We start from the raw sequence: 115,343 nt of genomic DNA on the forward strand, positions 1-115,343 counted from the left end.
CCGATGACTTCCAGCTGTCTGTGACGGCGACCGCGACGGAAGTGGATGGCTCGACGGCGACGACGACGGGAACCTTGACGGTCGAGGTTGCGCCGGATGCGGATGCGCCGACCCTGGTGGTGGACGATACCGCCGAGGGGCATTATGCAAGTGGAAGCACTTCCGACGTGGTGGTTGATCTGTCCATCGCGACCGAGGCGACAGATATTGATGGGTCCGAAAGCGTTACCAGCGTCACCATTGCTGGTGTTCCGGACGACGCCAACCTTTCTGCGGGGACCAAGAACCCGGATGGGACTTGGACGCTTGAAGCCCACGACTTGCCGGGCCTGTCCATGACAGTGCCGGAGGGCACGCCGGACTTCCAACTGTCGGTGACGACGGAAGTGACGGATGTCGACAGCGAAGATCCGACGCTGACGGATACGGCGACGAAGATGGCGACGATTGATGTCAGCGTGCCCGAGGACAGCGAGCCCACGGCGACCATGGGCGGAACCGAAGTCAGCGAGGTTGCGGGTTCAAACGTGGTGTCCGGGTCTCTGGACATTGATTTCGGCGCCGACAGTAATGGAGCGTCCGTCGAATTGACGGGCCTGACGGCTGGGCAGGATAGTCTGACCAGCGGTGGGGAAGAGGTGACGATCACCGTCACCGACCACGGCGCCGTGGGCACTCTGGCGAACGGGGATCAGGTCTTCAGTCTGGAGTTGAACACCGGAACTGGCGAGTACACCTTCACCGAACATATGCCCCTGGATCATGGGGAGCAGGGCGGTGCCACTGATACGGGCTTGCCCATCAGCTTCGACTACACCGTCACCGATGGGGACGGGTCGACGGCGAACAGCACCTTTGTCGTCACCGTGACAGATGATGTGCCCGAAGCCTCGAACGATAGCCTGACGGTGGAGGTCGGCAATGAACCGGTCTACCACGCCATCGTCACCCTGGATTGCTCTGGCTCCATGTACATGGACCAGTACGGAGGCGCGGTTACAGGCGATGACGGGGTAACCACATCGCGCTTGGCCCTGGCCGTGGACGCGATCGAGACGATGGCCGAGAAGTATTTCAGCGGCGGCGGAGAGGGGACTGAATTCAGCCTTTGCCTGTTCTCCGGGGAAGGCGCGGCGGATCACTTGGTGACCTATTCGAGCCTGGATGAACTGAAGGCCGATCTGGCGGTTCTGAAGCTCGATCCTTCGGACTACCACAGCTTCGACAGCTATGAATCTGCTGTTCAAACGGTGCTGAAATCAGGCGACATGTTCGGCCAGGATTATAGCACGAGCACCAATTACTATGCCGCCACTGGCGGGCTCATGGAGCTGTATAACCAGGTTGATCCGGGGCAGGAGGTGTCCGTCTATTTCCTTTCCGACGGCGCGCATACGACACGTCCGGGTTTCGAGGCGGACAACAACGGTTGGAGCAGCTTCATCCAGGATCATCCTGATACCGATTTCTATGGGGTTGGGATCGGTGGTGGTGTGAATGCCGATAGTGCTGGCTTCAAGGAAGTCATCCCCGATGGGGACAATACCGACCGCTTGCAGGTCACCGACGTCAACGACCTGGCCGACACCTTGGCCGAGACGGCCCCCACTACTGTGGACGGCAATGTGCTGGCAAACGACGACATGGGCGAAGATGGCTTCAGTCATGTGGCCTCTGTGACCGTGGCCGGTGTGGTTTACAGCTTCGATCCGGCTACAGGCGATGTGACGACCGAAGATGGCTCGGTTGTCTCTCATGATGGGTCGATCCACGTGACCACGGAGTTGGGTGGGACCCTGGATTTCGACTTCACCAATGGGGACTACTCCTACTCTGCCCCAACCGGGACCAGCGCCGGGGATGAGGACTTCACTTACGTGGTGGTCGACGGAGATGGCGACCCCGCCTCTGCGGTACTGACGGTTACCGTCAATGCCGACAGTGTGCCGACGGCGACCGAAGGGTTTGCAGAGGTGAGCGAGGTCTCCGGTTCCAATGTGGTGACTGGCACCCTGGACTTCGACTTCGGCGGCGACAGCCAAGGCGCGTCCCTGGCGATCACGGGTCTGAACGCGGGACAGGATGCTTTGACCAGCGGCGGAGAAGCCGTGAGCGTTGAGGTCAGTGCAGACGGCACTTCGGCGACGGGAACTTTGGCTGATGGGACCCCGGTCTTCACCCTGGAAGTCAATCCCACGACGGGAGAGTTCACCTATACCCAAGACGGTCCGCTGGACCATGGGGCACAGGGTGGGGCAACCGATACGGGGCTGCCGGTTCACTTCGATTACACCGTGACCGACGGGGACGGGTCCACCGCAAGCAACACCTTGACCATCACCGTGGCGGACGATGTGCCCGAAGCCACCAATGATACCTTGACGGTCGAGGAGGGGAGCCAAACGGACTACCACGCGATCGTGACCCTCGATTGCTCCGGCTCGATGTATGTGGAGGGCAGCGGTAAGCTGGTCGATCCGACCACGGGCGATGTCTCGTCCCGTCTTGAGCTTTCTGTGCAGGCCATTGAAGAAACTGCGTCGAAATACTTCGACGCGGGTGGGCCGGGTACGGAATTCACGGTGAATCTCTTTGCCGGAAATGGGCAGACCGTGAACCTTGGGACCTTCTCGGATATGGAGAGCCTCCATGATGCGCTGGCGCCGCTGGCCATCGATCCGGATGATTTCCATCACTATGGTAGCGAATACGGAAGTAGCACCGACACCTATCAAGGTCAGCTTACCGCCAATCTCGAGACCTATTTCGGTTACCAGTATAATCAAAAGTGGAACCCTCAAGGCGGGCATGGGACGGACTATAACGCCGCGACCAACGGACTTATGGCGTCCTATAACACCGAGGTCGATGCGGGCCAGGAGGTGAAAATCTACTTCCTGTCGGATGGGGATCACACATCGGGCGATCTGCACTTGGGGGCTTGGCAAACCTTTGTTGCCGACCATCCCGAGGTTCAGTTCTACGGCGTGGGGATCGGTGCGGGCGTGGATGTGAACGCCAACGAGTTCCCCGATGTCATTCCGACGGGGGATAACACGGATCGCATTCAGGTGGCTGATCCCGCAGATTTGGCCGATACCCTGGCCGACACGGCGCCCAATCAGGTTGACGGCAATGTGGTGACCAACGATGACATGGGCGAGGATGGCTTCAGCCATGTGGCGTCACTCACGGTGGCAGGTGTGGTCTACACCTACGATCCGGACAGCCACACCGTGACAACGGCGGACGGGACCGTCGTTTCCCATGACGGACAGGTTCATCTGACCACGGAACTCGGCGGCAATCTCGGGTTTGATTTCGCTACGGGTGACTATTCCTACTCGGCGCCCGCTGGGAGCAGCGGCGATGAGGACTTCAACTATGTTGTGGTCGATGGTGACGGTGACCCGGCTTCTGCGGTGCTGACGGTGAACGTCATGGCCGACAGTGTGCCGACGGCAACCGAAGGGTCCGCAGATGTGAGCGAGGTCTCTGGCGCGAACGTAGCTACGGGGACCCTGAACTTTGACTTCGGTGGCGATAGCGAAGGGGCTTCCCTGGCCATCACGGGTCTGAGCGCGGGTCAGGATACCCTGACCAGCGGCGGTGCCGAAGTGAGCGTCGAGGTTTCCGGAGATGGAACCTCTGTGACGGGAACCCTGGCGGACGGGACTCCGGTTTTCACTCTGGAGGTCGATCCGGCGACGGGCGCATTCACCTATACCCAAAATAGTCCGCTGGACCATGGGGATCAGGGAAGTGCGACAGCCGATGCGCTGCCGATTAGCTTCGATTACACGGTTACCGATGGGGACGGATCGACGGCGGAGAGCAGCTTGACCGTCACCGTTCAGGATGATGTGCCTGAAACCACGCAGGACGCATTAACGGTGGCACCGGGGAGCGAGCCGGTTTACCACGCCATCGTCACCCTTGACTGCTCCGGGTCCATGTATAACGAGAATTCCGGAAAGGTTTATGATGGCGGCGAGGTCTCTTCGCGCCTCTATCAAGCCGTGGAAGCCGTGGAAACGATGGCCGCCAAGTATTTCGAAAGCGGCGGGAGCGGCACTGAATTCACCGTTTGCCTGTTCGGCGGCGGAGAGGACAGTGTGACTCTGGGAACCTATTCGGATCTTGATAGCCTCAAGGCCGATTTGGCTGGGATTAAGCTCGATCCCGCTGATTTCAAATACTACTCCGATAACATGTTCCACAGTCAAGGTGACTACGAAGATGCAATAAAGGCGGCTCTTCAGCATTCGGATTACTTCGGTAACAGCTATAGTGGTAGCACAAATTACTATGCTGCGACCGATGGGCTGATGGAGGCTTACGATGGCTCCGTCGATAGTGGTCAAGAGGTGTCCATCTACTTCTTGTCGGACGGAGACCACACCACCTACCCGCCCTTCAACGCGGACGGCAATGGGTGGAGCAACTTCATCGAGGCCCACCCAGACGCCAACTTGTATGGTGTGGGGATCGGTGATGGCGTAAACGTGAACGCCAATGAGTTCCCGGAGGTCATTCCCAATGGGGACAACTGTAGTCGCATTCAGGTGTCCGATCCGACCGAGTTGGCCGATACCTTGTCCAATCTGGCGCCGGCAGAAGCCAGTGCGGATGGCAATGTGGTGGCCAACGACAACATGGGCGAAGATGGCTTCAGCCATGTGGCCTCCATCGCGGTCGCTGGCGTGGTCTATACCTTCGATCCTGACAGTGGCGACATAACCGATGGATCGGGACATGTGGTTGGCCATGACGGTGTCTTGAGTGTCGAGACCCAGATGGGTGGAACCCTGGAGTTCGACTTCACCAGCGGGGACTACTCCTATGGGGCGCCGGCGGGAACTCCCGCCGGGCACGAAGACTTCACCTATGTGGTGGTCGATGGTGATGGGGACGGCGCGACGGGGACCCTGAGCGTGACGGTCGATCCCAATGCCGAGGGACCTGCCGCGCCCGAACCGAACTCTGACGAGGCTCTGGCCCATGCCATCGCCGGTGCAGGCAACGATGCCACCATCAATGGCTCGGACGGTTCTGAGGTGATTTGGGGAACCGATGCGTCTGAAACCATCAACGCCAACAATGGCTATGAACAGGTCTACGGCGGCGGCGGCGATGATGTGATCTACGCCGACTCCCAGTCGGGTACGGACTCCAGCGATGGCGCCCAGCTCTTTGGCCAGGATGGGAACGATGTCCTCATCGGCGACAATGGCTGGAACTACATGGATGGCGGTGACGGCAATGACCGCATCGAGGGCGCTGGAGGAAATGGCGAGTTCAAGGGAGGTGCCGGTCACGACGTGATTGTCGGTGGGTCCGGTGGCTGGAATGACATAGACGGCGGTACTGGGGATGACAGTCTCTATGGCGGTGATCACGGAAACGTGATCAGTGGCGAGGACGGCAACGACCTGATCCAGGGCGGTGCCGGCGCTGACGACCTGCTCGGCGGCAGTGGGGATGACACCCTCGACGGCAGCCTGGGTCAAGACAAGGTCTCGGGCGGCGAAGGCAACGATACGCTGCAAGTTACGGTCGGCGAAAATGGCGGCGTTGGCCATTACGACGACTATGATGGTGGCCATGGCAACGACACCCTGGACGTGACCGTCACCGTTGACCAGTTCCATGATGGCGCCGTCATGGGCGATGTCGGAGACCTGCAGCATGATGTCACATCCGGCCATGGCGGGGGGCAATACGACGAACTGGGCTTGAAGGTCTCCAACGTCGAAGGTGTCGACGTTACGGTTGAGGGAACCGATGGGGCGGATAGCATCGTTGGTCACTCCACGGATGGAGCAACCATCGACAGTGTTGATGCCGGGGCCGGTGACGACGTGGTCGACTTCGGTTCGTTCTTGTCCAGCTACGGCGATGTTCACGTCGATGCGGGGGACGGTAACGACACGGTCATAGGCGGGACAGGCAACGACGACCTGCTTGGCGGTGCCGGTGACGATATGCTGATGGGCGGTGACGGGGCCGATACCTTGATGGGTGGTCTCGGCAATGACACTCTGGATGGCGGAATGGGCGATGATGTCATGTCCGGTGGGCAGGGCGACGATCTGTTCATCTTCGGCGGTGGCCACGATATCGTGAACGGGGGAGAAAATGGTTGGCTTGGTGACGACGGGGCCGACACCCTCACCCTCAACGGTGGTGCCATGGAAGGCTCCGATTGGACCCTCTACACCGAGGATTCCGGAGGCAACCTGACGGAAGTGGCCAATTCCGCCACTGCCGGCGAGCATGGCTCCTTCGACCTCACCGATACAACGGGTGTCCTGGTCATCGACGACAGCAACAAGGTCGAATTCGAACACATCGAGAAATTCGACTTCTAAAAGAGCTCAAGGCCAGATCAAAACGGACGAGGGCCGCTCCGGGATACCGGAGTGGCCCTTTCCTTGATAGGATCATATGTCTGAAAAGACACCGTCGCGTTTTTCTTGCTCTGGCAGGAAGGCGCTTTTCTTCCACTGGGGCTCCTTTTCCGGTGAGCCGTTGTCACGGGGCATCCGACCATGAGCCAGACCACCGTTATCGCCGTCTTCAACCAGAAAGGTGGCATTGGAAAAACAACGACGGCAACCAATTTGGCCGTTTGTCTCGCGGCGATGGGGTTCTCGGTCGGTGTGATCGACCTGGATACCCAGGGGAATGCCACCTCCAGTCTTGGCCTGGTGCCCGCACCGGCCAAAGGGGCGAACGATCTTTTGTTCGAGAAGGACAAGGTTGCCAGCCTCTTTTTGCCGACCCTGTTTCCTCGGTTGTCCGTTTGTGGGGCAAATGATCTGCTGACGACGGCGGAAATTCGGCTCTCCATGGGGAAAACGCCCCAGGATGTGATCCGAAAACGTCTGACGCGAGAGCGTTTGGACTTTGACTTTGTGGTGATTGATTGCCCTCCGGCCTTTGGCATGTTGCCCTTGAATGCTCTGGCTGCCGCTCAAAGGGCGATCATGCCGGTGACGGCCGAGCCCCTGGCCCATGATGGTTTGCAGAAGGCTTGGACCAACATCAGGCGGGTGGGAAGCTCTCTGAACCCGGGGCTGGCGAAGCCCGAATTGGTGCTCACCATGGTGGGGGGCAGTCAGGCGTCCATTGATTTGGCGAGCGAAATTCATGGGGAGTTCGGCAAGCAGGTCTTCGTGACCGAAATCCCACGGGACAGTCGGGTGATTGAAGCCGCTGCGGCCGATATGCCCTGTTGCGTGCATGATCCCTCCAGTGTGGCAGCCCGGGCCTATCTGCGCTTGAGCATTGAATTTGTGGCTCGGGAAAGTGTCCGGCGCACGGGGTTCAACCCAAATGCCACGCGACTGGACGAAGGGGGGAAGAGCACCAAGCCCAAGTGGTCAGATTTCGAAAAGGTTCACGAAGTTCTGCGTGAATGGAATGTGCTTTTCCGACCCAGAACCCCCAACAATCGGGGGTGGGCCGATGACGGCCGGAAACAGCCCGATGAGATTGACGACTTTCGGGGGCGTTCTCGGGTGCGCCAGGAGGTCATGCCAAAGGATTGGGTCCGGGAGACCTCGTGACAGTGGTTCGACAGATTTTCTCGGCGTTGCAAAGGACTGGGGGAGTCGTTATGGTCCACCCGTCCTTTATCGCTGCGGGGGGGGAGGTGCCCTTAAGATGAGGAAGTCCCACCATCCTCTGACTCCGCGCGTCTGAACTTCCGGAGCCTTTCATGTCCATGCAAATACGTGAACTTGCCCAACTTCTTGATGGTCAGGCGCATGGTGAGGTGGAATTAACTTTCGAGCGGCCCGCCCATCCGGACAGGGCAGGCGTGAACGATCTTGCCGTTGTGCTTGATAAGACCCTGCTGTCCCGTCTGACCGAGAGCGCTGCACGGATCGCTTTGGTGGCCGAGGGGCAAGTCCCACCGGACGGAGCTGTGGATGCTTGGGTTTCCGTAGGGCGTCCCCGATTCACCATGCATCTTTTAACCCGCAGATACGACATCCCTCCTTCCGTGGCACCGGGGGTTCACTCCTCTGCCGTGGTGGAGGAGGGGGCCGTTCTGGGGGAGGATGTGGCTATTGGCCCCTTCTGTCATATCGGTCGGGGGGCGCGTATTGGGGATGGGTGTCGTCTGGTCTCCGCGGTGACCATTGGGGCGGACGCCTCTGTGGGGCCTGGAGGCTTGTTCTTCCCCGGCGCGCGGATTGGCGAACGGGTGACCATCGGGGCGCTGGCGGTGATCCATTCCAACGCGGTCATCGGTGCCGATGGGTTCAGCTTTGGTCCGCCGGAAAAGGGGGCTGTGGACAGTGCGAAGGCCTCTGGCCGGGTGGATGTGGTGAACGAGCATATCGTTCGGGTTCACTCCCTGGGTGCAGTGACCCTCGGCGACGACGTGGAGATTGGCGCCAATACCTGCATCGACCGGGGGACGCTGGAGGATACGCGCATCGGGTCGGGAACAAAGGTCGACGATTTGGTGATGATCGGCCACAACGTCCAAGTGGGACGGATGTGCATGCTCTGTGCCCAGGTGGGAATCGCGGGCAGCGCCGTGATCGGCGATGGTGTTGTTTTGGCCGGTCGTGTTGGTGTTGCAGACCATATCACCATTGGGGACCATGCTGTGATCGGCGCGGGATCCGGTGTCGGAAATAACGTGCCGCCGCGGGAAGTCTGGGTGGGGTATCCAGCTATGCCCAAGGACAAGGCGGCAGAACAGTTTCTGATGACACGACGGATGAAAAATCTGTTCAAAGATGTTTCGGAATTGAAAAAGCGGGTAAGATCCCTCGCAGGGGCATCCTAACCCTTCCGCACTCAACCCTCGTATTGGTTAGACGAACACATGAGCGAAATTGAAAGCAAAATCTACGACATCATCGTCGAGAAGACGAGTATTGAACGGGAGAAGTTGACCCGCGATGCCTCTCTGGCAGACTTGGAAATCGCGTCCTTGGACTTCGTGGAAATCGTCTTCGCGGTGGAAGAGGAATTCGATATCGAGGTTCCCTATAACGCCAACACCCAGGATGAAGATTTCAAGACCTTGGGCGATATCGTGGGCGCCGTGGAAAAATTGGTTGCGGATAACGGTTGACTGAGGGAAGCGTAACCTCGGGATGGATCGGGGAGGCGCGCCGATCGGAGTGGAAGAGCATGCCCACGGGTCCATCTCCCGTGGGTTGGTTCGTTTTTAGTCTAGAGTGCTTTTTACTCTAGATCAAACCGCCTTAAATCGAAATCGATTTAAGGCGGTTTGATCTAAAATCATAGAGTTAGAGCATTGAGTGGACCGGAAAACCGGTTCCCACTTTTCCGCTCGATGCTCTAGGATGGTGTGCGGAAAAGTGGGTTGGGTTTTGGGACACGATCCTGCTTCAGCACGACGGAGCATCGCGAACGAAGCACTGCTCGGACGGGATGGTCTCCAATAAACAATTATTGCATCGATTTCGCGTGAAACGGAGGCCCGTTTTTATGCACGGTGCTTTCGGCAAGGAAACGGGTGGGCTATGAGACGCGTTGTTGTGACGGGTATCGGGTCGGTTTCGGCGATCGGCGCCAACACTGCGGAATTCATGGACTCCCTTGCGTCGGGGCGGGGTGGGATCGGTCCCATTGAAACCATTCCCACCGATCGGCTGAACGTCAAGATCGCCGCAGAGGTCAAGAACTTCGATCCCAACGCCCATTTTGAGTCCGCCAAGCTTGCCATGCTGGACCGCTTCGCGCAGCTTGCCCTGGTGGCCGCCCGCGAGGCCATGACCGACAGTGGCCTGGAACTGACCGAGGAATTGGGCCTGAAAGCCGCTTGTATCATCGGATCCGGTGGGAACGGCTTGCTGACCTTGGAGGAAGGGTTCCGTCGCCTTTATGAAGATGGCAAGCATCGGGTGCCTCCCTTCACCGTACCCAAATACATGGGCAATTCCGCGACGAGTCAGGTGTCCATGGAATTCGGCCTGAAGGGGCCAGCTTTCTCCGTGTCGAGCGCCTGTGCGACGGCGACCCATTCCATTGGCTTGGGCTTCCACATGGTGCGGTCTGGCTTGGCCGAAATGGCCGTGGTGGGGGGGGCAGATGCCCTGGTCACCATGGGCAACGTGAAGGCTTGGGAAGCTCTGCGCGTGGTTGCCAAGGATACCTGTCGGCCCTTCTGTAAGGATCGGACCGGCATGGTGCTGGGCGAGGGAGGAGCCTGCTTCGTCCTGGAGACTCTGGAGAACGCCATGGCTCGGGGTGCGACGATCCATGCGGAAATGGCCGGGTTTGGTATGACCGCAGATGCCGGTGACTTGCTCTCCCCCTCAGCCGAGGGCGGTGGGCGGGCCGTCACCCAGGCTCTGGCGGATGGGGGGCTGAACCGCGAAGAGATCGGCTACGTCAACGCCCATGGGACGGGGACAATGGCCAACGACACGACCGAGTCCCAATGCATGCATTTGGTCTTTGGGGACCATGCCAAGAAATTGATGATCTCTTCGACCAAATCCTTCCATGGTCACTCCCTGGGGGCGTCCGGAGCCGTGGAGATGGTGGCAACCATCCTCGCCTTGAGGGACGGCATTATTGCGCCGACCATCAATTTCACCGAAGCCGATCCCGACTGCGATCTGGATTATGTTCCCAACGAAGCCCGTCAGGTTCCGGTTAAGGCCGCGATTTCCAACAGCTTTGCGTTCGGCGGACTGAATGCCGTTCTCGCTCTGAAAAAATTCGAGGGATAGAGTGATTTTAGAGTGCTCCAAGATCAAATTGGACCAAGACGTGGCCCAACTTGATCTTGGAGCACTCTAGGGGCTGCGCTTTGGAAAGCATCGGTCCTCTCGGCGGAAGGCGCCGACGCAGGGACCGATACCGTGGTATTCTGGGCTGATCACGCGTCAAGGAATGCCCAATGGCCGATTCACCCCCCGTTACGCTAGTGCCTTCATCTGAGCAACAGCCGCAGCCCCGTTTGCATGTGGTGGCGCGTGCTCCGGGCCTGGACAGGCAGCCCAGTCGGGCCAGGGTGCGTCCGGCTGGGCAGAGCCCTGATGGACCAAACCTTGAGCGGGCCCGGACTCTGCTCGCCGAAGGGCGGTTGGTGGAGGCGCGGGATATGGCGGAAGATCTGCTCCGCCAGCCCCGGGCTCCCAATGGAGCACGGGAGGTTCTGGGCCGTTTGGCCATGGCCCAAGGGCGGGCGGAAGCCGCCGAGGAAATCCTGGTCGAAGCCACCCGGCGGGAAAGCGGCAATGGCGGCCTATGGGTTGCTTTGGGCACGGCTCGCCTGGAAATGGGGGATTTGGCCGGGGCGGAACAGGCCTTTGACCGCTGTTTGCGCACGACCTTGCCCCCGGCCGTGGCCTTGGCCGGATTGGCGGAAGTTCACCAACGGCGGGGGGATGCGCTTCGGGCCATAGATCTGCTGCAGCAAGCCCTGGCGGGGGCGCTGACCGCACCGCCGGGGACGGCGGCCCTGCCTGACGGCGGTGTCTTGCCGCCCAGTCTTGCCGATGCCGTGGCGATCTTGGCCGAAGGCTGCCGTCAGGCGGGACGCCCGGAGGAAGCCGAGCGTCTGCACCGGGTGGCTCTGGCCGGCTATGGGGCTTGCGGTCCCGCGCTGGTGGGTTTGGGGGCCCTGCGCGCTGCAGGGGGACATCCTGCGGAGGCGGAAGACCTGTACCGCGCTGCCCTGGAACAGGGGGCGAGCCCCGTCGAAGCAGCCCTGGCTTTGGCCGATCTAAAGGAAGGGGAAGGGCAGCATGGTGTGGCTGCCGTGCTGCGGGAGGCCGCGGCTCTTGCTGCAACGGAGATCCCTGCAATTATGAGGGTCGCCCTCGCCCTTGCCCGGGCCGAGCAGAACCGCTCGGCTATCGCCCAGTTTACCCGGGTGATCCGCATGGACCCCAACCATGAACAGGCACGCAAGGGGTTGGTCTCCGTCCTGGCCAAAGAGGGAGAGGTGGAGGATGCCCTGTCCCATCTGGATCGGGCCGCAGCCTTGGCACCAAAGGACGCCTGGCCCTGGCTGGAACGGGGCGTGCTCCTGGCTGCCGCAGGCCGCCCGGTGCGGGCCATCGCCGCCTTCCGGGCTTGTCTCGAACGGGGGCCTGGGAATGGCGGGGCCCTGAAAGCCCTCGCTCAGGCCCAGGTGGCTGCGATCGCACCGGGCGAAGCCCTGATCGCTTGTGTTGCTGCCTTGGCCGTAACGCCCACAGATGGTGATCTGCGGACCCTGTTTGCGACCCTGCTCTCTGAACGTCGGTATCTCGACTTGGCGCGCCTTTCCGGGCCGTCCGGAGGTGCCATGGGTCGATCCCGCCAAGTGCCTGAAGGTGTGTTGGCCGTTTTGCGGCGGACGGTGGTTTTCCGCGGACTCCCTTGGGAAAAAGCGGCCTGTGAGCAGCTGGATGGCGGCAGCCTGGGGCTCGGATCCATTTGGAGGGTGCGCTTGGGGGGAGCGGACCTGACGGTCCGTCAACCCGGAGACGGGGGAGAAGACCAGGCCGACGAAGGGCGGAACATGAGGCTGGCCGCCGATCTGGGCGTGGCGCCGCCGCTGCTGGCCTTTCATAGCGAGGACGGCGCCCATGTGTCCCTGTTTGCTCCAGGGGAGCCCTTAACGGCCGATGCCTTGCATAATCGGGGTGTGCTGGGGCGGCTCGCCCAGGCTTTGGCGCGTCTCCATCGAAGTGGGGTCACGTTCCGGGGGCGCTTGCAGATGGGGGCGGCTATCGTGCGTCGGGAACAGGCTCTGGGCCGCCTGGGGGAGATCGGAATTATCAGGGATCAGGCCGAGATTCGGGCCGAATTGCCCCGGGTTCTCCGTGCGCTGGCCGCGCGGGCTCCGAAAGATGTGCCCCTGGTCAACGCCCAGGGGCTGCATGGCTTCATTGATGGGGAGCGGCAGATGCTGCTGACCGATTGGAGCGCTTCGGCCATGGGAGACCCCTTTCGGGACTTGGGTCTTCTGGCCAATGCCGGGCATTTGAGTGATGTGCCCGAACGGGTTTTGCTGTCCCTATACCTGGGGCATAAGGCTCCGCCAAATATGGTGGCGCGTTTGCGGCTTCACCGCTTCTTGGATAATTACCTCTGTCTGATTGAGGCCCTGGATGCCTCCGCGTCCATGGATGATCCCCATCCCCTGCTGGAATTGGCAGAAGGTGCGGCGATGGGGTGCCGGGAGCAAATGCGCGTCGGAGATTGGGAGGCGATCCTCGCCCGCGCGGCGGAATAGGGAGCATCGAAATCGCCGCGCCCTTGGCCATTGATTGATGACAGCTATCGGGTTTTTTGGGCGATAGCCCAAGCCCATTTGGGGGGGCAATGCCCCCAAACCCCCATTTCTCTATTATGAATAGGAGTCTGGGGTCTGAGGCCTTTCGGCTACACCCCCCTGTCGTGGACCGTACATTTTGAGACGGTGCCGGTGGCCGAAGGGGCTCCGCCCACCGGCACCCTGCCAAATTTACATGTTTTCGAGGACGTATTCGGCGCCGGAGACCTTGAGCCCGCCGTCTTCTTCGACGAACAGATTGGTGACGACGCCATTGGAAATGACCATGGCGAAGCGCTGAACCCGCTTGCCCAAGCCCTTGGCGGTCAAGTCCAGTTCAAGGCCCAGGGCCTTGGCGAAGTCGCCATTGCCGTCAGCCAACATCTCCACCTTGCCCTCGGCGCCGCGCGACTTGCCCCAAGCATCCATGACAAAGGCGTCATTCACGGACATGCAAGCCAGGACGTTCACGCCCTTTTCCTTGAAGGCGTCGGCAGAGTCGACGAATCCAGGCAGGTGGAAGTCGGAGCAAGTGGGGGTGAAGGCGCCAGGAACGCCAAACAGCACCACCAGACCCTTGCCCAGGAACTCGGTGGTGTCCAGGGCCTCAATGCCACCTTCGGTCTTGTGGTGCAGGGTGGCCTTGGGAAGGTTATCGCCGACGCTGATCATGGAAAGCTCCGTGTTTATATGGTGAACTGCACTGGCTCTCATGTGGGGAGCGGACGGGAGTTAGCGAAAGGCCTGCATGCTATTTTTCCGCCAGCGTCGGGCTTGAAGCCCGCTCCACCGCCTCCATGACCGCACCGTCGGTCAAAAGCTCGGGCAGGGCGATGCCATTTGGGGCGTGGGGACCGTAGACGGCGTTGAAGGGGATGCCATAGCGACCGAAGCTTGCGAGATAAGCGGCGATGGCCGGGTCGGGGCGCGTCCAATCGGCGCGTAAGGCGACGACGTTTTCTCCGGCCAGCAAGGCGGCGACGGGGCCTCGGTCGAGAACCGCCGCCTTATTGACCAAGCAGGTTACGCACCAGTCTGCGGTCACGTCCACGAAGACCGTTTTCCCTTCGGCCACCAGTCGGGTCGTGTCCTCCGCTGACCAGGGCTGCCAGATCGACGCCGTCTGGGCGTCAGACCCAACGGCGGCCGATGGCGGGGGAGGGGGCCGAAGGGCGAGGGCCGCAGATCCGGCGAACAGAAACGCGATGCCCCCCAAGGCCAGCTTACGGATGGTGGGCGCGCGAGCGCCCAGGGCGAGCAAGGTGACGGTCACGGCCATGGCCAGCCCCACAGCGAGGGCGCTCTGCCAGCCGACCTGGACGGCGAAGACGGTCAGCAGCCAAACGGCGGTTCCGCCCAGGGCGAGGCCCAGGACCCAGCGCAATTTGACCATCCAGGCGCCGGGGCGGGGCAGGCGGGTGGCCAACCGAGGGAAAGCGGCTACAACCAGATAGGGGAGGGCCATGCCCAGACCCAGGCCCGAGAAGATGCCCAAGGTGTCGGCGCTTCCCCCGGCCAAGGCAAAGCCCACGGCGGTTCCCAGGAAGGGGGCGGAGCAGGGGGTGGCTAGCAGGGTGGCGAAGGCGCCGGTGGCGAAGGCGCCGACGAGGGATCCCCCTCCGCCTTCAGCTCCTTGACCGCCCAGATTGGAGAGGATGCCTGGCAGGGGGATTTCAAACAGACCCCAAAGATTCGCGGCGAACAGGGTCAGCAGAATCACCATGCCCGTCAGGAACAGGGGGTGTTGGAACTGAATGCCCCATCCGACGGCGGCGCCCATGGATTTCAGGGCGATGGCCGCGCCTGCCAGGGCCAGGAAGCTCGCCAGGATGCCCGCGCTGGTGGCCAGGAAGGACAGTCGGGCACGTCGGGGCGCGCCTCCCCCATGGCCCACCAGTCCCAGGATCTTCAGGGAGAGCACCGGCAGGACGCAGGGCATGAGGTTCAGGATCAGTCCTCCCACAAGGGCCAAGCCGAGCATGGTCCAGAGCGCAGGAGCCTCTCCCCCGCCGTTCAAGTCGGCAATGGGCGCCCGCCCGGCGGCGGCGGCGGTGAGGGGGGCTCCCGGTTCGGCGAGGGTGGCCGTGTCGATGGTCGTTTCCACGCCGCGAATCCCGTCGGCCACCAGGGCGGAGATAGTCTGGCCGAGCAGCGGGGCCTCTCCCTCCAGGGGGGCGCGCAGGAGAGCGCTCCGGCCGCCGTCGGTCAGGGTGACGCTGGGCGGGCCGAAGGCGAGGCCCGGGGGGGGCTCGACGAACAGGTCGGGCTGGGACAGGGGCGGGTTTGCGCTGACCGCGACACGGACGACGCCTCCCTCCTCGATCACCGCTTCGGTCACCGACAGGCCGTGGGATGTCCCGTTCTTGGGCACCTGGGCAAGGTATTGGGAGATGCTGTGGGCCTGGGGTGATGGCTTGGCCGGGCCGGGGGGGAGCATCAGGGAGAAGCTGCCCTGATCGGGTACACAGATATCCGAACAGATCAGGTAATCCACCTTGGCGTTCAGGATCAGGGGATCACCGGGTTGGGTGAGTTTGGCCGAGATGGGCAGGATGACATGGCCCTGGTAACCCACGGTTTCGATACCCAGAACGGAAAATCGGCTGGGGACCGGCCATTGGAAGGCGGCCTTGGTCAGATTGACCGATCCGGTCCAGTCCATTTCTGGTGGATAGCCCGCGTCGCCGGGGCTACGCCAGTAGATCTTCCAGTGGTCCTTCAACTCCACCTCGAGGCCCAAGGTCAGGGTCTCGGCAGTGCCCACGGCGGTGACCGCACTGACCAGCCGCATGCGCGAATGGGGCTTGTCCACCCAGTTCGAGGCTCCGGGCTCGGCCAATTGGGCAAGGGTCGGCGCAGCCGAACCCAGCAACGGGATCAGAATGGAAAGAAGCAGGGTCAGGACGGGATGCCGTGTCACGAAACAAACCTCGCTCTCCGACTCAGGGGCGGAGAAGGGGACGCGTGGTCCCGGGAACAGGGGGCGCGGATCGCCTGGAGAGGGACAAAGGTCGCTTTTGGGAGAGCCCCTCTCCTACTTTCTTGAGCCTACAATTGTGCCATAGCGCGCCTTCTGGCAAGCTGGGAAAGGACCTATCACGGGACTGTTACCCTCGGGTAGGGGACCATTGCAGGTGGGCAATGCTTGTGATCGCTCATGGAACAGCCTATTTATCGGGTATGATGCACACAGTTCAACAGCACGACGGCTATTTGACCGGCCAATGTCTGGTCGCGATGCCCAGCATGGGAGATCCCCGGTTCGAGGGCGCGGTGATTTATATCTGCGCCCATACGGAAGAGGGGGCGATGGGGATCGTGATCAACCGCCCCATGCAGGAAATTTCCTTCCCGGATATCGTCGACCAATTGGGAATCGAGCCCACCGCCCATTGCGAGCAAATTCGCGTCCAGTTCGGTGGGCCCGTGGAAACCATGCGGGGGTTTGTCCTGCATACGCGGGATTACGAGAACGAGGGCACTCTCTTCGTAGACGACTCCACGGCTCTGACGGCAACACTGGACGTTCTGCGCGCCATCGCAGAAGGGCAGGGGCCCGGGCGGGCGATTATGGCCTTGGGGTATGCGGGATGGGGTGCGGGGCAACTGGACGGAGAATTGAAGGAAAACGTCTGGCTGACCGTCCCCGCAGACCGAAGGTTGCTGTTCGAAACAGCCTTGGAGGACAAATACAACGCGGCCATGGCCCGCCTTGGTATCGATCCCCGCCTGTTGTCCGAAGATGCAGGGCACGCCTAGAGTATCTTCGAGGTCAAGTAGGGTCAACTTGGCTCAAGTTGACCCTACTTCACTCTGAGGTATTGAAATAAAGGGAGGCGTCTCGGGTTGGGCTCCAAGCGGATATGATCCCTAAAAGTCCAAATCCGAGTAGTGGCGGGGCGGCGGAATGTGGGGCACGACCTCCGCAAGAAGCGGGCGAAAGCTGGGGCGACATTTGATCAGGGCGTACCATTCCTTGGCCTGGGGGTGTTCGTCCCAGGGCATATCTCCGGCGTAATCGATCAGGGACAGGTGACAGGCCGCAGTGATGTCAGCATAGCTCAGAACGTCCCCTGCCAACCAACGGCGTCGGTCGATCAGCCAGGAAATGTACTTCAGGTGGGTATGGACATTCGCTCGGCCTGCGCGAATCAGGCGACTGTCCGGCGCCCCACCGGAAATGATCCGCTTCAGCAGCTTTTCCTGGACGATGGGTTCGGTCACTTCCCGGTTAAACTTCCGGTCAAACCAAGCCACGAGTCGCCGCACCTCTGCCCGATGGCGGGGATCGGTACCCAGCAAAGGCGGGTCTGGGTAAACCTCCTCCAGATATTCGCAAATGGCTGAGGGGTCGCAGAGGATCGCCCCGGCGGGTTCTTCCAAGACAGGCACTTCCCCTTCCGGGTTACGGGCCAAGAAGCTTTCATTGCGGACCCACGTCTCCTCGATCACGATCTCATATTCGAGCCGTTTTTCGGAGAGGGCGACGCGCACCTTGCGCGCCGTCGGAGAAAGGGTGTTGTGGTAGAGCCGACGCATGGTGCCAAATTAGGTGCGGCTACGTCTTTGGCAAGAGACAAATTTGGGGACTGTCCTCTTTCCCATCCGAAAAGAACAAATTGAACCGAAGGGATGTATTCTCTTTCACTGAAGTCCCCGAGTCTCTGACCCTCCCTAACCGGAGGTCTTCGCTCTTTATGGGCAATCCGTCAGGGGGGAGGGGGGCTCGGGACAGCTGTCTTCGCAAGTGCTGGCGGTGAGGCTGCCCAGGCGAAAAAAACTGCCTTCTCCGGGAATGACGCGGTTGGATTGGTCGACGACGGGCAGGGGGACGAGCCGAAGAAGAGTGAAGACTTGGCCGTTCTGGCTCAAGTTCGTAAAGCGACTGCTCGAGTCCAAGCTTTTAGAGGGGCAACCGCGCAGCTCCAGGGTCCCCATGACTTTATTTTCGTCCCAAAATTCAAGGCGCGCGCCCTCGCGCCAATGGATAGGGCAGCTGCCGACGTGGTTGGGCGGGGCAAGGCAGCGCTTTTTGGTTGGATCGTTGCTTCTTAGCCATGCCGCATCAACCTGACGCCGTCCCTCCAACCCGGATAGGGTTAGGGACACCCGTTCATATGGCCGGTGAAACAGAATGCTCAAGGCGCGGGGAGATTCGGACTCGGTTGCATCGAGTCCCAACTCCCCCCCATCCACCAGGGCTGGGCTATCGGTCAAGGGCGCCGCATCCGAATACACACCAAGGCCCCGGTTCATCGATGTCGAGTCAACGGCCAAGGTTCCTCCCTCCGCGATCAGGCGGGCACCTTCGATGGTCAGACTCGTTTGACCGCTGTCCTGGACAGCACCTTCCAGGTCCCGGCCAATCCAGGTGACATCGGTTTGCGCCGAGAGGGCCGCCAGGGTGGTGGGGAGCTCCAAGGGGGAGTTTCCCATAGTCGGAAGGGGCGGTGTTCGCCCTGCTGCGACGGCCAGAGTGCCCGCTGTCCGATAACCCAGCAGGTCGTCGAAAGATGCCCTGTCCCCATTCCGCCGTCCGGCCTCGAGGGTGTAAAAGGCGTCCCCGTTGCTGTTTTCGCCTTCTGCCCCGTTGGTGGAAGCGGTCAAGGCGCCGTTTTGTCCCCGGGAGAGGAGCAGTGTCAGGGCGGCGATTTTCTGTTCCGTGCCTGCGGTCTTGGTCGAAGTGATTGTCAGCTTTCCCTCAGGCCAACTTTGCCTATCTGCCAAGGCACCGATGACGGTGGCCGACCGGGTTACCGCGTAGACGAGGGGGCGGCCCCAAGGGTCGCGGGCATCGGCTTTCGAAAGCCCGAGGGTTATCCAGGGCAGGCCACCCTCCAGGGCGTTGTCGGAGCTGTTTGTTGGGGGATCCTCCAGCCCGTTGCCATTCCGGTCGGGGGTGGGCAAACGGTCCTCTGCCCAGGCGAAGGTGGTGAGGCGTTCCAACAGCTCGTCGATTTGAGATTGGGCCTGGATGCGTGCCTTACCCTGGTCGCTTGTCCCCAGTGCCGATAAGGTGGCCCAGGTGGCAAACCCAAGGATGGCGAGGACTGCGGCCATCTCGATCAAGCCCCACCCAGGTTGGGCTCGGCGGGGTACGAACGCAAGGTTTGGAAGAAATTTGAAAAAAGGCATCTGTTCCCCCTTGGCGGATGCGAAAGGATGGAGTAGGTTCCCTCTCCTTCCCGGGCGACCGTAGCTCAGCTGGATAGAGCGTTGGCCTCCGAAGCCAAAGGTCAGGGGTTCGACTCCCTTCGGTCGCACCAATTTTTGCTAAGAAAAACGCCGATCTTTCGTGAAACGAGAGTTCGGCGTTTTTCGTAATCGGCATGGCTCGCCGCGCGTTCGCCCAAGGGGATCCAGACCCAGCTGTGTTCCTTGTCGATCTCGGTGTGGTTCCCTTTCTGGACGCTTGTCCATGTCACAATGGAAATCCTCTCTCCACTCACGCTAAAAGATTTTTCAATCGGTACCATGGTTCGACTGTGTTGTCTTGTCGAGGCTTTCGCAGCCTTTCCCTAGGCTATTTGAGGATGAATGTTCTGCAGTCTTTTGGTAGCGTTGTTTCTTGCGTTCTGCATAGTGCTGCTTGCGCTTTGCATGGTGGTGCTTGGCTATAACGGGGTTGAGTGCTGTTCTATTCTTTGCTTTTAGTGAATGGGTGAATGCTATGTCTGCTCATGCGATGGACGATGTCGGGGAAGAGGTCCGTGTGGCCTTTTCCGGTCCCTTATCCTACCGTGACGGGCGGGAGCTGGGGGTATTGGCCCTGGCCCTGGAAGAACCCTGGGTCAGGCGGGTGGTTTTGGATATGCGCGCTGTCGAAGGCGTGGACCATGCCGCAGCAGGAATGCTGCGTTTCTGTGCCGACCGAGCGCGGATGTGCTCGGTTTCCCTGTTCATGACGGGCGTCCGCCCCCCTGTGCAAGATCGCCTTGGTCTTGATTTGCCTGCGAAAATTGTCTCATACATGTGACGGTTGTCCTTGATTTTACGGCCCTGCTGAGTTCATTTCCATGTGGAGCGGAGGGGAGGACATGATAGGGTCTTCGCCGGATTTTACGCCTGAAAGGGAAGGACGAGTGGCATGGCGAGTGATGAGTGGGAGGACTCTTCTTCGACGGGGATAGAGGAGGATGCGCTCCTTTTCGCCGACGACGAAGAAGAAGGGCTCCCCTCGGGGCCGATATTGACCCCTTGGTCGGTTTTGGTCGTGGACGACGATCAGGAAGTTCATGCGCTGACCCGCATGCTATTGGGGGAGATTCGGTACAAGGGACGGGCTTTGACTTTGTACTCAGCCCATTCCGCAGCCGAGGCCAGGAAAATCCTGGAAGACTTGCCCGATGTGGCCGTGATTCTTCTGGATGTGGTGATGGAAACCGATGACGCGGGTTTGCGTCTGGTTCGCACCATCCGGGAGGACATGGGGAATCGTCACGCCCGTATTATTTTGCGCACGGGCCAACCCGGCCAGGCACCTGAACGGGAAGTGATCGAGGCCTATGATATCAATGACTACAAGGCGAAGACCGAGCTGACGGCGCAAAAACTGCACACCACCCTGATTTCGGCCTTGCGCGGTTACGACGATATCATGGCTCTGGTGCATTCCAGACGGGGGCTTCGTCAAATCCTGGAGTCGTCTGCGTCGCTTTTCCAGCAGCGCTCCATGGAGAAGTTCGCTGCGGGTGTGTTGATCCAGCTCAATGCTCTTCTCGGTATATCGGGGGATGGAATCCTCTGTGCCCAAGTCGGGCGTGACGACATGGGAGAGCCGGGAGCTGTGACAATCCTGGCCGCGTCAGGCGCCTATGAAGAGATGAGTGGCCGCCCCCTGGAAGAGCTGGAAAACCCCAGTGTCCTGCACTTGATTCAAACGGCCTTGGAGCAGAAGGAAACCCAGGTTGTTCCTTCGGCAACGGCCCTTTACATGCCGACGAAGGATGGGAGGGAGACGGTCATTTTCCTTGGGGCCGACACGCCGTTGTTGGCCGGGGACCGGGATATGGTGCAGGTGTTCTGTGACAATATTTCCGTTGGGTTCGATAATGTCTGTCGATTGGAATCCCTGACTGCGGAAAACGCCCGCTTGCGGGCGGCTCTCGACAAAAGGTAGGCGGCCTGCCTTGGCGATTGAGACCGATGGACTCCCTTGCCTTTCCCCGAAGCTCAAACGGTTTTGAACCGGACCAATGGAGACGTCCCATGGCCACTGTGATCCACGGGATCAAGAATTGCGACACCATGAAAAAAGCCTTCGCTTGGCTGGCCGAGCATGGGATTGAGCATGAGGTCTACGATTACAAGAAGCAGGGGGTGACACCTGAGATGCTCGGCCGTTGGTGCGATGCCCTGGGCTGGGAAAAGCTATTGAATCGGGCGGGAACCACGTTCCGCAAGTTACCCGACGACCTGAAGGCGGGATTGGATCGCGACAGGGCCATTGCTTTGATGGTGGACTCCCCCTCGATGATCAAGCGACCGGTTCTGGAGCGGGACGGAGTCTTGCTTCTGGGGTTCAAGCCAGAGCAATACGAGGCCTTTTTCCAAGCTTGAAACCGGGTGTCACGGTCGACCGGACAGGGCGAGCGTGGCAAGAAGACGGAAGGCCTGGGCCGTGGGTGAATAATGCTGGACGACCCAGGCGCGGCCTGCCTCGCCGATGGCCCGGCGATCCGTGTCGGGGGACAAGAGACGGTCGATATCCCGCTCCAGATTGGCGAGGTCCAGTCCCACATAATGAACCCAGTTGGTCGGCATGACGGGAAGGCGGCAGCCATATTTCTCCAGATCCACATGGACGGTTACCGCCCCGCAGGCGAGACTTTCCCAGAAACGCCAGCTGTCCCAGCGGAAAAGAACCGGGGAGTCATGGAAACGGGCATGGTCCAACAGGGCAGCTTGGCTTTCCTTCAGCGAGAGGTTTTTGCTTATGTCCGGCATGAACTGTCCGCCATAGGCGAGACAGATGTCCGCCTCTTTCAGTCTCTGCATGTAGGAAACCTGGACGCGGCCGGCTGTGGCGTCGATGGTTTGGTTGATAGGGCGGTGCTTTCCCAGCCGGGGAAGTAAAATAACGTCCAGGTGGTCCCGTAGTCCCTGGTGCAAAGAGGGGGTGAAGGAGCGGCTGATGGTGTCTGTGCGGGGGCCAGAGACTGCCCTGTCGATATTCCCAAGTGTGGTGGGCATCAGGCCGAAACACCAGGGGACGCGCCACCCTTCTATTTCGAAAAATCGGTTTTCATGGGCGACCAAGGTGGGGATATCGGTCGGTGTAATCCGGTTGCTTGCATCGTCTCCGTCCATCAGGAAAACCAATCGCTCCGAACCGAGCGTTCTTATGTCCTCCAGAACTTTTGGAGCGATACGGTTGCGTTGCGTGGGGATGCCTCTGATGTCTATGAGTAGCAAACCAGCGGAGGCAAACCGGTCGGGCGCAGCGATGAGCGGGCAGGTGCCTCCCCGGTCCTTTGGCCATTCCGGAAACTGGCCAAAGCACGGAATTCCTAAGTCTGTCAATCCTTTAGACAGACTTAGACCAAAGACATTGAACTCCACGCCTGGTGCCAGGAAGCCGACGCCCTGATCGTGGAGACGCATCAGAAGGGAGGCGGCGCGGTTGGTGATATCGCTCATGACGTTATTGTCCTGCCTGACGGCGGGGTGGGCAGCGGCCATCGGCTTCCAGTTGTACGGAGCCCATGCGGGCCTGGATGGTCCCTGCGCGGCGGGAGACGTAGGGTCCCGGTTTGCTCGCAGACCATTTCCGTGGATTGGGAAGGATGACGGCCAGAAGAGCCGCTTGGCGGGGGGACAGGTCTGCTGCGGGAATGCCGAAATGGTGTCGTGCGGCAGCTTCCGCGCCATAGATCCCCGGCGCCCATTCGATGATGTTTAAATAGACTTCAAGGATCCGGTCCTTGGGCCAAACCAGCTCCATAAGGGCCGTAGAATAGGCTTCCAGCCCCTTGCGGATGAGATTTCGTCCATCCCACCATAGAAGGTTTTTTGCCGTCTGCATGGAAATCGTACTCGCTCCCCTTAGGCGTCCCCCCTTCTGGTAGGTCGCCCAGGCCCTTTCCAATTCCTTTAAGTCGAATCCGGCGTGTTCGCAAAACCGACCATCCTCGCTCGCGATCACTGCCTTGCGGAGATTGGGAGAAATCGCCTTCATCGGCACCCAGTCTTTGGTGAGGCCTTCCCCTTCGATCAAACGCAGGATCATGAGCGGGGTTATGGGGACAGGAAGGATCCGGTAAGCCAACAGATTGACGAAGGGCCATATGACGAGCAAGCACACAAGCGCCATCCCCGCCCAACGGACCGCCTGGGAGAGAGACCCTTTGACCTTGGATCTGCGGGTCCGGTCGCTGCCTGCGCTCTTAGACGTTCTCTTCCAGGCCATGTCCGCTCTTGTTCTCCTGCTGCCTTGGCCCAACTTGGCCTTGAAGGCACTCTAGATTAAACCGCCCCAAATCGGCATCGATTTAGGGCGGTTCATTTGATCTATACACCGTTTCCTCGAAAATTCGGAAAATGTGCGTCGCAGTTTCTGGGCTCTGCCCAGACCCGCAAAGGGACGCGAACCCTTTGATCCCAAGTGGGCGGCCGGGGCTTCAGGCTCCGGCTTCGCCAAAGAGGTGGTGGGGGCGGGGCAAAGCTCCGCGTTCCCTTCGGCCCCCAGTTTTCCGCTCGATGCTCTAAAGCTCCTTGCCCTGGCGCAGGGATTCGAAGATTCCCCCGGAAACGGTGCGTAGGTCGTTCTCGTTGCGGATCAGATTGCTTTTCATGGCATCCCGTTGGTATTTGAAATTGTTGTTGAATTTCTTGGGTAGACCAGCCCAAACGGGAAGACGGGAGGGATCGCTCAGGTAGAAGGCGAATTCTTCTTCTTTGAAAGTTTCTCGGCAGAACCGCAAGATGTCCTTGATGATTTCCTGGTCGTTCATCTGAAGGAAGACTTCCGACAGGGCCGGTGGGACATAGCGGCAACTGGTGCCGAGGGCCCGAACCAAATGTCCAGGCGTATTGATCACGTTGGAAAGGGCAGTCTCGTCGGCGAAAATATCCCAGGTCCGGTCGCCGAAAATGGGGGCCACCGTATGGATGAGCTTCTCTGCGCTCGGCCCCATTTCCTTGAGCTTTTCCATAGCCTTGTGGTGGTTGGCCAGGAGGTTGCGGAAAACCTTGGCTTCCTCCTCCACCAGGGCCTGCTCCATTTCCTCGGTGAAAGGCTCGTCTTCCTGGTTGGGACGTTTCTTGGGCTTGGGGGGGAACAACTTCCAAGAGGAGTAGATCCGCGCACAACTGCGCAGAACGCTGATGTCCCCTTCGGTGAGAGAGGCCAAAAACAGGATCTGAGCGGGTTTGTTGAACTGCTCCAGCAGGTCTCCCAGGACATGGGCCTGCGCTGTACTTAACTGGATGTAGGCGGGGATCAGGGTGAACTGATTGACTCGCTTCAAATGAGGTTTTAGCAGGTCGTTGAGACCGTTCCCGGGAAATCGCTTCCGGAAATCCGCCGGGTCGAACACGGGTTCCTTTTCCCGTTTGAAGAGGCCTTTCAGAAGGCTTTTCGGTGCATTTTCCTGTTGCTTTCGCCACCTTGCCTTCGCCCGCCGTGCCTCCTTCACCGCCCATGCCTGTTCCGCCCGGTCCAGGCCTAAGCGAAGGCAGGCGAGCAGGTGAGATTGGACGATCTGAGTATAGGAGCGGTTGCAAGGCGCGATGGGATGCGCCTTGTCTTCGACAATGCCTGAACCATCACTGGCCTGGAACAGGTCCTTGAAAGCCCCGTCGTGGCGCAATTCCCAGGCCAGCCCGAGCAATGTTGGGACGATTTCAGGGGCGGAGACCATCACTTCATCGACCGATTCCCACTTGGCGATGCGATCGACCAGATCCTCATAGCCCGCTTGACCCAGGAGACCGCGCAAAAGCTGGAACCCTGTCTGCACGCGGGCTTTCAGGCGCACAGGTTGGGGAGCGCTGCCCTTATTACCGGCCATCACCTTGTCCATTGCCGCCCTTTCTGGCGCCCGTGCCATGGTCGTCTTTCCCTCGATTTGGCCCCGGCCTTCGTTTGGGCGAAGGGTCGAAGCAATTTGTCTAAAAATGGACCTGGGCCACCGGTTCCACAAATCGTGTAACCTGTTCACCGAGATCAAAGTAACAGCATCAAATCGATGGATGTTTCACACGATTTGATCTAAGTCCGCTTGTTCTTGTCCAAACCGGAAGCTTGGCTCCCTAAATCCAGCAGCATTGGCGCACGGTCAATGATCTCATTCAGGATACGTTCCGCCGCAGCCCGTTTCTTCAATGTTTCTTCCTCGACCTTGTTGGCGTAGCGGTCAAGGGTCAATGTGTTGTAGGCGTCATACAAAGTCTTGATCTCATGTAAAAAGACCTCCCGCGACCCTAAGGGGAGATGTTCTTCCTCTGCAATGGCTCTCAGAAACTTCAAGGAACAGTCCAGCAGGGTGGACCATATGGCGATAGTGGCCCTATCGAAACGGTCTTTCGCTTTCGCTCGCCTGTCCTCGGGGACCATCTCGACCCGACGTTCAATCACAATCGAAAAGGCCAAACATTCGCTTGTCAGAGTCCTCGTTCTGGAATAGTCCGCGAATCGGGGAGGGTGTTCCCCATGACGCTCCAGCACTTCGGCGGTGTCAGCTAGGGCGGCTATGCGTGATTCCAATATGGCCAGGAATTCCCCCAGCTCGCGAATCGCGTGGTCTTCGGAGGACTTTTTTTTGCTCATTGAAGGGGAAGGTCCAGTGCTGGAGGGGCGACCTTTGGCCAGATCGGATACCTCCATTATAGGGGGTTTCCTTTGCAACGCCAAGGGAAGACCCACCCTGTCTGGGGGATCTCCGGCGATTCTAGACGCCTTGGAAAGGGCCAGGGATTCCTGTTTCCATGGGGCGGGAGCCTGCTTTACTGTTGGATCCATTGGGATTCACCCATTGGATTTGGCCCTTAAAAGGTGTCTTCCGTTGTGATGCGTTTGCGTATTCCCTCTCTTTTTTCGCGCGGTTTTTTGAACAGCTTTGCCATATTTGGGATGCTTGTTCTCGGGGGATGTGTGGAGGCCACCTATGAGATCAAGCCCGGGGGTGAGCGGATCAACTTGTCGGCGCGAACTCCGGTGGAAAAGGCAGAGGCCAGCGCTGCAGTGGCTGAGGCCATGCATGGTTTGGTGCCTCCCTATCGGTTGCAGGTCGGGGATTCCGTTGTCGTCTCTTACAGCATTGATCCCGCCCCCCAGGCGGATTTCTACCGTCTTCAGCCGGGCGACCTGGTGCAGGTCTCGGGTCAGGATCCAAAGAAACCGAGTCAATCCAGAAAAATCAGAGTCATGCCCGATGGCAGCCTGTCTTTGCCAGAGGTGCAGATGGTCGACGTGGCGGGGCGCTCGACGCGCGAAGCAAGGGCCGCCCTGGCAGCGCGTTTCGCCGAAGTGGTCCGCGCGCCGGATATCGGCCTCGCCCTGGAACAGGGAACGGTGGAGGCCGATTTGTTCCTTCAGGACATTGGCAACGGACCCGGGGCGGACAAGACGCTTTCTGTTTTGCCTGATGGCACTTTGGTTGCCCCACGGGTGGGCGCCGTGTCCGCCATGGATTTGACCTTGGGAGAATTGGCTGCACGCCTGGACGAGGCTTATGCCAAGGCGGGGCTGCCCCTGTTGACCCAGGTGAGTTTGGCGTCCGGGTCAGGGATCCGCACCTTTGTCATGGGCGAAGTGAATGCGCCAGGGATGTTGACGACGGACCGATCCCTGACGGTTCTGATGGCCGTTTCCATGGCCGGCGGGGCGACGGTTTCGGCTAAGACGGAAGCAACGCGGGTCATATACCTCACAAAGGAGGGCGAACCCCGCATGCGGTACCTGGACTTGGACCGACTGCGGGATCAGGCGATGTTGGAGGACGATTTGGTCCTTCCCGGCGACGCGATCATTTATGTTCCCCCGTCTGCTTTGACGACGGCCAACCGATACGCCGATCAAGTGGTGGGAAATATTGGCTTTTTTCGGGGCTTCCTGGGCGTCTTCGGTGGCTTGGATCTGGCCAACAAGCTGTAAGGGGTCGAGAGGGCCAAACAGGGGGCCTTAGGCGGGTAATTTGATCTAGAGTGAAACGGGATCAGCTTGAGTCAAGCTGATCCCGTTTCACTCTAAGGCCGCCTTCAGGTATTTTCCGGGGCGGAAGCGGACGGTTTCCAGGGGCTTGATTTCAACGGGGCCTCGGCCCTGGGGGTCCCGACCGATCCACCCCGCGCGCGTGGCCCTTTGGAAGGTTCCAAAGCCCATGATCGAAATCTTTTCACCTTTGGCCAGGCCGGTTTCCATGGATCGCAAAACCACGTCCACCACCTCGGCGGCGGTTCCTTTGGGAAGGCCGGAGAGCTCGGCGACTTTGAGCCGCAATTCGTTCAACGTCATGACACATCTCCATAGTAGCAAGTCAATGGGGGCCTCGCATCCCAGGTATCCGTTCAACTGGGGAGCCGAGGAGAGCAATAGAAACGTAGTGCAGCGCTGTTAACCTGCGATTGGGCGAGGATGAATGGTCGTAAATGGCTGTAAACAGGTGCGAATAATGTGTTTGTCCGCTTGGTCGAAAACCGGGTAAAATGTTAGAAATAAAGAGGAATCAATAAGACGATGGTCGTTCAGCAGACGATGGAATAGTGGGAAAAAAATGGAAAAAAAAAGGCAAATTGTTGTCGTCGAAGATGATGCGACCACCCGTGTCTTGATTGCGAAGACCCTCGAGGCGGAAGGGTTCCTTGTTCGGGAGGTTTCCACAGGCGAAGAGATGCGCATGGCCATGCGGCGTGGCGGGGTTTGCTTGGTGGTTTTGGATATCAACCTGCCCGACGCCAATGGGTTCGATCTGGCCCGGGAATTGCGGGGATATCCTGGGTTGGGAGTTTTGATCTTGACTTCCCGGGCAGAGGATGTGGATCGGATCGTGGGGCTGGAGATCGGCGCCGACGACTATATGACAAAACCCTTTAACCCCCGTGAGTTGGCGGTTCGGGCTCGCAATCTCGCCCGACGTCTGACAGCGTCGGCGACTTTGCCGGAGGAGACCCTTGCAACGGGACGTAAGCGGGTCTTCAAAGAATGGACCTTGGATCTGGCCAAGAGGCGGCTCGTCCATTTTGATGGGTCCGTCACGGCCTTGACTCCGGGAGAGTTCGGTTTGCTGTCCACCCTGGTGGAGCGGCCAGGTGTGGCTTTGACCCGGGATCAGTTGTTGGATGGTATGGGGGGATCGGAAACGGCGATCACGGACCGCAGTGTCGACGTGCTCGTGGGGCGGTTGCGGCGAAAACTTGGCGATAATCCCAAAACACCGGACTTTATCCTGACCATGCCCGGAGTGGGGTATCTGTTCGCCGAAACGGTTCGGATCGAATAGGGGGGCGACGAAGGCCTGTTCGGGGGGCTCGTCCTTTTCGGAACCCAATTTTCCGGCGGCTCGGGGGCCCTATCCGTGTTTCTAGTTGAGATCGATTATTAATAGCGATATCATGTCCGCATAAATTAAGGGGCTATTTCCCTGTGGACAGTTTATGGAACCGGATGAGGGAGCGGCAAGATGCATGTGGACAAGGATCCGATTGGTCGGGGTTCGGGTGTAACTTTGGTCAATGCGGCACGCCATTGGGCCCGATGCCCGGGAGCGCCTGGCGGTTTTCCGACCGAAGCGGCCCGTAGCCTCTTTGCAGCCGGTTTGGGCGACGCCTTGCCGGGGTTGGGGAGCTTGCTCGCCATCTTCCTGGTGCATGGGCACCGCCCGTTGAATTTGGCTGCTCCTGGCGCCAGCCTATATCGAGTGGATGAACGGGTGTTGGCCCGCATGTTTGATCGGGTCGTTGGGCAGGGTGTGGTGACCGAAGTTGACGAGGGAACGCTTTCCCGCTGGCTGTCTCCACGGGGTGTGGCCCTGGGGATGCGAACACTGAATATCCTCGCCCTGGTCTCGTCCCAGCGAGCGTGTCGGGTCGCTCTGCCGCCGGAGAAAAAAGCCGAGGTCGTGCCCTTTCCTTTGCCGATTGCTGCTGAGTAGCGGAAAATGGCAGGGAAGATCTGAGGGCTCTTCACTGGGGCGGGCCGGACGGCCTCATGTGATATGGGAGCATTCTAAAATCTATATATGCTCTGTTTCCTTGAAAATCCTGAAACCCTGCTTCGCAGTTTCTGGGCTCTGCCCAGACCCGCAAAGGGTCACGGACCCTTTGATCCCATTGGTAAAAAACGAATGGGGGTCCGGGGCCTCAGGCCCCAGTTGGGGGCGGGGTATAAATAGAGTGAAATGCAGTGTAAGCGGCCAAGTGGCCGCTGTGCCTGTCAGAGCGGTAAAGCCTGTGTGGCATTTGAACGCAAGAAAAGCGGCGTGGGTTTCAATCCGCGCCGCTTCGTGTAAGTCGGGGATAGGGGCGGTTGCGGCGGCCATGATCGGACCTGTCCAGGTCCCTATGTCAAATTGTGCTCCATCGACTGGTGGTCGTGACGCTCTTTTCGTTTCCGCATATTTCTCCATCCTGTGATGGAGGTCACCGACTGGTATCTGGTTCCGATTTAAGGTACTCTCATATTCAGATAAAAAACTCCTGAAAGGAGATCGTTATGTCTGACCAGGTCGGATTATCCTCCAGTTCATTGAATTCCATCCAAAACTTACAGAGGATTGATCGCTCCCAGGGCATCAATCAAAACGAACTGTCGACCGGGCGTCAGGATTCTCGGCGGAATATCATCGCTGAGTTGGCCTCCAAGAGTTTGACTGATCGTGCGTCGGACCTGGCGACGGTGAAGAATGACATTAATGAGGGGCTTTCAACCGTCGAATCGGCCCTTGGTGGCTTGGATTCCATTGAGGCGGCCTTGAATCAGGCGAAGGCCATTGCTTCCGAATACGAAAAGACCTCGGATCCAACCCGTCAAGCTGACTTGCAAAAGCAGTTTAACGAAATCTCCCAGCAGATCGATTATTTGGCACAGGATTCGGGTTATAATGGTGTGAATCTGATTTCTTCCAATCCCGATGACTTGACTGTCGCCTATGGGGGAGAGGATGGAAGCAACCTGACCATCAAAGGACAGGGGGCGGACAGTGCGTCCCTTAATCTGTCCCTCTCTGTCGACTCCGTGGACGCCGCCATCAACCAGGTGCGGAGCTCTGCCGAAACTCTGGGGCAGACCTCGTCGATTCTCAGTATCCGTGCGGATTTTACGGAAAAGCTTCAAAACAACCTGGAAGCGGGGGCCTCAGATTTGGTCGAAACGGATCTGAATAAGAATGCTGCGGAGGCACTCGCGCTTCAGACCCGGGACCAATTGGCTACGGCGGGATTGAATATTGCAGCCCAGAGCGAGCGGGCGGTTGTGCAGCTCTTTTAGGGCTCCTCCGTGAGGAGAGACGCTGCCTGCGATCAGCTTGATGTCTTGTCATGCTTATTGCAGCGCCCCGTTTTCACGGGAATGAAGACGTAACTCTGTGTCCTTGAAAATTCGGCAACCCTGCTTCGCAGTTGCTGGGCTCTGCCCAGACCCGCAAAGGGTCACGGACCCTTTGATCCCATTGGTAAAAAAACGAATGGGGGTCCGGGGCCTCAGGCCTCGGTGGGGGGCGGGGTATAAATAACGAAAGTGAAACGGGGCCAGCTTGAGTTAAGCTGATCCAGTTTCACGCTAGGCTGCAGGGAGTAGGGTCAAGAAAGTTGCCCCCTCACCCGGATGCGGGTCCAGCCAGATACGCCCGCCATGGCGTTCCACGATACGGCGGCAGAGGGCAAGGCCAACCCCCGTGCCGCTGGTCGATCCACCATGCAACCGATGGAAGAGGGTGAAGACGCTTTCCTGGTCTTTCGGGGCGATTCCAGGGCCGTTATCCGCTACGGAAATCCGCCAGGCCGGACGTTGACCAAGGTCTGTCGCCTCGATAGAAATAGTGATTGCAGGGACATGATCCAGCGCCCGATACTTCAGGGCGTTGCCGATCAGGTTTTGGAACAGTCGGCTCAATTGCCCCTCGTCCCCGTGGACCAGGGCCGGGGTATCGGGCTTCACGATGATTGCGCCGCTTTCCGTCAGGGCGAGGGCTAGGTTGGCCAAGGCCCGGTCGACAGGGACCCGCAGGTCCAGGGGGGAAAATTGGGTCTTTTGAGCTGAAATCCGCGCATAGTCCAAAAGATCACTGATCATGGTGGCCATGCGGTTGGCTCCATCCTGGGCGAATTCCATATATTCGCCCGTTTCCTGGTCCAAGGCGTCTCCCAGGCGTCTGCGGATGAGCTGCAGGTACCCTCGGACCATGCGCAGAGGTTCTTGCAGGTCATGGGAAATGCTATAAGCGAAAGCCTCCAATTCGGCATTGGAGCGGGCGAGCTCTTCTGTCCGGTCCGCGACACGTTGTTCCAGGATGGCGTTGGCGAGGCGCAGCTGCTCCCGGCCCGTCTCCAATTCCACTATATCGTCATAGGCCCGAAGGGCTCCGACAATCGTGGTGAACAGCTTCTGCGCGGTGAGTTCGGTCTTCGCTTTGTAGTCGTTGATATCGTAGTTGATGATCACTTCCCGTTCCGGGGCCTGCCCTGGCTGGCCGGTGCGCAGAATGATCCGGATGGCGCGATTGCCTAACTCCTCTCGGATATAATGGACCAGCCGCAAGCCTGCGTCTTCGGATTCCATGACCACGTCCAAGAGAATGGCCGCGATGTCCCCGTATTCGGCCAGAACCTCCCTGGCTTCCGCTGCAGAATGGGCAGAAAGCAGGTTTAAGCCCCGATCCTTGAAGCGAACCTTGCTTAGGACGGTTCGGGTAATAAGGTGCACTTCTGGGTCGTCATCGACGATCAAGATTTTCCAATCCAGGGGATTGGTGTCTGGCGCCGATGGAGACGGACCGTTGCCCTGTTCTTCCATGGCGAACAGAAGTTCATTTTCTGCGCCACTGTCCATTACTTGGCCTTTCGGCATGCTCGGCGGGTGATAAGTGACGTGATCGGCGTATGCCCTATAACCCAGTTCCTGACCCGTATTCTTAGGGAGAAGTTCGGCTAAAAGTATATGCATGACTTCCATCAAGTGTGCCCTGTCACGGAGTAAAAGACAACAGAGCAGCTGTGGAGAATGACCTCTCGTGGCATTGGAAAAACCCGGGAGCTTGGCTCCCGGGTTTTCCGCGACCGACTGGTAGGTCGGGTATGAGGGAATGGTGTCCCTTACTTACATGGACTTGGAACCATGACCAAACTCGGGGTAGGCCTCCAGGCCCAGTTCGGCCTTGTCCAGCCCCATCTCTTCGTCCTCTTCGGAGCAACGGATGCCCATGGTGAACTTCAAGACCAACCAGACGATGGTGCTGCAGACGGTCACGAAGACACCGATGGAGACGATACCCAGAAGCTGAGAGCCGAAGGAGGTGTCCGGGTTGGACAGGGGAACGGCGATGGTTCCCCAGATGCCGCAGACCAAGTGGACGGGGATAGCGCCAACCACGTCGTCGATCTTCAGCTTGTCCAGCAGCGGGACGGTAATAACCGCCAGAACGCCACCGACGGCGCCGATGATGATCGCCAGCAGAGGAGTCGGCATCAGCGGCTCGGCGGTGATGGCCACCAGACCGGCAAGCGCACCGTTCAGGGCCATGGTCAGGTCGACCTTGCCGTACATGATTTGGGTCAGCAGCATCGCAGCCACCACGCCACCGGCCGCAGCCAGGTTGGTGTTGACGTAGATGTTGGAGATCGCCATGGCATCATCAGCGGAGCCGAGGGCCAACTGGGATCCGCCGTTGAAGCCGAACCAGCCCAACCACAGGATGAAGGTGCCCAGGGTCGCCAGCGGCAGGTTGGCGCCGGGCATGGGGTTCACGCGGCCATCGGCACCGAACTTACCCTTACGGGCACCGAGGATGATGGCGCCAACCAGGGCAGCCCAACCACCGACGGAGTGCACCAGGGTGGAACCGGCAAAGTCGGAGAAACCGGCTTCGGACAGCCAACCGCCGCCCCACTGCCAAGCGCCTTGGATCGGGTAGATGAAGGAGGTCAGGATCACGCAGAAGATCATGAACGGCCAGATCTTGATCCGTTCGGCCAGCGTACCGGACACGATGGACGCGGCAGTGGCGACGAAGACCATCTGGAAGAACCAGTCGGACATCTTGGAATAGCCGGTGTCCAGGTCAGGCATTGCATTGGGATCGTACAGGAAGCTGAAGCTGCCGATATAGCCGCCATCAACGCCCACATACATCAGGTTGTAACCGATGAGGTAATACATGATGCCGGCCACGGCGTAGAGGCTGATGTTCTTCAGCATCTGCATGGCGGTGTTTTTGGTGCGGACCAGGCCGCCTTCCAACATGGCAAAGCCCGCTGCCATCCACATCACCAGCGCGCCATGGACCAGGAACGAAAAGGTGTTGAAGATGTAAGCAATTTCGGAGTTCACCGCAGGCTCGGCGTCTTGGGCCAGGGCCGGTACGGCGAAGGCACCCGCGAGGACAGCCGTAGCGCCGGCGAGCTTCAGGATGTTTTTCGGAAAAGTCATGGAACCGGGTCTCCTTAAAGGGCGTCGGCGTCGGTTTCACCAGTGCGGATACGCACGACCTTGGTCAGGTCGTAGACGAAGACTTTGCCGTCTCCGATCTTGTCGGTGCGCGCTGCGGAGCAAATGGCCTCGACCACTTGGTCGACCACGTCATCCTTAACGGCGACTTCGATCTTTACCTTCGGGAGGAAGTTCACTTGGTATTCGGCGCCACGGTAGATCTCGGTCTGGCCTTTCTGTCGTCCGAAGCCCTTAACCTCGGAAACGGTCAAACCCTGAATATCAAGCGGAGTAAGGGCCTCACGGACCTCATCTAGCTTGAAGGGTTTGATGATAGCCATGATCAGCTTCATTACTCGTACCCCCATCGGATCGCATTCTTGAAACAACCTCGCCATCCATGCATTGGACCACGAGCGCTCATAAGGTGTAGTATTCAAAGACTGTGCCAGTTCCTGAATTACGTTCTAATCAATTGAAAATAAAGAAAAAATACCTATGCGGGAAATCAGGTTATTGGAAGCCCGTTATCGTGTTGTGATTATTATTTAAGCAAATCCACTCCAGTTTGATCGAAAAATATAGCAAGGGCTGGATTTGCCTCTGGGGTGTCTCAGGGGAGGGGACCGAATATGGGTCTGAACAATCGGACGGAGGGTGAGATTCGCCCGAGTCCCCTCTCTTCTGGGTCAGGATCCATCACGGGTCCGAATCAAGAGATGCCACCGGAGGATTGTGATTAAAAAATGACCACAGGGTGGTTTTTTGGTGCCTCCACCTCGGGTCGAGCCGATCTGCAGGGGGCTTTTCCTGTGTGGTTTGAGGGAGTAAGGTGCCGTCACGGTGACGCGGTATATCTTTTTCTCAAAGTGAAACGGGGCCAGCTTGACTCAAGCTGATCCCGTTTCACTCTAGGACCGTTGCGTGTCCTGTTGGAGAACAGGTGGAGGCCTGTCTGGCTCTGATCGACGGCGAGAGGGCCTGAAAAGGGGCAGATCGTGAGTCCGATGGAAGCGGAAATGGACGAGGGGGCGGCCCTCATGGCGGCGGGACGGGCGGCCGAGGCTGTCGACCACTTCGAACGGGCGGTCAAGGGGGCACCGGAAGATGGGGGGCTGAGCTTTGCCTTGGGGTCTGCCCTCTTCATGGCTGGGAATATGGATGCTGCGCGGGGCGCCTACGCCCGTGCCGCCAGCTTGGACGACCGGTACCACATCGGAACCATGATGCGGGTGGGGGACACGACCCGGCTGCTCGACGCTGGTCCCTGGATGGCCCGTCTGCCGGGCATGGAGATGCGTTTCCCCCCTCCCGGTGGGCGTCCCTTGGTTTTTCTGGCCTGCGATCCGATTTATTTCCGCGATCTGGGCCGGGCCATGGCTCTGTCTGTGGACCGGAATGCGCCGGGCTGGGATGTTCATGTTCATTTGGCCAATCCTGATGGTCCCTCCTTGGGTTTGGTGGAGGGGCTGGCCGGGGCCTTGTGTTCAGCCCGGTTGTCCCTGTCCTGGGAGGTGGTGCCCCAGGCCGCAGATGGATCCATGGGCGCGCGGACCTGGCTGGCCTCCATGCGCTATTTGCGTCTGCCCGACCTGATGGACCGCATGGAGATGCCAAGCCCCATCGTCATCGTTGATGCCGATAGTGTCATGCGGGCGCCCTTGCCACCGGTCGACGGGTGGAAGCCAGAATCGGGGTGGCTGGCTCCTTGGGACATCGCTCTGAACGATCAGGGCTGGTTTCCCATGGGGCCTCTCTGGCGGTTCCATGGGGCCTGTGTCGGGGTCGCACCGACACCTGCGGCCCGGGCTTTCGCAGGTCAAGTCCAGGCTCTCCTCGCCCGTCAAGCTCTCACGCCGGGCGGCATGATCTGGATGGTGGATCAATATGCCCTATCGATCGCCCACCAGGCCATGATCACCCTGGACCCGACCTACCGCCGGGCCGATTGGCCCCGGGAAGCCTTTCGGCCCGATCTGGCGGAGGAGGGGCTTGCCCTGTGGTCCATGGGGGCGCATCGCAAGAAAGAGAATCCCGATTATCGGCGGGAAGTGGCGCGGTTTCTGGCCGACTTGGACGGGTAGTACTCTTTCCTGGAGTTACAGCAGTTTCATGAATTCCTCGGGCGGGAGGGGGTGTCCGAAGAGGTAACCTTGGAACATGTCGCAGTAGTGCTCGCGTAGGAAGGTGAGTTGGGCGTCGGTTTCTACGCCCTCGGCCACCACCCGGAGGCCAAGGCGTCGGGCCATGGTGGCTGCGGTCTCGACCAGAGCCGCGTCCTCGTGGCTGGTCAGCATGTCGGCGACACAGGAGCGGTCCAGTTTCAGAACTTTGAAGGGGTGGCGGCGTAATTGCTTCAAAGAGCTATGGCTGGATCCGAAATTGTCGATGGAAAGAATCACGCCCATCTCATTCAGCCTGTTGAGGCTGACGCTGATCCCGTCCGAGTCGCGGAACAGAACGTCTTCGGAGATCTCCAGTTCCAGGAAGGAGGGGGCCAGCCCTGCGCCTTCCAGCACTTCCCGGACCCGGTCGGTGAATTCGGGGTCGCGCAGTTGGCGCCAAGCCACGTTCACTGCGACCCGGAAATCGGGGTTGAGCTTTTCATGCCAGACCCTGGCTTGGCTGCAGGCATTCCAAAGGACCCAGCCGCCGATTTCCTCAATCAGCCCCAGTTCTTCGGCGATGGGGATGAATTGGGAGGGCGGGACGAAGCCTCCTTCGGCCAAGGGCCAGCGGACCAGGGCCTCGGCGCCCATGACGGTCAGGGTCTCGGCGTCCACCACGGGCTGGTAGAACACGGTCAGATCCATGTTTCTGACCGCCTTGCGCAGTTCATTTTCCAAGGCGAGTTGCCCCTGGATCTCCTGGGTCATTTCCTTGGTGAAGAACTGATAGGTGTTCCGGCCTGCAGCTTTGGCCCGGTACATGGCGGTGTCGGCGTTGCGGATCAGGGGCTGGGCCTCTTCCCCATCATGGGGGAAGACGGAGAGACCGATGGATCCACCAAGCAGCACTTCCCGGCCCGTTCGGGTGACGAAGGGGCGGCGCAGGGCATCCAGGATCCGCTCCGCCACCAGGGCGAAGTCCCGTTCCCGACCGTCGCTGACCAGGGAAATGGTGAATTCGTCCCCGCCCATGCGCGCGAGCGTATCGGTGTCGCGCAGCACTTCACTTAGCCTTTCTGTGGTCAGGCGCAGGATTTCGTCGCCGGTGGCATGGCCGTGGATATCATTGACGGTTTTGAAATGGTCCAGGTCGATGAACAGCACGGCGACCTGGGCATCCCTGCGGCGGGCTTGGGCCAGGGCTGCGGTCAGACGATCCTGGAACAGGATGCGGTTGGGCAGATTGGTCAGGTGGTCATGGTTGGCCTGATGCCAGATTCTTGTTTCCGCAGCCTTGCGCTGAGTGATGTCCTCGTTGAGGGCGATATAATGGGTGACCGTGCCGTGGTCATCTCGTAGTGGGGTGACGGTGGTCCGTTCCCACAACAGGCTTCCGTCCTTGCGTCGGTTCTCGAATTCGCCTCGCCAGATTCGTCCCGCCTTCAGGTCGCTCCAAAGCTGGGCATAGATCCGGCTGTTCATCTCTCCTGACTTCAAAAGCCTGGGGGTCAGGCCCAGGACCTCCTCGACGGCGAAGCCCTTGGTTTTCAGGAATGTCGGATTGACGTAGTCGATGACCCCCTGGACATCGGTGATCATCACCGAAATGGGGATCTGTTCCAGTACGGCGTAGAGGCGGTCTTGCAGGGGCATCATCCCCGTAGCCTCGACGGCTTGTATGGTGACGACGCAGACCGGTGCGCCCTCTCCCCCGAAGGAGGTGTTGCCGTGGAGCAAGGCTGGCAGGGTTTCTTCGGGCAATAGGAGGCGGGCACTCAATTCCCAAGCGAAGCCGGGTGCGGAAAGGCGGGCGGTGCAAGCTTGGCGGAAGGCGGGCGCAAGCAGGTCGGTGAAACGGCGGCCCGATAGGTGTTCGGCGGGCTCACCCATCAATTTGGCGAAGGCTGCGTTGGCGAAAACCACGTCCTCACCGGATAGGACCACCAACCCGTCGGGCATGGCATCCACAACCATCAGGAAAGGATCGTCCCCATCGATCTCCCGTTCGTTTCCGGTTTGGGCAGAGGGAGAGGGAGGAGGGGAAGGAGCGGCGTCCAGGAGACGGAAATGGAGAATACCTTGGCTGTGGTGGGGCGCTTGGGGGACACCCGGCAGGAGGGTGACCTGGGCGGCCAAGCCGGAGGTCAGGACGATTGCGTTGAGGACTCGTTCCCGCCCATCGCGTGTGGTTGCGGCTAAGGCCTTACCAAGGCGGAGCCGGTCCGTTTCGCCGATCAGGTCACCGAGGTGGAGGGTTCCCTGCGCCAAGAGGGGCGCTTGGGTTCGGCCAAACACCGGGGTAAGGCCTCCCTGGACCTCGAGAATGCCGCAAACGGACAGATCCCCTTCCGCGTCCACGGGGGAGACGCGCAGTGAGGCAAAGGGGGCGTTCTCGAGAAGGTTGCGGGAGAACAGGGCCGCACCGTTTGAATCTACCATGCCATATCGGAACCGCTCTCATGATCGGAACCGCTCTCATGCCTGTGCACCGGTACTGTGTAAAGGACAGCTGCCCGTGCGCTCGGTTGTTGTTACCGCGTCACCGTTCCAAATTCGGAGGGGGCTCTTCAGTTGGCACGATCCAGTTTGTTACGGGAAACCGCGAAAGTGTCGCATAAAGTGAAACTTGATCTCGGAGCATTCTAGGTTGCCAGGGAAGATGCTTCTCTGCCTGACGTCGAACTTTGGAAACGGATTGTACCTCAAGATGCGCTCGTTATTCATTCCATATCTTGACCGTATGTGACTTCGAGCCAGTCGAGAAGAGCGGCTGCGATCCTTTCCCACCCCCGGTCCATCATCATCGCGTGGCCGATATCGGGGAACAGATGGGGTTCAACGCCATGGTAGGCGGCGGTGGCGCGCACTTGGGTCGGGGGCACGAACCAGTCTTCTGTCGCCCCCATGACAAGCAGGGGCAGGACCCGCAAGGGGGGGCGGGGGACGTCGGCCCAGGTCATGTCGTTGATGACCGTCAACGATTCGCCCTGAAGAAGGTCTGCGTAGCGGGCGCTTTCCGCCGGGGTGGGTTGGCTGTGGAACAGGGCATCCTCGACGGGACGGAGGCCCGAGGCGGACCGGCCCGTGGTTTGGATTTGCAGGACCGTCCAATAGAGATTGGGATGCTGGCTGGCCATAGCCATGGCCCCTTCCAGAAGACCCTTGGGCGGGACCGAGGCCATGAGCACCGCGCCTGCGATCTCTCCGGTGCTTTCCCTTTCTTCCAGAACCTTTTGCACGACCATGCCCCCCATGGAATGGCCGATGAGCACCGGCGGCGCGTCCAGTCCATCCAGAACGGTGGTCACGTCCTCTGCGTAGTCGCGCAGGCGGAAGGAATCCAGCCGTTCGCGACCTTCGCTGCCCCCATGGCCCCGGAGAGAGAGGGCGCGGCAATCCCATCCCCGCGCGGCGAACCAGGGCAGAAAGGTCTCCGACCAGCACCAAGCCCCGGCGAAGGCCCCATGGACGAACAGGAGCGGGGGGCGGATTGGGGCATCGGGGTCCCGGTCGCGGGGAGCAGCGTGCAGGATTTCCAGTTTCATGATTTATTCTCTTCGGTCGTTTGATCAGGGGGGCCCTAACCTTGTGTGCAGAATGCCATATGCTCTTTTTTTGTTAGGAATTTCCAGAAACCATTTGCGAAAGTGAGCCGGTGAGCGTGAACCGGGCGGAGGCCGCCACGTTCGGTGTCGATTCGTCCGCCCTGGGTAAAGGGGGGCAGAGAGTGACCTGGGGCCTGAAGCTCTCCAGCTGAGGACCGGAGGATGTCGATGGGGAGGTCGATATCGTCTTCTTGATTCTGCTCCCTTGACCCGAGCGGCTATCGCGCCCACCCTTCGCACCTGCGGGAGACTTTATTTTAAGGACGTGCTTCATGTTCGATGGATGGTTGAATGCTGAGATCCTGGCGCGGGCACAATTCGCCTTCACCATCTCGTTTCATATCATTTTTCCCTCCTTCACCATTGGCTTGGCATCCTTCCTGGCTTTGGTCGAGGGGCTTTGGCTGGCGACGGGCAAGTCCCTGTATCTGGATCTGTTCAAACATTGGGTCAAAATCTTCGCCCTGTCCTTCGGAATGGGCGTGGTGTCCGGCGTCGTCATGAGCTATCAGTTCGGCACCAACTGGGGACCCTTCGCCGAGGCCACGGGCTCGGTTCTCGGTCCCCTGCTGGGGTATGAAGTCTTGACGGCTTTCTTCCTCGAGGCTGGGTTTCTGGGGATCATGTTGTTCGGTATGGACAAGGTGGGGCCTCGGCTCCATTTCGCAGCGACCCTTCTGGTGGCCATTGGGACCTTGATCTCGACCTTCTGGATCCTGTCTGCCAATTCCTGGATGCAGACCCCGGCGGGCTATTCCCTGGATCCCGATGGGCGGTTCCTCGCCGCGAACTGGCTGGAGGTGGTCTTCAATCCCAGCTTTCCCTACCGCTTCCTCCATATGGTCACGGCGGCCTTCCTGACCTCTGCCCTGGTGATCAGCGCGGCTTCCGCCTGGCGGTTGCTCAAGGGCGATGGGCAGAGCGCGCCGACCCGGCGGGCCTTCTCCCTGGCCACGGGGTTGGTTATGGTGGCCGCCCCCCTGCAAGTCCTGCTCGGTGACGCCCATGGGCTCAACACCCTGGAACACCAGCCCGCCAAGATCGCCGCCATGGAGGGCCATTGGGCCGAAGAGGTCTCTCCCGCGCCGTTGATCCTGTTCGGTATTCCCGACGAGGCGGAGGAGACGACGCGCTTCTCCATCGAGATCCCCTATCTGGGGTCTCTCATTCTGACCCATAGCCTGGATGGCGGGCTGAAGGGCATGAAGGCCTTTCCTCCTGACGAACGCCCGCCCATGACGGTTCCTTTTTTCACCTTCCGGATCATGGTGGGCTTGGGGTTTTTGATGGTCGGTCTGGGCGCTTTCGCCGGGATTCAAAGGCTGCGGGGGCGTCTGTATGACTCCCCTCTCCTCCAGCGCTATGCCCTGGTTATGGGACCAGCGGGCTTCATCGCTATCCTGGCGGGTTGGTTCACCACGGAGGTGGGGCGTCAGCCCTATATGGTTTACGGATTATTGCGGACAGAGGACGGCATTTCCCCCATCGATGCACCCGGGGCGGCGGCTTCCCTACTGGCCTTTATCCTGGTCTACGGGATCGTCTTTGCCGTGGGGATCCGCCATATGCTGAAAATGATGGGATCCCCCGTGAAAGAAGGTGGCTCGTCTCCCGAGGACGCCGTCTTCACCCATCCCGGACCGATCACCGAGGAAGGCCCTATGACGAAAGGAGAAACGTCCCATGGCGCTTGATCTGCCCTTTGTCTGGGGCGTTTTGATCGCCCTGGCCGTTTTCCTGTATACCGCCTTGGATGGCTTCGATCTGGGCATCGGCATCCTCTTCCCCGTCCTCGGAACGGAGGGTAACCGGGACCGGGCGATGAACTCCATCGCGCCGGTCTGGGACGGCAACGAAACCTGGCTGGTGCTTGGCGGTGGGGGGTTGTTCGCGGCCTTTCCCATGGCCTATTCGGTGCTGCTGACGGCGTTCTATCCCTTGGTTATTGGCATGTTGTTGGCTTTGGTCTTCCGCGGTGTGGCTTTCGAGTTTCGCTTCAAGGCGACCACCTCGGGCGCCAAAGCCCGTTGGTCAGTGGCCTTTTGGGCCGGGTCCCTGGTCGCGGCGCTGTGTCAGGGCATCATGCTCGGTGCCTTCATCCAGGGGGTCGCCGTGGAGGACGGACGCTATGTGGGGGGATGGTTCGACTGGTTGAGCCCCTTCTCCCTGTTGACCGGGCTGGCCGTGCCCTGTGGGTACGCCTTGCTTGGGACGGGGTGGTTGGCCATGAAGGGCGACGGAAATCTTGCCGATTTGGCGTTCCGCTATGCGGTGCGCTGTGCCCTGGGAACGGTCGGCTTCATTGCCCTGGTCAGCGCTTTTACCCCCCTGGTGGATCCCGATGCCATGAACCGCTGGTTCGGCCCGAATATGATCCTGTATGGGGTGGCCCCTGTGGCTGTGGCCACGCTTGCGGTGCTGCTGCATGGGGCCATTGGCAAGCGGCGGGCGGGGCTTGTGTTCCTGCTGGGTCAGGGGTTGTTTGTCGCCTGCTACCTGGGGTTCGCCATCACCAAATATCCCTTCATCATCCCCAACACCGTCACCTTTCGGACAGCGGCGGCCGATGAGTCGGCGCTGGCTTTCCTGTTGCCCGGTGCCCTGGTCCTGCTGCCGATCATTATCGGCTATACGGGCTATGCCTATTGGGTGTTCCGGGGCAAAACATCGGGCAAAGGGTACCACTGATGGACCCCTCAGCTGAATCCAGAGAGGGCCGGGGGCGGCGCCTTCTCTGGTTTGCCGTGCTTTACCTGCTTTCCCTTGCTGCGATGGCCCTGGTGGTCTGGGGGATCCGCCTGCTGATCCCGAGGTGACCGGTTAGAGTATTCCGAGATCAAGTTGGGTCGCTTCGCGACCGATCCGGTTTAGGGCGGACACTTTGATCTAGAGCATCGAGCGGAAACGTGGGTGCCGGTTTTCCGCTCGATGCTCTAACCATATGATTTTAGATCAAATTATCCGCCCTAAATCGATTCCGATTTGAGGCGGTTTGATCTAAGGCGCGGGAGGCACCATTCCCGAGAGCAGCCGGGAAAACTCCTTGCGATCATAGGGGCCGGACCCGGTGGTTCCCATGGCCTGGCGCACCGCGTCCGGCGAGGTATAGCCCAATTTTCCGACGAGAAGGGCAGCGAGGCTCTGGTCGACCTGTCGTCCACCAGAGAAGGGGCGGCGGTTTTCCGGCATCACTGTTCCAATGGGGACGGACATTCCCAGGGAGTTCCCCGACTTGGTCCTGGCCGTGGCCACATGGACGGCGATCACCCGGGGACCCTCGTCGGTCCAATGGACAATGGGCGAGCCCGAATCCCCATTCACCGTATCGCAGTCATGCATCAGGATCCCATTGGACTGACGCCCCAGGATATGGCACCCCACGTTGGCGGTCTGCACATGGCGCCGGTCGAAGCTGTAGCCCACCTGACTGATGGTGACACTCCGGGGAGCGTCGGAGAGGGTGCCGAAATAGCCAACGATATCCCCCAGGGGGTCCTTCAGGTCCAGCAGCGCCCAATCCTGGGAGGGGTCGCCCTTGTGGCTGGGCGGCTTGGGTCGGTAGCCGGGGCTGACCGTGACGGACGTCACCGGCGAGAAAGCGATCCATTCCCCCCTTTGGTACCCGGCGGCGAACTTCAGGCCCGTGGCGGGATACCAATTCAGGGTCTTCTTGTTCCACAGGCAATGGCCGGCGGTCAGCACCTGGTGGGGGCCGATCAGGGTGCCGGTGCAGAAGGCGCCATCACTGCGGTTGACCCGTCCAACCGACGACCAGGGCCAGGATGAGGCGTCAACGGTAAGTCGGTCGTCCAAGCCCTTCACACCCGGTTTGACCCGGCGCAACATGTCCGCGTCGCTTTCCCGGGGCAAATCCTTGGCGCTTTGGGCCAGTGTCGCTGCCGGGATCGCCCAGGAAAGCGCCAGGGCAAGGGCGCAAACCATGGACGAGAAGGGCAAGACGGGTTTGGTCAGAAGCTTCCAGGGCTTGGACATGGTGCCCTCCTGTCTTGGGTTACTGGGATTGAGGGACACCTTCCTCTTTTGGTTCAGGTGCAGATTCCGTCGCGGTCTCCGTTGCGGCCAATGGGACAGGGCTCGCCGCATCGGGCTCGGTTGTCGCCACCGGACCTGGATCTGCCGCCTGCTCCGCAGGGCGCCAGGCGCTGGCGATCTCCGCTGGGGGCAGGACATCCTCCCCATCCACGTAGCTCCAATCGACCATCACCCCCTTGCCATCCCGCAGGGCCGTGCGGCCGACCCAGGCGCCCATCGTGGATTGGTGGTCCGAGGGGCGGAAGCGGATCTCTCCTATGGGGGAACCGAAGGTCATGCCTGACAGGGTGTTGACCAGTTGCTCCGGTTCGGTCCCGCCTGACTGGACGAAGGCCACGGCCAGGGCCGTCATGGCGCTATAGCCCAACAGGGATCCCATGGCTGGATCTTCGTTCCACATTGCCCGATAGGCCTTGACGAAGGATATGTGGGGGTGGGTGGTGATGTCCTCCCAGGGGTAACCGGTGACGATCCAGTTTTCTGCCCCGTTTTCTGGCCCATTCCCCTGTGTTTGGTCCATTAAGGGGATTAGGTTCTCGGGCTCGCCGGTGAGCATGCCGACCACGGTTCGATCCCTGAACAGTCCCCTTGGGGAGCCTTCCTGCACGAAACGCGTCAAATCCGTGCCAAAGAGGGCGTTGAAAATCCCCGCAGGTTGGGCATCCTCCAGGGCTTGGACGGTCGCACTCGCGTCCAAGCCGAATAGGGGCGACCATTGCTCGTCGACGAACGTCACGTCGCGCTTCAGGGCTGTCAACCGCTGCTTGAAGCGGGCGACGGCGGATTGGCCGTATTCGGAGTTCGGGGCGATGGTCGCCCAACGGGTGACGGGCAGCTTGGCCGCTTCCCGCGCCAGGATGGAGGCCTGGACATAGGTGTTCGGGCGCAGGTTATAGGTGTAGTGGTTGCCTTGTCTCCAGACGATCGCGTCTGTCAGGGGTTCTGCGGCGAGGAAGGGGATCTTGCGCTGGGCTGCGAAGTCCGAGACGGCCAGGCCCACCTCGGACAGGAAGGTCCCGGTCAGGGCGTGGACTCCGTTCTGGGTCACCAGGTCCTGGGCTGCCGCCACGGCACTGCCGGGCTCTCCGTCATCGTCCTTGCTGATCACTTGCAGTGGCCGTCCGCCAAGCAGTCCCCCCGCGCCGTTGATCTGTTCCACCGCCAGACGCCAACCATTGCGGTAGGGCAGGGTGAAGGCGGGGAGACGGCTGTAGCTGTTGATCTCGCCAATCAGAATCGGATCCCGACCCTGGGCGCGGGTCTTGCCTGCGAACGTTAGGCCCGTCACCAGGGCACCGGCGGATCCGGCGAGAAAGGCGCGGCGGCCCAAACGGGGTGACGAATACGGTTGAACAGTCATGCTACTCCCCTCTGCGCGGTGGCTGTGCTAGGGGGGTGGTATTATATTCTGTTGTCCCCCATTCTTACTGCAAAGTGCCGGTACCTTTCCGGTCCGGGAGGGCGCTGTCAAGGGATACCCGTAGGGGGAAGCCCTTGAGCCTTCATCCGAAATGAGGTCGCCCGTTTGGCGAGAAATGCTTAGTGTTGGGACGGGGACAGGAAACTGCTCGCCAGACTTGCGGCATATGAAGATGCAAGACCAGGGGTCGAACCGAAGGGGAGTGGGGCCAGACGGCCCAGGCTATGTTCTATCTTCACAAACATTTCTCCAAGGCGAGCGTCTTTGCTCTCTTCCTGGCAGCGATCCTGATCGGGGCGCTGTATTACGTCACCGTTGATGAAGGTCTGCGTGAAACCGCCAGGGTCGCCAATGCCATGTTGGCCCGGTCTATTATCAATCGCATAGAACCTGACGTTCAGGACATCGGGCGTACAGGTATCGACACTTCTTCTTCTTCCCTCTTGTCCGATCCCCGGATCCGTAGATTGGCTGGTGTATTTTCCAGCGCTACGCGGGACTTGCCAGTGCTGTCTTCCAGCTTGGTTACAGAAGATGGATGGGTGCTCTCGTCCTCGGATCAGGATTCAATCGGCCATCGGGTGACCGAAGGGGGACGCCAAGCGATCCTGGCTTGGGACGAAATGGGGCAGAGGACGGTTCTGGGATACAGATTTGATGAGGACCGTAAGGGGGCAAGGATTCTGTTGACTACCGTTGCGCCTCTGGCTGTTGATTTGCCCGACGGGCGGAGTCTTTTATTTCTCATGACCGAGAACATGGAGGGGCTGTTTGCCGCCCAGAATCGGCGCAGAATCGTTGTCTTCAGCCTCGGGGGAGGGGTCTTCCTGGCCCTTTACCTGTTCCTCTTCAAGGTCGTCCGACAAGGGGAACGGATCTTGACCGCCCAAAGAGAGGAAATTGAAGGTCAAGTCATTCTGAGGACGCGGGAATTAAGGGAAAGCCGGGAACGGATGGCCGACGTGGCGGAGGCATCCTCCGATTGGTTTTGGGAAACCGGTCCGGATCACCGTTACACATGGTTCTCCCTGAGGGGGTTGGATCGGGGCCAGGGGCTTGATATCGAAGCACTTAAGAAATTGAGTCGGCAGGACTTGATCGATTGTGAGAGGACGGACCCGGAGGCCCTTGCTGCCCATTTGGAGGATTTGGCCACCCACCGTCCTTTTCGGGACTTTACTTACTGGGGGCGGCAACCCCGGATCGTCGGCGACGGAATGGAGGGCGGAGAGAAGCGCCTCGTCCGGGTGAGCGGAAAGCCCCGCTTCGATGCGGCGGGGCGGTTTCTTGGGTACCGTGGGTTGGCAGAGGACATTACCGATCAAAAGGAGGTTGAAGAGAGAGCGCATCGCGCCGAACGCCGCCTGGCGGAGGCCATCGATGGCATTCCTGATGGGGTTGCCCTGTGGGATCGGGAAGACCGTTTGGTCCTATGGAACAATGCCTATGAAACGCATTTCCCTCGGTTGGCGCCTCACCTGAAGCCGGGACTTCCCTTTGATGCGGCGGTCCGGCTGAACTTGGGGTCGGGCGATGCCCTGGTGACCGAGGATGAGGGACCGGGGATTAAGGTTGAAACGGGTGAGCGGGGCATTCAAACGCGCATCCGTCGACACCGGGAAGCCAGCGGTGTCATGGAAGTTAGGGAAGGGTCAGGGCGTTGGGTTCGAATCACGGAAAGTCGGGTGACCGATGGGCAAATTCTGTCGATCTTTTCCGATGTGACTCGTCGTAAAGTCTCAGAAACCGAATTGGAGGCAAGCGAAACCTGCCTCCGGATCTTCCTGGGGATCACGTCGGACACCTCGTCCTCCCTGGAGGAGCGGTTTAAGCGTATTTTAGAGTTGGGAGCCCAGCGCTTCGATCTGGAAAACGGCTTTGTCATAGAAAGGGGAGGGGCCGATTTCCGCTTCGTCCAGGGAATTGGCCCTCTGGTTGATATCAGCCAGCGAACAAAGAAACCCGGAGAAAGCCTGTCCGGGATTTGCTTGACCACAAAAGAGCCGGTCATTTACCGAGATACGGATGCGCCAGAGGCCTATCGGACTCTGCCGAGCGTGCAGGTCATGGGGCTGCGGTCCTATATTGGAATCGGATTATGTCCCCGGACATCCATTACCGGAGTCCTCGCCTTTTTCTCGACCCGATCCCGGCCCGCCCCCTTTACTCCGGGGGACATTCAGATGCTGGAACTGATGGCCCAATGGGTGGGGAGCGAACTGTTTCGGCGGGACTCTGAAGGGGTCATTCGGTCCGCCATGGAACAGGCGGAGCTGGCGAACCGGGCCAAGAGCGAATTTTTGGCCAATATGAGTCACGAACTGCGCACGCCCCTGAATGCGATTATCGGCTTTTCCGAGGTCATGGGCGACGAGGTGTTCGGTGCCCTGGGCAGCGAGCGCTACAAGGAATACGTTCGGGCGATTCACGACAGCGGCTACCATCTTCTGCACATTATCAATGACATCCTGGATGTGTCCAAAATCGAGGCGGGCCACATGGTCCTGTCCGAGGAGCCCCTGGCCCTGGTCCCTTTGATCGAGGCGACCCTGCGCTTGATTGCGGAGCGGGCGCAGGACGGTGGCGTGCGGCTGGAACGGGATCTGGCCGACCCCTCCCCCAGGGCGCATGTCGACGGTCGTCGCATGAAGCAAGTTCTGATCAATGTCCTGTCCAACGCCGTCAAATTCACGCCACAAGGGGGAGCCGTCCGGGTCTCCATGCAGACACCCGCGCCGGGGCAGGATCTGGAAATTGCCGTGTCCGATACGGGTATGGGCATGAAGGAGGAGGAGATCCTGGTCGCCTTGTCTCCCTTCGGGCAGATCGACAGTGGCCTGTCCCGGCGGCACGAGGGGACGGGTCTGGGGCTCCCGCTGGCCAAGTCCCTGATGGATATGCACGGGGGATCCCTGACCCTGCAGAGTGTTCCGGGTCAGGGCACCGTCGTTACCCTGACCTTGCCCCAGTCGCGCCTATTGGAGAGCCCGGAACGCACGTCCGATGGCACAGGTGCTTGACCAGAGCATAATCGACCAAATCTAATAGGGAGGGGAGAGGTCCCGGTCCGGGTGCCAATCCCCCTTTATATTCCCGGGAGAACAGACCATGGCCGACGGCATTACCACCGATGAGTTGTTTTTTGAACGCGGTGGACTGGACAAGGAAGAAACCCAGCGCATGGTCGACCATGCCTTGGAAGGCGCGGACGACGGTGAATTGTTCCTGGAATACCGGCAAGGGGAGAGCTTTTCCCTGGATGACGGGCGGATCCGGTCGGCCAGCTTCGATGCCAGCCAGGGCTTCGGTTTGCGTGCGGTCAGTGGCGAGGCCGTTGGTTTCGCCCATTCCACGACCCTTGACCAGGGGGCTCTGAAGCGGGCGGCAGAGACGGTGCGGGCCGTGCGCACGGGGGCTTCGGGCACCATGGCGGAAAGCCCTCGGGCCACCAACCTGTCCCTGTACACGCCGGACAATCCCCTGGATCTGGTGCCTTTCGATGCCAAGGTCGACATGCTCGCCAAGATCGATGCCTTCGCCCGATCCCGGGACTCCAAGGTGGTGCAGGTCATGGCCTCCCTGTCCGGATCCTGGCAAGCCGTGCGTATTCTGCGCGCCGGGGGCATGGACGCCGGGGATATTCGCCCGCTGGTTCGGTTGAATGTGTCCGTGGTGGTTCAGGATGCCAATGGGCGCCGGGAAACGGGCGGTCACGGCATGGGCGGGCGCGTTGGCTATGATGGCCTGTTGGAGGAAGCGACCTGGAAGGGCGCCGTCGACGAGGCCCTGCGACAGGCCCTGGTGGCCCTGGACTCCTCGGACTCTCCGGCCGGAGAGATGCCCGTTGTCCTTGGACCCGGTTGGCCCGGCATCCTGCTGCACGAGGCCATTGGCCATGGCCTGGAAGGGGATATCAACCGCAAGGGAACCTCGGCCTTCTCCAATGGCATAGGCAGGCGGGTGGCGGCCAAGGGCGTGACCATCGTGGACGACGGCACCCTGCAGGATCGGCGCGGATCCCTCTCCATCGATGACGAGGGGACACCCTCCCAGCGCAATGTGATCATCGAAGACGGGATTCTGACCGGCTACCTCCAGGACCGGCTGAACGCCCGCCTCATGGGCGTGGCCCCCACGGGCAACGGGCGACGTCAATCCCATGCCCACCATCCGATTCCCCGTATGACCAATACCTTCATGTTGGCCGGAGAGCACGACCCGGCGGAGATCATCGCCTCGGTCAAGCGGGGGCTCTACGCGGTGAACTTCGGCGGCGGTCAGGTGGATACGACCTCTGGGAAATTCGTGTTCAGCACGACCGAGGCCTATCTGATCGAGGACGGCAAAATCGGTGCTCCGGTCAAGGGCGCGACCTTGATTGGCAACGGGCCGGATGTGTTGACCCGGGTCTCCATGGTCGGCAATGACTTGGCCCTGGATCCCGGCGTCGGCACCTGTGGCAAGGAGGGCCAGGGCGTTCCCGTGGGTGTCGGCCAGCCGACCCTGAAGGTGGACGGCCTGACCGTCGGCGGGACGGCCGTGGCGGCCTGATCACCCCCCACGACGGCTCCTATGTCCGCCTTCTTCAACGAAAAGGAGAAGGCGGGCGCTCCCCGGGATAGCCCCCGCATGGAAGACAGGCCCCGGCAGCGGTGCGGTGGTCCGGCGAAAAGCCATGGACGCCATGATTGCGGAATGATAGGTATAAAGTATAACTATTATATCCGGGAGGGTTTCGCGAATGGTTGATTTCTCGGCGGTGCGCGCCATCGACTTTCACACGCATGCGGAAGAGCCCTGCGGGTGTCACGCCGACGATGGCTATGACGACCTGCAGAGCGCCATGGCGTCCTATTTTGGTGCGCCCTGGACGCACCCGCCCACCATTCCGGAGACGGCGGCCCACTACCGGAAAATGAACATTGCTGCGGTGATCTTCCCCGTGGATGCGGAGCGGGAGACCGGCTATCGGCGGTACAAGAACGAGGAGATGGCCGAGCTCTGCGCCGAGCATGCGGACATCCTGATCCCCTTTGCCTCGATCGATCCCCACAAGGGCAAGATGGGGGCCCGGGAGGCCCGGACCCTGGTGGAAAAATACGGGGTCCAGGGATTCAAGTTTCACCCGACCATGCAGGGTTTCTATCCGAACGACCGCTTGGCCTATCCGCTGTATGAAGCCATCGCCGAGACGGGCAAGCCCGCGCTGTTTCATACGGGACAGACGGGCGTGGGCTCGGGGATGCCCGGCGGCAATGGCATGCGGTTGAAGTACTCCAATCCCATGTATATCGATGATGTGGCCGTGGATTTTCCGGAGATGCCGATCATCCTCGCCCATCCCTCCTTCCCCTGGCAGGAGGAGGCGTTGTCCGTTGCGACCCACAAACCCAACGTCTACATTGATCTGTCGGGCTGGTCGCCCAAGTATTTTCCGGAGATTTTGGTGCGGTACGCCAATACAATGCTGCGGAAAAAGATGCTTTTTGGCTCGGATTGGCCGATGATCGCGCCGGAGAAATGGCTCGATGCCTTCGACAAGGCGCCCTTCAAGGACGAAGTCCGGCCTTTGATCCTCAAGGAAAACGCCCTGCGTCTTCTGGGGCATGGTTGAATGGGGCTGTCGTCTGCTCTCGGAAGACTCCGGGGCGTGGGGTGTCCTGGACCCAAATCCGGGAGTAGCCCTTCCAAGACCGGAAGGGGCTCCCCTCAATCAATGGACATGACCCCATGCGCCTTTGGGCGATCAGTGATATTCATGTGGGCCATCCCGAAAACCGGGATCTGATTCAGGCCATCCCCAACCACGGACCGGATTGGTTGATCCTGGGAGGCGATCTGGGGGAGACCCTGGATCATTTGGACTTTGTCCTGGATACCTTGGGTCCACAGTTCGCCAAACTGCTGTGGATCCCGGGAAACCACGATTTGTGGAGCCGTCCGGGGGATCCCCAGGGGGAGGACAAGTACCACCAATTGGTGGAGGCCTGCCGCCTTCGCGGGGTATTGACGCCCGAGGATCCCTACCCCCTGTGGCCAGGACCGCTTCCGCCGGGTCTGGAGCCCGGAACGTCCCTTTATCTGGCGCCGCTGTTCCTTCTTTACGACTATGGATTCCGCCCGGCAGAGGTTTCGCTGGAGGGGGTGCTGGATTGGACGATGGAAGAGCATATCCTCTGTGCCGACGAGCGCCTGCTGCACCCCCATCCCCATCTGAGCCGGGTGGACTGGTGCCATGCCCGGGTTGCGGAGACCGAGGTGCGTTTATCGGCCCTGCCAGCCGAGGCACGAACGGTGCTGATCAACCACTGGCCCATGCGCCAGGATCTGCTGTTCATCCGCCGCGTTCCCCGCTTCTCTCCCTGGTGTGGCACGCCGCTGACGGAGGATTGGCACCGACGCTTCCGGGCCGTGGCGGTGGTCACAGGACATCAGCATGTCCCGCGCACGGACTGGCGGGATGGCACCCGGTTCGAGGAGGTTTCCTTGGGCTATCCCCGGGAATGGCGGCGCTGGCTGGGGGAATCGCCCCCAACTCCTCCTTTGCGGGAGATCCTGCCGGGTCCTGCTGTCTGATCCTCCATCAAAGCGAGCCCGTTTCCGCCAAAAGGGCATCGACGCCGACAAAGGCCCGGTGCTCCATTCGAACCTGCTCCGGATCCGGCGCGCGCAGGGCCAGGGCCAGGGTGTGGCTCTCTCCCTGTTCCCAATGGTCCAGCCGCCAGTGCCCCCGTTCGCCAAAGGGGGCATCGGCCTCCACCAAACGGGCGGGATCAGCGGCCACGTGGAAGGTCTCCAACCCCTGCTGGATTCCCGTCCCCAGGGCTTTTACCACGGCCTCCTTGAGGGTCCAAAGGGTCATGAAAGCCCCCAAGACGGCGTCCTCAGGAAGGCGACGCAACCACTGGGCCTCCATCGGGTGAAAGAACCTGTCGGCAAGGTTCTGGGCGTCCAGGGGGCGGTGGGTGCCCTCCACGTCCACACCCACGGCCAGACCGGGAGCGGGGAGGGCATCCAGGCGGGCACAGGCCGACAGGCCTCGCGTGTGGCTGATGCTGAAGGGCCGGGCCGAGGCCTGGGATCGAAGCGGATCGACTTCCGGTTTGCCATGGGGACCCGGCAGGAACCGCCAGCCCGCAGGCGTGGTGCAAGGCCCCAGGCTGTCCGGACTGGCGCTTAGGGACAACCGACAAAGCCCATGGGCTGCGGCATAGGACCAGCGATCCCTGGCGTCGCGAAAGCGTTCCCACCTTGCCCGTTCCTCGGAATCCAGAAGGGGAAGCAGGCGGCGCTGATCGTCTTCCGGATCCGGTCCAGGGGTCAGGGTCCAAAGGACGAGAGGTATGGGCTGATTGCGGGGCATGGCAGACCTAGAGCATTCCGAGACCAAGTTGGGCCGCTTCGCGACCACGGGACACGACAGTGTCTTATACCAAGCGGCGCGGGTTGAAACCCGCGCCGCTTTTCTTGCGTTCAAACGCCAGGCGGGCTTTTACGCGCCATAAGGCGCGGCGGCCACTTGGCCGCTTCCCAGGTGCGCTGAGTCAAATTCACCGCACCTGGCTATTATGCATTTTGGGCGATTGCCCAAGCCCATTTGGGGGCCAATGCCCCCAAACCCCCATTTTTTTTGGTCTGGGGTCTGGGGCCTTTCGGCCCCAGTGGGGGACGGGGCAAAGCCCCGTAGAGGCCGCTTTTTCACTGAATCTGAGAAATGTCGCATCTTCGATCATCGGTGCTTTGGGAGAGGCCGTTTTGTTTGAGAAAGGTGACGAGAGTGTCCACGGTTTGGGCCGCATTCAATTTAGACGCTTGATCCTTATCGACCTGAATTAAGGTGTTTATTCCGATTGCCCGGCCACAGGAATCCAAGAGTGGGCCTCCGCTATACCCCTTTAGGACGTCGGCCGTATGGATGATTTGGGTCATGGGTCCCACGGACCGGATCGAGCGGATTTCACCTCTGTTCATGTTCAAATCCGGCGCCGAGGACAGGTCTCCTTGCAGGAGGGAGCGAAACCCACCGTCCTGGAGCAAGGACATGCCGGGAAATCCTGCGGCAATGACCGGTGAAAGCTTGGTCTTTTCCCCGGCCAGGGGCAGAACGGCGGGGGCCTTTGCCCCCTCGATGCGGAGTACCGCGAAGTCGGGCTTCCCAGGCGTGATTTGCGCGCTACGTGCCAGCAGCGTGACGTGCGCCAAGCTGCCCAATGCCGCGCTTGTGACGAAAAGAGTCGATGGATCGCCGGGCTCGATCACGTGGCGATTGGTCACGATAAGGCTGTCCGAGATAAAAAATCCCGTGCCGGTCGACAGGCCTTCCTGCCCTTTCGGCGGAATCGCCAGCACAAGAACCGTGCCCTTTTCCAGGCGGTCCCGGAGGGCGCCGATTCTGTAGGGTTGGGCTTTGCTCCCTGCCCCCTGTCCTTCCTTGGACGGGATATGCTGGCTTTCCTCCGCTTGTGGGACGGGGGAGGCGGGATCGAGGTTGGTTCCCGGGGCTGGTGGGGGTGGGGAGGTCGAATTCCGAATGCGGCTCATGGGTGGGTCGATAAGGGCCCTCCACTGGTCCAGCTCTCCGGCCATGTCACGGTGCAAAAGGGCCAGTCGTCCTGCGTCCAGCTCTTTGGGGGCCTCGCACCGGGGGGCTTCGATGCGCGCAATGGATCGGCTCAACTGCTCGCGTCGGACAGCGATGACGTCTTTCAGGCGCGTCACTCTCGCCGTGTCTTTATCCTCGGTGGCGATTGGTGCCTCCAGGACCTTCTCGATGACGGGGGCTGTCCGAAGCATCAGGTAGGCAAATAAACCAAGACATAGGGCGGCCAGCAGGCCCGCAGCGATCCACCATGGTCTGCTGGCTGGCCGTTGGCCCCGTTCCGCGTCGCCGTCTCCTGCTGGGGTGGAGACAGGGTCGCGGCTCTGTTCGGACACGGGCATCTTTGGTCCCCCTCGGGATGGCTGTGCTCGGTGCGGAGTCCTTCCGCGCCACCTCAGCATCTGCAGTGGTTGGGTGGTGGCTGACAGCTTAGGAAAATAACATTGATTGAGTAAACGGCCCTTGTGATACTAAGCATTCTTAGGCCATACCTACAGGCAAATCGAGAGTGTGAGGGGGCGCGTGTACTAAAAATGGTGACTCCGACCATCGCGCATCGCTTGGAGGGGGAGTGGCAGGTTCTGTCCATCCAAGGACAGCCAATTCTTCCGAGCCATGATCGGTTGATCGCCCTGTTGCGTGTCCATATTGGGCAAGACACCGCCCGACTTCTTGCCAAACCTATTCTGGACGACGGGGGGCAACCCATCGCGTGGGCATCGCCGCGGTCCGGATCCCTGCAGCCCGTTCCCGATGGCCCATCCGATCTCCGAACCCTGTTCGAACGGCGTCGGAAAGAGATTCTGGAGCTTGCTGACCGCCTCGCCCAACAGGGTGAGGCAGGACAGGAGGTTGCCCGGTCCCTGCGCGCGGCTCTGATCACACCCACCGGGGTCAATGGTCTGTTCGCCGATGGGGGGGAGCCGGTCCTGGTCTATTGGGGCCTGATCCGGCCCGGTCAAGCTGTTGACTTGGGCCTGGAGGCACAGGCGTTTCCCAGTGCGGCGGCTGTCGGGGAGGGCCTCGGCAAGACCGGGGCCGAAGCGTCGGCGCCCGCCGGTCCGATCCAAGCCGCCTCTCCGGCCAATGGCCCCGGAGCCTCCCAGGGGAATGGCCGGGATGCGGAGGAGAGGGGCGACCGGAAAGCCGAAGGCAAGCTGGGCGAAGGCAAGGCGGGGGGCGTTGGCCGACGATTTGCTTGGTTTCCTGCCCTTTTGACCCTGTTGCTGTTGGGGGTCGCCCTTTGGCTGGTCCTTCGGGTTCTGACCCCGTTGGAGCCAGTGATTGTGGAGATCCAAAGGGAAGTCCCCGCCGATGCCCCCGGTGACGCGCAGGGCAGCGATGCAACCATGTCGGCATTGGAAGCGGAATTGGCGCGTCTCGACCAGTCCATAGCCGGGGCCCGTCTCGCGGAGAACAAGGCGCAGACGGCTTGTCTTGTGCCCCAAAGGGACGCTGAGCCCCTGCCTGAGCCGAGCCCCGGCGAAGTGGTGCCCCCCAAGGCAAATCCTGTTCCTCCGGTTCAAGGCGCTGAGGTGCCAAAAGTGGATCCTCCCCCGCAGGATGAGCCTCCTGTGGGGCCTGCGGCCCCCGCGCCGCCGCCCGAGAAGCCTGAGGGGCCGAAGACCATCGTTCAAGCGCCCAAAGCCTCCGCGCCCTCCTCTCCCGCCCCGACACCCTCGCCCCCCCCAAACCCCTCCGCCTCGGCCTGCCAGCCGAGCTGGAGTCCGGGACGGGAGCCGAGGATGGTTTTTGTTGTCGACGGGTCCGGGAGCATGCGTGAGGGGATCTCTGGTGCGCCGTCACGTCTGGATGCCGCGAAACGGTCCATTCGGGAAACGGTCGATTCCCTTCATCCGGATATCAAGGCCGGTCTCGTGTCTTTCAGCGACTGCAATGATACCAAAAACAGCGAATTTTACGCCTATTCCCAACGTCCGACCCTGATGTCGAAGATTGATGGGATGCAGCCGGGACGGTCCACCTCCCTTGCGGCCTCTATCCGTCGGGGGGGACTCCTGGCCACGCGGCGGTCAGAGACGGTGATCATGGTGGTGAGCGATGGCGAGGACACCTGCGGCGGCGATCCCTGCGCGGCCGCCCGCCAGGTTAAGGCGGAAAAACCCAAGGCGATTATCCATGTCATCGATCTCAGTGGAGGCGGTGATGGAGGGGTTGCACGCTGCATCGCCTCTGCTGGAGGGGGCCGGGTCTTCAAGCCGAACACGGCGGCTCAGGTTACCCAGCAACTGAGAAGCGCCACGGGGCAGCCCGACACGCGCGGATGCCGATAATCGAACGGAACCCGATGAGATGAAACAAGGTGGCATCATCCTGGAGGCCGATTCTGGCCGGTATCGTGCTCTGGGTGTGTTCGGGCAACCGGTCCACCGGTCCCATATCCAGATCCAGGCGGCCCTGAGCCAAAGGCTAGGGGCCAAATATGCCAATTTTTTCGCCCGTCCCCAGTGGGAGGAGGGGGGATCCCAGATCCGATGGGTTGCGCCCGTTCCTGGAAAGGTCGTGGACTGGCGGGACCTGGATCCGTCCGAGCGCACATCGAAGGCCCTTGACCTGCAGATCATGCGGGGGGAAATCCACAATTATCTGGCCGATCTGAAGGCCGACGCGAGCCAAAGCAAGGGCAATGGCGGGGGAGCGGCCTTCGCCACCGTCCTGGAGCAATCTCTGCGAACGCCCAATGATGGGCACCTGCATTTCGTCGGTGACCAGCCCGTGATGACGTTCTGGGGGTTCACCGAACAAAGCGGTGCCTCCTTCGAGCCATTGTCCGTCGTCCCGAAGGAGGCCGCGCCCGCCACGGCGGCGGCTGCTGCTGCTGCGGAGCGGCAACCGATCCCGGAACCGGTTCCGGTCGAGAAAGCGTCGGGTCGCCCCTGGTGGCACTGGCTGCTTCTCCTGCTTGGGCTGTTGCTCTTGCTGTTGTTGGCTTGGCTTTGGTGGAATCGGGAGACGGGCGGATTGGGGCCGTCTCCATCGGAGATCTCCGTCCCTCCAGCAAGAGAATCGGTCATCGAGGAAGAGAAGCAGGATCGCCGGAGCCGATTGGACGAGGAGACGCGCCGCCGCTATCTGTCGGATATCTCCCGCTTGAGGGTGGACCAGGACGGACGGGTGATCGGGCCGGATGGACAGGTCATCGAAGGGGTGACCCCCGAGGACCTGGGATTGCTCGATGCGGAGGGGCCCGCCCGTTTGGCTGACCCGAACCAGGATGGCGACGGCAGCGATCCCGGAACTCCGGGGCTGGAAGAGGAGGCCAAACCGGACCCATCCCTGCCGGACGATTCCAAGGCCGAGAACACGCCGCCCGAGGCGGAAAATGCCGCTCCTCCAGGAGCGGAAGATTCTGCCGACGGTCCCCAGGGTCAGGAAACCCCTCCCCCCACCCCCCCGTCCGATGGGGCCGGAGAAGCTCCGCAGGACTCTCTGAACATTCCCGATGGTCCGGCCGATGGTTCTGCGGAAAGCGCACCGGGTATCGGATTCATGTCTGGCAAATGGCGGAGTGACGCTGGTTTGACCGATGAGAACGGCATGCCTCTGGATCAGACCTATGAGTTCGATGACCAGGGGAAGGGGCGCTCGGTGGTGCGTCGGGCCGATGGTGTGACCTGTTCCGCTCCCGCAGAAGCGAAAATGGAAGGGGGCGCGCTGCAGGTTCGAGAGAGCGAGAACCTCAAGTGTTCCGACGGGAATGTCTTTGAGCGCTCCGAAACGATCTGCGAGAAAGGAGCCGACGGCAAAACCCAGTGCCGCGGGTCCTATGGTGGCGGCGAGGGGTACGACGTGAAAATCAAACGGGCTAATCCGTAAAAGAACACAGTCCATGACATTACACTTTAGGGAACCGAAGATGTCCTTGGCCCCACTCCTCAAATATCCTCCGGTGGTCTGGCTGTCGCCGCGAAGTGGCATCCAATTCCTTGACCTGGGTTTCCGCGTCGCAGGCAATCGGGAAGTCAATACGCAATGGAGTTTCTTCGATACGCCCGAAATGCCGACGCCAAGGATTGTTGGACGGGGCGGGGAGGAACCGTCTGGGCGCGTGTCCTATGACGTGGATTGGCGCAAGGTAACGGAGACCTTCGGACGGGTTTGGATTCCGGTTCCCTTTCTCCGGCGGGAGCAGGCAGGGGGTCACAAGGACGGCCCCGTCAATTGGGCCCGAGCACAGGTCGTGCCCCTGTCCGAACCCGATGAGCAGGGCAACGATTACCGCTTGGTTCTGGCATTCGATACCAACATCGCTGAAAAACACGCCGACATGGCCTATCTGGCGCCCACCGAGGAGGACACCCGTCTGGGGGCTCAATTCGGATTGGCGGGGGATGAGCCAACCCTCAGTTGGTTTGCAGGCAGGGATTGGATCCAAAAGTGGTGTCGCAAGGCCTATACCGAAATGATCCTGGCCGAAGAACGGCGGCGGAGTAAGGCCGAACCGGTGATTGACGAGGCCATGATTAAGGAACGCCTGGAGGGCCCCCGGGAGGATGTGGCGCGCTTCCTCGCCCTTCTTGATTTCCTGGCCTCCCTGAAGATCACGCCCAATCTGGGATTGATTGACCGCTCCAGTTTTCCCCGGTCTGCGCCCATTGATGTCGATTTGGTGCTTGATCTGGGGAATTCGAGAACCTGTGGATTGCTCATCGAGACGCATCCCGACGAAACCAGCGCTGACCTGGCCCAGGCCGTTCGGCTGACCCTGCGCGACCTGGGGTTCCCCGAACGCCAATACGGCGACCCGTTCGATAGCCGCCTGGAATTCAATCGGGCCTCCGTCGGGTGGGATGACATCTCCTTCCTGTCCGGGCGGGCCGATGCATTTTCCTGGCCGACGGTTGCGCGGGTGGGGGTCGAGGCTCAACGCCTTGCGGCGATGCGGCGCGGGTCCGAGGGCGCGACGGGCATGTCCAGTCCCAAACGCTATCTTTGGGATGATGTCCAACGGCGGGACGGATGGCGCTTCAATGCGCCTGACTCGGTCGGGGCCAGCCCCTATGCCATGGGGGTGGAATTCACCACCCTGGTGAATGACGCGGGCGAGCCCTTGCACAAGGTGCCAGATGGCCTGCCGATCAATGATGATGCCCGCTTTCCGGCCATGCGCGCCCTCTATACCCGATCCCATTTGATGTCCTTCAGCCTGGCTGAAATTCTCCTCCAGGCCATGTGCATGATGAACTCCATCTCCCACCGTTTGAGGCGGGGGAACGCGGAATTGCCCCGGCGCTTGCGTCGGGTGATTTTGACGGCCCCCACGGGGATGCCCCAGTCCGAGCGGCAAATCCTTGCGGAACGGGCGCGGGCGGCACGGGATCTGATCTACATCTGCCTTGATTTGGCGGAGATCATTCCGGCCTCCCAGGCCGAAGGCAAGGAGCGCATCGCAGCGACGGAAGCGGATCATCCCCTGCCAGAGATGATCATCAAGTGGGATGAAGCCAGCGCCACACAGGCCGCCTATCTGTACAGTCAGGTAGCCATGGCCTTTTCGGGGGATGCCCTTGCCTGTTTCCGTCAATTGCGTTTGCCGGGGGGACAGACGGTTGATGGCGGGGCGCGGATTGCGACCCTGGATATTGGGGGTGGAACAACGGATCTGGTGATCACGGAATATACGGTGGACGGCCATGGCGCCAACGTCACCCTTTTTCCGCGACAGATCCTGACCGAAGGTGTGTCTCTGGCGGGGGACGATGTTGTCTTTCACCTGATTGTCGAACATGTCCTTGGCCCCATTCGTGCGGCCTTGCGGGAGCAGGGCTCGGAGGAGCGGGTCGATTCGCTGATGTCGCGCATGTTCGGCGGCAACCGTGGCGATATGGACGTGGAAGACCAATTGCGCCGCCAGCAGTTCGCCAGCCATATCGGTCTCCCGCTGGTCCTGCGCATGATCGCCGCCTACGAGGGTTGGGACCGATTGTCGGGAGAGGACCGGCGCGACCCCATGCGGATCTCTGAGGTTGTGGGGGAGCTGATCGACCAAACGTTGGTGGCGCGCTTGGATAAGGAGATCCGCCAGCAGGGATTTCCCGATTTCTCGATCCGCGACATTGCCTTTGAGGTCGACCTGAGGGAAATCGACCGGACGGCGCGGAGTGTGTTGACGGATACCCTGCGGGCATTTGCCGAGCTGGTTCGGCGGCAAGGCGCCGATGTCATGATCCTGTCCGGTCGGCCGTCCCGCATGCCTGCGGTGCGCGATATCCTGGTCGAAACCTGTGGCCTTCCCCCCCATCGGATCCAGGCCCTGCACGAATTTCGGGTCGGCCAATGGTATCCCTTCCGCGACCATGAGGCCCATATCGCCGATCCCAAGACCACCGCAGCCGTGGGCGCCATGATCTGTATGTTGGGCGAGGGACGACTGCGGAATTTCAACTTCCGGTCAGACAAGCTTCAAGCCCGGTCTACGGCGCGGTATTTTGGCAAGTTGGACAGCAACAATCGTCTGGCGGATCAGGATGTCTTCCTGGCGGATTTGGATTTCGACAATCCCGAATACGAGGTTCCCCAGCAGACCTTCGAATTCCGCACGCCGATGTCCCTGGGGATCCGGCAATTCGCCGTTGATTGGTGGCCGGGGACACGTTTGTACTCCATCGATTATGCCTCACCCGAGATCGCCGAGACCCTGAACAAGCGAACCCCTTTGAAGGTGGAATTGCAAAGGGCTCAGGGGCGCGGTGGAAAGGGCGTCATCGACGGCCTTAAAATCCGCCGGGTTGAGGATTGCGAAGGACGTGCCTTGGCCACCAATCAGGTTCGCATGTGGTTGCAGACCATCGATAATCATGAAGGTTACTGGCTTGATACCGGTGTTTTGCTCGAAGACTAGCAGTCTGTCGGAGACCATCCGAAAGCGCCCTCATTTCGTCACTCCCGCGAAGGCGCTAAGGTATGCACGTTTCTCAGTGCCGCTCCGAAGTTAAATAAAACGTTGTTTTACTTCGTCATCCCCGTGAAAACGGGGATCCAGGTTTTGAGATTTTGTTCCCATGGAACACCACATCTACTTCCTCACGTTCGCGGGGATGACGGAAAAAGTGTTTCCCGCCAGACTGCTAGAGTGATTTAGATTTTTGAATATTTGCCGGACAGACCAAATGCCACCACGACCGAGGGGATGAACCAAGACCATGGGTGAGAACGCAGAACGGACCTTGGGAACGGCCATCAAGGACCTGGATGATGGGGCACGGCAGGCGATGTTGTGGATTGATGCCCTGCGTGAGTCGGTGGTGTCGGTTTCCCAGCAGGCCGATAGCCTGATCGATGCGGCCAGACGGGCCCGTTTGGCCAGTCGACGCCTGTCCCGTGCCGGGGACCGGAACAATTGCGTGGGTGTCTTTGGTCCCAGTCAGGCGGGCAAATCCTATCTGGTTTCCGCCCTTGCCCGGCCCAAGGGGGGGCGGCTGACCATCAACCTGGGTGATGAAAAGAAGGATTTCCTTCGGGACATCAACCCTCCGGGAGATCGGGAATCCACGGGGTTGGTCACCCGCTTCACCATCCATAGGACCGAGGTCAATCCAAAGTTCCCCGTGGAGCTGCGGCTGTTGACGGAAACGGATTTGGTGAAGATCCTCGCCAACAGCTACTTCCAGGATTTCGATCCGAACAGCATGACCATTCCCCCGGTCGAGGAAGAGGACGTGCGCAAGGCCTTGCGGGAGGCTGCGGACCGTGCCAAGGGGCCCGCGCGCGCCTATTTAGATGACATCGCCTTGTTCGAATTGGGGGAGTACTTCCATCAGAACTTCAAGAAGCGCATCGGAGCTTTGGATCGGGCGGACTACTGGTCGGGTCTGATTCGCCATGGGGGAAAGCTGGACGTCGAGGATCGGGCGCGCTTGTTCTCCATCCTTTGGGGCAAGGTGGAGGCCTTCACCCAGATGTTCATCCATTTGGCCTCGGCTCTGGAATCCATTGGCAACCCCTTGGATGCCCATGCGTCGATGGCCGGTTTGATCCCCCGGGAATTGGGCTCTCCGCCCGAACCCAATTCCATCATCGATGTCGCCGTTCTCGGACGTCTGGGGTCGGAACGGGATGCCCAGGACCTGATTCCCCTCTTGCCGGTGGTCGATGGGGTTCCGGGCAAGGAAACGGCCCTGCCCAGGGCGACGCTCACAGCCCTTATCGCCGAAGTGCGGCTGGTGATTGAAACCAAACCCTGGCCCTTCTTCGATCATACGGATTTGCTTGATTTTCCGGGCGCGCGCTCTCGTCTGAAGCTCCTGCAAATGCCGCGGGAGCCCGAGGAGGAAGGCCGCCAGGCGCGGGAGCTCTTTCTGCGCGGCAAGATAGCCTACCTGTTCCAACGCTATACGGACGAGTTGGAACTGACCTCCATGCTTCTGTGCATGCCGCCCAGCGTCGCCGAAGTGAAGGACTTGGCGGGTATGGTGAAATCCTGGATCGCCGTAACCCATGGCGAAACTCCGGCGAAGCGAAAGGCCCTGCGCAATGCGCTGTTCCTTGTCCTGACCAAGCATGATCTGGAGTTCCTGGAAAAGGGGGGAGAGACGACGGAATCCCGCCTCGGGAAATGGGACCGGCGCATCCATGCATCCCTTCTGGAGCTTTATGGCAAGGTCGACTGGCCCGGGGACTGGGATGGAAAGCCGTTTAACAACACGGTGTTTCTACGTAATCCAGGGATGAAGCAGGTCCATTTGATGACCTATAGGGACGAAACCACGCTGGACGAAGCCGGTCCGCTGCAGAGCGCGGTTTTCGATGAATACCGGGCGGCATTCATGGCATCGGAAGACGTCGCGCGCCATTTCCGCGACCGGGAGGCCGTTTGGGCTGCGGCCATGGAGCCCAATGATGGGGGTGTCTCCTATCTCGTCGATCGCTTGGGGGAGGTTCTCGAGCCCGGCTTGAAAAGGCGGCAGGCCTCGGAACGTCTTGCCACCGTCGCCCAGGCCTTGGAGGCCCCTTTGCGGGGCTTCCATCACGCCGAGGGGGACGAGGCGCGACGCCAAAAGGACGAGGCCCTGGTGGATCTGCGCAAAACTCTGTTCGCCCAATCCCGGCAGAAAGATCACCGGGAGTTCGCCCACCTATTGGCGGGCATGATGGTTGATCCTGCGGAAATCCGGGGCCTGTTCATGACCGTGGCGGCGATGCGGGACGCGGATTTGACCGAGACCTTGGAGGATGACCCCCAGGAGGAGCCGGATCCCTTCGACGACGACCCCTGGGCGGAAGAGCCGGAGCCCAAGGCGGCTCCCGCCAAGGCCCCTGTCCGCCGCACCGACCGGCCGGATGTCTTCGCCAATCATGTCATCAACCACTGGGCCGGCCGGTTGCGTGGGTTGCAACGGGACACCACGGCCCTGTCCGTCATGGGGTTCACGCCGGAAGCCGTGGGACTTGTGGTCGGTGAATTGTTGGTGGGGGCCAATCGCCTGGACCTTCAACAGCGGATCGCCCAAGCCACGCGAACGGAAACAGCCGCAGTGGGGACCCGTTGGTCCACGGTGGCCGATCGGGTGACGGGCTTGGCGACGACCATGGTGAATGACTTCATTTCCTATTTGGACTACGGCTCTCTGCCACCGGACGCCCGGCCCGGGTTCCCCGAGCCTCCCAAGGACAGGACCCGTGCGGTGTTCACCAACGCGTCCATGCGCAACCCAGGTCCTGACCTGGGGGGGAGTCCTGAGGAAATGGAGAAGGCCTTTTTTATGGATTGGGGAGTCGCCCTGCGGAGTTTTGGAGGCGACAATGTGGGGCATGCGGCGGGGCGGGAAATATCTGATGACCGCAATAAAGAGTTGGGAGATATCCTCTCGATTGTTGATCTGTCCTGGTTGAGCGCTGCCGAGTAGCTGTCCGAACACTCGAGGGAAAAGATAAAGACCATGCGTGTTACTGTTCAGCAACCGCCCACTTTGGCCCCAGGATATGTCCTGTTGACCTGCCTGGGAGATGTCCATGGGGCTATGGCAGATCTGAAAATCTGCCTGTTCACCATGGATCCGGGAGGGGCACGGTATCTTGATCCCTCCGGTCAAGGGGGCGAGGCTTGGGTTTCGGGGGAGCGCTGGTTCACACCGATCAAGGCTGAGCCCACGGAGGGAGGTGTCCTGGTCGAATTGGGGCCTGAGGTCACTTGGCACCTGCGGCCCCATGCCACTTACGGAATGCGTCTGGGAACCTCGCCCGAGACCGCTCGGGAGACGCGGTTTCCCTGGCCTCCGATCCGTCTCCCGTCCGACGCGCCGCCGCCCGCCCAGGCAGAGGAGGTGCCCAGCCCAAAATCCGTGGAACCCCCATTGCCACAGGAAGACAGTCGACAGGAGGCCTCCAAGGAGCTGTCCGACGGCGGGGATCCGGTCTCTTTTGGGGCGGAGGAGACTCCGTCGGACAGCGGGGTGGAAGAGAAGAAAGACAGCCCGGATATTTTCGTTGGCGAGCGGCCACCCTCTACCAGCGGTCGGTCGTCCCTTCCCCTGTACATCGGCCTTCTTGCGGTGCTGCTAATGGTTTGCGCCGGGGCAGGGTGGTGGTTTTTGGGGGGCGGATCGCAGGTTCCCGAAGGCCCCCAACTGGAAATGACCGTGGCGGGGGCGCGGGGCTACCTGAAGGACAATCCTCCGGCCCAGGATGCCGCCGAAAAGGCGGCCTTGTTCGACCAAGCGGGCAGTCCTGATGGGGCGTTCCTTTTGCGCCTCTACGCCGCACGAGGGGGAAACAGTCAGGCCGCCAAGGTCCTGGGCAAGCTCTATGATCCGGCCCACTTTACGCCCGGTGGCGTCGTCAAGACCGCTAACGGGGATCAGGCGGCGGATTATTATGAGCAGGCCGCCAAGGAAGGGGATCCCGAGGCGATGACCGCCCTGGCCAACCTTCTGAGGTCTGGCTTGACCACGCGATCGGACGCGCCAGAAGCCGCCGTCTATTGGGATAACGCCGCTGCCAAGGCGCGGGCAACGGCAACCGGGAAGCCCAGCCCATGAAAAAGTCTCTCGCCCTTCTTTGCCTCCTTCTGTCCTGCGCCCAAGGGATGGTTTTTCCAGCCCTGGCGCAAGAGCGACATCCCCTGTTGATCGAGGGAAAAAAGGAGCTCTATCAACGGGTCCTGTCCCGACCGGGGGCCAAGTTGACGGGGGCGGCCGCGGGAGTTGCCGAGGAGTTGGAGGCTTTCACTCCCCTCTATGTGTACAGCCGAAGGGGGGACGGCGGGGTGCCCGCCCTGTTGGAAGTGGGCTCGGACACAAAGGGGACGGTCCTTGGATACCTGCCCGAAAAGGATACCGTGGAGTGGAACCACGCCCTTGTCCTGGCCTTCTCCCAGCCCATTGGGCGGGGGCGGACGTTGTTTTTCTCCCAATCCAAGGATCTGGAGGAGTGGGAGGATGCGCCGGATGGGGCGGCCAGGGCCGAGGCCGTGCGTCAGGCGGTTGATGCGGGAACCCTGGATCCGAAGTCCCCGGTTATCGCCATCGAGCCGTCGGAATACGTCGATTTCGAGAAGAATTTCTACATGCTGCCGGTTCTGTCTGCGGACCGGCGCCGTCTGCCATCCGGATTTCGCGTGCGCAACGTGGAAGTGGCGGGCGTGACCCTGGCGGAAGACCAGGACACCCGCGAACAGAACAAGCCCCTGAAAAGACGCATGAATAAGAGTATGGCGGATTTTCGCGCCGGGGTGGTCTTCATCATCGATTCCTCCAGTTCCATGGGCCCCTACATCAACCGGACCCGGGAGGTGGTCTCGCGGGTCCTCAAGCGGATCGAGGGCGAAGGGTTGGGCGACAAGGTCCGCTTTGGGTTGGTTGCCTATCGGGATGATCCGACCAAGGTGAAAGGGATTGAATATCTGACCCGCACCTTTGCCGATCCGAATGTCACCACGGATGCCGCAACCTTCCAGAATTTCGTCGCGCCCTTGGAGGCAACGGAGGTGTCAACCCGGGCCTTTGCCGAGGATGCCTTTTCGGCCATCGATACCGCACTGAACGATATCGATTGGAGTGGCTTTTCCGCCCGCTATCTGATTTTGGTGACAGACGCCAGTGCGCGGGGGGCACGGGAGGAAACCGTGGATGGCAGGGTTGTCCCGCCATCGGCCACGGGGCTGGACGTGACCAGCGTCAATCAATTGATCCGAAGCAAGAAAGCGGCACTCTATACATTCCATCTGAAAACCCCCCAGGGGAAGGCCGACCATGACCGGGCCGAAGCCCAATATCGTATTTTGAGCCGCTATGAGAACGCGCCGTCCTTGTATTATCCCGTTGAAGCCGGCGATGAGGCGGCGTTCGCCAACGGGGTGGAGACCTTGACGGAAGCCCTGGTGGAGCAGATGCGGGAGGCTGAAGCCATCAATAGCCCCGCCCCTCCGCCGCCGGAGGCTCCCCCGGAGCCCCCTTCCAACGGGGTCGATTTGGTCAAGTCGGCGCGCATGATCGGCCGAGCCATGGCGCTTGCCCACCTGGGGCGGCTCGAGGGGGCCAGCGGTCCCACCATGTTTCGGGCTTGGGCTTCGGATCGGGATTTCACCAATCCGGACACGGCCACCTTTACCGTCCGGGTTCTGTTGAGCAAGAACCAACTTTCGGATCTGCAAAAGACCCTGCAATTGACGGTCGAAGCCCTGGAGCGCGGGCAGATCGATCCGGATAATTTCTTCGACCAACTCCGGTCCGCTGCCCTCTCTGCGGGACGGGATCCGAGCCGTGTGGGTCAGGGAACCGCCCGCAACATGGAGGAAGCCGGACTTGTGTCCGAGTATCTGGAAGGTCTGCCCTACCAAAGCCGTTTGATGTCCCTGACCGAAGACGATTGGCTGGCCATGGGTGTTGGAGAGCAACAGGCCATTATCGATGAGAGTTACTCGAAAATCCGCCTGTATCAAAAGTTCCACGATGACAGTGATCGCTGGATCGCCCTCAATAAGGGAGCGGAGCCAGGAGATATGGTCTATCCGGTTCCTATCGATATGCTTCCTTAGAGTGCTCCGAGATCACGTTGGGCCACGTCTTGGCCCAACTTGGCCTCGAAGGCATTCCAAATGTATGGGATCAGAGGGAAGGCGAGGCGTGCGGCATGGAACACGAGCGGGACGGGGACCAGGATCCCGTAATCGTCATCGATGGATTGGTCTCTGGCAAGGGGGATCGGTTCCAGGTGCAGGTCCGTGACTTCACGGTCTCCGCCGGGGAAACGGTTGCGATTGTCGGGAAAAGCGGCAGCGGAAAAAGCACCATTCTTGACACGGTTGCCGGGATCCTCCGGCCCCTGGATCCGGGGCATTTCCATGTGGGGGGCGGTGGTCGTCCCCTCGTCGATATGGCGGACCTTTGGAAGAGGGACGACCGCAAGACCCTGCGGGCGGTCCGGGCTCGCCATGTGGGGTATGTGTTGCAAACCGGTGGCCTCGCCCCGTTCCTTTCCATTGCGGAGAATATTTCCCTGCCCCTGTGGCGGGACGGAGGGAGCGATATCGACCGTGTCCGGCGGCTGATGGCAGTCTTGGGCATCGCCCATTTGGAACGCAGCTTGCCCCGTCACGTGTCCGTCGGGGAACGGCAAAGGGCGGCCATCGCCCGGGCTCTGGTCAGCAAGCCCGATATTGTCCTGGCCGATGAACCAACAGCCTCCCTCGATGGCCCCCTGGCGGAGAGTACCATGTCCTTGCTCACCGGTCTCGCCCGGGCCGATGGGATCGCCCTGGTCCTGGTCACCCATGACCAGGATTTGGCCCGGCGCCATGGCTTCCACATTGTCCATTGTCGCTCTGAAACGGAGGGGCGGTCCGTGCTGAAGGGGGAGGGGCGGGCATGAGGTCCACTGTTCGGGGGCCCGGTGTTTGGTGGTATGTGGTCCGCATGGCCTTGAAGGAACTGGGGGGAGAGTGGCCCGTTTCCATTGCTCTCTGCCTGGCGGTGACGGCTGTTGCCGCCCCCCTTCTCGTCCTTGGTGGACTGCATAATGGGGTGATTGGCGGTATTCTTGGAGGTCTGCGAGACGATCCGGGCGCCCGGCTCATTCGGTTGCAGGCCACGGGGTCGGCCCGTTTCGGCCCGGACTGGTTCGCCGAGGTGGGCGCTTGGCCGGAGGTGGGCTTCCTGTCCCCGGCAACGCGGTGGGCCGCCACCCAGGTCGAGGTTTTCGACCCGTCTGGGCATCGGGAGGCGCGGGCGTCCCTCTTGCCCACCGCACCGGGTGATCCCATCCTGGCACCGGAGGCGCCGCCGATTCGGGCAACCAAGGAGGTGGCCATCAGTGCGGACTTGGCGCGAGCCCTCGATGTGGCAGAGGGAGGAGGCGTTCTGGTGGAGGTCACGCGCAAGCTGAACGGTTTGGGCCAGAGCGTCGCGGTCCCCTTGACAGTGGTGTCCGTTGCACCCGCTGCCAATTTCGCACGGAACGGTATCTTCCTGTCCCTGGATCTCTTGGAACAAATTGAAAACTACAAGGACGGCTTCGGTGCCCCTCTCCTTGGGGTCGACGGAAAGCAGGCGCCGCCCCGGACCCACTATCCCGATTTTCGTCTTTACGCCCGATCCGTTGACACGGTTATGGGGCTGATGGAGCGGTTGGGAGCGGCGCCCTATTCCCTGAGCCTGCAAGCCGAAACGGGGCGGATTGGTTTCGCCATGGCTTTGGACCGGAACCTGGGTCTTGTCATCGCCGCTGTCGGAGGCTTGGGCGTTTTTGGGTTGTTTGGTGGGGTGGCAGCCATTCAGTGGAGCATGGCTGCCCGTCGGCGCCGCACCATCGCCATTCTGGGGTTGATCGGCTATCGACGGGGCAATCTGATTGCCCTTCCAGTGATCCAGGCCTCCGCCCTGGGTTTGCTGGGAACCTTGGGCAGCCTGGGCGGCGCCTTCGCCATTCAAGGGCTGATCAACCGGCGTTTGGGGGAAACCCTGTTTGCCGCACATGGGGGGGTGCCCTGCGATATCTCCCTTTCCTTGGCGCTCGCTGCTTTTGCGGCAATTCTGCTGATATCCGTCGTTCCCGCTTTGGGGATTGGAGTCCATTACTCAACCTTGGAGCCCGCCAATGAAATACGGGAAACTTAGTCTCCTCGTCGCCGTTGGCCTGACCTTGGCTATGGGACTCGCCCGAGCCGCCGAACCGTCTTGGCCTAAGGAGTCCTACAATCGGAAGCCGACAAAGGATGATCTGGTCCTGCCCATGCCCTGTGGCGGGGCCATGGTGTTTCGTCCGGTGGATATCCCTGGCGGGGATGTCTTTGCCGATCAGAAGGTCATGTTGGGTGGCGGTCGGAAGGAGCGGGCGTTCATCGAAAACCCCCATCCGGGTTATGTCGGTGGGACCTTCGAGGGTAAAGATTCCTGGCGCTACTACCTCGCCAAATACGAACTGACGGCGGCCCAGTACCAAGCGTTGACGGGCGCTTGCCCTGACCCCAAGGACATGGATCTATGGCTTCCTCAGGTGAATATCACACCTGCGGAAGCCATGGGATCGGCGGAGAAGTATTCCGTCTGGTTGTTCGAAAATGCCCAGGACGCCCTCCCTCGGGAAGGAGAGAGCCTGGGGTTCATTCGCTTGCCGACGGAAGTGGAATGGGAATACGCGGCCCGCGGCGGCGCAAAGGTCGGGCCTGCAGACTTCGCCGCCCCCCTTCCCCCCATGACAGGCCCAGCAGCCGGATACATCTGGTATGATGGAACGGACTCGGCTGATCGTGAACTCCAACTGGTGGGGCTACTGGAGCCCAACCCCCTCGGATTGCACGACATGATCGGAAATGCGGCGGAACTGGTCGACGGGGTTTTCCACTTGAACCGGGTCGGGCGGCCCCACGGTCGCGCGGGCGCTTATATCAAGCGGGGGGGGGATTATCGGACCTCCCTTCAGGCCATGCATTCGGGCTTGCGTGAGGAATTTACCCCCTTCACCAGAAAGGGGCTTCGGCGGGAAAAGACGACGGGAACCCGGTTCTTACTGGCCGCTCCGACCCTATCGAGTGACGACCTGTACAAAAAGCTGCAAGCCGAGTGGGGTGGGCTGTCAGAGCAATCCCGGGTCGCCTTGGGCGAGGAGCAGTCCGATCCCCGAAAGGAGTTGCAGACTCTGTCGGAGTACACAAGCGCCCTGGATTTTCCCGAGAAGGAGGAGGTGAAGCGGCGTTTGATGAACCTTGTCGGTGTCCTGGACGCAAATATCGCCACCCGTAACGAGGAGCGGGACCGTGTCGCACGTGAGATGCTGCGCGTTGCCGTCTTTGCCGCCGGGCGATTGCCAAAGGCCCTGGATAGTGTCCAGACTTGCGAGAAGTTGATGGCGCTGAACCCGGAGCAATACAAGGACCGGTGCGACAGAGTCCAGACCGATACGAAGTTCGATTCGGACTATTATCTGGATCATCTCACGCAGTTCTTGTCCGAATTTCCCTTGGGTCTCATCCTGAAGCAGGCTGGTGCCCTAGGGGCCGACCTCCGGTCCAGAGGAATGGTGGAAGCGGAAGGGCGGGTGCCAAAGGTCGTTGAAGACTTGAAAACGCTGGCTGAAAAGGGAGCTGCGGCGCGCGATTCTATTATCGAAGGCTGGGGGCGACCGTAGTATTGGAGCGGAATGAGGAAAACTGTGCAGCGGTTTCCCGTCTCATTCCGCTCTAACCATATGATCTGAATCATATGGAGCGGTGCACAGGTTTCTAAACCAATTGCCTTGTCGATCTGCCCGTGGATAGTGTTGTTCTTCGGTTGATGGAGCACCAATTGCTTTTTGGATGGAGGGAATGGGGATGGTCATGCGGTGGGGGCGGAATAGCATCGTGGTTCTGATGGCAGTGGCTTTGGCGGCTTGCCAAACCACCGGGGGTAGGACGTCCTTTGCAGAACAGGACAAGCCCCAGTATGCCATGACGGCAGCTGAAAAGCAGTTGGAAGACGACAATGAAATCTATAACGACACAATCCTGGGTGGTGCCGCAGAGGGGGCTCTGAAGGGGGCGCTGTTGGGTGCTGTCATTGGCTTGGCCACGGGTAACCTTCGAAACGCGATGATTGGTGCTGGAGTGGGCGCCATTGGCGGTGGCGTCGTCGGCGGGCTGGACGGGTACATGGTCGCCAAGAAGCAGGAAGCTGCTCGGAAGAAAGTCCGGGAAATCATGCTGGTTACCGAGGATGTCGAAAAGGAAAACGATAACCTCAACAGGTCTATTGCCAATATGGATGTGGTCATTGATCAAACCCGGTCGAGCCTTGAGAAGAGCCGTGCGGACTTCAAGGCCGGTACGGCGACTGTGGCCGATGTTCGGCGCACTGAGGATCGGGTTGAACGGAACCTCGCGTCCATGGGGGACCTGATTGATGGTATGGAAACCCGGAACAAAGAATATGCAGAAATCTCCAAAGCTTTGAAAAAACAAGGTGAGGACACCACAAAGATTGATGCCGAAATTGCGAAAGCCAAGGAACAAATTGCCCAGAAGAAAAAAGAACGGAGCCTTCTGGAACAAGATTTGGAACAAGGTCGCATTGGCTAGAGTGAAATGGGATCAGCTTGGAACAAGTTGGCCCCATTTCACTCTAATTATATAGAGTTTAGAGTGCCTTCGAGGCCAAGTTGGGCCGCAAAGTGGCCCAACTTGATCTCGGAGCACTCTAGGCCCAGGCTGGCCATAGAGTCCTATAAAGTCTATATGGACGTGAGGCGAGACCAGATTGACCCAAACTGATCCAGTTTTACTCTAGGAAAGGGGACAGGACTCCATGAAAAACGGATTGTACAAGGGCGTTCTTCTGAGCGTCGCCTCTCTGATTCTGGCGAGTTGCAATAGCACCTATAGTCGTGAAAAGGCGGACCTGACGATGGGTGGGGGGCAGTCCTACCGTCTTCAGCAAGCCCAACAAAGGCTCGATGAAGCAAAGGCCAAGAATGTGTCTCTCCGCGAGGAACAGGAAATGGCTCGTGCGGAGTTGGCCGACCTCCAGTCCCAACTGAAAGCCGTACAGACGCGGCGGGCTGCTCAACTTAAGACTTTACAACGGGCACAATCAGGCAATCGGATCAGCGCCGAGCGTGCCGCGTCGTTGACCCAACGGGTGGACGTGGCGTCGGATGACTTTCTGAGCACCGCTTTGGAGCTTCAATCAGCCCAGGCGCGGGGTGCGGATCAAGAGGTCAAGCAGAAAGAAGCGGAATTGGCAAAATTGCGCAAGGAATTGGCCGCTTTGGACCAGGAAATCGCCGTTCTGCAATAATCAGGGTCTGGACAAGAAGGGACTGCCTGGATCCGGTAGGAAAGCATTGGCTTGGTGAATTCACGGTATACGGCCGTGTACCGTATTTTCGGGCGATAGCCCAAGCCCATTTGGGGGCGATGCCCCCAAACCCCCATTTTTCTTTTAAGAATAACAGCTTGGGGTCTGGGGCCTTTCGGCCCCAGTGGGGGACGGGGCAAAGCCCCGTGACGGGAAAACAACCTTGTCGTGAATAAGAAATAATACTCTAGATCAATAAGTTGAACATCGAGTGGACCAGAAAAACTGGTGCCCATTTTTTCGCTCCATGCTCTAAGAGTATGTTTTATATCGCTTTTATGAGGAAGGTCGGCCTCCCGAAAGCGGTCCTACCCAAGGGGAAACCCAACCTCTTCCATACCCATGTGTGGGATGTCGATGTATAAGGGGGGGCCAGTTTCCCCTTCTGTCTTGGGCTCCGGCCCCTGTCGCTACCGATGAGTTTCCGTCCATGTTCAAAACGCCATCCTCCACCCCGCCATCTGGCCCCACGCCACAGAGGGGGGCAGCCTACGATCCTGCAAATCCACCAAAGGGATCGCTTGAGGGGCTGGTGACGGGGTTTGCCAAGGCCTTGGTGGGGGGATCCAGGCGCCGTCCTGGACTTGTCCTGCTTATGGGGCTGCTTTTGATGGCTCTGTCGGGCTGGGCCATTGCCACGCGCCTGGGCATTAGCACCGATACCAACGCCATGCTCTCCCCAGACCTGCCCTTCGAGCGGAACCATGCCCGCTTCCTGGAGGCCTTTCCCGAGTTGGGGGGGGATTTGATTGTTGTCGTTGATGGTCAAACTCCGGCCCTCGTGGCCCGGGCCTCGGATAGGCTGGTGACGGGCCTCCGTGCCCAAAAGGCGCTGTTTGAAAACGCGATAGACATCGCCGGGCTCCCTTTCTTCCGACGGGAGGGCTTGCTTTACCTCCCCGAGAAGGAGTTGGAGCGGCTGTCCGTGACGCTGACCCGGGCACAACCGTTCATCGCAGGGCTTTGGGCCGATCCGTCCCTGCGGGGGCTGGCCAATGTCATGGAGCTTGCCTTGGGACATGGTGGTGAGGCTTTGGCCCAGGCGGGAGAGGGGAATGGGGCCTTCACCCTCGCGCCAGTCCTGGACGCCATGGCCGAGGTCACGGCAGCCACGGCACGGGGGGAAAGCGCGCGTATGGCCTGGTCTTCGGTGCTGGGGGCGTCCCAGGCGACGGGGCGGCCCACGCGGCGTTTCATTTTGGTTAAACCCATTCTCGACCACGCCTCCTTGGCCCCTGCGGCCAAAGCGATCAGCGCCATTCGAGAGATCATTGAGGCCGGAAATTTGACTCCCGCCCATGGCGTGACCGTAAGGATCACCGGGTCTGCGGCCCTGGCCCAGGAAGAGCTGACCAGTGTACGCACCGGGATGGATCTGGCCGGGATTGTGACCTTGACCCTGGTCTCGGTCCTGCTGGCCATTGGACTGGGCTCCGGGCGCCTGATCGTCGGGACCTTTTGCACCCTGGTGGCGGGATTGCTGGTGACTGCGGGCTTCGCCACCCTGGCGGTGGGAACGCTGAACTTGATTTCCGTTGCCTTTGCCGTTCTGTTCATCGGCCTATCCGTCGATTTCGGAATTCATTTCGGCCTCCGCTATCGGGAAGGGCGCGATAACGGGCTGGAAAATGATCAGGCCCTCGACCAAGCGGCCCAAGGGGTGGGAGCCCCCCTGTTTCTGGCGGCTCTCTGCGCGGCCATTTCCTTCCTGGCCTTCCTGCCCACCGATTATCTCGGACTGGCCCAATTGGGCTTGATTTCCGGGGTGGGCATGTTCATCGCCTTCCTTGCAAACCTGACCTTGCTGCCAGCCCTGCTGACGGTCCTGCCGGCCAAAGCGCGGACCACCTTCCGCCACCGGGATCGCGCCGGGAGCAGCCTTGCCCAATTTCCCAGGCGCCATCCCCGGGGTGTCCTTTTGGTGGCCGCTCTGCTCGCATTGGCCGCCCTGGTCCCGGCCAGCGCCACCCGGTTCGACTTCGACCCCTTGAACCTGCGGGATCCCCATGGGGAAGCCATGGCCACCCTGCTGGATGTCATGGGGGATCCGGGCATTGATCCCTATTCCATTGATGTGCTGGCCCCAAACCTGAAGGAGGCCGCCCGCTTAACCACGGCCCTGGAGGCCCTGCCCGAGGTGAAGGGTGTGGCGTCCCTCCCGGCCCTTGTCCCGGAGGACCAGGACGACAAACTTCTGCTGATCGAGGATTTGGCCTTTGTCCTGGGTCCCTCCCTCTCCCTAAAGCCCTTGCCGCCCCCCTCTTCGGCTGAGTTGTCTGCCGCCCGGGACCGCCTGGCCCGGACCCTGGCCTTGGCGGCGGGGAGTAGCGACAAGCCTGCGCCCCCGGGGACCTTGGCCGATGCTGCGGGGCGTTTCGCCGCAGCCTTGGCCTCCATGCCGGCAGATACGGCGCTGCTGGATGCCCTGGATGCCCGCCTGATGGATGGGTTGACGGACCAGTTGGCCCTGTTCCGCGATGGTCTGAATGCCACGGGGGTAACCGAGGACGATATTCCTCCGGCGCTGCGCAGCCGCTATCTTTCCGAAAGTGGAGCGGCCCGGTTGGAGGTCTTTCCCCGGGCTGACCTGCGCAATCAGGCGGCCTTGGAAGCTTTCGTCGCTGCGGTGCGCAAGGTGGCGCCCGAGGCCACCGGTGCTCCGGTCCTGATCCTGGAAGCGGGCAAGACGGTCATGGGGGCCTTCCTGCAGGCTGGGGTGATTGGCTTGGCTCTGGTCATCGCCTTACTCTATCTGGTGCTGAGGTCGGTGCGGGTTGTCGTTCTGGTTCTTGCTCCGGTTGCCTTGACGGGGCTGTTTACCCTGGCGGGATCGGCTCTCATCGGCCAAGCCTTCAACTTCGCGAATGTGATCGTCCTGCCCTTGCTGGTGGGGTTGGGCGTGTCCGGGGGGATTCATGTGGTGGGGCGGGAGCGTCAGGAGCATGATGCCGTTGAGGCCTTGGACAGCAGCACGCCCCGCGCCGTTGTCTTCAGCGCCCTGACGACGATCGGATCCTTTGGCTCGATCGCCCTGTCCAGCCACCCGGGTACGGCGAGTATGGGCGTTTTGCTGACTCTGTCGATTTTTCTGGGCCTGTTGTGCACCCTTGGCATCCTGCCTGCCCTGTTGGCCTATTGGCCCACCCGCTATGCCTTTCTCAAGGCGGACAGCAAGGCGGAGAGGTCTTAGGTCGCGACGGCCCGAATCCCCCCTCAAAAAAAACACCCCGCTTCAGGTCCTCTGAAGCGGGGTGTTCTGATGGAAGGGCAGGGCGTTATTGGCTGAGCAATTTGTCTGCTTGGGTGTTGAGTGCCTCGGTCAAGCCTGAAAGGCCCTTGGTATTGAGAATGTTGGCGTATTCAGACTTCTTCACGGCCATTTCGCTGACGGTACCCTTCAGAAGAATGTCTATGATTCGCCAGTCACCGTCTTTTCCCTGGTTCATGACGTAAGTCAGGGCAACCGGTTCGTCTCCGGGGGCCGCGATCTGGGTTTTGACAAGGGTCGTGCCCCGGGGACCGGGGTCCGTGCCCAGGGTTTTGAAGGCTTGGCCCGACCACCCCTTGAACCGCTTGGCATAGGTGGCCACACTCATATGACCAAAGGCCTTGGCCATGGCAGCGCGATCGGCGTCGTTGGCGTCGCGCCAAGCCTTGCCCGTTGCCCGTCCGGCCATGTTCGAAAAATCAAAAGCCGTCTGCGCGGCCTTGTCGATCAAGGCGTAACGACCGGTGATCCCCAGCGTCTTGGCGTCCTTCATCGCCTTCAGAAGGACGGAGTGGTATTGCTCGACCGCCGATTCGGGCGAGGCCCCTCCCCCATTTGCGGCAAGGACCGAGCCAGGTCCGGTCATGATGAGAGGAAGGGAACAAATCATTGCGGCCAAGAAATGACGGCGCTGCATATCGGTCTCTTTCATTTTTTGTATCGGCAGGGTTACTAAGGAGGCAAGTCTGCACTATAGGGAGGGAATTAGGCGGCATTTTGGCAACTCCGCCGACGGATTGTGGTCGTTGGCTGCGGAGAAGTCAGGCTTTTTCATTGCCGAAGAGCCCTGAAACGCGTAAGACTTTTCTCAAGGGCACGCGTCCGGAAGGGCGGAAAGGATCCCGCTCAATAAGACTTGAATTGACTTGGGGGCCGTAACTGGGTCGGCGTATGGGCGATCCAGGGAATCGATACAGACTGGCATTTTATCAACCCGCCGAACCACTCTTTGAATGGAATTACGATGAGCAATCCGATCACTGACATCACGCGTCGACTGGGGGACCGATTTGGGGGCTTTTCGCGTTCCGGGATCGCAGCGATTGCCTTGATGTCCCTGACCGCTTGCGCCAGCGTTGACGCCGAGGGGACCGGAGGCCAAGTGGCTGCGGCCGAACCAGCCAACGATATGGCCGTTGAGGATGAGGCTTTGGTCAGCGATCCGCTGGAGCCCTGGAACCGCTATGTCTTTGCGGTCAATGACGTGGTTTATACCTTCGCCCGACCCTGGATCGCACCCTACATGGTGCTACCGGACGAGGGTAAGGACACCGTCAACAATTTCCTGCATAACTTGAAGACGCCGGTAATCCTGTTGAATGACTTGTTGCAGGGCGATATGGGCCGGGCTTGGACCACGGTGAAGCGCTTTGGCATCAACACGACCTCCGGTGTGTTGGGCTTGGTTGACGTTGCCGAAGAATACGGTATGCCCAAGCACGAGGAAGATTTCGGACAGACCCTGGGAACCTGGGGAGTGGGCGATGGCCCCTATCTGGTGTTGCCTCTGTTGGGGCCCTCCAACCCCCGCGATGGCATTGGCCGGGGTGTTGATACCGTCACAGACCCGTTGTTCTGGCTGACCGGTGGCGCCGCCCAGGCGTTCAGCGGAGGGCGGATGTACGGCACCTTCTCCAATGAATATGGTCGCCGGTCCGGTGAAATGGACGCTCTTCGCCAGTCCTCCTTGGACTATTACGCGACGATTCGTAGCCTCTATACCCAAATGCGCCGCTCCAAGGTCCAGAACATCGAGGGAGCGAAGGCTCAGAACGCGGAAGTGGATTACTTCTCGCAGACAAACTGATCGAAACACCCTCGGCAAGAGGCTGTTACAGGACGGTCGGAGAGAGATCTCCGACCGTCTTTTTGTTGTCGCGTGGATTCTTTTTGGATTGCCACAAGAAAACGGGGCGCTCGAAGGCGCCCCGTTCCTGCATGGCCCGGTCCTGTGGGCCCCTGTGCTTGGCTGCGTGGATTAGAAATCCATGCCGCCCATGCCGCCCATTCCCCCCATGTCGGCGGGAGCTGAGGCCTTCGGCTCGGGCCGATCGGCGACCATGGCTTCGGTGGTGATCAGCAGGCCGGCCACGGATGCGGCATCCTGCAGGGCGCAACGGACCACCTTGGTCGGATCGATGACACCGGCCTTGACCAGATCCTCATACGCTCCGGTCTGGGCGTTGTAGCCATAGTTGGAGTCGGTGGACTCCAAAAGCTTGCCGGCGACGACGGAGCCGTCGGTCCCCGCATTGGCCGCGATCTGACGGACCGGAGCCTGCAGGGCGCGACGGACGATGTCGATTCCCACCTTCTGGTCGTCATTGGCCGGGGTGAGGCTGTCCAGGGCCTTGGTGGAATACAGCAGGGCGACACCGCCACCGGCGATGATGCCTTCCTCCACGGCGGCCCGGGTGGCATGAAGGGCGTCGTCGACGCGGTCCTTCTTCTCTTTCACCTCGACTTCGGTGGCGCCGCCGACCCTGATCACCCCGACTCCGCCAGCCAGCTTGGCCAGGCGCTCTTGCAGCTTCTCCCGATCATAGTCGCTGGTGGTGTCTTCAATGTTGGCGCGGATCTGGGCGATCCGGGCCTGAATATCGGCCTTGTCCCCGGCCCCATCCACGATGGTGGTGTCGTCCTTGGTGATCGTGACCGTTTTGGCGGTACCGAGCATGTCGATGGTGACATTTTCGAGCTTGATGCCCAGGTCTTCACTGATGACTTGCCCCCCGGTCAGGATGGCGATGTCTTCCAGCATGGCCTTGCGGCGGTCACCGAAGCCCGGCGCCTTGACCGAGGCCACCTTGAGGCCGCCGCGCAGACGGTTGACCACCAGGGTTGCGAGCGCTTCGCCTTCGACATCCTCGGCGATGATCAGCAGCGGGCGACCGGATTGGACGACCGTCTCCAGCACGGGAAGCAGGGGCTGCAGGCCGGAGAGCTTTTTCTCGTGGATCAGCACATAGGGATTTTCCAGCTCCGCGACCATTTTCTCGGAATTGGTCACGAAGTAGGGGGACAGGTAACCCCGGTCGAACTGCATGCCTTCGACCACGTCGAGTTCGGTCTCCAGTCCCTTGGCTTCCTCGACGGTGATGACCCCCTCGTTGCCGACCTTTTCCATGGCCGTGGCGATGATCTGGCCGACTTCGGAGTCCCCATTGGCGGAGATGGTGCCGACCTGGGCCACTTCAGCGTTGGTCGAAATGGCGCGGGAGCGGGTTTTGACATCCTCGATGACGGCATTGACCGCCATGTCGATGCCGCGCTTCAAGTCCATCGGGTTCATGCCGGCGGCAACGGACTTCACCCCTTCGCGGACGATGGCCTGGGCCAGCACGGTCGCGGTGGTGGTGCCATCTCCGGCCAGATCCGCCGTCTTGGAGGCAACCTCCTTCAGCATCTGCGCGCCCATGTTTTCGAACTTATCTTTGAGTTCGACTTCCTTGGCGACGGAGACACCATCCTTGGTGATACGGGGAGCGCCGAAGCTTTTGTCCAGGACAACGTTGCGGCCCTTGGGACCCAGGGTCACCTTGACGGCATTGGCCAGGGTGTCGACGCCTTTCAACAGACGGTCGCGGGCGTCGGCGGAAAATTTCACTTCCTTTGCGGACATGGACTCAGTCTCCCCTTATTCGGCGGCAGCTTGGATGGTCGCGGCGTCGGTGATCACGCCCAGGATGTCGGATTCCTTCATGATCAGGTAATCGACCCCGTCGATCTTCACCTCGGTACCCGACCATTTTCCGAACAGAATCTGGTCTCCGGCCTGGACATCCAGGGGGTGGAGCGTTCCGTCCTCGCCGCGCGCGCCAGACCCGGCGGCGATGATTTCGCCCCGCATGGGTTTTTCCTTGGCGGTGTCGGGGATGATGATGCCACCGGCGGTCTTTTCTTCGCTTTCGAGGCGCTTGACCAGGACCCGGTCGTGCAAGGGTTTGAAGTTCATAGGTTTGTCTCCGTCATTCCTTACGGTGGAAGCAAATGACACCGGCTTTGGGTCCCCGATATCTTGGGCGACTGGGGCCGGGCGGGAATTGACATAGTTTTTTGAAAATCGACGTCAAGTGAGAGAGCGAAATTTTTGTCAGCACTCGCCGAAGGTGGCTGCTAAGCCTCTGATAATAAAACAAACTTGAAATATGAGCGAACTGTGCTCATCCTTTTCTCAGGGAGCAAACGCAGCCACAAGGTGGCCTTGACCGGAACCGCAAGAGGGGCGGATGGGGCCACGGAGAAGAGGAACTTCGACCATGACCTTTTTTGATGTCGACGTCAGGCCCCAGTCCGAGTCCCAGTCCGACCCCAAGTCCGATATGGCGCGTCAAATGGCCGACTACCGATTGACCACGGCGAAAATTCTCTACCACATGCCGGATCATCCGGGACTTTTGCAGGAATACATCTGGCAACAATTGGATTTGGCGCCCCGGTTTCCAGAGCTGCGCCGTTTCCTGGATTTCTGGACCAAGGAGTTGGACGGCCCCCTCCATTCCGTTCGGGTGGCATCGGCGGAATTGATCACACCCGGGCGGTATCGGCCCGTTGATTGCCTGTTGGTTCACTAGAGTGAAACTGGATCAGCTTGAGTCAAGCTGGCCCAGTTTCACTCTAATTATATAGATTTTAGAGTATCTTCGAGGCCAAGTTTGGTCGCAAAGCGACTCAACTTGATCTCGGAATACTCTAGATCACGATGAAATCAGGTCTGTCCGACCTGATTTCATAAACGTGATCTAAATCATATATTTAGAGCGGAATGAGACGGAAAACCGCATACACTTTTCCTCATTCCGCTCTCATACCAAGCGGCGCGGGTTGAAACCCAGGCCGCTTTTCTTGCGTTCAAACGCCAGGCGGGCTTTTACGCGCCATACGGCGCGGCGGCCACTTGGCCGCTTCCCAGGTGCGGTGAGGCAAACTCACCGCACCTTGGTATAAGCATTCCCCGGATGCCGAAGGTGAGTGCTTGAATTCGCTGCGGGGCTGGGGCAGGGTGCCCCCATGACCGGTTCCAGCTCCGCCCATAACCTGCCCGAACTGTCCGTTTCCGAGCTCTCCGGCGCCCTGAAGCGCACGGTGGAGGAAGCCTTCTCCCGCGTGCGTCTGCGCGGTGAAATCAGCCAGCCCAAGGTGGCGGGGTCTGGTCACTGCTACCTGCGTCTCAAGGACGAGACGGCGGTGATCGATGCCATCATCTGGCGTGGCACAATGAACAAGCTCTCCCTCCGCCCCGAAGAGGGGATGGAGGTCATTGTGACGGGCAAGCTGACCACCTATCCGGGCCGGTCGAGCTATCAGATCATCGTCGAGGACATGGAACTGGCGGGCGAAGGTGCCCTCCTGAAGCTGTTGGAGGACCGCCGCCGCCGTTTGGCTGCGGAAGGCCTGTTCGATCCGGCCCGCAAGCGACGCCCCCCCTTTCTGCCCCAGGTCATTGGCGTGGTCACCTCTCCCACCGGGGCGGTGATCCGGGACATTCTCCACCGCATCTCCGACCGCTTTCCGCGCCGCGTCCTGGTCTGGCCCGTCAAGGTTCAGGGCGAGGGGGCGGCAGAGGAGATCGTCCGCGCCATCCAGGGTTTTAATGCCCTGCCCGAGGGGGGAGCCATTCCCCGGCCCGATGTCCTGATCGTTGCCCGGGGGGGCGGCAGCCTCGAGGACCTTATGGCCTTCAATGGGGAAGCCGTCGTCCGCGCCGCGGCCGAAAGCGCGATCCCCCTGATCTCTGCGGTTGGCCACGAGACCGACGTTACCTTGATCGATCACGCGGCGGACCTGCGGGCCCCCACACCAACGGGGGCCGCTGAAATGGCCGTGCCCGTGCGCATGGAGCTTCTTGCGCAGGTGGGGGAAACGGGGAGCCGCATGGAAGGGGCTGTGGGGCGGTTGCTCATCGACCGGGCCATGCGTCTCGAAGGGCTGTCTCGGGGCTTGCCGGACCTGGACCGGCTGCTGGCCGATGCGGTCCAACGGTTGGATGACCGGGCCGAACGCTTGGCCGCAGCGCCCCATCGCTTGATTGAACAGCGGACCCTGGCTCTGGGCCAAATGGCTGCCCGGCTGCGCCGCCCCGGGGAGTTGATCGACCGCAAGGCCCAGGACCTGGACCGCAGTGCTCTGGCGCTGCGGGGGGCCATGATCCGTTTGGGTGATCAGGCGCAACGCAGCCTGATCACCCTGTCCGACCGGTTGCGACCGGAGCGGATTACCGGGCGGTTGGAGCGGGAGGGACGGAGTCTGGAGGGACTCGCCGACCGTTTGGCCGGTTGGGGCCGCCGGGATCTGGATCGGCGAGCGGAACGGCTGGCCGGTCTGGCCGCCCGATTGGAAAGCGTGTCCCATCATCGGGTCCTGGAGCGCGGTTACGCCGTGGTTCGGGACGAAGCAGGACAGGTGTTGACCGAGGCCAAAGGTGTGATTCCCGGCGCAACCCTGTCCCTGGAATTCAAGGATGGCCTGCGGCGGGCCATCGCCGATGGGGGAGAGGGGGCGGCTGCCTCCCCGATACCCCAGGCGGATCCCCTTCCGCCCTCGACGCCACCGGCTGAGGGGCGGCGTAAGAGTGGGACCCAGAAGGGGCGCGACAAGCGGCAGCGCGATTTCCTCGACGACCTCTGAGAGACGGGACACGATACGGGGCTTTGCCCCGTTCCCCACTGGGGCCGAGAGGCCCCAGACCCCGGGCCATTAAAAAGGGGTGGGGGTAATCGTCCGAAAGGGACGAGACGGTGTCGTGGTTTTATCGCCATTTCGCGCATTCTTTTCGGCGGTCCTCCTCGCTGAGGCCCAGGTCGTGCAGCAGGGCGGGGTCCAGGCGGGCGAGCTCTCGCCGTTGGGCGCGCCGTTCCAACCAGCGACGAAGGCGCGCGACGGAAAGGGATATCCATCCAAGTCTGTTCATTTTTCGCATCTCCATATTATGATCGGATGGAGAGAACACCTTCATTCAGGCTGTGAATAACGATGTCTTCGGACAGGCTTTGTGAGGAAAATGCACATGAAGCGGTCCCGCCTTCCCCTGAATGCCCTGCGGGCCTTTGAAGCCGTGGGCCGCCTCGGGCGGATGACCCTGGCGGCCGAGGAACTCCACGTGACCCATGGGGCGGTCAGCCGTCAGGTTCGCCACCTGGAGGAGGTGTTGGGCGTTCCCTTGCTGGAAGGTCCCCGGAATGATTGGCATCTGACGGAGGCGGGCCGCGCCCTGTTGCCCGGGTTACGGACAGCGTTTGAGGGGATCGAGGGCGCGGTGGCCCAGGTGGCCGATAGCCCCACGGGGCCGCTGGACCTGTCCTGTATCGGGACCTTCGCCATGCGCTGGCTGATCCCCCGGCTGCACCGCTTTCAGGGGCGCTATCCGGACATCGAGGTGCGCCTTGCCTCCTCGGACCGGCCCGTGGATTTCGCCCGGGATGGTTTCGATCTGGCGATCCGCGTGGGGCGGTCCCCCTGGCCGCAGGGCGTGACCGCCCATCCGCTGTTCCCGGAGCATTTTGGCCCCGTGCAGGCGTCGGGCCGGGGGCTTTCCGGGGCTCCCCCGTTGCGCTCCCGCACCCGACCCGGGGCTTGGGAGGATTGGTGTGCCCTGTCGGGGGAGAAACCACCCGATGGCCCTCCCGTCGAATATGAACACTTCTTTTTCATGCTGGAGGCGGCGACGGGAGGACTCGGTACCGCCATTGGGCCGTGGCCCCATGTGGTGGACGATGTGCGATCCGGCCGCCTCGTGGCGCCCCGGGGCTTTCTGGCCAGTGGGTTGGATTACGCGGCCCTGACCCGCCCCGGCAAACCCCGCCGCCGCGTCGCCCTGTTCCTGGAGTGGCTCAGGGAGGAAGCGGAGCGGTTTGTGAGTGACTTTCCGCCGCCGGGGTGCGATCCGTGAATCACGGAGAGGGCTGAAACCACCCGTGGACGGCACCCTGGAAGGCGATGACGGTGTCGAGAAGCCAGCCCGCCCAGGTCGTGGAATAAACGAACACAAAGAGGATAAAAGCAATACTGATGAGGGCAAGAGCCGTAGCCAGGACCCAACCGAAGGTGAGCCAGAATTGATGCCGCGCTTGGGTTAGGGCGCCCTTGGACTCCCGGGGCCGCGTGGCGTCCTCTTCCAGGGCGTCGGCGAGGGTCTTGCCACGGAACCGCAACCCCTCCGGCGCCAGGCTGGCCAGGGCGATGATCAGATGGGCCAGGGTCGGCAGATAGGTGGAAAACAGCATCAGGGCAATCCACAGGGTCCCCCCCTCGGTCGGATCCCTCAGCTCTGCCAGTTGTTGGGCCAGATCGAGGACAGGTTTGTTCCCGCCCCACGCCAGGGTGGCATTGAAAAACTCCACCCCGACGACCAGCGTGGCCGCCAACAGCAGCAACAGCAGAGTGGCCAGAAGGAAGTCCAGGCCGGAATACAAAACGGTGTGGCCTGGAGATTTTTTGGTGACGCTGGCCGTCAAAAGGGTCCGGGTCACGGCGAGGGACAGCCAATCGAAGGGGGCGTTCAAAAGCGGCAACAAGCCGAGACCGAGCATCACGGAGAGACTGCTCTGAGAGGGCGGAGTCGTGCCGTTCAGAATGAACATTGCCGCAAGGAGCAGAAGCCACAGAAGAACGAGGAAAGGACCGTAGACCGCATGGCGTATAGCGGTAGACTGTAGGACGACGATGACGCCGGTGAAAGCGACAGCGACAGCGACAGCGACAGGGAAAGCAATAGCGCCAGCGCCAGCGCCAGCGACCGCGACAGCGAAAGCGCCAGCGCCAGCGACAGCGCCAGCGACAGCGCCAGTGACAGCGACAGCGACAGCGCCAGTGACAGCGACAGCGACCGCGACCGCGCCAGCGCTAGCGCCAGTGACAGCGAAAGCGAAAGCGAAAGCGAAAGCGAAAGCGCCAGCGACCCAAGATTTCCAACCGGGAAGTCGTCGGGAGACGACAAACAGACTTACCAGGATCGAGAGAAACCCGACACTCACCAGACGGTTCAATGCCGCAGTCGTATCCTTCAGGCCCAAGGCATCTCCCAGGGACCCGGCAGTCCCGGTGACGGTCCAACTGAGAAAGGCAAAGGTAAGCGGATAAAGCACCGCGAGGACCAGGCAGCGGTCGAAACTGGTGGCGGTGAGCCAGGCGGTGGTCCAGGGGGGGCGGCTGGCTCCCTTCGGGGGGCCGAAGCACCGGTCCAAGCAGCCCAATCCGATCCACAGAAAGGCGCGGTAGCGGTCTTTCCTCTGGCCCCGAAGGCGGGCGATCAGATCCTCGAAGTCCTCACAAAGCGGATTCGCGAGGAGCTTCCCATAGGCCTGGAAGATAGGACCGAAGCTGACAGCGCCCAACAAAGTGATCACGGTTGCCGCTGCGGCGGCAATCATTGTCCAATTCTCCCAGTCTTGCATCCCCGCCCCTTTCCACCACCCTTCGATGACAGATCTTTTCTAGCACACTTGAAAAGGGTTGGGACCCCGCAGGCGAAAGGGGCCGTTGCGGAGAGGGGGCCGACCCTTCCCCGGCATCCATGAGACCGGGCCATGGGAGTTGGGTGTCTTCCAACGCATTGGTTCTTATGCGTCATTCCCGCGCAGGCGCTAAGGAATGCACGTTTCTTTGTTTGGCTCTAATGTTTTTTCCTTCGTCATTCCCGCGTACGCGGGAATCCAGGGTGGGGACAGGGGAGGGCAGCGGTTGACGCAACAGGAGCGCCCCTCACCGACACCATCGAAATCAACCCTGGATCCCCGTTTTCACGGGGATGACGAATAAAAATGATCAGCCCTAAATAAAAGATATGTGCATCCCTTAGCGTTTTCGCGGGGATGACGGGACGAAGAGCCCAACTGAGCATGACTCTCCTTATTTCAACCGCTTACTCGTCATTCCCGCGCACGCGGGAATCCAGGGTGGGGACAACGGACCTATGCGGTTGACGCAACAGGAGCGGTCTTCACTGACACCATCGAAATCAACCCTGGATCCCCGTTTTCACGGGGATGACGAATAAAATATTGAACTTTGGAGCGGCACGGAGAAACGGCCATCCCTCAGCGCCCGGGTGGGAAAGCCCCATAAAATCCGGACCAGTGATCTCTTGATGGTAGATCACACGCCACCGTTCGCGGTACACTCTCGATTGTGTCCACCTCAGTGATGGGCAAAGCGGCGTCGAGGGTGGCGGCAACCACCCCCAACGCCTAACCGCAACCCTGCTGATCCTAGAAAGTGAGCAAGGTCATGGCTAACGCCTGTTATATCCCATTGTCCGCCGTTTCCACAAATTCGTCCTGCTTGCGGGGCGAACCTGGGGGCGCGCTGGCCGGGGGCTGAGGGAGGACGCCGGGCGGGCCGGGTTATCCGGAGGCCTGTTTCCGCATGTCCCCGCTCTGACCCGGTCCGTTTCGGCGGTTCTCCCCGGCCTCCGGTCGGATTTTCCGACCATGGAAAACAGCACCCTTTCCCCGAAGGCGGGAGGGGGGCGCGATGCTGCGCCCACGCCCGTTGATATCAGTGTTGGACGCCGCTTGCGTTGGCTGCGGCGGTCCAGGGGCCTCTCCACAAGGGAGCTTGCCGATCATGTTGGCTTCTCCGGTGCTCAGCTTATGAAATACGAGCTGGGGACCAATCGAATCAGCGCGAGCCGCCTTTATGGCTTGGCCTGTGCCCTTGGCGTGACGCCCTCCTTTTTCTTCGAGGACCTGCCGCCTCCCACGGGCGAGCAGATCCCGGAGGGGGCGGCGATGATGACCCACCCCCTGACCTGGGAGATGCTGAGGGCTTTTGAGGGGATCCGGTCTTCCGCGCAGAAGCAAGCGGCCTATGCGCTTTTGCTCAGCATGGCGGCCTGTTTCGACGCACCCATCGAGAAAGTCATGCGGTACCGTCAAAGGGGTCCGTCATTCCCGCGTACGCGGGAATGACGAAGGAAAAAACCTTAGCGCCAAACAAAGAAACGTGCATCCCTTAACACGCGCCCTGGAATGACGGCTCATAATGAAAATTACTTCGAGTTTAACTGTAAAACAAACCAGGGGACACGACAGTATCGTGTCATGGGTGATTGCCCCAAAAACCATTGCCTGGGGTCTGGGGCCTTTCGGCCCCAGTGGGGGACGGGGCAAAGCCCCGTGAAAAAAAGGAAGGCTCCGGGGGACTGGAATCCCCCGGAGCCTTTTCCTCATCCCGCTCTAGCGGCTTGCCTTACTCGGCGGCGAGGTTGCGCAGCACGTACTGCAGGATGCCGCCGTTCTTGAAGTAGTCCAGCTCATCGACGGTATCGATGCGGCAGAGGGTCTCGAAGGTCTCGCTGGAGCCATCGGCCCGGGTCACCTTGACGGTGACGGTCTGGCGCGGCTTCAGGTCGCCCAGGTCTTCGATGTCGAAGATCTCGGTGCCATCCAGCTTCAGGGTCTTGCGGTCCACACCCTCGGCGAACTGCAGGGGCAGAACGCCCATGCCGACGAGGTTGGAGCGGTGGATACGCTCGAAGCTTTCGACGATGACCGCCTTGACGCCCAGCAGGCTGGTGCCCTTGGCCGCCCAGTCACGGGAGGATCCGGTGCCGTATTCCTTGCCGCCCACGATGACCAGCGGGGTCTTGGCCTCGGCGTACTTCATGGCCGCATCGTAGATGGGCATGACGTCGCCGGCGGGCTGCAGGGTGGTGACGCCCCCCTCGGTGCCGGGAGCCATCTCGTTGCGGATGCGGATATTGGCGAAGGTGCCCCGCATCATGACTTCGTGGTTACCACGCCGTGCGCCGTAGGAGTTGTAGTCCTTGTCGGAAACCTGATGCTCCGAAAGGTACACGCCCGCCGGGCTGCTGCCCTTGATCGAACCGGCCGGAGAGATGTGGTCGGTGGTCACCGAGTCCGCCAGGATCGCCAGCGGACGGGCGCCCTTGATGTCTTCGATGAGGCCGGAGGACACCTTCTCCATGCCCTGGAAGTAGGGCGGATGCTGCACGTAGGTCGAGGTGCTGTCCCAGGCGTAGGTTTCGCCTTCGACCACCTGGACCGCCTGCCACTCGGGCGGGCCGTCGAAGACGTTGTCGTAGCGGGCGCGGAACATCTCGGGCGAGATATTCTGTTCGATCGCGTCGGCCACTTCCTTGGCGGTCGGCCAGATGTCCTTGAGGAAGACGTCGTTGCCTTCCTTGTCCTGGCCCAGCACGGCGGTGGTCACGTCGACCTTCAGGCTGCCGGCAATGGCGTAGGCGACGACCAGCGGCGGGCTGGCCAGGTAGTTCGCCTTCACATGCGGGCTGATGCGGCCTTCGAAGTTCCGGTTACCGGACAGAACGGCGGTTGCGACCAGACCGTTGTTGTCGATGGCTTCGGCGATGGGCTCGGCCAGCGGGCCGGAGTTGCCGATGCAGGTGGTGCAGCCATATCCGGCGACGTTGAAGCCCAACTGGTCCAGGTAGGTCTGCAGACCGGCCTTCTCCAGGTAATCGGAGACGACCTGGGATCCCGGCGCGAGGGAGGTCTTCACCCAGGGCTTGGCAACCAGACCCTTCTCCACCGCCTTCTTCGCCACCAAACCGGCGGCCATCAGGACCGAGGGGTTGGAGGTGTTGGTGCAGGAGGTGATGGCGGCGATGACCACATCCCCATCGGACAGGCCGTAGTCGGCACCGGCGACGGGTACGGAGCGGTCTTCGCTCGCGTTCGGCGCCAGGGTCTTGAGGGCATCGGCGAAGGCCGGAGCCGCGCCGGACAGGGCGACACGGTCCTGGGGACGCTTGGGGCCGGCCAGCGAGGGCTCGACGGTGGCCATGTCCAGTTCCAGGGTGTCGGTGAACACAGGATCCACGGTCCCCGTCTCGCGCCACATGCCCTGGGCCTTGGCATAGGCCTCGACCAGAGCCACGGTGTCTTCGTCGCGACCGGTGAAGCGCATGAAACGCAGGGTCTCGGCGTCGACGGGGAAGATGCCGCAGGTGGCGCCGTATTCGGGACCCATGTTGGCGATGGTCGCCCGGTCGGCGAGCGGCAGGTTATCCAGGCCGTCGCCAAAGAACTCGACGAACTTGCCGACCACGCCCTTCTTGCGCAGCATTTCCACCACGGTCAGAACCAGATCGGTGGCGGTGCAGCCTTCCTTGATCTGGCCGGTCAGCTTGAAGCCGATGACCTCGGGGATCAGCATGGAGACCGGCTGGCCCAGCATGGCGGCCTCGGCCTCGATGCCACCCACGCCCCAGCCGAGCACGCCCAGGCCGTTGATCATGGTGGTGTGGGAATCGGTGCCGACCAGGGTATCGGGATAGGCGATGGTGCGCCCGGCCTCTTCACCGGTCCAAACGCCCTTGGCCAGATATTCCAGGTTCACCTGGTGGCAGATGCCGACGCCCGGCGGAACCACGCGGAAGTTGTTGAAGGCCTTCTGGCCCCAGCGCAGGAAGGCATAGCGCTCGCCATTGCGCTCGAACTCCAGGTCCATGTTCTTCTTCATGGAATCGGCGGAGCCAGCATAGTCGATCATGACCGAGTGGTCGATGACCAGATCCACCGGAGACAGCGGGTTGATGGTGCTGGCATCCCCACCCAGGGCGACCACGGCCTCACGCATGGCGGCCAGATCGACCACGGCGGGAACGCCGGTGAAGTCCTGCATCAGCACGCGGGCGGGGCGGTAGGCGATCTCGCGATCGGAGGTCTTGTCCTTCATCCAGTCGACAACGGCCTTGGCGTCGTCGGTGGAGACGCTGCGGCCATCCTCGTAGCGCAGCAGGTTTTCCAGCAGCACTTTCAGGGAGTAGGGCAGGCGGGTGATGTCGCCGAGGCCGGCGGCCTCCAGGCTGAAGTAATCATACTCCTTACCGTTAACGGTAAGAGTCTTGCGGGTTTTCAGTGTATCTTGACCGCACAAGGGCATGGACGGACTCCTTGGCTTTAGGGTGGCGGCTTTAGAGCGGCGAGCAGAAAAGTGGCCCCGTGTGTGGTCCACTTGCCGCCCGACCTAGTTGGATCTGGATCCGAGGGCTCCACAGAACGGGAACGGTCCGCGAGGCGGTTTGGATCCAAACTGGTTTCGGGCGCCATCGACTAGTGAATCGGGGCTGGTCCGTCAGGTCCGAGCATATGGCGCGGCCCGCCTTACACCACATATCCGGCGTTCTGTCCAGCGGTCTCGCGCGGGTGCAGGTTCGGGAAAGCGGAGTCGCGCAATCTTTGATGGCTTTCCCGCCCCGGAACGGAAAAAGGCCGAGGGGCAAAACAGAGGGAGCGCGCGCTTTCGACCGACTGGACAGGGCGGTTGGATCCAAATGCCCTTCGCAGACAAGGCATGCTTGACCCAAGTTGACGTATGCGTTAAGTGCTTAAGGGTCGAGGTTGAACGCGTCACCAAACGAATCCGGAATAATGAGGTTCGGGACGCTAATCAGCCCAAATGGGAGGTCACTGGTAGATGTCCACGGATTCACCAATCCTGGACGTGCGCGATGTGTCACTGCATTTCGGTGGTGTGCGCGCGCTGTCCAATGTTTCATTTTCCGTCAAGCCCGGAGAGTTGTTCGCGATTATCGGTCCCAACGGGGCGGGTAAGACGTCGATGATGAACTGTATTTCGGGCCGGTATACCCCCACGCAAGGTCAGGTGGTCTTCAAGGGCCAGGACGTGACCCCTCTGCCGCCCAACAAGCGGACCGAGGTGGGCATGGGCCGGACCTTCCAGAACCTGGCGTTGTTTGGGCATATGAGCGTGCTCGACAACATCATGGTCGGGCGGCACCACCTGCTGAAAAACAACTTCTTCACCGGTGCCCTCTATTGGCTTGGCGGCGCCCAGAAGGAAGAGCTGTCCCACCGCCGCGAGGTGGAAGACATCATCGACTTCCTGGAGATCAGCCCGATCCGCAAGGCGACGGCGGGGACCCTGTCCTACGGCCTGCGCAAGCGGGTGGAGCTGGCGCGGGCTATCGCCCTCAAGCCCGACCTGATCCTGCTGGACGAGCCCATGGCGGGTATGAACCAGGAAGAGAAGGAAGACATGACCCGCTACATCGTCGATCTGAACGAGGAGTGGGGCATGACCGTGGTGATGATCGAACACGATATGGGGGTCGTGATGGACATCAGCGAACGGGTCATGGTGCTGGATTTTGGCCAGAATATCGCCGAGGGCCTGCCCGACGAGATCATGAGCAACCCCTACGTCAAGAAAGCCTATCTGGGTGAGGATGACGAAGAGGAGGACGGCGCTATCGCTCTGGCTCCCGGACAGGAGGTCGCCTGAGATGGCTCGTCGCAAAACCGCTCCTGCGCCCGAATACTGTGATGTTTCCGCGCTCGATACCTTTCCGAAGATCCTTCGCCACAATGGGCGGACTTGGCCCAACGATGTGGCCATGCGCGAGAAGGAATTCGGCATCTGGAACGAATTCACCTGGGCCGATTACGATGCCAAGGTTCGCTATTACGCCCTGGGTCTGCGGGCCCTGGGAGTTCAGCGCGGTCAGGTGATCGGTCTGTTGGGGGCGAACCGCCCGGAATGGGTGTGGGGCGAGATCTCCGCCCATGCCATCGGCTGCATGTCCCTGGGCATCTACAAGGATGTCCTGGAGGATGAAGCGGAATACCTGATCAATTACGCCGAATGCGTGGCCATCATTGCCGAGGATGAGGAGCAGGTCGACAAGCTGTTGGAGCTGGGCGATCAACTGGCCAGCCTGAAGCACATCGTCTATTGCGACGACCGGGGGATGCGCAAATACGATGATCCTCGCCTGATTTCCCAAAATGACCTGATGGACAAGGGCAAAGCCCTGGAGGCATCGGACCCCGGTCTCTACGACCGGGAAGTGGACCTGGGTCAGGGCGATGACGTGGCGGTGCTCTGCACGACCTCCGGCACGACATCAAAGCCCAAGATGGCCATGTTGCAGTCGGGCGCGTTCCTGCGCCATTGCGTGGATTACATGAACGCCGACCCCAAGCGGCCGGGGGACGACTATGTGTCGGTTCTGCCCCTGCCCTGGATCATGGAGCAGGTCTATGTGGTCGGTCAGGCGCTGATTTCGCGGACGGTGGTCAACTTCGTCGAGGAAGAAGAGACCACCATGGCCGATATGCGCGAGATCGGTCCCACCTTCGTCCTTCTGGCCCCCCGGGTCTGGGAATCGATTGCGGCGGATGTGCGGGCCCGCATGATGGATGCCAGCAGGTTCAAGCAGTGGATGTTCGAGCTGGGCATGAAGATTGGCATGAAGGCCCTGACCGAGGGGCGCCGCTCCAAACTGGCGGATCTGATCCTGTTCCGCGCCCTGCGGGATCGGTTGGGCTTTTCCTTCCTGACCAGCGCGGCCACGGGCGGCGCGGCCATGGGGCCGGAGACCTTCCGGTTTTTCCATGCCATGGGGGTTCCGCTGAAACAGCTCTATGGGCAGACGGAACTGGCTGGGGCCTATACCATCCACCGGGGCGACGACATCGACCACGAAACGGTGGGCAAGGCCTTCGACAAGTCCAATGTGCGCATCGAAAACCCCGACAAGGAAGGGGTGGGCGAGATCGTCGGGCGGAACCAGGGCATGTTCTTGGGCTATTACAAGAACCCCGATGCTTCGAAGGAGGATGTGCGCGACGGTTGGCTCTATACGGGCGATGCCGGGTACATCAAGAAAGAGAACGGTCATCTGGTGGTTATCGACCGGGTCAAGGATTTGGCCCAGACCTCCGACGGGGTGCGCTTCAGCCCGCAGTTCATCGAGAACAAGCTGAAGTTCTCCCCCTTCATTGCCGAGGCGGTGATCCTGGGGCGGGACAAGCCCTATCTGTCGGCGATGATCTGCATCCGCTGGTCCATCGTCTCCAAATGGGCCGAGCAGAAGGCCATTGCCTTCACCAATTACACCAATCTGGCGGCCAACCTGGACGTTTACGCGCTGTTGCGGGCCGAGGTGGAGAAGGTGAACGAGACCCTGCCCCATGCCCAGAAGGTCCGGAAATTCCTGTTGTTGTACAAGGAATTGGATCCGGATGATGGGGAGTTGACCCGGACCCGGAAGGTGCGCCGCAGTGTGATCGCCGAGAAATACGACAAGGAAATCACGGCGATCTACGCGGGCAACGAGCGGGTGGACATCGATACGGTCATTTCCTTCCAGGATGGCACCAAGTCGCGGATCCAGACGAGCTTGAAGGTGGAAACCCTGCTTCCCCCGGATGGGGTGTCGGGTGGGGCTTCGGGCGGGGCCGCTGGGGCTTCCCACCAAGCCGCAGAATAAACACGAACTCGGGGGTGGAGCGCGGACGCGTCGCCACCCCTCCGCAGGACGTCACGCCTCAAAAGCCAAGACCAACAAAAATGGCTTCGGGCGGTTCCGCCGAAACGGGCGGATAAGGGAGGATGACAGGTGAACTGGGAACTGCTTTTTCAGCTTGTTCTGAACGGGGTGATCGTTGGCACGCTGTATGGCGTCGTCGCCATGTGCTTCGTGCTGATCTACAAATCCACGCAGGTGGTCAACTTTGCCCAGGGTGAGTTCTTGCTCATCGGCGCCTGGGTCTGTTGGTACATGCTGGTTGAATTCCAAATGCCCTTCCTTCTGGGCTTCTTTTTCACCCTTGTCTTCATGATGGCATTTGGCGTCCTGTTGCAGGTGGTGGTGCTCAGGCCGATGATCGGGGAACCGATCATCTCGGTGATCATGGTCACCATCGGCCTGTCCATCTTCATGCGGGCCTTGACGAGTTGGGTGTTCGGCCAAAGCGCGGAAGCCTTTCCCAAGGTGTTCGAGATGGAGTCCATCAATATCCTGGGGCTGAATACCCAGCCTGCTTATTTGATGAGCTTTGTCATTTCCCTCTTGGTGATGGTGGCCTTCTATTACTTCTTCCGCTTTTCCCGCCACGGTCTGGCCATGCGGGCCACGGCCTTTGACCAGCAGGTGGCCCAATCCCTGGGCATTTCGGTGAAGAACGTCTTCGCCATGGCCTGGGCCATCTCGGCCATGGTCAGTGCGCTCGCCGGGGTGGTCATGGGCATGGTTAATGGCGTGTCCTCGGCCCTGTCCTTCATCGGCATCAAGGTCTTCCCCGCCGTGATTCTGGGCGGTCTGGACAGCATCATCGGCGCCATCGTCGGTGGTCTGGTGATCGGTGTCCTGGAGAACACCGCAGAGTTTGTCGACGGCCAGTTCCTGCATGTGGGGAACATGCTGACCATCGCCCCGTTCTGGGTGCTGATCCTTATCCTTGTGATCAAGCCCTACGGATTTTTCGGCACCAAGGACATCGAGCGGGTCTAAGAGAATGGCGACACTTTCCATGCGTCCCTGCGGGGACTTCCGGACGACCTACCGTCAGGACACCAAGATCTTCAACACGCGCAACAGTCGGGGCGCGATGGTGATTTTCCTGGTGGCCCTGTACGCCCTGGTGATCCTGCCCCAGGCGGTGCCCGCCCTGGCTGATGCTCCGATCATCGGCTGGTTCGCCGATGGCTACTTCCTCTCTTTGGGGATCCAGTTCTGTTATTACGGCATCGCCGCTCTGGGGCTGAATATCCTGGTGGGCTTTACCGGCCAGATCTCCCTCGGGCACGCCGCCTTCTTCGGCGTCGGGGCCTTCTCTTCGGCTTGGTTGAACACCACCTTTGGCATTCCGGTGTTGCTCTGCATTCCCCTGGCCGGTTGTATGGCGGCCATGGTGGGCTTGATCTTTGGTGCCCCGGCGGCGCGCATCAAGGGGCTCTATCTGGCCATTGCCACCCTGGCGGCCCAGTTCATTATCGAAGACCTGTTCATCCGGATGGAGTGGTTCACGGGCGGGTCCTCGGGCTCCCTGGCCGATACGGTCACCCTGTTCGGCTTCGCCTTCGATAACGATCAACGCTATTTCCTGCTGACCCTTTCCTTCGCCATCATCATGTATGTGCTGGCGGCGAACCTGATGCGGTCCCGGGATGGACGGGCCTTTGTGGCGGTCCGCGACCACTACCTGTCGGCGGAGGTGATGGGCATCAACCTGACCAAATACCGGGTCATGTCCTTCGGTATTGCCGCCTTCTATGCGGGCATCGGTGGGGCCCTCTATGGGCACTACCTGATGTTCGTTTCGGCGGAGGCCTTCACCATCCTGCTGTCCATCCAGTTCCTGGGGATGATCATCATTGGCGGCTTGGGCAGCGTCATGGGCGCCATGCTCGGCACCATCTTTATGGTGATGCTGCCGGAGTTCATGGCCGGGGGGGTGAGTATCCTTCAGAATACGGAATGGGGGAACCAGCCCTTCATTATCAACGGTTTGGCCTTTTTCCGGGAGATGGCCATCGGGGCGGCAATTATTCTGTTCCTGATTTTCGAGCCGGATGGCCTGGCCCACCGCTGGAAGCTGATCAAGGCCTATTGGAAGCTCTATCCCTTCTCCCATTAGGGAGGCGCGGACGAGGGGGCGGTTGTTCCCTTTTCCATCAGGCGGGGAGTCCCAATCCGAACCGTCGTCGCCAAATAAAAGAAGCGCCAGAACAAGGTGTCTCGCAGTCCGTTTTTTCGGAACAAAACAAAGGGTCCTCACACAATCAAGAGGACCCACCCAAGGAGGTAACACGACCATGAAGAATGTTTTGACCGCGACCGCTTGCGCCGCTTTGCTGGCGACCGCGCTGTCCGGACCGGCTGCGGCCGAGGACAGTGTGTTCGTCGGCCATCTGGAAGACATCACCGGCGCCACAGGGTTTGTGGGCAAGCTCTACGGCCCGGGTGTGGCCGATGCCCTGAAATATATCAACGAGCATGGCGGTATCGATGGCACGCCCTTGGAGGTTGAAAGCGTCGACTACGCCTATGAAGTCCCCCGCGCCATCAGCCAGTACAAGCAATGGACCAGCCGCAACCACATGGTCGCTATGCAAGGGTGGGGTACCGGCGATACCGAGGCGTTGATCAGCTTCGTGGCCAAGGACAAGATTCCGGTCTGGTCCGCCTCCTATTCCGGGCATCTGACCGATCCCACCGGCAAGAACCCCAAGACCAAGAAGCCCGCTCCCTACAACTTCTTCTATGGCCCCAGCTACTCTGACGGGTGCCGGGCCTTGGCCCAGTGGGCGGCGGAAGATTGGAAGGCCATGGGCAAGGAGGGCGTGCCCAAGTTCATCCATGCCGGCGATAACCACCCCTATCCCAATGCGCCGAAGGAAGCCTGCGCCGAATACGCGACGGAACTGGGCTTCGAGGTGCTGCCTCCGGTCGTGGTCTCGCTGAAGCCCGGTGACTTCAAGGCCCAGTGCCTGACCATCAAGGAAAGCGGCGCCAACTACGTTTATGTGGCCAACCTGGGTCCCTCCGTGGTCTCCTTGGTGAAATCCTGCAAGACCGTGGGCACCGACGTGAAGTTCATGGCCAACATTTGGGGTGGTGACCGCAATACCCTGGAAGCCATGGGTGAGGATGGCGACGGCTATGTCTTCGTCGCCGCCAACGCCTTCTGGACCGACGATGTGCCGGGTATGAAACTGGTCAAGGAAATCGCTGGGGACGATCAATATCGGACCCATCACTACATCCGGGGTATCTGCTCGGCGTACTACATGAAGGAAGCCATGGAGTGGGCCAAGGCCAACGGGGGCATGACGGGCGAGAACATCCGCAATGGCATGTATGCCAAGACGGATTGGGTGCCAAAGGGTCTTGAGGGTGTGTGCATTCCCTCCACCTGGACCGCCGAGGACCACCGGGGCATGCTGACCGCCAACATCTACCAGGGTCATGTCAAGGACGGCGAGATCTCCATCGAGAAGATTGCCGAGACCACCCTGCCCCGTCGTGACGACTGGCTGGGCTACTAAAGACCAATTGGACCCGGGGCGTTCCGTTTCGACCGCCCCGGGTTCGCTTTGTTTGTCCCTATTTCCAACAACGACAACACGCCGCACAACGGCGGTTCCGCACAGGAGAGGAGCATCCCATGTCCCAAGCGGCGACCCTTCCGGCCCAGGCGGCCGCTCCCGATCCGAAGGCCAAGGTCGAGCGGGCGGAACCCATTCTGACCGTGAACAATATCGAAGTGGTCTACGATGACGTGATCCTGGTGTTGCGGGGCGTCAGCCTGGAGGTTCCCCAGGGGGAGATCGTGACGCTTCTGGGTCCCAACGGGGCGGGCAAGACAACGACCCTGAAGGCCATTTCCGGCCTGTTGCGTACGGAAAACGGCGAGGTCACCCGGGGCGAAATCACCTTCATGGGCGAGAACATTGCCAATTCCGACCCGGAAAAGATTGTCCGCAAGGGGATCTTCCAGGTGATGGAAGGCCGTCGCATCATCGAGGATATGACCGTTATCGAGAACCTGCGCCTGGGTGCCTTTACCCGTAAAGACGGCTCTGCGGCGGTGAAGAAGGACCTGGAGATGGTCCTCGACTACTTCCCCCGTCTGCGGGAGCGGACAGGCCTTGCGGGTTACCTGTCAGGCGGCGAGCAACAGATGCTGGCCATCGGTCGGGCCATGATGGCGCGGCCCAAACTGGTCCTGCTGGATGAGCCCTCCATGGGCCTGTCCCCCTTGCTGGTGAAGGAGGTTTTTTCCATCATCAAGACCCTGAACAAGGACTTGGGGATGACCATCCTGTTGGTGGAGCAGAACGCTAAAATGGCCCTGGGCGCGGCGGATTTCGGATACATCATGGAATCCGGAAAGGTGGTGCTCGACGGATCGGCGGATCTGATGATCAACAACGAGGACGTGAAGGAATTCTACCTCGGTGGCGGGGGAGAACATCGCAAGTCCTTCAAGAACCTGAAGTCCTACAAACGCCGTAAGCGGTGGCTGTAGGGCAGGTCCAACACTCAGACATGAAGGCTGTGGGAGCACGCATGGTCCAGTATCACGACGCCCTGGAGACCCGGGATCCGGAACAGCGGGAGGCCGAGCAGGTCGCCGCCCTACCCGAGTTGATCGCCAACGCCAAGGCAAACGCCCCCTATTTCGCCAAGAGTCTGGCCGACGTGGATCCCGATGCGGTTATCGACCGCGCCGCCCTGGCCAAGCTGCCGGTTCTGCGCAAGTCCGCCCTGATCGACCTTCAGGCCGAGGCGGCACCCTTTGGGGGGCTGGCGACGACCCTGGGAGATTTGGGACGCATCCTCCAGTCCCCCGGTCCCATTTACGATCCCGAAGGCAAGCGGGTTGACTACTGGCGCCTGTCCCGGGCTCTTTTTGCTGCCGGGTTTCGCCGGGGCGAGGTGGTGCATAACACCTTCGCCTACCATTTTACGCCGGGCGGCTGGATTTTCGATGACGGCGCCCGGGCGTTGGGCTGTCCGGTTTTCCCTGCGGGGACCGGGCAGACCGAGCAGCAACTTCAAGCCATCGCCGGACTTCGCCCCGTGGGCTATGTGGGGACGCCCTCCTTTCTCGACATCATCCTGCGCAAGGCAGAGGAAACCGGCGCGGATGTGTCCTCCCTGACCAAGGGATTGGTCTCCGGCGAGGCCTATCTGCCCGCCCACCGCCAATCCTTCAAGGACCGGGGGCTCTCCGTTTACCAATGCTATGCGTCCGCTGACCTGGGGTTGATCGCCTATGAATCCCCCGATGAAACCGGCGCCGTACAAGGGATGGTGGTCGACGAAGGGGTGATCGTCGAAATCGTCCGCCCCGGCACGGGGGACCCCGTTGAACCGGGGGAAGTGGGCGAGGTTGTGGTGACCACCTTCACGCCGGAATATCCCCTGATCCGCTTCGCGACCGGTGATATGAGCGCCGTTTTGCCGGGCATCTCTCCCTGCGGACGGACCAATATGCGCATCAAGGGATGGATGGGCCGGGCCGATCAGACCACCAAGGTGAAGGGCATGTTCGTCCATCCGGAACAGATCGCCGAAGTGGTCAAGCGCCACGGGGAGGTCCTCAAGGCCCGCTTGGTCGTCACCCGGGAGGGGATCAACGACCAGATGACCCTGCGCTGCGAGGCTGCGGGCGCTGAGGGACCCGGAGAGGCCATCGCCGAGACCCTGCGCGCCCTGACCAAGCTGAAGGGGGCCGTTGTCTTCGTTGCGCCGGGAAGCCTGCCCAATGACGGGAAGGTGATTGAGGACGCCCGCGATCACGGGTGACGACCGATGGAAAGGGGTCTGCCTGCAACGGTTATATCGCACATCTCGGAATTGTTTTTTGGCATGAAGGTGTGGTGAACTCTGTGGGTATGCCTTTTTCTGAACGCAATATTATCTTTATATAATGGGAGCGGGCAGGGGGCTGGAGGAACCAGATCCTCAGCTCAGGCAAGGGTTCCTTGCCGATACGATCTAGATCAAAGCACCTTAAGGCGGGATCGATTTAAGGCGGATCATTTGATCTAAAATCTTTACTTAGAGTGCCGCGTGGACCGAAAGACCGGTTGTTCCCTCCGCGTTCCCTTCGGACCCCAGTTTTCCGCGCGATACTTTAGTCACAATGGATGAAGAGTATGGAAATCGGTTCTGTGTCAGCGAATACGCCCCTCTCGCCGACCCAACAACAAGGTCAGACCCAAACTTCGCCCCAGGCAACCGAAGCGACGGAAAAAGGCCTTGAGAAGGACGGCGATGCGGATGATTCCGGTCGCGCGTCGACGGTGTCGACCAACCCGCCCGCTCCCCCACCCCATCGCGGCAATCAAGTGGATGTCTACGGGTGATTTGGACCTTGTCCCTATCCGCAGGCTCGGGTTTCAGAGGTATGCGGTGTGGAAAAGGGGCGGGTTGACGCTTTCTACCTCCCCTTAAAGGCTCCTGGAGAGCTTCGAGATCTATATAACGAGAGTGAAACTGGGCCAGCTTGACTCAAGCTGATCCAGCTTCACTCTATAGTTGCAGGCGACCCAAGGCCGGAAAAGGGGTGACATGGTCCTCTCACGCCTTTCTTATAGTCCGGGAGAACGCGAACTCCCTGGCGAGAGGGCAGATCGGGTGAAAGGAAGAGCATCGTGCGTAAGGCATTGGTAACCTTGGCTATCGGACCACAACATGAAACCTTCTTTCGGAACACCTGTTTGCCGGGATGGCAAGCTTACGCGGAGGCCGTTGGATGTGATTTGATCGTCTTCACGGACCCTCTGGACCAGAGCCCGCGGGCTCAGGCGCGATCCCCGGCTTGGCAAAAGCTGCTGATCTTCACCCAGCCGTCCATTCTGAAATACGATGTTATCTGCTATGCGGATGCGGATATTTTGATCAATCCGGCCAGTCCCAGTATTTTTGAAACCTACAAACCCAATTCGGTGGGGAGCGTCCGTCCGCCAAGTCCCACAGATAATCCGATTTTCCGACTGAAGGCGGCCAAGGAGGGGGAAAAGATGAAAGACATCTTTTCCTCCTTGAAGTTGCGGGCGTGGGAGCATCCCTATGCCGCCTTTGGCATTACAGAAAACCACGGTAGCGATTACAATACGGGGGTTTTGGTTTTTCGCCCCTTGGATTTTGCGGGTCTTTTTCTCAAGGTCTATGATGAATACGAAGATGTCGGTTCACCTGTCTATAATTTTGAGCAGTGGCCCTTGGTACATGAACTGGTTTCCGCTGGTGTTCTTCATGATATTGATCCGTTGTATAATGTGATACTGGACCATTTTTTGTCTTATTATAGTGGCTTTCTTCGGAATGTGCCTTTTGATTCAAATCAAAAAAATGAAATACTCAACTGTTTGGTCAGGGATGTATTGAGTCATAGTTATTTTTTACATTTTGCTGGACTGATAAATTGCCTTGAGGTGATTGATCCTCAATGGGGCCAACCCTGAGGTATTCAACGTTCGGCGTTCAGGGGGGAGAGGGCGACCCGTTTCTTCTTTTTTTCTGTTCTGCGTGATCGGTATCGAAGGGAATTCTAGAGTGAAACTGGATCAACTTGAGCCAAGTTGGCCCAGTTTCACTCTCATTCTCTATGTTTTAGAGTATCCATCGTGATCACGCGCGTTTTGGCCTTCAACAAAGACAGGCCGCTCAGGTCAGTCCCAGGGCAATCATGGTTATGGGGAGGGTGAGGAAGGCCACCAAGGTCTGGAACGCGATGATGGAGGCCATGGCTTCGTGGTCGCCGCCCATCTTGCGCGAGAGGATATAGCCCGAGGGCGCCGTTGGTGTGGCCAGAAGGAGCACGATCACCGCAGAAACCATGGGGGGCAAATCAAGGGCCATGGCGATCAGACCGGCGGTCAGGGGCTTCAAACCGAATTGGACAAGACTTGCGAAGAGGGAGGGGGACATGTCTCCCCGGAACCGGCGGGTTTCTAGCGAGGCCCCGACGCAAAGCAGGGCAACGGGTAAGGTCAGCGCAGAGAGCATACCCAGTGTCGTATCGGCCCATTGGGGAAAGCCCAGGCCGGACCGGGCGATCACCCCCCCCGCCAGACAAGACAGGATCAGGGGGTTGCGGGCCAGTTCACCGGCCAATCCCCCCCAGGAGGGTTTGCTCCGGCCCGTTGTCAGGGCGTGGGCCAGGACGCAGAGGACATTGATGACGACGATCATGAAGCCCGCGACAAGGGCGGTGATCACGACCCCTTCAGCCCCATAAAGTCGATCGGCCAGAGCGAGACCAATGAAGGTGTTGAAGCGAACACCTCCTTGAAACACGGAGGTGAACGTCGGCGCACCCATGCGGGGCAGGCCGGTCAGGTAACTGAGGACGATGATGCCTGCGGCAACGGCGATGGCCCCATAGGCGGCAAGGACCATGTCACCCAGCGGCAGAGATCCCACTTGGTTGCTTCCAATGGTCCGGAGGAGAAGGGCCGGAGCCAGGACGTAATAGGCCAACCGTTCGGCCGAAGACCAGAAGCCAGCCTCCAAAAAGCCTATCCGGCGCATGACCTGTCCGCCAATGATCAGGAGAAGAAGGGGGAGGAGGGTGTTGATGATCGTGGTCATGGCGCATGCTCCAGCGGGCTATCAATGCCCGAACCTTAGAGGCCGCATGCTCACTGGAAAAGTTTATAAAAATAAGATGTTTCGTAACTTTTTTTTATGAAACGCGGTGGGCGGCGGCTTTTCGTGCCGCCACCCAGCCCGCGATTAGTTAATGGCGACGGTGGCATAGGCTCGGGCCTTCTTGTCCTCGGACCAGGCGGTGGGAGCCTCGGGGGCCTCGGTCCGGGAGGTGACCATGGTTCCCTCGCCCGGCTCGTCAAGGATGACGGTGCCCGCGTCGGTGGTCACGCTCACCGAGCCTTCTGCCACCATGACACCGAAAGCGCCGTCAATCTGGCCACCCCAGACTGTGGTGCCGCGGATACCGATGGTGGCCACGGGGGTGTGAATGGTCATGCCGTCATGGGGTTTGTCGCCGCTGACCAGCAGGAAGGCACCGGTGAAGACCGAAAGGGCACCCGAGGTGCTGTCGGTGTTCAGGGTGAAGTCATCCAGAATCAGACTGGCGGCTTCACCAAGGGTCAGGGTGGATCCGTCGGCCAAGGCCACTTCCAGGCGGGAGTCCTTGCCCGTGCTGAGGATTTCTCCTTCGTTCACGGGGTCGGTCTTGGCCAGCGCGCGGGAGGTACCGTTGGCGCGGGCGTTCGCGTCATGCTTGACGATGGAGACGTCGCCCACCGGATCGGCGGCCCAGGCCGTCGACAGCGGCGCCAAAAGAGCCAAGGAGATCAGGCCGGATGTTGTCAGTCGATGGAGATACATCTGAACATTCCTTAAAATGAGTCGAAAAAGATGTTCAAACTTGGGGAGATTTTTCCGGTGTGGTCAAGGGTTCCATTGAAGAATCGTGAGGCGTGCTTTGCCATGGGAGCGCTGATCTTCTTCCCAAAACCCCTTGGGCCAATCAATGGGTGGCGCTTTCGCTTCCGTTTCGACGCAGACAAGGGCGCCGGGGGAGAGCCAGCCCCGTTCGGCCAAACTCTCCAGACAGCGGGGCGCGAGCCCTTGGCCATAGGGAGGGTCGAGGAGAACCAAGGTGGCCGGTTGGATCCCCGCCGGGGGCTTGCCCGGCGCCGTGGCATCGGCGCGGACCACACGGCATCGATCCTGGACTCGGCAGGCCGCCAGATTGGCCCGCAAGGCGGTCAAGGCGGGTGCAGTGGTTTCCAGGAACGTGGCCGAGGCTGCTCCCCGGGACAGGGCCTCCAGACCCAGGGCGCCCGATCCGGCGAAGGCGTCCACGACCACCGCTCCGGTCAGGGAAAAGCCGTCCTGTCCCTGGAGGCTGTGGCCTTGGAAGCGGTGGGTGAGGACGTTGAACAGGGATTCCCGCGAGCGGTCGCTGGTGGGCCGGGTCTCCTTTCCCTCGGGTGCGACGAGGGTCTTGCCGCGAAACTGTCCGCCGACGATGCGCATGGGATTAATCCGACGTCCGAGTCTTGCCCGAGCTTGCCCCCTTGGGGGACGCCATGCCCCGGCCCTTGGGGCGCACCATGCCGCGGCCTTTGCCTCCGGCCTTCGTTGCGTCCCGCCGGTTGCTTGCGCGTTTCGCCTCCAGCTCCCGCGCGGCCTTGGTGTGTTGGCGCTTCGGTGGCGTATGGGCGCTGTTGCCGAGCTGTTCCCGCAGGATTTTGCCGGGGATTTCCTCCACGGCGCCGGGTTCAAGCTGGCCAAGTTGGAAGGGGCCGTAGGAGACCCGCAACAGGCGGCTCACCGGCATGCCAAGGTAATCCATGACCCGGCGGATTTCCCGGTTCTTGCCCTCGCGAAGGGAGACGGAAATCCAGGCATTGGCGCCGGTCTGGCGCTCCAGAACCGCTTTGATGGAGCCATAATTGACCCCCTCGACGGTCACACCGTTTTCCAGGGCTGCCAGTTTCACGGGGTCGGGGCGACCGTGGATGCGCACCCGGTACCGGCGCAACCATCCCTGGGCGGGGAGCTCCAGTTCCCGGGCCAGATCGCCGTCATTGGTCAGCAGCAGAAGCCCCTCGCTGTTCAAATCCAGGCGACCAACGGAGATCACCCGGGGCAAACCACCGGGCAGGCGATCGAAAACCGTGGGGCGGCCCTGGGGATCTTTGTGGCTGGTCACCAGCCCGGAGGGCTTGTGATAGCGCCATAGGCGGGGGGGCTCCTTGTCGGGCAGGGGTTTGCCATCCACGGCGATGGTGTCGCCTGAGGTCACCAGAGGGGCCGGTGGCGTCACCTGGCGTCCGTTTAAGGTCACGCGGCCCGATTCGATCAGCTTTTCCGCATCCCGGCGGGAGCAGAGGCCCGCCCGGGCGATGACCTTTGCGATCCGTTCGCCTTCGGACCCAGGCGCTGTGGTGGCGTCGCCGGTTTGGTCTTCGTTTTTTGGGTCGGTCATGGAGTCTCTCCGGTCCGGCAGGCGATGATGAAAGCCTCGAACAGGGCTGTGTCCGCAGGGCTGATGGCGTATTCGGGGTGCCACTGCACCCCCAGACAGAACCGCCGTGCCGGGTCTTCCACGGCTTCGATCACCCCGTCGGGGGACCGGGCGGTGACCATGGCTGGGTCGGGCATACCCTCTACGGCTTGGTGGTGGGCGCTGTTCACAGGGAAGGGGCCAGGACCGGTGATGGCCGCCAAGCGACTGCCCGGGGTCGTGGTCACATCGTGGCCCGGCTCCGTGCGGGGGTTGGGCTGTTCATGGGCCAGACCGTCGGGGAAAACGTCGGGGACGTGTTGAATGAGGGTGCCGCCCAAGGCTACAGCGAGGAGTTGCTGGCCACCACAAATACCGAAGAGCGGGATATCCCGGTCCAGGGCGCCTTTGACCACGGCCAGTTCGAAGGCGGTCCGGCGCTGTTTCAGAACGACAGTTTCATGGACGGTCTCGGCACCAAACAGGCTGGGATCCACGTCAAAGGCTCCACCGGTGATCAGCAGCCCATCAATGAGCGTCAGATAGTCCGCCGCGACCTCGGCGTTATGGGGCAGGATGACGGGTAGACCGCCAGCCCGGGCCACGGCGTCGCAATAGTTATGGCGAAGGCCATACCAGGGAAGGGCCGAATAGCCGCCGCCTTCCTCCTCACTGTCTGCGGTGATGCCGATGACCGGACGGCCCATGGATGGAACTCCTACTGTCTTTATAACTCTGTCAGGAACATTTGGTCCCTGTTTATGGCCCATATGGGGTCTTCGCAACAGTCCCGCTTGACCTGATCCTCGCTTTCCGCCCATCCCTAACAGCATGATGGAGAGAACGCCCCATTTGGATCCCATGCTTTTGGCCCTGGATCAGGCCCGTGCCGCTGCGGCCCGGGGGGAGGTGCCCGTGGGAGCCGTGGTCACCGACCGGGCGGGCCGGGTATTGGGCGCTGCGGGCAACCGGGTGGAGGAAATCGCCGATCCCACCGCCCATGCGGAGGTCCTGGCCATTCGCGCCGCCTGTGCGGAGCTGGGCAACCCCCGTCTGACCGATTGTACCCTCTGGGTCACCCTGGAGCCCTGTCCCATGTGTGCCTCGGCGATTGGGCATGCGCGGCTGGCGCGGGTGATCTTCGGCGCCTATGACCCGAAAGGGGGGGGAGTCGAGCATGGACCCAGGCTCTTCCATCGCTCAGATTGCCTGCATCGGCCCGAAGTGGTTGGGGGGGTCCGGGAAGGGGAAGCGGGGGGCTTGCTCCGAGACTTCTTTCGGATCCTGAGAGAGAGGCGTTCTCGCATTGACATATAATTAGACAATACTAATATTGCCTCCAGTCAGGAACATAGGATTGGAGTGAGAGACATGTACAAGGATTGGCCGAAAATGGCTGCGGAGCTGACAACCCTGATGGGCGATACCCGTAAGGGGATTCCCGAGACCTGGGGCGGTTTCTCGGCCATGGCCAAGCATTCGACGGCCGCAGGCGCCTTGGATCCCAAGACCAAGGAACTGATCGCCACGGGGATTGGCATCGCGGTCCGCTGCGATGGGTGCATTGCTTTTCACGTGAAGGCTGCCATTCAACAGGGGGCCACCCGCGAGGAAATGCTGGAAACCGTGGGCATGGGTCTCTACATGGGGGGTGGTCCTTCCGCCGTCTATGGCGCCATGGCCATGGAGGCCTTTGACCAGTTCGCCGCCCAATAAGGGCAGGGGGGCTGTCTGGGGGGCGGTTTCAACTGGTCCACCGAAAAGGGAAGCCCATGACCCGATTTCGTTTCCTCCCTTCGGCCCTCCACCTGTCCCTTTTGGTGGTGGTCCTTTCCCTTGCCCTTGTCGGGGGAGCGCCCCCTTTCCAAGCCCTGGCGGCTGAGGAGGGGGGCAGTCAGAAAGACAAAATCACCAAACGCCCTCGCTATGATGCGGCACTCAGTGGCGGAACGGTTATTCAGTTGGACACGATGTGGATTCCGATGGTCGTGTCCGGCGACCGACGCCAATATGTGGGAATGACTGTTCATCTGATGCCCGAACAGGGCAAAGAGGCCGAGGCTTGCTATGTCACCCCATGGGTGACAGAAGCCCTGATCTTCTATTTCAACAGCCACGGCATGAGTCCGCAGGAACGCCAGGATCTGGATAACAAAGATTTTGTGAAGGCTCTGTCTGCCGTGGTTGATAAGGTCGCAAAACCTGGGGTGTTCCGGGAGGTCAAGGTGATCGATGCGCCCCCCGCTAAGCAGGACGCCAATAATGCCGAACTGTCGTTGATCTGTATTTGAGGGATGGCTCTAGATCGGGATGACCGTCGCGTCGTGGCGCTTTACAGCGCTTTGTTGCGCGACCACGGCCCAACCTTCAAAGCTTTGAACTGGAGCGCCAAGGAGACCCAGCATCGGCGGTTCGAGGATCTGGTCAAACTGGGGATCTCTCCCGGCGACCGGGTCTTGGATGTGGGCTGCGGTCTGGGAGATTTTCTGTCCTGGCTCGTCGGGCAAGGTCTTCAGGTGGAGTATACGGGCATCGATATCACACCGGATTTCGTGGCCCATTGTCGGAAGGTTCATGGGGCTGAGGGGCGCTTCCTTGAGGGGAATATCCTGGAGGATCTGGCGGGGCTGGCACCCCAAAGCTTCGATTGGGTGGTCGCCAGTGGCGTGTTCGCCCACCGCAAGGATCATCCCTGGGCGTACATGAAAGCCTTGATCAGGGCCATGATGGCCCTGGCGAAGCGGGGCGTGGCCTTCAACACCCAATCTACCCTGGCCCCTTATCCGGAGCGGTGGAAGCTGTTCCATGCTGATCCAGGTCAAACGGATGCCCATTGCCGGGCCACAGGGTGGACCTGTCTGTTGGTTCACGATTCCTGTCAGACGGATTTTGTTCAATATATGTGGAGACCCGAGTGATGACCTAGAGTATTCCGAGATCAAGTTGGGTCGCTTCGCGACCAAACTTGGCCTCGAAGACACTCTAAAACTTATAGAGTGAGAGTGAAACGGGGCCAGCTTGACTCAAGCTGATCCCGTTTCACTCTAGGCCGAGGGGATTCCTCTGGTCTTCACTCGGGTCGGTCTGGTCCGGTCAGGGCTTCTATTGGGCTGGATTACCCTGCCTGGCACCATGAAGGGCGGCGAGGATTGCCATGGGGTCCTTTCCCACAGCAGCGCCGAGAGTCCGGGCCGAGGCGTCTGACGCCGCACCCTTCCACCCCTGGTCCCTCAGGACCCCTTCCAGGGCGGCGGGAGGCAGGCCCAGGACTGCGGCGGTCTCGGTCAGGGGGGCTGTCTCCATGGCCGTGATCAGGGCTCGTGGGGAAAATCCACCATCGCCGCCGTCGCGGGCTGTCAGGGTGATCACGCCAGCCGAAACGATCAATGACAAGACCAGGGCGACTTGGGGCAAGCTCCGGCGAAAATAGCCCGAAAATCCCCTCCAATGGCGGAACAGATGCCAGACGGCGGCGGCGACGAAAACGAGGCCCAGCCATTCGTGCCCTTCTTTCACCCAGGCCTCACCGGTGTGGAAAAACAGCATGATCCCTGTCACACCGATGGCAAGGAAGACGATGGCGGTAACCGGGGTGACCACGTCCCGTTTCAGGAGGTCTGATGTGCTTCTGGTGGACATTTTTTTAATCCGGGTCTGAATTTCCGATGTCCTGCTTTTGCACCTGACACCGGAATAGTTCAACTTACACTTTGTTCATCTTCCGGTAAGGAAAGGGGGGCCGAGGACGCTGGCGGGCCTTCGCTCCAGTTTCGGTGGCGTCCCTCCCCCGACCCCGGCTCGTGGGCGGTCAGGGCAATGAGCAGTCCCGCGCCGAGCAGGACCAGGGCGATGGTGATTTGTGTGGGACGGCGCAGGAGGGCATGCCGGAAGCCATGCCAATGGTGGATCAGATGCCAGAGGGCGGCGGCAAGAAAGGCTATGCCCAGCCATTCGTGAGCAATCCGGACGGTGGATGGGGACCACTGGAGGAACAGCATGACGCCGGTCCCCGCCATGACAAGGAAGAGTGCCGCAGTCAGGGGCATGGAAATATTGGGGGGACCGACATGGGGGGGCTGTGTCGCAGCGTGAGTCTTTCGGCCGGTTTCTGCTGTGCTGAGGGGGGGATCAAGGGGGGACATTTGGGACCTCCAACGGATCCGGGACTCTGGATCCGGAGTGCTTGCGTCGCTCCTGCCGATATCAAGGATGGGGAAGCCGTGTGGGAGCTTTCGCGTTAACCTGTTTCCATGGTATTTTTTGCTTCTTTTTTATTTTAGCAGGCGTTGGGCGAGGGTCCTAGTTAATTTCCCGTAATGTTTGTGTGGACACTAGTGGAACTTGCTGCCCAAGGTGACGTATCGGCGGGAGAGCCTGAGACAAGATTGCGTCGATACGGAATGGACTATGGTGACGCGTACTTTTGTTTATATCCCCGCCTCCCGAAACGTTCGGTAAGGTGTCGTTAAGATCCCCGCCCTATGGTGGAAGGCCGGGAAGGGCAGGCCCCCTCCTTTCCATGAACCCTGATCTAGGACTGGCGCGCGATTCCCAATGCGTCTTAAGTGTTACACTGCCGATAGCATGGCCGAGGCCATGGCCTCGATTCGGGCCGAATTGGGGGACGATGCCATCATCGTTTCCACCCAACGGGCGTCGGACGGTAATGGCGTGCGGATCACGGCGGCCATGGAAGGGGATAACCGGTCAGAGGATGACATTCATGTTGCCCTGACCGGGAACCATCGTACGCCCTTGGGAGAAGCGGTGCGGGAGGCTTTGGAATTCCATGGTGCTCCGCCCCGTCTGACCGAACTGCTGGTGAACCTTGCTGCGACCACGCCCGCCCATGACGCCACAGGTGCTTGCGCAGCGGCCTTGGACGAGGTGTTCCATTTCTCGCCCATGCCCCAGGCAGGCGGGTCCCGCCCGGTTCTTCTTGTCGGTCCCCCTGGGACGGGCAAGACCATTGCTGTGGCGAAGCTGGCCGCCCGGGCCCGCATCGCCGGGCAATCCGTGGGTGTGATTACAACGGACACCGTCCGCGCCGGTGCCCAGGAACAGCTTGCCGCTTTCACACGGATTCTGGAAATCGATCTGAAGCGGGCCAAGGGCCCCGATGCCCTGGCCGCCCAGGTGGATGCGGTGAGTCGGGACCACGGTGTGATTTTCATCGACAGCCCGGGCCTCAATCCCTTTTCCCTGGGTGACATGGATTATCTGCGCGATCTGCTGGACGCGACCAGCCTGGATGTGACTCTTGTGTTGAACGCGGGCATGGATCCCATGGAAGCGATGGAGATTGCCGATGCCTTCGCTGAGGTTGGCGCGTCACGCATTTTGGCCACGCGACTGGATATGGCCCGTCGCCTTGGTGGTATCCTGGCCGCTGCGGAAGCGGGAGCCCTCGCTTTTGGCGATGTGTCCATCAATCCGCAAGTGGCCGATGGACTTTGTCCCATCAATCCCGTTTCCCTCGCACGGTTGATTCTTCCCCTGGAGGAAGAGCGAACCGTCGAGGCCCCGGAACCGGCCCGCACGTCCGCCGGTGACAATGACGACACGCCGTATTCGGAGGCTCTGTGATCGGTATGACCAGCGATGTCACTCGAACCGGAACGCCGCCGTTCGCCTCTTCCGCGCCCCCGCCTCTTGGGGAAAGGGATGCGCCTCACGACGCCGCCTCGCCGACCATGGTTCCCCGGGCCACCGGGGCCAAGGCCCGCAATCGGAATATTATCGCCATCGCTTCGGGTAAAGGGGGCGTGGGGAAAACGTGGTTCGCCATCACCCTGTCCCACGCTCTGGCCAAACGCGGTCAGAAGACCATGTTGTTCGATGGTGATCTGGGTTTGGCGAATGTCGACATCCAACTGGGGTTGATGCCTAAGGCCGATCTGGGGAGCGTGGTGTCGGGCAAGAAAACCTTGAACCAAGCCGCTACGCCTTATCCTGCGGGGGATTTCGATGTGATCGCCGGACGCTCGGGGTCCGGTAGTCTGGCCAACATTCCCCCGGGGCGTCTGCAGATATTGACCGAGGATCTGATGCTGATGTCTCAAAGCTATGACAAGGTTGTCCTCGACCTTGGGGCCGGGGTGGACAAGTCCATCCGTCTGCTTTCCCGGGCGGCGGGGTCCATGCTGGTGGTTACGAGCGATGAGCCCACGTCCTTGACGGACGCCTATGCCTTCATCAAGATTACCGCCATGGAACGACGCGACGTGGACATCCGTGTGGTGGTGAACGCCTGCAATTCCACCCGCGAGGGAGAGCGGACCTACCAGACCTTGTTGAAGGCTTGCCAGGGCTTCTTGAAGATCAGCCCCCCGTTGGCCGGGATTGTGCGCCGGGATACCCGGGTGCGCGAATCCATTCGTAATCAGATACCGATCTTGACTCGCTATCCCAACAGCGAAGCCGCCATGGACGTGGAAGCCATCGCCGAGCGACTGTTGCAGGGCTAATCTGGGTTCGGATCGCGGGAAGGGAACCCGCCGGGAATGAACACGCCCATTCCACCACCGCCACCCACGGCCATGGGACCGCTTCAGTCGTCGGTTCCCATGACGGCGACTATGCCCAATCCTCCTCAGGCCCTGATGTCCCTTCCCCAGGGGTCGACCTTGAACGCAACCATCCTCGCCACCCTGAGCAAGGGAGAGCTGCGGGTTTCCACCCAATTCGGTGAATTGGTCCTGAAAACACCCTTGAACCTGCCCCAGGGCGGAGATCTGTCCTTGACACTGCTGGGACAGGTACGGGGGCAGGCCCTGTTGAAAATGGCGGCTCTCAATGGTCGCCCTTTGACCTCGTCCGGCTTGCAGGGAGCGGGGCAGGGAGCCGGGCAAGGAGGTGGTGTCGGGATAGGGGCCGGGGGGGCCGGGACGGGTGCGGTGGGGCAAGCTTCTGGTTTGCCCGGGGCTGGGGCAGGGCAGGGCACTGCGGGAGGAGGGGGGGCTCAGGCGGTCACGGTCTCCCTGGGAAGTTCTGCCAACTCTGGCATTGCTGCGACGGTGGTTCGTGCCGCAACCGGGCCCCTGTCTTTTGGGGCCAAGGAAGGGGCCTTTGCCGGTGTGATTGGCGGGGCGCGCCAGACAGTGCCCGCGCCTCCGCTGGGGGCGCAATTGGTCGTGCGCGTGGCCCAAGTGACGCCCTCCTCGGTGTCAGGTATGGGAGGGGGCACAACGGGCGTCCCCGGAGGCGCGATCCCGCCCGCCGGTCCGGGATCGAGCGAGGGCATACCCCCCAGGGCAATGGCGGCCAATACCGAGGGGGGCGATGGGTCAAAAGCGGCCCCCTTGGGACGGGTCTCGGCAGCCGCAGAAGGCTCCTCGTCGGGGGGCGCCGCCCGGGTGGTGGCCAACGATACGCTCCAGGTCCTGACCGGGCGCAGTGTTCCGGGGAGGGTGCTGTCCGCTGGCACGGGGGCCCAGCCGGTCATCGATACGGATATCGGGCAATTGGCCCTGCGCGCTCGCCTGGATGTGCGGCCCGGAGACCTTGTCCAACTTCAGATCATCGGTCGTCCGGCTATTGGGGCCGCCACCACCACCGCTGCCACTGCCACTGCCACTGGGGCCCCCCTCCCCGCGCCGCCGTCCGCCTCTGCGGTCGCAGCGACCCAGGCCGGGCAAGGGGTGCCGCCACTCACATCGGGGACCGGGTGGCCAACCTTGTCGGAAAGTTTGCGGATCATGGCGTCGTCCGAGGGGGGAGGGGCCAATAACCCCCTCTTGGCGGCCATGCCCAAGGCTGGTCCCTCCCTTGCAGCAGCGGTCACGTCTTTTGTCGGTGCCATTCGAAATGGTGGGGATACGGAGAAATGGCCCGGGGGACCCGCCATGCGGGCCCTGGAACGGACAGGGGGCAAGAAAGGGACGGCATTGGCCGGACGGTTGGGGTCGGAGATGCGGGACATGGCCAGCCGGGCCAGCGAAGGGTCTGGCGAGTGGCGAACCTTCAACGTGCCCTTTCTGGCCGGGGCGGATATTGATCCGATCCGGGTGATCCTGCGCCGCTTGGATAGCGAGGGAGAGGACGATTCAGAGGCGGGCAAAGGCCGAAAGGAGCAGGGGCAGCGGTTCCTGGTTGAGCTGGACCTGTCTCGCCTTGGCCCTCTGCAATTCGATGGGCTTTACAAGAAGAAGGGGCGGGCATTGGACCTTGTGGTGCGCGCCCGGGATGCTCTGCCGTCGGGTGTGCGCTATGATATCCAGGTGCTCTATAACACTGCCCTGGTGACCATGGGTTTGACTGGTCGGGTCCATTTCGATTTCACGGGGGGCTTTGTCCGCCCCCCCGTCGCTCCCCCCGGTGGGAGCGAACGGGGCCTGGGTCTGGGGGCCGGACCGGGGGGAGTCTTGGTTTAGAACCCAACCCAAAAGTCATGCCGTGACGACAAAGGGGGCCGTCATGCCCGTTTTTACGGTGAAACTGGATCAGCTTGAGTCAAACTGACCCAGTTTCATTCTGATGGTATGAATTTTAGAGTGCCTTCGAGGCTTTCCGCTCCTGGTCTCTGCCCCACAGGTGGCCTTTTTCCGTGACCAGGACGACGCCTAGGGCGCAGAGGCCGAAGATCAGATAGCCCAGAACAAAGGGGCGGACGGTGCCATCAAAATGCTGGCCCAGGAAGCCCCCCAACCCCGCCCCCATCAGAGAGGTGATGAAGCCGACGAAGGAGGAGGCCATGCCCGCCACCTTGCCCATGGGTTCCATCGACAGGGCGTTGGCGTTGGGGGCGATGAAGCCGAAGCAGAAGAACCCCAGGAACATGAAGGCCATGAACAACCACAGGGGCGGGTGAGCCGGAAAGCCCAGCATGCCCATGGCCGAACCCAGGACGACAAAGGAGACCAGGGCCGTATGGCACATACGGCGGATACCGACCTTGATGACAAAGCGGCTGTTCAGGATGGAGGCCAGGGCGATGGCCGAGGCCACGATGCCAAACAGCAGGGGGAATAGGGCGGATTCGCCATAGACGACGTCGAAAATTTGTTGAGCAGAGCTCACGTAACTCATCAACATACCCAGCATGAAGCCAACGCAAAGGGTGTAGCCGACGGTGGCCCGGGTTGTGATCACGGTGCGGGCGGCGAACCAGACGCTGGTGAAGGTCGTGGCCGAGCGCTTGCTGGCGGGGTGGCTTTCCTCCAGACGCAGGGTGGTCCACAGGAACAGCCCCAGGCTGACCAGCGCGAGCATGCCGAACAGCCAATGCCAGTCGGCCACCGTCAGAATGACGCTTCCGAAAGTGGGAGCCAGAACGGGGATGATGATGAAGACGGTCATCAGTGTGGACATGGCTTTGGCCATGCCTGCGCCTCGGCTGTAATCCCGGACAATGGCCATGGACAGGATGCGCGGAGAGGCGCCACCGATCCCCTGGATGAATCGGGCGATCAGTAAGGCTTCGAAAGAGGAGGACAGGGCCGCAGCGATTGCGGCAAGGGCGTAAATCAGGAACCCGGCATAGAGGACCGGCTTGCGGCCCACGGCATCGGACAGGGGCCCCCAGAGAGGTTGTCCCAGGGAAAAGCCGATCATATAGGTGATGATAACCAACTGCTGATCGTTGGGGTCCGAGAGGGAATAATCCCGGGCGATGTCGGGGAGGGCCACCAACATGACATCGATGGAGAGGGCGGTCAGGGCAATCATCATCGCCATCATCGCGATGAATTCGGGGTGAGACATCACCCCGAACCGCTGGATTGGCGTAGGAGGGTTGGACATGATAGATCCAGGATTGGAGTTGGTCCGCAGGAGTCAAAACGCGAAAGGTCGGCGGAACTAGAGTATTCCGAGAATCAAGTTGGGTCGCTTCGCGACCAAACTTGGCCTCGAAGATACTCTAAAACTTAATAGAATGAGAGTGATATGGGGCCATCTCGTTCCAAGCTGATCCCATATCACTCTATGGGGTACATAGGGAGAAATGGATTTGATGAAAAGGCTTTCTCGAGGTCACTCTGAGTCTCTCTTTCCCGCCGAGGTTTTTCCGAGGCCCCGGTGTCCCTCGATTTTCGGACCGTCTCTCTTCCCATTTCCTCTGTTTTCTGGAGTTTACCCCCATGGCGAAGCCCCTCGATCAGATTGTGACCGATCGCTTGGTTCTGCGCCCCTGGCGGTGGGAAGATCGCGCCCCCATGGCCCGGATGAATGCCGATCCCGAGGTCTGTCGCCACCTGCCCGCCCCCCTGAATCGGGAAGAGAGTGACGCCCTGGTGGATCGGATAGAGGCCCATTGGCGCAAATATGGCTTCGGCCCCTGGGTGGTGACCAAACGGGAGGCCGCCTTTGACCCGGGGGGGGAAACTGGCCCCAGGACCGGACCGATGATCGGCTTTGTCGGCTTATTGGTGCCCCGCTTTTCGGCTCCCTTCACCCCCTGTGTGGAAATCGGCTGGCGTCTGAATCCGGCCCACTGGGGCCAGGGTCTGGCGACGGAAGCCGCCGCCGCAGTCCTGGCCGAGGACGCCTTTGCCCACCATGGCTTCGAGGAGGTGGTGGCCTTCACCGTGCCAGACAACATGGCCTCGCGCCGGGTGATGGAGAAGCTGGGCATGACCCGGACTCCGGCCGATGATTTTTTCCATCCGCTCCTGGCCCTGGACGATCCCTCGGCCCCCCATGTGCTGTACCGAATGAAGAGAAGGTAAGGGAAAATGCGCTGGGGCCACTCCCTCTCGTGACCTCTTTCTCTCCTGCTCCCCCACTCTCACCGCCAAACCGCCCCATTGCGGCCCCATTGGCCGTGTTCCATAGGCTTGCTGTCCCCTTCCACCGGTCCGGACGATCCCATGCTCCCCTCGACTGCTGCCCGCCCCCTTGGTTCCCGCCCCCTTGGTCCCCGCTTCTTTGCGCCCGTCCTGCTGCTCTTTTCCCTGGCGGTGGGAGCGGTCCTTCCGGCCTCGGCCCAGGTGTTCGAACCCGAGAGCTTCACCCTCGACAATGGCTTGGAGGTGGTGGTGATCCCCAACCACCGCGTTCCCGTCGTCCACCAGATGGTCTGGTATAAGGTCGGGGCGGCGGATGAGCCTGCAGGTGAGTCTGGCATCGCCCATCTGCTGGAACACCTGATGTTCAAGGGCACCGACAAGATTCCGCCTGGAGAATTCTCCAAGATCATCGCTCGCAACGGGGGGCAGGACAACGCCTTCACCAGCGATGACTACACCGCTTACTACGAGTCCATCGCCAAGGACCGTTTGCCGATGGTCATGGAGATGGAAGCTGATCGCATGGCCAATCTGCGCATGTCCGAGCAGGACTTCCTGACCGAGCGTGACGTGGTGCGGGAGGAACGGCGCTCGCGCACCGACAACGAACCCAGCGCCCTCTTAGGGGAGCGCGTCGGACAGGCCCTTTGGGTCAATCACCCCTACAAGAATCCGGTGATTGGCTGGGAAAACGAGCTGATGGCCTTGACCCGCCAGGAGGCGCTTGATTTCTACGACCGCTTCTATGCGCCGAACAATGCCATCCTGGTGGTTTCCGGAGACATCACCGCAGCGGAGTTGAAGCCGCTGGCCGAAGCCACCTATGGCAAGCTGCCCCGCCGCGACACTCCGCCCCGGAACCGGCCCCGCGACCTGCCCCCGGCGGCGGAGACGGTCATCACCATGGCCCACCCCCATGTCAGTCAGCCCAGTTTTTCCCGACAGTATATCGCGCCCTCCAACAATCTGGATCCCGACGGCCTGAGTGATGCCCTCCAGGTCCTTGAGGAGTTGTTGGGTGGAGGAGCGACCTCCCGATTGTATAAATCCCTTGTGATCGACCAAAAACTGGCCGTTTCCGCCGGGGATTGGTACCGCTCCGACGCCGTCGATTGGGGGGTCTTCGGGCTCTATGCCTCCCCCCGCGATGGGGTGGAAATCGACACGGTGATTGCTGCCGTTGACGCGGAAGTGGCCAAGCT

The 115,343-nt window shown here is 60.8% G+C and carries 90 protein-coding genes and 1 tRNA gene (1 of these 91 running past the window's edge); 59 read left to right on the top strand and 32 right to left on the bottom strand.

Annotated elements, in window-relative coordinates:
• The first annotated feature begins 20 nt into the window (after window positions 1-20).
• From ACLIRY_RS07675 to ACLIRY_RS07700, 6 genes are all read left to right on the top strand, one after another.
• A complete protein-coding gene (locus tag ACLIRY_RS07675) occupies window positions 21-6,371 on the top strand; it encodes a DUF5801 repeats-in-toxin domain-containing protein (RefSeq protein WP_413204795.1) in 6,351 nt (2,116 codons plus the stop codon).
• Between the two features lie 180 nt (window positions 6,372-6,551).
• Window positions 6,552-7,571 carry a ParA family protein gene (locus ACLIRY_RS07680; protein ID WP_413204796.1) on the top strand — a complete coding sequence of 340 codons (1,020 nt, stop codon included), beginning with the start codon at window positions 6,552-6,554 and terminating at the stop codon, window positions 7,569-7,571.
• A gap of 152 nt (window positions 7,572-7,723) precedes the next feature.
• Window positions 7,724-8,809, top strand: a complete 1,086-nt coding sequence (gene lpxD, locus ACLIRY_RS07685; RefSeq protein WP_413204797.1) for a UDP-3-O-(3-hydroxymyristoyl)glucosamine N-acyltransferase — start codon at window positions 7,724-7,726, stop codon at window positions 8,807-8,809.
• A gap of 39 nt (window positions 8,810-8,848) precedes the next feature.
• The gene (locus tag ACLIRY_RS07690; protein WP_413204798.1) at window positions 8,849-9,100 is read left to right on the top strand and encodes an acyl carrier protein; all 252 of its coding nucleotides are present in this window, start codon (window positions 8,849-8,851) and stop codon (window positions 9,098-9,100) included.
• 415 nt (window positions 9,101-9,515) lie between these two features.
• Window positions 9,516-10,730, top strand: coding sequence for a beta-ketoacyl-[acyl-carrier-protein] synthase family protein (locus ACLIRY_RS07695; protein ID WP_413204799.1), 1,215 nt, complete (start codon window positions 9,516-9,518; stop codon window positions 10,728-10,730).
• Window positions 10,731-10,900: 170 nt separating this feature from the next.
• Complete coding sequence (locus tag ACLIRY_RS07700; protein WP_413204800.1) at window positions 10,901-13,228, top strand: tetratricopeptide repeat protein; 2,328 nt, start codon at window positions 10,901-10,903, stop codon at window positions 13,226-13,228.
• A gap of 231 nt (window positions 13,229-13,459) precedes the next feature.
• On the opposite strand, the gene ACLIRY_RS07705 is transcribed toward ACLIRY_RS07700, so the two are convergent.
• Together ACLIRY_RS07705 and ACLIRY_RS07710 are read right to left on the bottom strand one after the other, a co-directional pair.
• Complete coding sequence (locus ACLIRY_RS07705; protein ID WP_413204801.1) at window positions 13,460-13,939, bottom strand: peroxiredoxin; 480 nt, start codon at window positions 13,937-13,939, stop codon at window positions 13,460-13,462.
• Between the two features lie 79 nt (window positions 13,940-14,018).
• Window positions 14,019-16,187, bottom strand: coding sequence for a protein-disulfide reductase DsbD family protein (locus ACLIRY_RS07710; RefSeq protein WP_413204802.1), 2,169 nt, complete (start codon window positions 16,185-16,187; stop codon window positions 14,019-14,021).
• 260 nt (window positions 16,188-16,447) lie between these two features.
• Here ACLIRY_RS07710 and ACLIRY_RS07715 point away from each other — a divergent pair, with 260 nt between their 5' ends.
• On the top strand, window positions 16,448-17,026 hold the full coding sequence (locus ACLIRY_RS07715; RefSeq protein ID WP_413204803.1) for a YqgE/AlgH family protein: 579 nt from the start codon (window positions 16,448-16,450) through the stop codon (window positions 17,024-17,026).
• Between the two features lie 111 nt (window positions 17,027-17,137).
• Here ACLIRY_RS07715 and ACLIRY_RS07720 read toward each other — a convergent pair whose 3' ends face one another.
• Both ACLIRY_RS07720 and ACLIRY_RS07725 read right to left on the bottom strand, forming a co-directional pair.
• Window positions 17,138-17,806 carry a glutathione S-transferase family protein gene (locus ACLIRY_RS07720; RefSeq protein ID WP_413204804.1) on the bottom strand — a complete coding sequence of 223 codons (669 nt, stop codon included), beginning with the start codon at window positions 17,804-17,806 and terminating at the stop codon, window positions 17,138-17,140.
• A 156-nt stretch (window positions 17,807-17,962) separates the two neighbouring features.
• Complete coding sequence (locus ACLIRY_RS07725; protein ID WP_413204805.1) at window positions 17,963-19,402, bottom strand: type II secretion system protein; 1,440 nt, start codon at window positions 19,400-19,402, stop codon at window positions 17,963-17,965.
• A 54-nt stretch (window positions 19,403-19,456) separates the two neighbouring features.
• Between ACLIRY_RS07725 and ACLIRY_RS07730 the strand changes: the two genes are divergently transcribed.
• The 4 genes from ACLIRY_RS07730 (at window position 19,457) to ACLIRY_RS07745 (ending at window position 21,826) form a co-directional block, all read left to right on the top strand.
• Window positions 19,457-19,533 (top strand) — tRNA-Arg (locus tag ACLIRY_RS07730).
• Window positions 19,534-19,937: 404 nt separating this feature from the next.
• Window positions 19,938-20,243, top strand: a complete 306-nt coding sequence (locus ACLIRY_RS07735; protein WP_413204806.1) for an STAS domain-containing protein — start codon at window positions 19,938-19,940, stop codon at window positions 20,241-20,243.
• 111 nt (window positions 20,244-20,354) lie between these two features.
• Complete coding sequence (locus ACLIRY_RS07740) at window positions 20,355-21,386, top strand: DUF3369 domain-containing protein (RefSeq protein WP_413204807.1); 1,032 nt, start codon at window positions 20,355-20,357, stop codon at window positions 21,384-21,386.
• An 89-nt stretch (window positions 21,387-21,475) separates the two neighbouring features.
• Window positions 21,476-21,826 (top strand): arsenate reductase, encoded by a 351-nt coding sequence (locus ACLIRY_RS07745; RefSeq protein ID WP_413204808.1) that lies wholly within the window; start codon window positions 21,476-21,478, stop codon window positions 21,824-21,826.
• A gap of 9 nt (window positions 21,827-21,835) precedes the next feature.
• Here ACLIRY_RS07745 and ACLIRY_RS07750 read toward each other — a convergent pair whose 3' ends face one another.
• The gene (locus tag ACLIRY_RS07750) at window positions 21,836-22,906 is read right to left on the bottom strand and encodes a glycosyltransferase (protein ID WP_413204809.1); all 1,071 of its coding nucleotides are present in this window, start codon (window positions 22,904-22,906) and stop codon (window positions 21,836-21,838) included.
• Window positions 22,907-22,910: 4 nt separating this feature from the next.
• Window positions 22,911-23,579 carry a monofunctional biosynthetic peptidoglycan transglycosylase gene (gene mtgA / locus ACLIRY_RS07755; RefSeq protein ID WP_413205332.1) on the bottom strand — a complete coding sequence of 223 codons (669 nt, stop codon included), beginning with the start codon at window positions 23,577-23,579 and terminating at the stop codon, window positions 22,911-22,913.
• Between mtgA and ACLIRY_RS07760 the strand changes: the two genes are divergently transcribed.
• Window positions 23,554-23,730, top strand: a complete 177-nt coding sequence (locus ACLIRY_RS07760; protein ID WP_413205351.1) for a hypothetical protein — start codon at window positions 23,554-23,556, stop codon at window positions 23,728-23,730. The two genes, mtgA and ACLIRY_RS07760, sit on opposite strands and share 26 nt — an antisense overlap.
• A 240-nt stretch (window positions 23,731-23,970) precedes the next feature.
• On the opposite strand, the gene ACLIRY_RS07765 is transcribed toward ACLIRY_RS07760, so the two are convergent.
• Window positions 23,971-25,317: a hypothetical protein gene (locus ACLIRY_RS07765; protein ID WP_413204810.1), complete on the bottom strand. Its 1,347-nt coding sequence runs from the start codon at window positions 25,315-25,317 to the stop codon at window positions 23,971-23,973.
• A gap of 161 nt (window positions 25,318-25,478) precedes the next feature.
• A complete protein-coding gene (locus tag ACLIRY_RS07770; protein WP_413204811.1) occupies window positions 25,479-26,036 on the bottom strand; it encodes a hypothetical protein in 558 nt (185 codons plus the stop codon).
• Window positions 26,037-26,339: 303 nt separating this feature from the next.
• Here ACLIRY_RS07770 and ACLIRY_RS07775 point away from each other — a divergent pair, with 303 nt between their 5' ends.
• Entirely contained in the window at window positions 26,340-27,362 is a 1,023-nt protein-coding gene (locus tag ACLIRY_RS07775; RefSeq protein WP_413204812.1) for a polysaccharide biosynthesis/export family protein, read from the top strand.
• Window positions 27,363-27,449: 87 nt separating this feature from the next.
• On the opposite strand, the gene ACLIRY_RS07780 is transcribed toward ACLIRY_RS07775, so the two are convergent.
• Window positions 27,450-27,722, bottom strand: a complete 273-nt coding sequence (locus tag ACLIRY_RS07780) for an HU family DNA-binding protein (protein ID WP_413204813.1) — start codon at window positions 27,720-27,722, stop codon at window positions 27,450-27,452.
• A 259-nt stretch (window positions 27,723-27,981) separates the two neighbouring features.
• On the opposite strand from ACLIRY_RS07780, the gene ACLIRY_RS07785 reads away from it, so the two are divergent.
• The 3 genes from ACLIRY_RS07785 to ACLIRY_RS07795 all read left to right on the top strand — a co-directional run bounded on the left by ACLIRY_RS07785 (window position 27,982) and on the right by ACLIRY_RS07795 (window position 30,692).
• Complete coding sequence (locus ACLIRY_RS07785) at window positions 27,982-28,707, top strand: response regulator (protein WP_413204814.1); 726 nt, start codon at window positions 27,982-27,984, stop codon at window positions 28,705-28,707.
• A gap of 180 nt (window positions 28,708-28,887) precedes the next feature.
• Window positions 28,888-29,358, top strand: a complete 471-nt coding sequence (locus ACLIRY_RS07790) for a hypothetical protein (RefSeq protein ID WP_413204815.1) — start codon at window positions 28,888-28,890, stop codon at window positions 29,356-29,358.
• 560 nt (window positions 29,359-29,918) lie between these two features.
• Complete coding sequence (locus ACLIRY_RS07795) at window positions 29,919-30,692, top strand: flagellin (RefSeq protein ID WP_413204816.1); 774 nt, start codon at window positions 29,919-29,921, stop codon at window positions 30,690-30,692.
• A 291-nt stretch (window positions 30,693-30,983) separates the two neighbouring features.
• On the opposite strand, the gene ACLIRY_RS07800 is transcribed toward ACLIRY_RS07795, so the two are convergent.
• The 3 genes from ACLIRY_RS07800 to ACLIRY_RS07810 all read right to left on the bottom strand — a co-directional run bounded on the left by ACLIRY_RS07800 (window position 30,984) and on the right by ACLIRY_RS07810 (window position 34,201).
• The gene (locus ACLIRY_RS07800; RefSeq protein ID WP_413204817.1) at window positions 30,984-32,252 is read right to left on the bottom strand and encodes a sensor histidine kinase; all 1,269 of its coding nucleotides are present in this window, start codon (window positions 32,250-32,252) and stop codon (window positions 30,984-30,986) included.
• A gap of 267 nt (window positions 32,253-32,519) precedes the next feature.
• Window positions 32,520-33,848, bottom strand: a complete 1,329-nt coding sequence (locus ACLIRY_RS07805) for an ammonium transporter (RefSeq protein WP_413204818.1) — start codon at window positions 33,846-33,848, stop codon at window positions 32,520-32,522.
• 14 nt (window positions 33,849-33,862) lie between these two features.
• Window positions 33,863-34,201 (bottom strand): P-II family nitrogen regulator, encoded by a 339-nt coding sequence (locus ACLIRY_RS07810; RefSeq protein ID WP_413204819.1) that lies wholly within the window; start codon window positions 34,199-34,201, stop codon window positions 33,863-33,865.
• Window positions 34,202-34,855: 654 nt separating this feature from the next.
• On the opposite strand from ACLIRY_RS07810, the gene ACLIRY_RS07815 reads away from it, so the two are divergent.
• The gene (locus ACLIRY_RS07815; protein ID WP_413205333.1) at window positions 34,856-35,932 is read left to right on the top strand and encodes a tetratricopeptide repeat protein; all 1,077 of its coding nucleotides are present in this window, start codon (window positions 34,856-34,858) and stop codon (window positions 35,930-35,932) included.
• A 15-nt stretch (window positions 35,933-35,947) separates the two neighbouring features.
• Here ACLIRY_RS07815 and ACLIRY_RS07820 read toward each other — a convergent pair whose 3' ends face one another.
• Both ACLIRY_RS07820 and ACLIRY_RS07825 read right to left on the bottom strand, forming a co-directional pair.
• The gene (locus ACLIRY_RS07820) at window positions 35,948-38,395 is read right to left on the bottom strand and encodes a putative bifunctional diguanylate cyclase/phosphodiesterase (RefSeq protein WP_413204820.1); all 2,448 of its coding nucleotides are present in this window, start codon (window positions 38,393-38,395) and stop codon (window positions 35,948-35,950) included.
• 281 nt (window positions 38,396-38,676) lie between these two features.
• A complete protein-coding gene (locus ACLIRY_RS07825) occupies window positions 38,677-39,501 on the bottom strand; it encodes an alpha/beta hydrolase (RefSeq protein ID WP_413204821.1) in 825 nt (274 codons plus the stop codon).
• A 332-nt stretch (window positions 39,502-39,833) separates the two neighbouring features.
• On the opposite strand from ACLIRY_RS07825, the gene ACLIRY_RS07830 reads away from it, so the two are divergent.
• Genes ACLIRY_RS07830 through ACLIRY_RS07840 form a run of 3 tightly spaced genes read left to right on the top strand, consistent with a single transcriptional unit; the run spans window position 39,834 to window position 42,377 of the window.
• Window positions 39,834-41,255: a cytochrome ubiquinol oxidase subunit I gene (locus ACLIRY_RS07830; RefSeq protein ID WP_413204822.1), complete on the top strand. Its 1,422-nt coding sequence runs from the start codon at window positions 39,834-39,836 to the stop codon at window positions 41,253-41,255.
• Window positions 41,245-42,249, top strand: a complete 1,005-nt coding sequence (gene cydB, locus ACLIRY_RS07835) for a cytochrome d ubiquinol oxidase subunit II (RefSeq protein ID WP_413204823.1) — start codon at window positions 41,245-41,247, stop codon at window positions 42,247-42,249. Before ACLIRY_RS07830 ends, cydB begins: the two co-directional genes overlap by 11 nt.
• Window positions 42,249-42,377 carry a hypothetical protein gene (locus ACLIRY_RS07840; protein WP_413204824.1) on the top strand — a complete coding sequence of 43 codons (129 nt, stop codon included), beginning with the start codon at window positions 42,249-42,251 and terminating at the stop codon, window positions 42,375-42,377. Before cydB ends, ACLIRY_RS07840 begins: the two co-directional genes overlap by 1 nt.
• Before the next feature lie 181 nt (window positions 42,378-42,558).
• Here ACLIRY_RS07840 and ACLIRY_RS07845 read toward each other — a convergent pair whose 3' ends face one another.
• Together ACLIRY_RS07845 and ACLIRY_RS07850 are read right to left on the bottom strand one after the other, a co-directional pair.
• Window positions 42,559-43,554 carry a trypsin-like serine peptidase gene (locus tag ACLIRY_RS07845; RefSeq protein WP_413204825.1) on the bottom strand — a complete coding sequence of 332 codons (996 nt, stop codon included), beginning with the start codon at window positions 43,552-43,554 and terminating at the stop codon, window positions 42,559-42,561.
• Window positions 43,555-43,573: 19 nt separating this feature from the next.
• Window positions 43,574-44,974 (bottom strand): ABC transporter substrate-binding protein, encoded by a 1,401-nt coding sequence (locus ACLIRY_RS07850; protein ID WP_413204826.1) that lies wholly within the window; start codon window positions 44,972-44,974, stop codon window positions 43,574-43,576.
• Between the two features lie 284 nt (window positions 44,975-45,258).
• Here ACLIRY_RS07850 and ACLIRY_RS07855 point away from each other — a divergent pair, with 284 nt between their 5' ends.
• The 4 genes from ACLIRY_RS07855 (at window position 45,259) to ACLIRY_RS07870 (ending at window position 51,610) form a co-directional block, all read left to right on the top strand.
• Window positions 45,259-48,054 (top strand): ATP-binding protein, encoded by a 2,796-nt coding sequence (locus ACLIRY_RS07855; protein ID WP_413204827.1) that lies wholly within the window; start codon window positions 45,259-45,261, stop codon window positions 48,052-48,054.
• Window positions 48,055-48,142: 88 nt separating this feature from the next.
• On the top strand, window positions 48,143-49,585 hold the full coding sequence (gene tldD, locus ACLIRY_RS07860) for a metalloprotease TldD (protein WP_413204828.1): 1,443 nt from the start codon (window positions 48,143-48,145) through the stop codon (window positions 49,583-49,585).
• Between the two features lie 190 nt (window positions 49,586-49,775).
• On the top strand, window positions 49,776-50,648 hold the full coding sequence (locus ACLIRY_RS07865; protein WP_413204829.1) for an amidohydrolase family protein: 873 nt from the start codon (window positions 49,776-49,778) through the stop codon (window positions 50,646-50,648).
• 116 nt (window positions 50,649-50,764) lie between these two features.
• On the top strand, window positions 50,765-51,610 hold the full coding sequence (locus tag ACLIRY_RS07870) for a metallophosphoesterase family protein (protein ID WP_413204830.1): 846 nt from the start codon (window positions 50,765-50,767) through the stop codon (window positions 51,608-51,610).
• Window positions 51,611-51,617: 7 nt separating this feature from the next.
• Here ACLIRY_RS07870 and ACLIRY_RS07875 read toward each other — a convergent pair whose 3' ends face one another.
• Window positions 51,618-52,397, bottom strand: coding sequence for a 4'-phosphopantetheinyl transferase family protein (locus ACLIRY_RS07875; RefSeq protein WP_413204831.1), 780 nt, complete (start codon window positions 52,395-52,397; stop codon window positions 51,618-51,620).
• A 335-nt stretch (window positions 52,398-52,732) separates the two neighbouring features.
• Entirely contained in the window at window positions 52,733-53,974 is a 1,242-nt protein-coding gene (locus ACLIRY_RS07880) for a S1 family peptidase (RefSeq protein WP_413204832.1), read from the bottom strand.
• A 192-nt stretch (window positions 53,975-54,166) separates the two neighbouring features.
• Between ACLIRY_RS07880 and ACLIRY_RS07885 the strand changes: the two genes are divergently transcribed.
• The 12 genes from ACLIRY_RS07885 (at window position 54,167) to ACLIRY_RS07940 (ending at window position 75,110) form a co-directional block, all read left to right on the top strand.
• Entirely contained in the window at window positions 54,167-55,927 is a 1,761-nt protein-coding gene (locus ACLIRY_RS07885; RefSeq protein ID WP_413204833.1) for a VWA domain-containing protein, read from the top strand.
• Window positions 55,928-55,946: 19 nt separating this feature from the next.
• On the top strand, window positions 55,947-57,470 hold the full coding sequence (locus ACLIRY_RS07890) for an SrfA family protein (protein ID WP_413204834.1): 1,524 nt from the start codon (window positions 55,947-55,949) through the stop codon (window positions 57,468-57,470).
• 40 nt (window positions 57,471-57,510) lie between these two features.
• The gene (locus ACLIRY_RS07895; RefSeq protein ID WP_413204835.1) at window positions 57,511-60,495 is read left to right on the top strand and encodes a virulence factor SrfB; all 2,985 of its coding nucleotides are present in this window, start codon (window positions 57,511-57,513) and stop codon (window positions 60,493-60,495) included.
• 301 nt (window positions 60,496-60,796) lie between these two features.
• Entirely contained in the window at window positions 60,797-63,499 is a 2,703-nt protein-coding gene (locus ACLIRY_RS07900; RefSeq protein ID WP_413204836.1) for a virulence factor SrfC family protein, read from the top strand.
• A 33-nt stretch (window positions 63,500-63,532) separates the two neighbouring features.
• A complete protein-coding gene (locus ACLIRY_RS07905) occupies window positions 63,533-64,630 on the top strand; it encodes a hypothetical protein (protein WP_413204837.1) in 1,098 nt (365 codons plus the stop codon).
• Entirely contained in the window at window positions 64,627-66,627 is a 2,001-nt protein-coding gene (locus ACLIRY_RS07910; RefSeq protein WP_413204838.1) for a vWA domain-containing protein, read from the top strand. Before ACLIRY_RS07905 ends, ACLIRY_RS07910 begins: the two co-directional genes overlap by 4 nt.
• 95 nt (window positions 66,628-66,722) lie before the next feature.
• Window positions 66,723-67,460, top strand: a complete 738-nt coding sequence (locus ACLIRY_RS07915; RefSeq protein ID WP_413204839.1) for an ABC transporter ATP-binding protein — start codon at window positions 66,723-66,725, stop codon at window positions 67,458-67,460.
• On the top strand, window positions 67,457-68,704 hold the full coding sequence (locus tag ACLIRY_RS07920) for an FtsX-like permease family protein (RefSeq protein WP_413204840.1): 1,248 nt from the start codon (window positions 67,457-67,459) through the stop codon (window positions 68,702-68,704). The genes ACLIRY_RS07915 and ACLIRY_RS07920 overlap by 4 nt, the downstream gene beginning before the upstream one ends.
• A complete protein-coding gene (locus ACLIRY_RS07925) occupies window positions 68,685-70,214 on the top strand; it encodes a formylglycine-generating enzyme family protein (RefSeq protein ID WP_413204841.1) in 1,530 nt (509 codons plus the stop codon). Before ACLIRY_RS07920 ends, ACLIRY_RS07925 begins: the two co-directional genes overlap by 20 nt.
• 178 nt (window positions 70,215-70,392) lie before the next feature.
• Complete coding sequence (locus ACLIRY_RS07930; protein ID WP_413204842.1) at window positions 70,393-71,142, top strand: hypothetical protein; 750 nt, start codon at window positions 70,393-70,395, stop codon at window positions 71,140-71,142.
• A gap of 226 nt (window positions 71,143-71,368) precedes the next feature.
• On the top strand, window positions 71,369-71,860 hold the full coding sequence (locus tag ACLIRY_RS07935; protein WP_413204843.1) for a hypothetical protein: 492 nt from the start codon (window positions 71,369-71,371) through the stop codon (window positions 71,858-71,860).
• 490 nt (window positions 71,861-72,350) lie between these two features.
• Window positions 72,351-75,110 (top strand): MMPL family transporter, encoded by a 2,760-nt coding sequence (locus ACLIRY_RS07940; RefSeq protein ID WP_413204844.1) that lies wholly within the window; start codon window positions 72,351-72,353, stop codon window positions 75,108-75,110.
• 85 nt (window positions 75,111-75,195) lie between these two features.
• On the opposite strand, the gene ACLIRY_RS07945 is transcribed toward ACLIRY_RS07940, so the two are convergent.
• Window positions 75,196-75,840 carry an ABC transporter substrate-binding protein gene (locus ACLIRY_RS07945; protein WP_413204845.1) on the bottom strand — a complete coding sequence of 215 codons (645 nt, stop codon included), beginning with the start codon at window positions 75,838-75,840 and terminating at the stop codon, window positions 75,196-75,198.
• 312 nt (window positions 75,841-76,152) lie between these two features.
• Here ACLIRY_RS07945 and ACLIRY_RS07950 point away from each other — a divergent pair, with 312 nt between their 5' ends.
• Window positions 76,153-76,995 carry a VacJ family lipoprotein gene (locus tag ACLIRY_RS07950; protein ID WP_413204846.1) on the top strand — a complete coding sequence of 281 codons (843 nt, stop codon included), beginning with the start codon at window positions 76,153-76,155 and terminating at the stop codon, window positions 76,993-76,995.
• 171 nt (window positions 76,996-77,166) lie between these two features.
• Here the strand turns inward: ACLIRY_RS07950 and groL are convergent, their stop codons facing one another.
• Complete coding sequence (groL, locus tag ACLIRY_RS07955; RefSeq protein WP_413204847.1) at window positions 77,167-78,810, bottom strand: chaperonin GroEL; 1,644 nt, start codon at window positions 78,808-78,810, stop codon at window positions 77,167-77,169.
• A gap of 15 nt (window positions 78,811-78,825) precedes the next feature.
• Window positions 78,826-79,143, bottom strand: coding sequence for a co-chaperone GroES (gene groES, locus ACLIRY_RS07960; RefSeq protein WP_413204848.1), 318 nt, complete (start codon window positions 79,141-79,143; stop codon window positions 78,826-78,828).
• 304 nt (window positions 79,144-79,447) lie between these two features.
• On the opposite strand from groES, the gene ACLIRY_RS07965 reads away from it, so the two are divergent.
• Window positions 79,448-79,762, top strand: coding sequence for an usg protein (locus ACLIRY_RS07965; protein WP_413204849.1), 315 nt, complete (start codon window positions 79,448-79,450; stop codon window positions 79,760-79,762).
• Between the two features lie 436 nt (window positions 79,763-80,198).
• Window positions 80,199-81,815, top strand: coding sequence for an exodeoxyribonuclease VII large subunit (gene xseA / locus ACLIRY_RS07970; RefSeq protein WP_413205334.1), 1,617 nt, complete (start codon window positions 80,199-80,201; stop codon window positions 81,813-81,815).
• Between the two features lie 121 nt (window positions 81,816-81,936).
• On the opposite strand, the gene ACLIRY_RS07975 is transcribed toward xseA, so the two are convergent.
• Window positions 81,937-82,098: a DUF1127 domain-containing protein gene (locus ACLIRY_RS07975; protein WP_413204850.1), complete on the bottom strand. Its 162-nt coding sequence runs from the start codon at window positions 82,096-82,098 to the stop codon at window positions 81,937-81,939.
• Window positions 82,099-82,194: 96 nt separating this feature from the next.
• Between ACLIRY_RS07975 and ACLIRY_RS07980 the strand changes: the two genes are divergently transcribed.
• Window positions 82,195-83,076 (top strand): LysR substrate-binding domain-containing protein, encoded by an 882-nt coding sequence (locus ACLIRY_RS07980; protein WP_413204851.1) that lies wholly within the window; start codon window positions 82,195-82,197, stop codon window positions 83,074-83,076.
• A gap of 1 nt (window position 83,077) precedes the next feature.
• Here the strand turns inward: ACLIRY_RS07980 and ACLIRY_RS07985 are convergent, their stop codons facing one another.
• Complete coding sequence (locus ACLIRY_RS07985) at window positions 83,078-84,556, bottom strand: hypothetical protein (protein ID WP_413204852.1); 1,479 nt, start codon at window positions 84,554-84,556, stop codon at window positions 83,078-83,080.
• 1,059 nt (window positions 84,557-85,615) lie between these two features.
• Here ACLIRY_RS07985 and ACLIRY_RS07990 point away from each other — a divergent pair.
• Window positions 85,616-86,095 (top strand): helix-turn-helix domain-containing protein, encoded by a 480-nt coding sequence (locus ACLIRY_RS07990; protein ID WP_413204853.1) that lies wholly within the window; start codon window positions 85,616-85,618, stop codon window positions 86,093-86,095.
• A gap of 280 nt (window positions 86,096-86,375) precedes the next feature.
• On the opposite strand, the gene acnA is transcribed toward ACLIRY_RS07990, so the two are convergent.
• Window positions 86,376-89,054: an aconitate hydratase AcnA gene (acnA, locus tag ACLIRY_RS07995; protein WP_413204854.1), complete on the bottom strand. Its 2,679-nt coding sequence runs from the start codon at window positions 89,052-89,054 to the stop codon at window positions 86,376-86,378.
• Between the two features lie 534 nt (window positions 89,055-89,588).
• Here acnA and ACLIRY_RS08000 point away from each other — a divergent pair.
• The 9 genes from ACLIRY_RS08000 (at window position 89,589) to ACLIRY_RS08040 (ending at window position 99,896) form a co-directional block, all read left to right on the top strand.
• Window positions 89,589-90,416, top strand: a complete 828-nt coding sequence (locus ACLIRY_RS08000; RefSeq protein ID WP_413204855.1) for an ABC transporter ATP-binding protein — start codon at window positions 89,589-89,591, stop codon at window positions 90,414-90,416.
• A gap of 1 nt (window position 90,417) precedes the next feature.
• Window positions 90,418-92,406, top strand: coding sequence for a long-chain fatty acid--CoA ligase (locus ACLIRY_RS08005; protein ID WP_413204856.1), 1,989 nt, complete (start codon window positions 90,418-90,420; stop codon window positions 92,404-92,406).
• Window positions 92,407-92,535: 129 nt separating this feature from the next.
• A complete protein-coding gene (locus tag ACLIRY_RS08010) occupies window positions 92,536-93,429 on the top strand; it encodes a branched-chain amino acid ABC transporter permease (RefSeq protein WP_413204857.1) in 894 nt (297 codons plus the stop codon).
• 4 nt (window positions 93,430-93,433) lie between these two features.
• Complete coding sequence (locus tag ACLIRY_RS08015; protein WP_413204858.1) at window positions 93,434-94,555, top strand: branched-chain amino acid ABC transporter permease; 1,122 nt, start codon at window positions 93,434-93,436, stop codon at window positions 94,553-94,555.
• 178 nt (window positions 94,556-94,733) lie between these two features.
• Window positions 94,734-95,966 (top strand): ABC transporter substrate-binding protein, encoded by a 1,233-nt coding sequence (locus ACLIRY_RS08020; protein WP_413204859.1) that lies wholly within the window; start codon window positions 94,734-94,736, stop codon window positions 95,964-95,966.
• Between the two features lie 119 nt (window positions 95,967-96,085).
• Window positions 96,086-96,949, top strand: a complete 864-nt coding sequence (locus tag ACLIRY_RS08025; RefSeq protein WP_413204860.1) for an ABC transporter ATP-binding protein — start codon at window positions 96,086-96,088, stop codon at window positions 96,947-96,949.
• 41 nt (window positions 96,950-96,990) lie between these two features.
• Window positions 96,991-98,232, top strand: coding sequence for a phenylacetate--CoA ligase family protein (locus ACLIRY_RS08030; protein ID WP_413204861.1), 1,242 nt, complete (start codon window positions 96,991-96,993; stop codon window positions 98,230-98,232).
• 353 nt (window positions 98,233-98,585) lie between these two features.
• Window positions 98,586-98,795, top strand: a complete 210-nt coding sequence (locus ACLIRY_RS08035) for a hypothetical protein (protein ID WP_413204862.1) — start codon at window positions 98,586-98,588, stop codon at window positions 98,793-98,795.
• Window positions 98,796-99,083: 288 nt separating this feature from the next.
• Window positions 99,084-99,896, top strand: coding sequence for a hypothetical protein (locus tag ACLIRY_RS08040; RefSeq protein ID WP_413204863.1), 813 nt, complete (start codon window positions 99,084-99,086; stop codon window positions 99,894-99,896).
• Window positions 99,897-100,098: 202 nt separating this feature from the next.
• On the opposite strand, the gene ACLIRY_RS08045 is transcribed toward ACLIRY_RS08040, so the two are convergent.
• The 5 genes from ACLIRY_RS08045 to ACLIRY_RS08065 form a co-directional block, all read right to left on the bottom strand.
• On the bottom strand, window positions 100,099-101,025 hold the full coding sequence (locus ACLIRY_RS08045; protein ID WP_413204864.1) for an AEC family transporter: 927 nt from the start codon (window positions 101,023-101,025) through the stop codon (window positions 100,099-100,101).
• Between the two features lie 144 nt (window positions 101,026-101,169).
• Window positions 101,170-101,787: a FecR domain-containing protein gene (locus ACLIRY_RS08050; protein WP_413204865.1), complete on the bottom strand. Its 618-nt coding sequence runs from the start codon at window positions 101,785-101,787 to the stop codon at window positions 101,170-101,172.
• A gap of 63 nt (window positions 101,788-101,850) precedes the next feature.
• Complete coding sequence (rsmD, locus tag ACLIRY_RS08055) at window positions 101,851-102,441, bottom strand: 16S rRNA (guanine(966)-N(2))-methyltransferase RsmD (protein ID WP_413204866.1); 591 nt, start codon at window positions 102,439-102,441, stop codon at window positions 101,851-101,853.
• Between the two features lie 4 nt (window positions 102,442-102,445).
• Window positions 102,446-103,396, bottom strand: coding sequence for a pseudouridine synthase (locus ACLIRY_RS08060; protein ID WP_413204867.1), 951 nt, complete (start codon window positions 103,394-103,396; stop codon window positions 102,446-102,448).
• The gene (locus tag ACLIRY_RS08065; protein ID WP_413204868.1) at window positions 103,393-104,121 is read right to left on the bottom strand and encodes a gamma-glutamyl-gamma-aminobutyrate hydrolase family protein; all 729 of its coding nucleotides are present in this window, start codon (window positions 104,119-104,121) and stop codon (window positions 103,393-103,395) included. Before ACLIRY_RS08065 ends, ACLIRY_RS08060 begins: the two co-directional genes overlap by 4 nt.
• A gap of 154 nt (window positions 104,122-104,275) precedes the next feature.
• Between ACLIRY_RS08065 and ACLIRY_RS08070 the strand changes: the two genes are divergently transcribed.
• The 4 genes from ACLIRY_RS08070 to ACLIRY_RS08085 are packed head-to-tail and all read left to right on the top strand — an operon-like array spanning window position 104,276 to window position 106,332.
• Window positions 104,276-104,731: a nucleoside deaminase gene (locus ACLIRY_RS08070; protein ID WP_413204869.1), complete on the top strand. Its 456-nt coding sequence runs from the start codon at window positions 104,276-104,278 to the stop codon at window positions 104,729-104,731.
• 54 nt (window positions 104,732-104,785) lie between these two features.
• A complete protein-coding gene (locus ACLIRY_RS08075; RefSeq protein WP_413204870.1) occupies window positions 104,786-105,130 on the top strand; it encodes a carboxymuconolactone decarboxylase family protein in 345 nt (114 codons plus the stop codon).
• Window positions 105,131-105,186: 56 nt separating this feature from the next.
• Window positions 105,187-105,705: a hypothetical protein gene (locus ACLIRY_RS08080; RefSeq protein WP_413204871.1), complete on the top strand. Its 519-nt coding sequence runs from the start codon at window positions 105,187-105,189 to the stop codon at window positions 105,703-105,705.
• A gap of 3 nt (window positions 105,706-105,708) precedes the next feature.
• Complete coding sequence (locus ACLIRY_RS08085; protein WP_413204872.1) at window positions 105,709-106,332, top strand: class I SAM-dependent methyltransferase; 624 nt, start codon at window positions 105,709-105,711, stop codon at window positions 106,330-106,332.
• Between the two features lie 184 nt (window positions 106,333-106,516).
• Here ACLIRY_RS08085 and ACLIRY_RS08090 read toward each other — a convergent pair whose 3' ends face one another.
• A complete protein-coding gene (locus ACLIRY_RS08090; protein ID WP_413204873.1) occupies window positions 106,517-107,053 on the bottom strand; it encodes a DUF4405 domain-containing protein in 537 nt (178 codons plus the stop codon).
• A 59-nt stretch (window positions 107,054-107,112) separates the two neighbouring features.
• Entirely contained in the window at window positions 107,113-107,556 is a 444-nt protein-coding gene (locus ACLIRY_RS08095; protein ID WP_413204874.1) for a DUF4405 domain-containing protein, read from the bottom strand.
• A gap of 412 nt (window positions 107,557-107,968) precedes the next feature.
• On the opposite strand from ACLIRY_RS08095, the gene ACLIRY_RS08100 reads away from it, so the two are divergent.
• The 3 genes from ACLIRY_RS08100 to ACLIRY_RS08110 all read left to right on the top strand — a co-directional run bounded on the left by ACLIRY_RS08100 (window position 107,969) and on the right by ACLIRY_RS08110 (window position 111,786).
• Window positions 107,969-109,000, top strand: a complete 1,032-nt coding sequence (locus tag ACLIRY_RS08100) for an AAA family ATPase (RefSeq protein ID WP_413204875.1) — start codon at window positions 107,969-107,971, stop codon at window positions 108,998-109,000.
• A gap of 107 nt (window positions 109,001-109,107) precedes the next feature.
• Window positions 109,108-109,881: a MinD/ParA family protein gene (locus tag ACLIRY_RS08105; RefSeq protein WP_413205335.1), complete on the top strand. Its 774-nt coding sequence runs from the start codon at window positions 109,108-109,110 to the stop codon at window positions 109,879-109,881.
• A 36-nt stretch (window positions 109,882-109,917) separates the two neighbouring features.
• A complete protein-coding gene (locus tag ACLIRY_RS08110) occupies window positions 109,918-111,786 on the top strand; it encodes a hypothetical protein (RefSeq protein ID WP_413204876.1) in 1,869 nt (622 codons plus the stop codon).
• 115 nt (window positions 111,787-111,901) lie between these two features.
• On the opposite strand, the gene ACLIRY_RS08115 is transcribed toward ACLIRY_RS08110, so the two are convergent.
• A complete protein-coding gene (locus tag ACLIRY_RS08115) occupies window positions 111,902-113,155 on the bottom strand; it encodes a multidrug effflux MFS transporter (protein WP_413204877.1) in 1,254 nt (417 codons plus the stop codon).
• 338 nt (window positions 113,156-113,493) lie between these two features.
• Between ACLIRY_RS08115 and ACLIRY_RS08120 the strand changes: the two genes are divergently transcribed.
• Together ACLIRY_RS08120 and ACLIRY_RS08125 are read left to right on the top strand one after the other, a co-directional pair.
• Window positions 113,494-114,081: a GNAT family N-acetyltransferase gene (locus tag ACLIRY_RS08120; protein WP_413204878.1), complete on the top strand. Its 588-nt coding sequence runs from the start codon at window positions 113,494-113,496 to the stop codon at window positions 114,079-114,081.
• A 141-nt stretch (window positions 114,082-114,222) separates the two neighbouring features.
• A protein-coding gene (locus ACLIRY_RS08125; protein ID WP_413204879.1) for a M16 family metallopeptidase crosses the window boundary here: on the top strand, window positions 114,223-115,343 show its 5' portion. It continues 268 nt past the right edge of the window; the window shows 1,121 of its 1,389 coding nt (coding positions 1-1,121); the start codon lies at window positions 114,223-114,225; its stop codon lies beyond the right edge, outside the window.

The sequence above is a fragment of the Rhodospirillum sp. A1_3_36 genome (genome assembly GCF_047263945.1).
In the GTDB taxonomy this organism is placed as follows: Bacteria; Pseudomonadota; Alphaproteobacteria; order Rhodospirillales; family Rhodospirillaceae; genus Rhodospirillum.

Excerpts from the sequence above, each read along its gene's own strand:
- ACLIRY_RS07845 (WP_413204825.1), bottom strand. The coding sequence starts at position 43,554 with ATGTCCAAGCCCTGGAAGCTTCTGACCAAACCCGTCTTGCCCTTCTCG.
- ACLIRY_RS07935 (WP_413204843.1), top strand. The coding sequence starts at position 71,369 with ATGAAAAACGGATTGTACAAGGGCGTTCTTCTGAGCGTCGCCTCTCTG.
- ACLIRY_RS07945 (WP_413204845.1), bottom strand. The coding sequence starts at position 75,840 with ATGAAAGAGACCGATATGCAGCGCCGTCATTTCTTGGCCGCAATGATT.
- ACLIRY_RS07885 (WP_413204833.1), top strand. The coding sequence starts at position 54,167 with ATGGTGACTCCGACCATCGCGCATCGCTTGGAGGGGGAGTGGCAGGTT.
- ACLIRY_RS07820 (WP_413204820.1), bottom strand. The coding sequence starts at position 38,395 with ATGGTAGATTCAAACGGTGCGGCCCTGTTCTCCCGCAACCTTCTCGAG.
- ACLIRY_RS07720 (WP_413204804.1), bottom strand. The coding sequence starts at position 17,806 with ATGCGTCGGCTCTACCACAACACCCTTTCTCCGACGGCGCGCAAGGTG.
- groES (WP_413204848.1), bottom strand. The coding sequence starts at position 79,143 with ATGAACTTCAAACCCTTGCACGACCGGGTCCTGGTCAAGCGCCTCGAA.
- ACLIRY_RS07940 (WP_413204844.1), top strand. The coding sequence starts at position 72,351 with ATGTTCAAAACGCCATCCTCCACCCCGCCATCTGGCCCCACGCCACAG.
- ACLIRY_RS08060 (WP_413204867.1), bottom strand. The coding sequence starts at position 103,396 with ATGACCGACCCAAAAAACGAAGACCAAACCGGCGACGCCACCACAGCG.
- ACLIRY_RS07800 (WP_413204817.1), bottom strand. The coding sequence starts at position 32,252 with ATGGACAGTGGCGCAGAAAATGAACTTCTGTTCGCCATGGAAGAACAG.
- ACLIRY_RS07765 (WP_413204810.1), bottom strand. The coding sequence starts at position 25,317 with ATGGCACGGGCGCCAGAAAGGGCGGCAATGGACAAGGTGATGGCCGGT.
- xseA (WP_413205334.1), top strand. The coding sequence starts at position 80,199 with ATGACCGGTTCCAGCTCCGCCCATAACCTGCCCGAACTGTCCGTTTCC.
- ACLIRY_RS08005 (WP_413204856.1), top strand. The coding sequence starts at position 90,418 with ATGGCTCGTCGCAAAACCGCTCCTGCGCCCGAATACTGTGATGTTTCC.
- ACLIRY_RS08090 (WP_413204873.1), bottom strand. The coding sequence starts at position 107,053 with ATGTCCACCAGAAGCACATCAGACCTCCTGAAACGGGACGTGGTCACC.
- ACLIRY_RS07700 (WP_413204800.1), top strand. The coding sequence starts at position 10,901 with ATGGCCGATTCACCCCCCGTTACGCTAGTGCCTTCATCTGAGCAACAG.
- ACLIRY_RS07840 (WP_413204824.1), top strand. The coding sequence starts at position 42,249 with ATGGACCCCTCAGCTGAATCCAGAGAGGGCCGGGGGCGGCGCCTTCTC.
- ACLIRY_RS08045 (WP_413204864.1), bottom strand. The coding sequence starts at position 101,025 with ATGACCACGATCATCAACACCCTCCTCCCCCTTCTTCTCCTGATCATT.
- ACLIRY_RS07790 (WP_413204815.1), top strand. The coding sequence starts at position 28,888 with ATGCATGTGGACAAGGATCCGATTGGTCGGGGTTCGGGTGTAACTTTG.
- ACLIRY_RS07830 (WP_413204822.1), top strand. The coding sequence starts at position 39,834 with ATGTTCGATGGATGGTTGAATGCTGAGATCCTGGCGCGGGCACAATTC.
- ACLIRY_RS07695 (WP_413204799.1), top strand. The coding sequence starts at position 9,516 with ATGAGACGCGTTGTTGTGACGGGTATCGGGTCGGTTTCGGCGATCGGC.
- ACLIRY_RS07770 (WP_413204811.1), bottom strand. The coding sequence starts at position 26,036 with ATGAGCAAAAAAAAGTCCTCCGAAGACCACGCGATTCGCGAGCTGGGG.
- ACLIRY_RS07990 (WP_413204853.1), top strand. The coding sequence starts at position 85,616 with ATGGAAAACAGCACCCTTTCCCCGAAGGCGGGAGGGGGGCGCGATGCT.
- tldD (WP_413204828.1), top strand. The coding sequence starts at position 48,143 with ATGGCCGACGGCATTACCACCGATGAGTTGTTTTTTGAACGCGGTGGA.
- ACLIRY_RS07825 (WP_413204821.1), bottom strand. The coding sequence starts at position 39,501 with ATGAAACTGGAAATCCTGCACGCTGCTCCCCGCGACCGGGACCCCGAT.
- ACLIRY_RS07795 (WP_413204816.1), top strand. The coding sequence starts at position 29,919 with ATGTCTGACCAGGTCGGATTATCCTCCAGTTCATTGAATTCCATCCAA.
- ACLIRY_RS07895 (WP_413204835.1), top strand. The coding sequence starts at position 57,511 with ATGTCCTTGGCCCCACTCCTCAAATATCCTCCGGTGGTCTGGCTGTCG.
- ACLIRY_RS08070 (WP_413204869.1), top strand. The coding sequence starts at position 104,276 with ATGCTTTTGGCCCTGGATCAGGCCCGTGCCGCTGCGGCCCGGGGGGAG.
- ACLIRY_RS07920 (WP_413204840.1), top strand. The coding sequence starts at position 67,457 with ATGAGGTCCACTGTTCGGGGGCCCGGTGTTTGGTGGTATGTGGTCCGC.
- ACLIRY_RS07725 (WP_413204805.1), bottom strand. The coding sequence starts at position 19,402 with ATGCCTTTTTTCAAATTTCTTCCAAACCTTGCGTTCGTACCCCGCCGA.
- ACLIRY_RS07890 (WP_413204834.1), top strand. The coding sequence starts at position 55,947 with ATGAAACAAGGTGGCATCATCCTGGAGGCCGATTCTGGCCGGTATCGT.
- ACLIRY_RS07910 (WP_413204838.1), top strand. The coding sequence starts at position 64,627 with ATGAAAAAGTCTCTCGCCCTTCTTTGCCTCCTTCTGTCCTGCGCCCAA.
- ACLIRY_RS07690 (WP_413204798.1), top strand. The coding sequence starts at position 8,849 with ATGAGCGAAATTGAAAGCAAAATCTACGACATCATCGTCGAGAAGACG.
- ACLIRY_RS08015 (WP_413204858.1), top strand. The coding sequence starts at position 93,434 with ATGGCGACACTTTCCATGCGTCCCTGCGGGGACTTCCGGACGACCTAC.
- ACLIRY_RS07750 (WP_413204809.1), bottom strand. The coding sequence starts at position 22,906 with ATGAGCGATATCACCAACCGCGCCGCCTCCCTTCTGATGCGTCTCCAC.
- ACLIRY_RS08080 (WP_413204871.1), top strand. The coding sequence starts at position 105,187 with ATGACCCGATTTCGTTTCCTCCCTTCGGCCCTCCACCTGTCCCTTTTG.
- ACLIRY_RS08120 (WP_413204878.1), top strand. The coding sequence starts at position 113,494 with ATGGCGAAGCCCCTCGATCAGATTGTGACCGATCGCTTGGTTCTGCGC.
- ACLIRY_RS07805 (WP_413204818.1), bottom strand. The coding sequence starts at position 33,848 with ATGACTTTTCCGAAAAACATCCTGAAGCTCGCCGGCGCTACGGCTGTC.
- groL (WP_413204847.1), bottom strand. The coding sequence starts at position 78,810 with ATGTCCGCAAAGGAAGTGAAATTTTCCGCCGACGCCCGCGACCGTCTG.
- ACLIRY_RS07785 (WP_413204814.1), top strand. The coding sequence starts at position 27,982 with ATGGAAAAAAAAAGGCAAATTGTTGTCGTCGAAGATGATGCGACCACC.
- ACLIRY_RS07875 (WP_413204831.1), bottom strand. The coding sequence starts at position 52,397 with ATGCCCCGCAATCAGCCCATACCTCTCGTCCTTTGGACCCTGACCCCT.
- ACLIRY_RS07810 (WP_413204819.1), bottom strand. The coding sequence starts at position 34,201 with ATGAAGCTGATCATGGCTATCATCAAACCCTTCAAGCTAGATGAGGTC.
- ACLIRY_RS07870 (WP_413204830.1), top strand. The coding sequence starts at position 50,765 with ATGCGCCTTTGGGCGATCAGTGATATTCATGTGGGCCATCCCGAAAAC.
- ACLIRY_RS08000 (WP_413204855.1), top strand. The coding sequence starts at position 89,589 with ATGTCCACGGATTCACCAATCCTGGACGTGCGCGATGTGTCACTGCAT.
- ACLIRY_RS07735 (WP_413204806.1), top strand. The coding sequence starts at position 19,938 with ATGTCTGCTCATGCGATGGACGATGTCGGGGAAGAGGTCCGTGTGGCC.
- ACLIRY_RS08020 (WP_413204859.1), top strand. The coding sequence starts at position 94,734 with ATGAAGAATGTTTTGACCGCGACCGCTTGCGCCGCTTTGCTGGCGACC.
- ACLIRY_RS07705 (WP_413204801.1), bottom strand. The coding sequence starts at position 13,939 with ATGATCAGCGTCGGCGATAACCTTCCCAAGGCCACCCTGCACCACAAG.
- ACLIRY_RS07930 (WP_413204842.1), top strand. The coding sequence starts at position 70,393 with ATGGGGATGGTCATGCGGTGGGGGCGGAATAGCATCGTGGTTCTGATG.
- ACLIRY_RS07900 (WP_413204836.1), top strand. The coding sequence starts at position 60,797 with ATGGGTGAGAACGCAGAACGGACCTTGGGAACGGCCATCAAGGACCTG.
- ACLIRY_RS08065 (WP_413204868.1), bottom strand. The coding sequence starts at position 104,121 with ATGGGCCGTCCGGTCATCGGCATCACCGCAGACAGTGAGGAGGAAGGC.
- ACLIRY_RS08030 (WP_413204861.1), top strand. The coding sequence starts at position 96,991 with ATGGTCCAGTATCACGACGCCCTGGAGACCCGGGATCCGGAACAGCGG.
- ACLIRY_RS07965 (WP_413204849.1), top strand. The coding sequence starts at position 79,448 with ATGACCTTTTTTGATGTCGACGTCAGGCCCCAGTCCGAGTCCCAGTCC.
- ACLIRY_RS07740 (WP_413204807.1), top strand. The coding sequence starts at position 20,355 with ATGGCGAGTGATGAGTGGGAGGACTCTTCTTCGACGGGGATAGAGGAG.
- ACLIRY_RS07880 (WP_413204832.1), bottom strand. The coding sequence starts at position 53,974 with ATGCCCGTGTCCGAACAGAGCCGCGACCCTGTCTCCACCCCAGCAGGA.
- ACLIRY_RS07915 (WP_413204839.1), top strand. The coding sequence starts at position 66,723 with ATGGAACACGAGCGGGACGGGGACCAGGATCCCGTAATCGTCATCGAT.
- ACLIRY_RS08085 (WP_413204872.1), top strand. The coding sequence starts at position 105,709 with ATGGCTCTAGATCGGGATGACCGTCGCGTCGTGGCGCTTTACAGCGCT.
- ACLIRY_RS07745 (WP_413204808.1), top strand. The coding sequence starts at position 21,476 with ATGGCCACTGTGATCCACGGGATCAAGAATTGCGACACCATGAAAAAA.
- ACLIRY_RS07975 (WP_413204850.1), bottom strand. The coding sequence starts at position 82,098 with ATGAACAGACTTGGATGGATATCCCTTTCCGTCGCGCGCCTTCGTCGC.
- lpxD (WP_413204797.1), top strand. The coding sequence starts at position 7,724 with ATGTCCATGCAAATACGTGAACTTGCCCAACTTCTTGATGGTCAGGCG.
- ACLIRY_RS07715 (WP_413204803.1), top strand. The coding sequence starts at position 16,448 with ATGATGCACACAGTTCAACAGCACGACGGCTATTTGACCGGCCAATGT.
- rsmD (WP_413204866.1), bottom strand. The coding sequence starts at position 102,441 with ATGCGCATCGTCGGCGGACAGTTTCGCGGCAAGACCCTCGTCGCACCC.
- mtgA (WP_413205332.1), bottom strand. The coding sequence starts at position 23,579 with ATGGCGCTTGTGTGCTTGCTCGTCATATGGCCCTTCGTCAATCTGTTG.
- acnA (WP_413204854.1), bottom strand. The coding sequence starts at position 89,054 with ATGCCCTTGTGCGGTCAAGATACACTGAAAACCCGCAAGACTCTTACC.
- ACLIRY_RS07815 (WP_413205333.1), top strand. The coding sequence starts at position 34,856 with ATGGAAGCGGAAATGGACGAGGGGGCGGCCCTCATGGCGGCGGGACGG.
- ACLIRY_RS07855 (WP_413204827.1), top strand. The coding sequence starts at position 45,259 with ATGTTCTATCTTCACAAACATTTCTCCAAGGCGAGCGTCTTTGCTCTC.
- ACLIRY_RS08115 (WP_413204877.1), bottom strand. The coding sequence starts at position 113,155 with ATGTCCAACCCTCCTACGCCAATCCAGCGGTTCGGGGTGATGTCTCAC.
- ACLIRY_RS07905 (WP_413204837.1), top strand. The coding sequence starts at position 63,533 with ATGCGTGTTACTGTTCAGCAACCGCCCACTTTGGCCCCAGGATATGTC.
- cydB (WP_413204823.1), top strand. The coding sequence starts at position 41,245 with ATGGCGCTTGATCTGCCCTTTGTCTGGGGCGTTTTGATCGCCCTGGCC.
- ACLIRY_RS07985 (WP_413204852.1), bottom strand. The coding sequence starts at position 84,556 with ATGATTGCCGCCGCAGCGGCAACCGTGATCACTTTGTTGGGCGCTGTC.
- ACLIRY_RS08035 (WP_413204862.1), top strand. The coding sequence starts at position 98,586 with ATGGAAATCGGTTCTGTGTCAGCGAATACGCCCCTCTCGCCGACCCAA.
- ACLIRY_RS08095 (WP_413204874.1), bottom strand. The coding sequence starts at position 107,556 with ATGTCCCCCCTTGATCCCCCCCTCAGCACAGCAGAAACCGGCCGAAAG.
- ACLIRY_RS08105 (WP_413205335.1), top strand. The coding sequence starts at position 109,108 with ATGGTTCCCCGGGCCACCGGGGCCAAGGCCCGCAATCGGAATATTATC.
- ACLIRY_RS08025 (WP_413204860.1), top strand. The coding sequence starts at position 96,086 with ATGTCCCAAGCGGCGACCCTTCCGGCCCAGGCGGCCGCTCCCGATCCG.
- ACLIRY_RS08075 (WP_413204870.1), top strand. The coding sequence starts at position 104,786 with ATGTACAAGGATTGGCCGAAAATGGCTGCGGAGCTGACAACCCTGATG.
- ACLIRY_RS07760 (WP_413205351.1), top strand. The coding sequence starts at position 23,554 with ATGACGAGCAAGCACACAAGCGCCATCCCCGCCCAACGGACCGCCTGG.
- ACLIRY_RS07850 (WP_413204826.1), bottom strand. The coding sequence starts at position 44,974 with ATGACTGTTCAACCGTATTCGTCACCCCGTTTGGGCCGCCGCGCCTTT.
- ACLIRY_RS07865 (WP_413204829.1), top strand. The coding sequence starts at position 49,776 with ATGGTTGATTTCTCGGCGGTGCGCGCCATCGACTTTCACACGCATGCG.
- ACLIRY_RS08100 (WP_413204875.1), top strand. The coding sequence starts at position 107,969 with ATGCGTCTTAAGTGTTACACTGCCGATAGCATGGCCGAGGCCATGGCC.
- ACLIRY_RS07925 (WP_413204841.1), top strand. The coding sequence starts at position 68,685 with ATGAAATACGGGAAACTTAGTCTCCTCGTCGCCGTTGGCCTGACCTTG.
- ACLIRY_RS07680 (WP_413204796.1), top strand. The coding sequence starts at position 6,552 with ATGAGCCAGACCACCGTTATCGCCGTCTTCAACCAGAAAGGTGGCATT.
- ACLIRY_RS08050 (WP_413204865.1), bottom strand. The coding sequence starts at position 101,787 with ATGTATCTCCATCGACTGACAACATCCGGCCTGATCTCCTTGGCTCTT.
- ACLIRY_RS07950 (WP_413204846.1), top strand. The coding sequence starts at position 76,153 with ATGAGCAATCCGATCACTGACATCACGCGTCGACTGGGGGACCGATTT.
- ACLIRY_RS08110 (WP_413204876.1), top strand. The coding sequence starts at position 109,918 with ATGAACACGCCCATTCCACCACCGCCACCCACGGCCATGGGACCGCTT.
- ACLIRY_RS07780 (WP_413204813.1), bottom strand. The coding sequence starts at position 27,722 with ATGACGTTGAACGAATTGCGGCTCAAAGTCGCCGAGCTCTCCGGCCTT.
- ACLIRY_RS07980 (WP_413204851.1), top strand. The coding sequence starts at position 82,195 with ATGAAGCGGTCCCGCCTTCCCCTGAATGCCCTGCGGGCCTTTGAAGCC.
- ACLIRY_RS07775 (WP_413204812.1), top strand. The coding sequence starts at position 26,340 with ATGCTTGTTCTCGGGGGATGTGTGGAGGCCACCTATGAGATCAAGCCC.